General features: G+C 68.2%; 91 protein-coding genes (2 of these 91 running past the window's edge). 50 read left to right on the plus strand and 41 right to left on the minus strand.

Features of this window, described 5'->3' with window-relative positions; all coding sequences use genetic code 11:
* Window positions 1–1097: the 5' end (the start) of a molybdopterin-dependent oxidoreductase gene (locus R8F63_00300; protein MDW3217021.1), read on the minus strand. Its footprint begins 1162 nt before the window's first position; the window shows 1097 of its 2259 coding nt (coding positions 1–1097); the start codon lies at window positions 1095–1097; its stop codon lies beyond the left edge, outside the window.
* 97 nt (window positions 1098–1194) lie between these two features.
* On the opposite strand from R8F63_00300, the gene R8F63_00305 reads away from it, so the two are divergent.
* Complete coding sequence (locus R8F63_00305; GenBank protein ID MDW3217022.1) at window positions 1195–1749, plus strand: hypothetical protein; 555 nt, start codon at window positions 1195–1197, stop codon at window positions 1747–1749.
* A gap of 9 nt (window positions 1750–1758) precedes the next feature.
* Complete coding sequence (rarD, locus tag R8F63_00310; protein MDW3217023.1) at window positions 1759–2661, plus strand: EamA family transporter RarD; 903 nt, start codon at window positions 1759–1761, stop codon at window positions 2659–2661.
* Here the strand turns inward: rarD and R8F63_00315 are convergent.
* The 5 genes from R8F63_00315 to R8F63_00335 form a co-directional block, all read right to left on the minus strand.
* Window positions 2622–3701 (minus strand): phosphotransferase, encoded by a 1080-nt coding sequence (locus R8F63_00315; GenBank protein ID MDW3217024.1) that lies wholly within the window; start codon window positions 3699–3701, stop codon window positions 2622–2624. The two genes, rarD and R8F63_00315, sit on opposite strands and share 40 nt — an antisense overlap.
* Before the next feature lie 103 nt (window positions 3702–3804).
* Window positions 3805–4680: an alpha/beta hydrolase gene (locus tag R8F63_00320; GenBank protein MDW3217025.1), complete on the minus strand. Its 876-nt coding sequence runs from the start codon at window positions 4678–4680 to the stop codon at window positions 3805–3807.
* Between the two features lie 62 nt (window positions 4681–4742).
* Entirely contained in the window at window positions 4743–6710 is a 1968-nt protein-coding gene (locus R8F63_00325) for an acetoacetate--CoA ligase (GenBank protein ID MDW3217026.1), read from the minus strand.
* A gap of 99 nt (window positions 6711–6809) precedes the next feature.
* Complete coding sequence (locus R8F63_00330) at window positions 6810–8753, minus strand: ABC-F family ATP-binding cassette domain-containing protein (GenBank protein MDW3217027.1); 1944 nt, start codon at window positions 8751–8753, stop codon at window positions 6810–6812.
* Window positions 8754–8759: 6 nt separating this feature from the next.
* Entirely contained in the window at window positions 8760–9584 is an 825-nt protein-coding gene (locus R8F63_00335; protein MDW3217028.1) for a 5'/3'-nucleotidase SurE, read from the minus strand.
* Window positions 9585–9671: 87 nt separating this feature from the next.
* Here R8F63_00335 and R8F63_00340 point away from each other — a divergent pair, with 87 nt between their 5' ends.
* Both R8F63_00340 and R8F63_00345 read left to right on the plus strand, forming a co-directional pair.
* Window positions 9672–10346, plus strand: coding sequence for a response regulator transcription factor (locus tag R8F63_00340; GenBank protein ID MDW3217029.1), 675 nt, complete (start codon window positions 9672–9674; stop codon window positions 10344–10346).
* Window positions 10343–11737, plus strand: a complete 1395-nt coding sequence (locus R8F63_00345) for a HAMP domain-containing sensor histidine kinase (protein MDW3217030.1) — start codon at window positions 10343–10345, stop codon at window positions 11735–11737. The genes R8F63_00340 and R8F63_00345 overlap by 4 nt, the downstream gene beginning before the upstream one ends.
* Before the next feature lie 52 nt (window positions 11738–11789).
* On the opposite strand, the gene R8F63_00350 is transcribed toward R8F63_00345, so the two are convergent.
* Window positions 11790–12431, minus strand: a complete 642-nt coding sequence (locus tag R8F63_00350) for a CoA pyrophosphatase (protein ID MDW3217031.1) — start codon at window positions 12429–12431, stop codon at window positions 11790–11792.
* 94 nt (window positions 12432–12525) lie between these two features.
* On the minus strand, window positions 12526–13164 hold the full coding sequence (locus R8F63_00355) for a hypothetical protein (protein MDW3217032.1): 639 nt from the start codon (window positions 13162–13164) through the stop codon (window positions 12526–12528).
* A 118-nt stretch (window positions 13165–13282) separates the two neighbouring features.
* Here R8F63_00355 and R8F63_00360 point away from each other — a divergent pair, with 118 nt between their 5' ends.
* Both R8F63_00360 and R8F63_00365 read left to right on the plus strand, forming a co-directional pair.
* Window positions 13283–14473, plus strand: coding sequence for a pyridoxal phosphate-dependent aminotransferase (locus tag R8F63_00360; GenBank protein ID MDW3217033.1), 1191 nt, complete (start codon window positions 13283–13285; stop codon window positions 14471–14473).
* Between the two features lie 4 nt (window positions 14474–14477).
* Complete coding sequence (locus R8F63_00365) at window positions 14478–15245, plus strand: nitrilase-related carbon-nitrogen hydrolase (protein ID MDW3217034.1); 768 nt, start codon at window positions 14478–14480, stop codon at window positions 15243–15245.
* A gap of 46 nt (window positions 15246–15291) precedes the next feature.
* Here R8F63_00365 and R8F63_00370 read toward each other — a convergent pair whose 3' ends face one another.
* The gene (locus R8F63_00370; protein ID MDW3217035.1) at window positions 15292–17013 is read right to left on the minus strand and encodes a class I adenylate-forming enzyme family protein; all 1722 of its coding nucleotides are present in this window, start codon (window positions 17011–17013) and stop codon (window positions 15292–15294) included.
* A 133-nt stretch (window positions 17014–17146) separates the two neighbouring features.
* Between R8F63_00370 and R8F63_00375 the strand changes: the two genes are divergently transcribed.
* The 3 genes from R8F63_00375 to R8F63_00385 are packed head-to-tail and all read left to right on the plus strand — an operon-like array spanning window position 17147 to window position 20117.
* Window positions 17147–18355, plus strand: a complete 1209-nt coding sequence (locus R8F63_00375) for a cytochrome P450 (GenBank protein ID MDW3217036.1) — start codon at window positions 17147–17149, stop codon at window positions 18353–18355.
* A gap of 20 nt (window positions 18356–18375) precedes the next feature.
* Window positions 18376–19224, plus strand: coding sequence for a thioesterase family protein (locus tag R8F63_00380; GenBank protein MDW3217037.1), 849 nt, complete (start codon window positions 18376–18378; stop codon window positions 19222–19224).
* Window positions 19225–19232: 8 nt separating this feature from the next.
* On the plus strand, window positions 19233–20117 hold the full coding sequence (locus R8F63_00385; protein MDW3217038.1) for a hypothetical protein: 885 nt from the start codon (window positions 19233–19235) through the stop codon (window positions 20115–20117).
* 24 nt (window positions 20118–20141) lie between these two features.
* Here R8F63_00385 and R8F63_00390 read toward each other — a convergent pair whose 3' ends face one another.
* The 3 genes from R8F63_00390 to R8F63_00400 form a co-directional block, all read right to left on the minus strand.
* Entirely contained in the window at window positions 20142–20720 is a 579-nt protein-coding gene (locus tag R8F63_00390) for a TetR/AcrR family transcriptional regulator (protein MDW3217039.1), read from the minus strand.
* Window positions 20717–22255: a DHA2 family efflux MFS transporter permease subunit gene (locus R8F63_00395; GenBank protein MDW3217040.1), complete on the minus strand. Its 1539-nt coding sequence runs from the start codon at window positions 22253–22255 to the stop codon at window positions 20717–20719. The genes R8F63_00390 and R8F63_00395 overlap by 4 nt, the downstream gene beginning before the upstream one ends.
* A gap of 102 nt (window positions 22256–22357) precedes the next feature.
* Complete coding sequence (locus R8F63_00400; GenBank protein MDW3217041.1) at window positions 22358–23185, minus strand: enoyl-CoA hydratase/isomerase family protein; 828 nt, start codon at window positions 23183–23185, stop codon at window positions 22358–22360.
* An 86-nt stretch (window positions 23186–23271) separates the two neighbouring features.
* Between R8F63_00400 and R8F63_00405 the strand changes: the two genes are divergently transcribed.
* Together R8F63_00405 and R8F63_00410 are read left to right on the plus strand one after the other, a co-directional pair.
* Window positions 23272–24969, plus strand: a complete 1698-nt coding sequence (locus tag R8F63_00405; GenBank protein ID MDW3217042.1) for a DEAD/DEAH box helicase family protein — start codon at window positions 23272–23274, stop codon at window positions 24967–24969.
* 136 nt (window positions 24970–25105) lie between these two features.
* Window positions 25106–25363, plus strand: coding sequence for a hypothetical protein (locus R8F63_00410; GenBank protein ID MDW3217043.1), 258 nt, complete (start codon window positions 25106–25108; stop codon window positions 25361–25363).
* A gap of 12 nt (window positions 25364–25375) precedes the next feature.
* Here R8F63_00410 and R8F63_00415 read toward each other — a convergent pair whose 3' ends face one another.
* Entirely contained in the window at window positions 25376–26080 is a 705-nt protein-coding gene (locus R8F63_00415; GenBank protein MDW3217044.1) for a helix-turn-helix domain-containing protein, read from the minus strand.
* A gap of 83 nt (window positions 26081–26163) precedes the next feature.
* On the opposite strand from R8F63_00415, the gene R8F63_00420 reads away from it, so the two are divergent.
* The 5 genes from R8F63_00420 to R8F63_00440 all read left to right on the plus strand — a co-directional run bounded on the left by R8F63_00420 (window position 26164) and on the right by R8F63_00440 (window position 32235).
* Entirely contained in the window at window positions 26164–27246 is a 1083-nt protein-coding gene (locus R8F63_00420; protein MDW3217045.1) for a hypothetical protein, read from the plus strand.
* A gap of 52 nt (window positions 27247–27298) precedes the next feature.
* Window positions 27299–28060 (plus strand): SDR family oxidoreductase, encoded by a 762-nt coding sequence (locus R8F63_00425; GenBank protein MDW3217046.1) that lies wholly within the window; start codon window positions 27299–27301, stop codon window positions 28058–28060.
* A complete protein-coding gene (galK, locus tag R8F63_00430) occupies window positions 28050–29189 on the plus strand; it encodes a galactokinase (protein MDW3217047.1) in 1140 nt (379 codons plus the stop codon). The genes R8F63_00425 and galK overlap by 11 nt, the downstream gene beginning before the upstream one ends.
* Entirely contained in the window at window positions 29186–30547 is a 1362-nt protein-coding gene (locus R8F63_00435; GenBank protein MDW3217048.1) for an alpha-glucosidase/alpha-galactosidase, read from the plus strand. Before galK ends, R8F63_00435 begins: the two co-directional genes overlap by 4 nt.
* Before the next feature lie 125 nt (window positions 30548–30672).
* Window positions 30673–32235: an acyl-CoA synthetase gene (locus R8F63_00440; protein MDW3217049.1), complete on the plus strand. Its 1563-nt coding sequence runs from the start codon at window positions 30673–30675 to the stop codon at window positions 32233–32235.
* A gap of 12 nt (window positions 32236–32247) precedes the next feature.
* Here R8F63_00440 and R8F63_00445 read toward each other — a convergent pair whose 3' ends face one another.
* The 4 genes from R8F63_00445 to R8F63_00460 form a co-directional block, all read right to left on the minus strand.
* Window positions 32248–33576 (minus strand): APC family permease, encoded by a 1329-nt coding sequence (locus tag R8F63_00445; GenBank protein MDW3217050.1) that lies wholly within the window; start codon window positions 33574–33576, stop codon window positions 32248–32250.
* Complete coding sequence (locus R8F63_00450; GenBank protein ID MDW3217051.1) at window positions 33573–33926, minus strand: gamma-glutamylcyclotransferase family protein; 354 nt, start codon at window positions 33924–33926, stop codon at window positions 33573–33575. Before R8F63_00450 ends, R8F63_00445 begins: the two co-directional genes overlap by 4 nt.
* A 10-nt stretch (window positions 33927–33936) precedes the next feature.
* Window positions 33937–35454, minus strand: coding sequence for an S-layer homology domain-containing protein (locus R8F63_00455; GenBank protein ID MDW3217052.1), 1518 nt, complete (start codon window positions 35452–35454; stop codon window positions 33937–33939).
* 98 nt (window positions 35455–35552) lie between these two features.
* Entirely contained in the window at window positions 35553–36884 is a 1332-nt protein-coding gene (locus R8F63_00460) for a cytochrome P450 (protein MDW3217053.1), read from the minus strand.
* A 60-nt stretch (window positions 36885–36944) separates the two neighbouring features.
* Here R8F63_00460 and R8F63_00465 point away from each other — a divergent pair, with 60 nt between their 5' ends.
* Window positions 36945–37469 (plus strand): MarR family transcriptional regulator, encoded by a 525-nt coding sequence (locus R8F63_00465; GenBank protein MDW3217054.1) that lies wholly within the window; start codon window positions 36945–36947, stop codon window positions 37467–37469.
* Between the two features lie 33 nt (window positions 37470–37502).
* Here the strand turns inward: R8F63_00465 and R8F63_00470 are convergent, their stop codons facing one another.
* The 4 genes from R8F63_00470 to R8F63_00485 are packed head-to-tail and all read right to left on the minus strand — an operon-like array spanning window position 37503 to window position 46668.
* Entirely contained in the window at window positions 37503–41093 is a 3591-nt protein-coding gene (locus R8F63_00470) for a UvrD-helicase domain-containing protein (protein MDW3217055.1), read from the minus strand.
* Window positions 41090–44275, minus strand: coding sequence for a PD-(D/E)XK nuclease family protein (locus R8F63_00475; GenBank protein MDW3217056.1), 3186 nt, complete (start codon window positions 44273–44275; stop codon window positions 41090–41092). Before R8F63_00475 ends, R8F63_00470 begins: the two co-directional genes overlap by 4 nt.
* 60 nt (window positions 44276–44335) lie before the next feature.
* On the minus strand, window positions 44336–46474 hold the full coding sequence (locus R8F63_00480) for a hypothetical protein (protein MDW3217057.1): 2139 nt from the start codon (window positions 46472–46474) through the stop codon (window positions 44336–44338).
* A 44-nt stretch (window positions 46475–46518) separates the two neighbouring features.
* The gene (locus R8F63_00485; GenBank protein MDW3217058.1) at window positions 46519–46668 is read right to left on the minus strand and encodes a hypothetical protein; all 150 of its coding nucleotides are present in this window, start codon (window positions 46666–46668) and stop codon (window positions 46519–46521) included.
* Window positions 46669–46818: 150 nt separating this feature from the next.
* On the opposite strand from R8F63_00485, the gene R8F63_00490 reads away from it, so the two are divergent.
* The gene (locus tag R8F63_00490) at window positions 46819–47094 is read left to right on the plus strand and encodes a GlsB/YeaQ/YmgE family stress response membrane protein (GenBank protein MDW3217059.1); all 276 of its coding nucleotides are present in this window, start codon (window positions 46819–46821) and stop codon (window positions 47092–47094) included.
* A gap of 155 nt (window positions 47095–47249) precedes the next feature.
* On the opposite strand, the gene R8F63_00495 is transcribed toward R8F63_00490, so the two are convergent.
* From R8F63_00495 to R8F63_00530, 8 genes are read right to left on the minus strand one after another with little or no spacing between them, the layout of a single operon-like run.
* Entirely contained in the window at window positions 47250–47993 is a 744-nt protein-coding gene (locus R8F63_00495) for a hypothetical protein (protein ID MDW3217060.1), read from the minus strand.
* The gene (locus tag R8F63_00500) at window positions 47983–49098 is read right to left on the minus strand and encodes an FHA domain-containing protein (GenBank protein MDW3217061.1); all 1116 of its coding nucleotides are present in this window, start codon (window positions 49096–49098) and stop codon (window positions 47983–47985) included. Before R8F63_00500 ends, R8F63_00495 begins: the two co-directional genes overlap by 11 nt.
* Complete coding sequence (locus R8F63_00505) at window positions 49095–49907, minus strand: PP2C family serine/threonine-protein phosphatase (GenBank protein MDW3217062.1); 813 nt, start codon at window positions 49905–49907, stop codon at window positions 49095–49097. The genes R8F63_00500 and R8F63_00505 overlap by 4 nt, the downstream gene beginning before the upstream one ends.
* Before the next feature lie 2 nt (window positions 49908–49909).
* Window positions 49910–50458, minus strand: coding sequence for a hypothetical protein (locus R8F63_00510; protein MDW3217063.1), 549 nt, complete (start codon window positions 50456–50458; stop codon window positions 49910–49912).
* Window positions 50451–52763, minus strand: a complete 2313-nt coding sequence (locus R8F63_00515; GenBank protein ID MDW3217064.1) for a transglutaminase-like domain-containing protein — start codon at window positions 52761–52763, stop codon at window positions 50451–50453. Before R8F63_00515 ends, R8F63_00510 begins: the two co-directional genes overlap by 8 nt.
* Window positions 52760–53917, minus strand: coding sequence for a DUF58 domain-containing protein (locus tag R8F63_00520; GenBank protein MDW3217065.1), 1158 nt, complete (start codon window positions 53915–53917; stop codon window positions 52760–52762). The genes R8F63_00515 and R8F63_00520 overlap by 4 nt, the downstream gene beginning before the upstream one ends.
* Window positions 53918–53922: 5 nt before the next feature.
* Window positions 53923–54894, minus strand: a complete 972-nt coding sequence (locus R8F63_00525; GenBank protein ID MDW3217066.1) for a MoxR family ATPase — start codon at window positions 54892–54894, stop codon at window positions 53923–53925.
* Window positions 54895–54933: 39 nt separating this feature from the next.
* On the minus strand, window positions 54934–61419 hold the full coding sequence (locus tag R8F63_00530) for an Ig-like domain-containing protein (protein ID MDW3217067.1): 6486 nt from the start codon (window positions 61417–61419) through the stop codon (window positions 54934–54936).
* Window positions 61420–61699: 280 nt separating this feature from the next.
* Here R8F63_00530 and R8F63_00535 point away from each other — a divergent pair, with 280 nt between their 5' ends.
* The 7 genes from R8F63_00535 (at window position 61700) to R8F63_00565 (ending at window position 71204) form a co-directional block, all read left to right on the plus strand.
* The gene (locus R8F63_00535) at window positions 61700–63160 is read left to right on the plus strand and encodes a serine/threonine-protein kinase (GenBank protein MDW3217068.1); all 1461 of its coding nucleotides are present in this window, start codon (window positions 61700–61702) and stop codon (window positions 63158–63160) included.
* A 117-nt stretch (window positions 63161–63277) separates the two neighbouring features.
* Complete coding sequence (locus R8F63_00540; protein MDW3217069.1) at window positions 63278–63568, plus strand: WXG100 family type VII secretion target; 291 nt, start codon at window positions 63278–63280, stop codon at window positions 63566–63568.
* A 29-nt stretch (window positions 63569–63597) separates the two neighbouring features.
* Window positions 63598–64515 carry a CHAP domain-containing protein gene (locus R8F63_00545; protein MDW3217070.1) on the plus strand — a complete coding sequence of 306 codons (918 nt, stop codon included), beginning with the start codon at window positions 63598–63600 and terminating at the stop codon, window positions 64513–64515.
* Window positions 64512–65906: a hypothetical protein gene (locus R8F63_00550; protein ID MDW3217071.1), complete on the plus strand. Its 1395-nt coding sequence runs from the start codon at window positions 64512–64514 to the stop codon at window positions 65904–65906. Before R8F63_00545 ends, R8F63_00550 begins: the two co-directional genes overlap by 4 nt.
* Window positions 65906–66586: a hypothetical protein gene (locus R8F63_00555; protein MDW3217072.1), complete on the plus strand. Its 681-nt coding sequence runs from the start codon at window positions 65906–65908 to the stop codon at window positions 66584–66586. Before R8F63_00550 ends, R8F63_00555 begins: the two co-directional genes overlap by 1 nt.
* A complete protein-coding gene (locus R8F63_00560; protein ID MDW3217073.1) occupies window positions 66583–66981 on the plus strand; it encodes an FHA domain-containing protein in 399 nt (132 codons plus the stop codon). The genes R8F63_00555 and R8F63_00560 overlap by 4 nt, the downstream gene beginning before the upstream one ends.
* On the plus strand, window positions 66978–71204 hold the full coding sequence (locus R8F63_00565; GenBank protein ID MDW3217074.1) for an FtsK/SpoIIIE domain-containing protein: 4227 nt from the start codon (window positions 66978–66980) through the stop codon (window positions 71202–71204). Before R8F63_00560 ends, R8F63_00565 begins: the two co-directional genes overlap by 4 nt.
* A 16-nt stretch (window positions 71205–71220) precedes the next feature.
* On the opposite strand, the gene R8F63_00570 is transcribed toward R8F63_00565, so the two are convergent.
* The 4 genes from R8F63_00570 to R8F63_00585 form a co-directional block, all read right to left on the minus strand.
* Window positions 71221–72357 (minus strand): DUF2786 domain-containing protein, encoded by a 1137-nt coding sequence (locus R8F63_00570; protein MDW3217075.1) that lies wholly within the window; start codon window positions 72355–72357, stop codon window positions 71221–71223.
* Window positions 72358–72428: 71 nt separating this feature from the next.
* Window positions 72429–72917 (minus strand): hypothetical protein, encoded by a 489-nt coding sequence (locus R8F63_00575; GenBank protein MDW3217076.1) that lies wholly within the window; start codon window positions 72915–72917, stop codon window positions 72429–72431.
* Between the two features lie 48 nt (window positions 72918–72965).
* Entirely contained in the window at window positions 72966–73952 is a 987-nt protein-coding gene (locus R8F63_00580; GenBank protein ID MDW3217077.1) for a tyrosine-type recombinase/integrase, read from the minus strand.
* A 16-nt stretch (window positions 73953–73968) separates the two neighbouring features.
* Entirely contained in the window at window positions 73969–74412 is a 444-nt protein-coding gene (locus R8F63_00585; protein MDW3217078.1) for a hypothetical protein, read from the minus strand.
* A 201-nt stretch (window positions 74413–74613) separates the two neighbouring features.
* Between R8F63_00585 and R8F63_00590 the strand changes: the two genes are divergently transcribed.
* From R8F63_00590 to dcm, 8 genes are all read left to right on the plus strand, one after another.
* Entirely contained in the window at window positions 74614–74991 is a 378-nt protein-coding gene (locus R8F63_00590) for a hypothetical protein (GenBank protein MDW3217079.1), read from the plus strand.
* A complete protein-coding gene (locus R8F63_00595) occupies window positions 74988–75557 on the plus strand; it encodes a zeta toxin family protein (protein ID MDW3217080.1) in 570 nt (189 codons plus the stop codon). Before R8F63_00590 ends, R8F63_00595 begins: the two co-directional genes overlap by 4 nt.
* 261 nt (window positions 75558–75818) lie before the next feature.
* Window positions 75819–76007: a hypothetical protein gene (locus R8F63_00600; GenBank protein ID MDW3217081.1), complete on the plus strand. Its 189-nt coding sequence runs from the start codon at window positions 75819–75821 to the stop codon at window positions 76005–76007.
* A gap of 217 nt (window positions 76008–76224) precedes the next feature.
* Entirely contained in the window at window positions 76225–76746 is a 522-nt protein-coding gene (locus tag R8F63_00605; protein ID MDW3217082.1) for a helix-turn-helix transcriptional regulator, read from the plus strand.
* The gene (locus tag R8F63_00610; protein MDW3217083.1) at window positions 76743–77252 is read left to right on the plus strand and encodes a nucleotidyl transferase AbiEii/AbiGii toxin family protein; all 510 of its coding nucleotides are present in this window, start codon (window positions 76743–76745) and stop codon (window positions 77250–77252) included. Before R8F63_00605 ends, R8F63_00610 begins: the two co-directional genes overlap by 4 nt.
* Window positions 77249–77380, plus strand: a complete 132-nt coding sequence (locus tag R8F63_00615; protein MDW3217084.1) for a hypothetical protein — start codon at window positions 77249–77251, stop codon at window positions 77378–77380. Before R8F63_00610 ends, R8F63_00615 begins: the two co-directional genes overlap by 4 nt.
* 417 nt (window positions 77381–77797) lie before the next feature.
* Window positions 77798–79354 (plus strand): HNH endonuclease, encoded by a 1557-nt coding sequence (locus R8F63_00620; GenBank protein ID MDW3217085.1) that lies wholly within the window; start codon window positions 77798–77800, stop codon window positions 79352–79354.
* 145 nt (window positions 79355–79499) lie between these two features.
* A complete protein-coding gene (gene dcm, locus R8F63_00625) occupies window positions 79500–81449 on the plus strand; it encodes a DNA (cytosine-5-)-methyltransferase (GenBank protein ID MDW3217086.1) in 1950 nt (649 codons plus the stop codon).
* Here dcm and R8F63_00630 read toward each other — a convergent pair.
* Entirely contained in the window at window positions 81430–82704 is a 1275-nt protein-coding gene (locus R8F63_00630; protein ID MDW3217087.1) for an ATP-binding protein, read from the minus strand. The two genes, dcm and R8F63_00630, sit on opposite strands and share 20 nt — an antisense overlap.
* 25 nt (window positions 82705–82729) lie before the next feature.
* Entirely contained in the window at window positions 82730–83158 is a 429-nt protein-coding gene (locus R8F63_00635) for a very short patch repair endonuclease (GenBank protein ID MDW3217088.1), read from the minus strand.
* A gap of 222 nt (window positions 83159–83380) precedes the next feature.
* Here R8F63_00635 and R8F63_00640 point away from each other — a divergent pair, with 222 nt between their 5' ends.
* The 6 genes from R8F63_00640 to R8F63_00665 all read left to right on the plus strand — a co-directional run bounded on the left by R8F63_00640 (window position 83381) and on the right by R8F63_00665 (window position 90822).
* Window positions 83381–85147 carry a hypothetical protein gene (locus R8F63_00640; protein MDW3217089.1) on the plus strand — a complete coding sequence of 589 codons (1767 nt, stop codon included), beginning with the start codon at window positions 83381–83383 and terminating at the stop codon, window positions 85145–85147.
* Window positions 85148–85179: 32 nt separating this feature from the next.
* Window positions 85180–86142 (plus strand): hypothetical protein, encoded by a 963-nt coding sequence (locus R8F63_00645; protein MDW3217090.1) that lies wholly within the window; start codon window positions 85180–85182, stop codon window positions 86140–86142.
* Between the two features lie 3 nt (window positions 86143–86145).
* Entirely contained in the window at window positions 86146–86823 is a 678-nt protein-coding gene (locus tag R8F63_00650; GenBank protein MDW3217091.1) for a DUF6339 family protein, read from the plus strand.
* 9 nt (window positions 86824–86832) lie between these two features.
* Window positions 86833–87288: a hypothetical protein gene (locus R8F63_00655; protein ID MDW3217092.1), complete on the plus strand. Its 456-nt coding sequence runs from the start codon at window positions 86833–86835 to the stop codon at window positions 87286–87288.
* 9 nt (window positions 87289–87297) lie between these two features.
* The gene (locus R8F63_00660) at window positions 87298–89205 is read left to right on the plus strand and encodes a hypothetical protein (GenBank protein ID MDW3217093.1); all 1908 of its coding nucleotides are present in this window, start codon (window positions 87298–87300) and stop codon (window positions 89203–89205) included.
* Window positions 89206–89319: 114 nt separating this feature from the next.
* Window positions 89320–90822, plus strand: a complete 1503-nt coding sequence (locus tag R8F63_00665) for an Hsp70 family protein (GenBank protein ID MDW3217094.1) — start codon at window positions 89320–89322, stop codon at window positions 90820–90822.
* A gap of 64 nt (window positions 90823–90886) precedes the next feature.
* On the opposite strand, the gene R8F63_00670 is transcribed toward R8F63_00665, so the two are convergent.
* Genes R8F63_00670 through R8F63_00685 form a run of 4 tightly spaced genes read right to left on the minus strand, consistent with a single transcriptional unit; the run spans window position 90887 to window position 93399 of the window.
* Window positions 90887–91108, minus strand: coding sequence for a hypothetical protein (locus R8F63_00670; GenBank protein ID MDW3217095.1), 222 nt, complete (start codon window positions 91106–91108; stop codon window positions 90887–90889).
* Window positions 91108–92334, minus strand: a complete 1227-nt coding sequence (locus R8F63_00675; GenBank protein ID MDW3217096.1) for a hypothetical protein — start codon at window positions 92332–92334, stop codon at window positions 91108–91110. The genes R8F63_00670 and R8F63_00675 overlap by 1 nt, the downstream gene beginning before the upstream one ends.
* A 41-nt stretch (window positions 92335–92375) precedes the next feature.
* Window positions 92376–93041: a hypothetical protein gene (locus R8F63_00680; GenBank protein MDW3217097.1), complete on the minus strand. Its 666-nt coding sequence runs from the start codon at window positions 93039–93041 to the stop codon at window positions 92376–92378.
* Window positions 93031–93399 (minus strand): hypothetical protein, encoded by a 369-nt coding sequence (locus R8F63_00685; GenBank protein ID MDW3217098.1) that lies wholly within the window; start codon window positions 93397–93399, stop codon window positions 93031–93033. The genes R8F63_00680 and R8F63_00685 overlap by 11 nt, the downstream gene beginning before the upstream one ends.
* Window positions 93400–93615: 216 nt before the next feature.
* Between R8F63_00685 and R8F63_00690 the strand changes: the two genes are divergently transcribed.
* From R8F63_00690 to R8F63_00730, 9 genes are all read left to right on the plus strand, one after another.
* Window positions 93616–94131 carry a helix-turn-helix transcriptional regulator gene (locus R8F63_00690; GenBank protein MDW3217099.1) on the plus strand — a complete coding sequence of 172 codons (516 nt, stop codon included), beginning with the start codon at window positions 93616–93618 and terminating at the stop codon, window positions 94129–94131.
* A complete protein-coding gene (locus tag R8F63_00695) occupies window positions 94128–96152 on the plus strand; it encodes a DEAD/DEAH box helicase (GenBank protein ID MDW3217100.1) in 2025 nt (674 codons plus the stop codon). The genes R8F63_00690 and R8F63_00695 overlap by 4 nt, the downstream gene beginning before the upstream one ends.
* The gene (locus R8F63_00700; protein ID MDW3217101.1) at window positions 96152–96814 is read left to right on the plus strand and encodes a hypothetical protein; all 663 of its coding nucleotides are present in this window, start codon (window positions 96152–96154) and stop codon (window positions 96812–96814) included. The genes R8F63_00695 and R8F63_00700 overlap by 1 nt, the downstream gene beginning before the upstream one ends.
* 171 nt (window positions 96815–96985) lie before the next feature.
* Window positions 96986–100483, plus strand: coding sequence for a helicase-related protein (locus R8F63_00705; protein ID MDW3217102.1), 3498 nt, complete (start codon window positions 96986–96988; stop codon window positions 100481–100483).
* A 254-nt stretch (window positions 100484–100737) separates the two neighbouring features.
* Window positions 100738–103221: a hypothetical protein gene (locus R8F63_00710; protein MDW3217103.1), complete on the plus strand. Its 2484-nt coding sequence runs from the start codon at window positions 100738–100740 to the stop codon at window positions 103219–103221.
* Between the two features lie 34 nt (window positions 103222–103255).
* Window positions 103256–106489 (plus strand): DUF499 domain-containing protein, encoded by a 3234-nt coding sequence (locus R8F63_00715; protein MDW3217104.1) that lies wholly within the window; start codon window positions 103256–103258, stop codon window positions 106487–106489.
* 15 nt (window positions 106490–106504) lie between these two features.
* Window positions 106505–108097, plus strand: coding sequence for a hypothetical protein (locus tag R8F63_00720; protein ID MDW3217105.1), 1593 nt, complete (start codon window positions 106505–106507; stop codon window positions 108095–108097).
* A 1-nt stretch (window position 108098) separates the two neighbouring features.
* Window positions 108099–108812, plus strand: a complete 714-nt coding sequence (locus R8F63_00725) for a DarT ssDNA thymidine ADP-ribosyltransferase family protein (protein MDW3217106.1) — start codon at window positions 108099–108101, stop codon at window positions 108810–108812.
* Window positions 108812–109519 carry a hypothetical protein gene (locus tag R8F63_00730; GenBank protein MDW3217107.1) on the plus strand — a complete coding sequence of 236 codons (708 nt, stop codon included), beginning with the start codon at window positions 108812–108814 and terminating at the stop codon, window positions 109517–109519. The genes R8F63_00725 and R8F63_00730 overlap by 1 nt, the downstream gene beginning before the upstream one ends.
* 57 nt (window positions 109520–109576) lie before the next feature.
* Here the strand turns inward: R8F63_00730 and R8F63_00735 are convergent, their stop codons facing one another.
* Window positions 109577–110014 (minus strand): hypothetical protein, encoded by a 438-nt coding sequence (locus tag R8F63_00735; GenBank protein MDW3217108.1) that lies wholly within the window; start codon window positions 110012–110014, stop codon window positions 109577–109579.
* Window position 110015: 1 nt separating this feature from the next.
* Window positions 110016–110507, minus strand: a complete 492-nt coding sequence (locus R8F63_00740) for a hypothetical protein (protein ID MDW3217109.1) — start codon at window positions 110505–110507, stop codon at window positions 110016–110018.
* Window positions 110508–110669: 162 nt separating this feature from the next.
* Here R8F63_00740 and R8F63_00745 point away from each other — a divergent pair, with 162 nt between their 5' ends.
* Together R8F63_00745 and R8F63_00750 are read left to right on the plus strand one after the other, a co-directional pair.
* On the plus strand, window positions 110670–114113 hold the full coding sequence (locus R8F63_00745) for a TM0106 family RecB-like putative nuclease (GenBank protein MDW3217110.1): 3444 nt from the start codon (window positions 110670–110672) through the stop codon (window positions 114111–114113).
* 176 nt (window positions 114114–114289) lie between these two features.
* On the plus strand, window positions 114290–115343 hold the 5' portion of the coding sequence (locus R8F63_00750) for a hypothetical protein (protein MDW3217111.1). 1250 nt of this gene lie beyond the right edge of the window; only the first 1054 of its 2304 coding nucleotides appear in the window; its start codon is at window positions 114290–114292; its stop codon lies off the right edge, out of view.

Raw genomic sequence — 115343 nt, forward strand, 5'->3', positions numbered from 1 at the left:
ATCAGGCCGCCGAGGATCCGGTGGTTCCCGACCGGCGTCCGACGATCACCGCCCCCGCCACCGCCGCTCAGCTTGCCGAACGCCGTGTGGAGGTTCATCCCGCCCTTCACGCCGAAGTTGCCGGTGAGGATGAAGATCAGCTTCTCCAACCAGGAGTTGAGCGTGGAGTGGGGCGCCATCTGGATGCCGAGATCCTCGAAGATCGCACAGCTCTCGGCCGCGGCGATGGTCTCGGTCGCGTGGCGGATCTCGTCGAGCGGGATCCCGGCCTTGTCGGCCCACACGTCGAGGTCGACGCCCGCGACCAGGGCTTCGAGTTCGTCGAGCCGGTTGGCATGCTCGGCGAGGTACGCCCGATCGGCGAGGCCCTCGGTGAGCAGGATCGCGAGCATCGTGCCGAGCAGCCAGGCGTCGCCGCCGGGGCGGACCTGGAGGTGGATGTCGGCCAGCTCGGCGGACTCGGTCACCCGCGGGTCGATGATGACGAGGGTGCGCTCCGGGTCGTTGGCGATCTCCTTGATGACGGTGCGGGCTCGGGGGATCCCGTGCGAATGCCACGGGTTCTTGCCGAGAAAGACCGCGCAGGCCGTGTGCTCCATGTCGGGCGTGGTGTGGCACGACATCGCACCGAAGAGCTGCCCGTCGACCCAGAACTCGCCGGTCTTCTCCTGGGCGAGGGCGTTGGACGAGTACTTCATGCCCAGCGCCTTGCGGGTGGCCCCGGAATAGCCGCCCGGCAGGTGGTTCCCCTGACCGCCGCCGCCGTAGTAGAAGATCGTCTCCCCACCGTGCTCGTCGCGGACCCGGGCGAGCCCGGCGGCCACCTCACGGATCGCGGTGTCCCAGTCGATCTCCTCGTAGCTGCCGTCGGCGGTGCGCCGCATCGGGCTGGTGAGCCGATGGGGACCGTTCTGGTAGTGGTCGAGCCGCAGCGCCTTCTCGCACGTGTAGCCCTGGCTGGCCGGGTTCGCCTTGTCGCCCCGCACGCGGGCGAACGTGCGCCCGTCGTCGCCCAGCTTGATCTCGACCCCACAGTTCACGCTGCACAGGTTGCAGGCGGTCTGGTGCCATTGCTGGTCGGTGGTCGTGTCGCTCATGGAGGACCCTCCGGTGTCTCGACGTGGCTCCGTTCTAGTGGGTCGGGCAAGTGAGTTCAACAAGAGAACTGACTCGCCCTGACGTAGGCTCGCCCCGGTGCGACGGATCGTGGTGATGGGAGGGCCGGGCAACGGCAAGTCGACGCTCGCCGCCGCGCTCGCCGAACGACTCGGGTTGGTCCACATCGAACTCGACGGCCTCTTCCACGTGACCGACTGGGAGTCCGCCACCGCCGCCGAGTTCCGATCCTCGCTCGTCGCTCGGATGGACGCCGCGCCGCAGGGCTGGGCGATCTGCGGCAACTATCTGTCGAGGGCCGAGGACCTCCATCTCGCCCGGGCCGACACCGTGGTGTGGCTCGACCACGCCCGCCCGCTCGTCACCTGGCGAACCGCGAAGCGAACCGTGCGCCGCGCCGTGACCCGACAGAAACTCTTCGGCAACGAGATCCGCGAGCCGATGCGCAACTTCTTCCGCTGGGCGCCCGAGCACAACATCATCCGCTGGGCGTGGGTGCATCACCCGATCTATCGGGAGCGGATTCCCGTCCACCTCGCCCGGCCGGCGCTCGACCACCTGACCGTGCACCATCTCCGCACGGCGGAGGAGGTGGACGAATTCCTCGACAGCGTCCCCGGCAGCGACCGGTAGCGTCGCGCCATGAACCGTGGCGTGCTGATCGGGGCCTCGGCCTATGTCCTCTGGGGATTGTCGCCGATCTACTGGCGGTTGGTCGACGATGTCGGCTCGCTCGACGTGGTGCTCGCCCGGACCGTGGCGACCGCGTTCCTGCTCCTCGCCCTCCACGTCGGCGGACGGACCTTCACCCGGATGCGGTCCCACATCGCCGACCGGCGAGCCGCCGGGATGTTCGTCCTGAGCGCCACGTTGCTCGGCGGGAACTGGCTGATCTTCGTGTGGGCCGTCACCAACGAACGGGTCATCGAGACGAGCCTCGGCTATTTCATCAACCCGCTGCTGTCGGTCGTGCTCGGTGTCCTCGTGCTCGGCGAACGGCTCCGGGTCGGTTCGATGGTCGCCGTCGCGATCGCCGCGGTCGGCGTCATGATCCTGACGATCGACGTGGGTTCGCTTCCGTGGGTGTCGCTCAGCCTCGCCGCGTCGTTCGCGGCGTACGGCCTGATCCGAAAGACCTCCCCGGCCGGTTCGCTGGACGGGCTCACCCTCGAGATGCTCGCCCTCGTGCCCATCGCCCTCGTCGCGCTGGCGATCCGTGCCGCCATGGGCGACGGGATCGCGGGCGTGTCCGTGCCGGGTCGGGACCTGTGGCTGCTCGGCGCCGGCGTGATGACCGGGGCGCCCCTGCTCCTGTTCGCCAACGCGGCCCGCCGGATCGAGCTCTGGCTCGTCGGCATGCTCCAGTTCATCGCGCCGACCCTGCAGTTCATCCTGGGCGCGGTCGTCTGGAACGAGCCGTGGAGCGGCGGTCAGGTCGTCGGCTTCGTCTTCATCTGGAGCGCGCTCGGCGTCTTCGTGGTCGACCAGGTGCGCTCGGCCCGGGGTCAGGTGATGATGTCGAGCGCGTCGAGATCGAGGATCTGAGCCGCGGCCCGCTCGATCATCGCCATGAACATGTCGTCGCCCCGGTCCGTCTGACCGACCAGGATCGAGCCCAGCATCGTGACGAACGGGCCCTGGAACGAGCCGTGGCGGTACTGGTCCATCACCTCGTCGGGGGTGAGCTCCACCCCTGCGGCGGCCATCGCGACGCGGTAGCGCTCGAGTGCCTCGGGCTCGTGGCGTCGCCGGTCCTCGGGCTCGGCGCTGTTGCCGAGGAGGTAGCCGACATCGCGACCACCGGCGGCCACGCCGATCGTCTGCCAGTCGACGGTGCTCACCGGTGCCCCGCCGTAGGCCGACGCGAACATGAGGTTGTCGAGCCGATAGTCGCCGTGAACCAGGGTGCGGGCCGCCGGCTCGCGCTCGATCCAGTTGCCGATGTTCGCCGCGAAGGTCTCGACCATCGTGCGGGCGTCGTCCGACAGCCGGGCCTGATAGCGATCGACGAACATCGGCGTGATCATCTCGATGTAGGCGATCGCGTCGGCCCCGCTGGCCTGCAGCCATTCGATGTCGTCGAGGGTGGGATCGTCCCAACGCGGCGCATGGAGACCGGCGAGGTTCTCGACCGCGAGGAGGACCTGTTCGTCCGGTGCGCCCGCGATCTGATCGCCCTGGCGGGCCGGGGCGAGGTCCTCGAGCACCAGGGTGAACACGGTGGAGTCGTCCGCGACCGCGCCGTACAGACAGTCGGGGACGACGACCGCGAGATCCGGCGCGAGATCGGTGTAGAAGCGGACCTCGTTGCGATAGCCGCCCGCCGCCCCCGCGGCGCGGCTCTCCTCGCTCGGGGACGGGAACTTGATCACGACGGAGGCGGGCGCGTCACCGGCGTCGCCGGCATACGTGAGCTTGTAGCGCTCGTTGTGGGCCATCTGTCCGGTGCCCACGGACTCGCGGCTGATCGAGACGATCTCGACATCGTGCCCGTTCGCCGCCAGCACCCGCTGGAGCCAGTGGCCGGTGACCTCGGCGGGGTCGGCGATGATCGCCGGCGTGACCGTTCCTTCTGACGCAACCATGGCGGCACTCTACGATCCGGGCATGGCCTTCACCGGATTGGCCCCTGCCGGCCGCCGGCTCGTCGAGCACCTGCGCTGAACGGACGCCCGTTCGGGCGTCTTGTCACCCGGCGCGGCGGATGTTGGTGAGGATGGCGTCGCGCAGCTCGAGCCAGCGCGGGCGCGGCAGATCGTGGCCCATGTCGCCGAACATCAGCAGGCGTGAACCCGGGATCGCCTTCGCGGTGGCGATGCCGCCCGAGGGCTTCACCAGCGGGTCCTGGAGGCCGTGGACCACGAGGGCGGGCACGGTCACCTTGCCGAGCCGCGCCGTGCGATCGGGGCTTCCCGCGATCGCGGCCGTCTGCCGGGCGACCCCGGCCGGCGTGAAGCTGCGGCTGACGCCCTCCTGGCTGCGCTTGCGGTGTTCTTCCTCGTCGAAGTGATCGCCGCTGATGGCGCGGAAGAGGACGACGGACTCGTCCACCGCGTTCTCGAGGGTCGGTGCGGGTCGGCGTCCGAGCTTGGCCATCAGGGAGAACGCGACCCCGCCGTTCTTCTTGTCGCTGGTGTTGCTCATGATCGAGCAGATGCTGCGCACCTTGGACGGATGGTTGATCGCCATCGCCTGCGTGATCATGCCGCCCATCGACGCGCCGACCACATGGGCGGGGCCGGTGCCGAGCGCCTCCAGCAGGGCGGCTGCGTCCGCGGCCATGTCCTCGACCGTGTACCCGACGTTCTTCAGTGCCCGGCGACGGATCATGGCCGCCAGCACGCGGTTCTGGCTCGGCGGTTCCCCGTTGGTCTGGGTGGAGAGACCGATGTCGCGGTTGTCGAACCGGATGACCTGGTAGCCCTCGTCCACGAAGAGGTCGACGAACTCCTCGGGCCAGTCGATGAGCTGGCCGGCGAGACCCATGACGAAGAGGATGGGCTCGCCCTCGCCCCGGACGTCGTACTCGAGGTTCATGCCGGTGGAAACGTCGATGGAAGCCATGGCAACCGAGCGTAGAGCCGCCCGGTGGGTTCGTCACCAGGTCGGGGGGGAGGCGAGCCCGGTCAGTCCGCCAGCGCGGGGTGGTTCCGGAAGTGCTCCAGCGCGTCGGGGTTCGCGAGCGCCTCGGTGTTCTGCACCGCATCGCCGTGGACCACGGCGCGCACGCCCAGCTCGACGATCTTGCCGCTGCGGGTCCGGGGGATCTCCGGGACCTGACCGATGACCGCAGGGACGTGGCGGGGCGTGGCACCGGCACGGACGACCGCCCGGATCTCGTCGGCGAGGTCGTCGTCCAACGTGCGGCCCTCCTCGAGGACGACGAAGAGGACCACGCGGGTGTCGCCGTCGACCTCCTGACCGATCACGATCGCCTCGACGACGCCCGGCACCTTGTCGACCTGGCGGTAGATCTCCGCCGTGCCGATGCGGACGCCGCCCGGATTGAGGGTCGCGTCGCTGCGACCGTGGATGACGACGCCCCCGGCAGCGGTCCACTCGGCGAAGTCGCCCTGGTGCCACACTCCCGGAATCCGCTCGAAGTAGGCGGCGCGGTAGCGCTCGTCGCCTGGGTCGTCGTGGAATCCGAGTGGCATCGAAGGGAAGGCGTTGCGGCAGACGAGCTCGCCCCGCACGCCCGGCGGGAGGCGATTGCCGACTTCGTCGACCACATCGATGTCGAGGCCGAGGGCCGGTCGCTGGATCTCGCCGGCGTGGACGGGGCCCGTCGGATCGCCGAGGACGAGGCAGCCGCAGAGGTCGGTCCCGCCGGAGATCGAGGCGAGGTGGAGATCGCGCTTGATCCGCTCGTGGACCGTCACGAAGCCTTCGGCGACGAGTGTCGAACCGGTCGAGGTGAGGGTGCGCAGCGCCGCGAGGTCGTGGGTGTCGGCGGGGGAGAGGGCGGACTTCCCGAGCGCTTCGATGAACTTGGCCGACGTCCCGAAGAGCGTGATCCCGGTCTCGTCGGCGAGGTCGAAGAGGCGGTTGCCGTCGGGGTGGAACGGCGACCCGTCGTAGAGCACGAGCGTGGCCCCGCTCGCCAGGGCGGACGCGAGCCAGTTCCACATCATCCACCCGGCGGTCGTGAAGTAGAAGACCCGGTCGCCGGGGCGGATGTCGCAGTGCAACTGGTGCTCCACCAGGTGTTTCAGCAGCACCCCGCCGGCGCGATGGACGATGCACTTCGGCTTGCCCGTGGTGCCGGAGCTGAACAGGACGTACCACGGGTGATCGAACGGAAGGCGAACGAAGTCGGGCTCGCGAGGCTCGATCCCGTCCACGAATGCATCGAGCGTGAGGGCGTCGGGGATGTCACCGGTCCCGCCCTCGCCGAAGAACGGGACGACCACCACCTGCTCGAGTGTCGGCAGCTGCGCCCGTATCTCCGCCAGCGGCGCCAGCCGATCGTGGACCGTCCCGCCGTAGAGATAGGCATCGCAGGCGAAGAGCAGTGTGGGCTCGATCTGTCCGAACCGGTCGACGACACCGTCGACCCCGAAGTCCGGCGACGTCGACGAGAACGTCGCCCCGATCGACGCGGCGGCGAGCATCACGGCATACGTCTCGGGGATGTTCGGCAGCCAGACGACGACACGGTCGCCCTCGCCGACGCCGGCGCGCCGCATGGCGGTCTGGAGCTGCCCGACCATCGTGCGGAGCTCGTCGCGGCCGATCGTGCGCCGGATCGATCCGTCCTCACTGTGGAAGACCATCGCGGGTTCGGACCCGGTGTGGGACAGGAGGTTCTCGGCCACGTTGAGTCGGGCGTCGGGGAAGAACCGGGTGTCGGTGAGATGGTCGCCACCGACGATGACCCGAGCGCCCCGGTCGCCGATGACGCCGAGCCGATCCCACGCGGCCGACCAGAAGCCGGCCGTGTCCGCGACCGACCACGCGTGGAGCGATTCGTAGTCGTCGTGTCCGACCGCCCGGGCGAACGCGGTCAGGTTCGCGGCGGCGACCCGCTCCGGCGACGGCCGCCACACCGGTTCAGCCCGTCGCGGGCCATCAGGGCGACCTTCCAGCGTCATCCGCGGCCACCGTAGCCGCCCCCTTCGGGCTTCTTAACCGAGTTGTGGTCGTGAGACGACCACAACTCAACGCGGAAGGGTGGGGGCGGAAGGGTGGGGTCAGTCCTCGGTGGACTCCAGGTCCTCGGCCGCCGCGGCCCACTCGTCGGTCAGGCGGGCGGCGAGATCCTTGGCGTCGTCGTGGAGCGTGGCGAGCCGGTGGACCTCCTCCGGTTGGTCGTAGATCTCCGGATCGGCCAGCTGGTCGTGGAGCTCGACGACCTTCGCCTCCGCGATCTCCAGGTCCTTCTCGAGCTTCCTGACCCGCTTGCGGAGGTCCGCGGTCGCCTGGCGGGACTGCGCGGTCTCGCGTCGCTTCTCGACTCGCTGGTCCGTCTTCCGGCTCGGCGGGCTGGCCGCGGCACGCCCGCCGTCGGCGGACAGACCCCGACCGCTGAAGACCTTCGCCGGATCGGGCGGCGTGAGGACCTCGTCGGGCACCCCGTCGTGCCAGGTCGCCGTGCCGTCGCGGATCTCGATCAGGGCATCGGCCACGTTGCGGATCAGGTGGCGGTCGTGGGTGACGAGCAGGACCGTGCCCGGATACGCGGTGAGGGCGTCCTCCAACACGTCGCAGCTCGGCAGGTCGAGATGGTTGGTCGGCTCGTCGAGCACGAGGAGGTTGACGGGCTCGATCATGGTGCGGGCCAGGGCGAGCCGGGTCCGCTCACCGCCCGAGAGGTCCCGGATGTAGCGGTCGGCGGCGTCGCCGGGGAAGCCGAACGATCCGAGCACCGTGCGGAGATTGCGCTTGCCCGGGTCGATGCCGCCGGAGAACGCCTCGATCACCATCTTGTCGAGGTCGAGCTCGTCGGCCTGGTGCTGGTGGAACGTGGCGATCGACACGTTGTTCCCCAGCTCGGCCGAGCCGTGCGTCGCTTCGAGTTCGCCGAGGATCAGCTTGAGCAGCGTGGTCTTGCCGCCGCCGTTCGGGCCGACGAGCGCGACGGTCTGCCCGCGCTCGATCGCGAGGTTGACGTTGCTGACCACAGGAACCCCGGCCTCGTACCCGACGGTCGCGTCGTGGAACTCGGCCACCGTGCGCGACGAGCGGGGCGGCTCCGGAAAGGCGAACCGGGCGACGAGCTCCTTGCGGGTGGGCACCTCGATCTTGTCGAGCTTCTCGAGGGTCTTGATACGGCTCTGCACCTGGCGGGCCTTGGTGGCCTTGTAGCGGAAGCGATCGATGAACTGCTCGACCTTCGCGATCTCACGGGCCTGGCGGGCGGCGGCGGCCTCGATGCGTTGGAGACGTTCCTCGCGCTGCACGACGAACTCGGCGAACCCGCCCGTGTACTCGAGCGAGGTGCCCTCGGCGAGTTCGACGACGCGGTTCGCCACGGCGTCGATGAAGTCACGATCGTGGCTGACGAACAGGAGCGCGCCCGACCAGTTCGCGAGCTGCTGTTCGAGCCACGCGACGGAGTCGACGTCAAGATGGTTGGTCGGCTCGTCCAGCACGAGGATGTCCGGTTTGGCGAGCAGCAGGCGGGCGAGGGCGACACGCATGCGCCAGCCGCCGGACAGTTCGCGCACCGGTCGCTCGGCGGCGTCGGGCTTGAAGCCGAGGCCGGCGAGCACCTTGTGCGCCTCGGCCTCGAGGGCGTAGCCGCCCATCGACTCGAACCGTCCCTGTACCTCGCCGTACTCGGCCAGCACCGTGTCCTGGTCGGCATCGGGGTCGCCCATGAGCGCTTCGAGTTCCCGGAGGCGATCGGACATCGCGGTGAGCTCGCCGGCGCCGGCGAGCACCTCCTCCATGACGGACCCGGTTGCCGTGTCGACGAGGTCCTGAGGGAGGTAGCCGAGCACCATGTCGCGGGGCTTGGTGATCGTTCCGGCGTCCGGGACCTCCGCGCCGACGAGGATCTCGATGAGCGACGTCTTGCCCGTGCCGTTCCCACCGACGAGCGCGATGCGGCGCCCGGGCGACAGCTCGAGGGTGACGTCCTCGAAGAGGGTCCGGGGTCCGTAGGAGCGCGCGAGTCCGGAGGCCGTGAGCATCGCGACTCAGTGGAAGAAGTCGTGGAGCGCGCCCTCGGCCCGCTCGGCGACACGGGGATCCGGCTCGACGGACTCGAGCGCGCCGAGCCAGGTGATCGACGCGAAGCCGGCCATCACTGCGCCGGTGTCGTCGCTCTCCGGCGTCTGCAGCGCATCGCCCCACGACATCTCGACGTGGTAGGTGTCGTCGTGTCCGACCTTGGGGGTCAGGTTCGCCTTCGCCATCGACCGAGGTGGCGCGCTGCCGACGTCGGTGCGTTTCCAGCCCTCCATTTCGGCGGCGGGCCGGTTCGGCACGTTGATGTTGACGACGACCGGATGCGTAGGCAGGTCGGCGACGAGCTGCTCGACCACGAGGGCGGCGACGTCGGCGGCGCCCTGCCACTCCTGGCCGGTCAGGACGTCTTCCATGGCCTGGCCCTCGACGCCCCAGCTGTCGACGGACTGGCTCACGGCGACGGAGTTGATGCCACCGTTGCGGGCGGTGAGACAGGCGCCGACGGTGCCCGAGTGGTACACGCTGCGACCGACGTTGGCGCCGGGATTGATCCCCGACACGACCAGATCGATGTCGCCGAACGCGCCGAGCCGGCCGAACATCGCGCACAGGGCCGGCGCCGCGGTGACCGACCAGGCCTCGTCGATCCCGTCGACGTCGGTGCGGTGCACCTCGGGCCTCATGAGCCAGATCGAACCGATGGCGGCGCCGTAGCCGGAGTACTCCTTGTCCGGCGCCACGATCACGACGTCGCCGAAGGGCTTCATCGCCCGGGCGAGGACATGCAGGCCGATGGAGTCGATGCCGTCGTCGTTGGTGACCAGAATGCGCACCCGTCGACCCTATCGGCGTGGCTCGGCGAGCAGAGTCGACCGCCGGGCTCTCACCGTTCTCTCACTTGTGTGTGCGACGCTGGTCGCGTGGCCACGATTCTGATTGCCGAGGACGACCGGCGCGTCCGCGAGTCGCTGGACCGCGCCCTGCAGCTGGAGGGATACGAGGTGCTGACCGCGAGCGACGGGGCCCGTGCGCTCGAACTGCACCGTGACGAAGCGCCCGACCTGCTGTTGCTCGACGTGTCGATGCCCAACGTCGACGGCCTCACCGTGTGCCGGACCGTGCGCTCGAAGGGCGACGACACGCCGATCCTCATGCTGACGGCGCGCCACGAGGTCGAGGATCGGGTCGCCGGCCTCGACGCCGGCGCCGATGACTATCTCGTCAAGCCGTTCGCGCTCGAGGAGCTGCTCGCCCGGGTGCGGGCTCGGCTCCGCACGACCGTGGTCGACGAGGGCCATCTCACCCTCGGCGATCTGGTCGTCGATCTCGAAGGACGGCGCGTCGACCGCGCCGGCCGGGTCCTCGAGTTGAGTCGCACGGAATTCGATCTGTTGGAGGTGCTCGTGCGCAACGCGGGCGTCGTGCTCGGCCGCGACGTCCTCTACGAGCGGGTGTGGGGCGGCGAGCTCGACATCGAGTCCAAGACCCTCGATGTCTACATCGGCTACCTCCGCAGGAAGCTCGAGGAGGGTGACGCACCGCGTCTCGTGCACACCGTTCGAGGGATGGGCTACGTCGCCCGGGACGACGCATGACCCTTCGCGTTCGCATCGTCGCCGTCGTCATGACCGTGGTCGCCGTGGTTGTCATCGTGGTCGGCGTCTCGCTGCATCGGAGCACGGAATCGTCGCTCGTTGCGGAGATCGACAACGATCTCCTCGCACGCGTGAACCCGGTCGTCGACCAGAACAGCCGCCTCGCGGCGCTCGATCTCGAACAGCTGGCGGCGTTCCGTGGGGATCCGGACGAATCGGTCATCGGGCCCCCGCGGGCCGGGCGCACCGACCCGTTCGGTGCGGTCGTCGGCTTCGACGCTCTGGCCCGGGTCGTTGCTCCGAACGGCACGGTGCGGGGGACGCTCGATGCCGGCTTCGACGCGCCGACGGACTCGGCGCTGCTCGCCGAGGCGCGGCTCGCACCGGTGCTCTCCGATGGCGATGCCGACGGCGAGCGGCTCCGCGTCGTGACCGCCGCGTTGCCGGGGGCCAGCTTCGTGCAACTCGCCCGTCCGCTCGACGAGGTCGATGCCGTGCTCGACGACCTGCGCCGCAACACGGTGCTGATCGGCGCCCTCGCCATCGTCGGGGCCGGCGTCGCGGCCTGGTTCATCGCCGGTCGAACGGCGCGGCCGATCCGGGAGCTCACGGAGGCGACCGAGCAGATCGCGGCGACCGGCAATGTGGAGCACGCCGTCTCGATCGACGCCGGGACCGATGAGGTCGGGCGTCTCTCGGCGAGCTTCACGTCAATGCTCGACGCGCTGGCGGCGTCGCGACGCCAGCAGCGCCAACTCGTCATGGACGCGAGTCACGAACTCCGCACGCCGCTGACCAGCATTCGGACCAATGTCGACGTGCTCGGGCGCGGGCACGCGCTGTCCTCCGACGATCGTGCCGCCGTCGTGGCGGACATCGACGCCGAGCTGGGCGAGCTGAGCGATCTCGTCGCCGAGCTCGTCGACCTCGCCGCCGACGTGCGGGCCGACGAGCCGGTCGCCCTCCTCACGCTCGATGAGGTGGCGGCTCCGGTCGTCGAGCGGGCCCGCCGGCGGACCGAGCGGGAGATCACGGTCGAGGTGGCCCGCTCGGTGGTGATGGAGGCCCGTCCGGACGCGCTCGCCCGGGCCATTCGCAACCTGATCGACAACGCCGCCAAGTTCTCGCCTCCGGGCACCCCGATCCGGGTCGAGATCGACGGCGGCTCGTTGACCGTGCACGACGCCGGCCCGGGCGTCCCGCCCGCCGACCGCGAACGGATCTTCGACCGGTTCCACCGGGTCGAGTCGAGCCGTACCCTGCCCGGCTCCGGCCTCGGCCTCGCCATCGTCCGTCAGGTGGCCGAAGCCCACGACGGCACGGTCGTCGCCACCGATTCGCCCGACGGCGGCGCCGCCATCGGCTTCCGTCTCCCCACCATCGACCCCTAGAAAGTACGCCTGGGGTCAGACCCCCGTACGTTCTCGGTCGGCGCGGGCTCCGTCAGCGCCAGCGCGCCGCGAAGTGGTCGAGGTCGGCCTGGCGGCGGGTGATGGCATCACGCTCCGTGTCGTCGAGCACGGCGGCGAGGTCGCGGGCGATGTCGGCGGTCGGGCCGTAGAGCTCCCACTGCTCGGGGCCCGCGAGTCCCGGGTGGACGAACCGGATCACGTCGTCGACGAAGTCGTGACCGTCGATCGTCTTGATCACGGTGCGGTGGTGGGTATCCGCCACCACGTCCCAGAGGGAAACGATTGCGGCCGCGCTCACTTCCTCCGCCCCGGGCGAAAGCGACACGGGACCGTCGACCGAGGCGACGATCGGCACGATCCGGAATCCGGCGCCGTTCCAGCTCTCGTCGAGCGGGCCGTGCACCGTGATGCGCTCGGGCGCGATGCCGACCTCCTCCTCGCATTCGCGACGCGCCGCGTCCTCCACCGTTTCGCCCGGGTCGACCTTCCCGCCGGGGAACGCCACGAAGCCCGGGTCGGTACGGAGATCGGCTGATCGGCGGGTGAGCACCAACCCCGGTGCGTCGCCGCTCGGGTCCACGACCAGGACGAGGACTGCGCTGGTCCCCCGCGGGAAGTCGGCCGTCAGCCGGCCGGGTTCTCGTGCCGCGAGGGCGGACAGGCGGTCGATCATCGGCCACGACGCTAGACGCGTCGATGCCGGGACCCGAGGGCCCCGGCATCGTTCTCGGGCGCCGGAGCGCCGCGAGTGGCTTCGTCTCGTCCGATCAGGCGTCGGCGTCGGCCTCCGGCGTCGGCGCGTCCGGGCCGAATCGACCGCGGGGACCGCCGGGACCGCGCCGGCCCTCGAACTCGCCGCTGACGATGCTCTCGGCCTTCTCCTCGGCACCGGCGAGGATCTCGTCGGCCTTCTCCTGGTCGATGCGCTCGTTCTCGAGGGCGCCGTTCACGCGCTCCTCGGTGGCGGCGACGATGGCGTCGACGAGATCCTGGCTGTCGACACCCTGCTGGTCGGCGAGGTCGGCGAGCGACGAGCCGTCGGCCAGCGCCTCACGGATCTCGGCGCTGTCGAGCCCGAGGATCTCACCGAGATCCGCCGCGAAGTCGCCGAGCCCGCCCTGGCCGCGGTGGCCGCGGTGGCCTCGGAATCCTTCGGGCCGGGCGTCCTGGAGCGCCTCGATGACGGCGTCGACCTGGGCCTCGGTCAGGGTGCCGTCGTCGACGAGGCCCTGGAGCGCGTCGGCGATGCTTTCCCCGACTTCGGGGCGCACCTCGGCCTCTGCCGGAGCCGGGCTCTCGGTGTCTTCCTGGGCACCGGCGCCTCCCGGCGCGAGGAGCGTCGCGCCGGCGACGGCGCCACCGAGGGTGGACGCAGCGGCGGCGGTTGCGAGCAGCTTCTTGTTCATTGGATGGGTTCCTTCCCGATTGGGTGAAGATCCTGGGGGGATCGGTGGTGGTGCCTCTCTGGTTCCCCACTTTGGTGAGCCGAGGTAAGAAGATCGACAGAAGTCGTAGAATTTCGTGGTGACGTCTCCGGCCGACCGCGCCCCCTACCTCACCGACCGGTTGCAGGGCTTCGGCACGACCATCTTCACGGCGATGTCCGCGCTCGCGGCGGAGACCCAGTCCGTCAATCTCGGGCAGGGATTCCCCGACACAGACGGACCGATCGCGGTGTCGCAGGCGGCGATCGCCGCGATCAACGAGGGACACAACCAGTACCCGCCGCTGCCCGGGCTGCCGGTGCTGAGCGACGCGATCGCCGACCACCGACGCCGATTCCGCGGCCAGGACTTCGATCCGGACGGTGAGATCCTCGTGACCACGGGCGCAACGGAGGCGCTCGCGGCCGCGCTGCTCGCCCTGACGGGACCGGGCGACGAGGTCGTCACCTTCGAGCCGTACTACGACAGCTACGCGGCGGGCATCGCGATGAGTGGCGCCTCGCGACGCGTCGTCACCCTGCGAGGCAACGACTTCTCGTTCGACGTCGCGGAACTGGAGGCGGCATTCACGCCGGCCACCAAGCTCCTGCTCCTGAACACACCGCACAATCCCACGGGCAAGGTGTTCACCCGCGCCGAGCTCGAGACCATCGCTCGCATCTGTGTCGAGCGCGACGTGCTGGTGGTGGTCGACGAGGTCTACGAGCACCTCGTCTACGAGGACAACGAGCACATCCCGATCGCGACGCTCCCGGGGATGGCCGAGCGGACGGTGACGGTTTCGTCGGCCGGAAAGATCTTCTCGTTCACCGGCTGGAAGATCGGCTGGGCGTGCGGCCCGGCTCCGCTGATCGCCGCGGTGCGCACCGCCAAGCAGTTCCTCACGTTCGCGTCCGGGGGACCGTGGCAGCATGCGGTCGCGGCCGGGTTGCGGCTCGGCGACGACTTCTTCGATTCGTACGTCGGCGAGATGGCGGCCAAGCGCGAGCGGTTGAGCGACGGTCTCGCGGCCGCCGGGTTCGAGGTCATCCGGCCGCAGGGCACCTACTTCGTCACCGTGGACATCCGATCGGTCGGGGCGCACGACGGGATCGACTTCTGCATGGCGCTGCCCCGCACCGCGGGAGTCGTGGCGGTGCCGGCGCAGGTGTTCTACGACAATGAGGACGAGGGGCGTCATCTCGTGCGCTTCGCCTTTTGCAAGAAGGACGACGTGTTGGACGAAGCCTGTCGGCGTCTCCTCGCCGCCGACGGGTTCGAGGAGCAGTGAACTGATGTTGCGTATCGCAGGAATCCAGCACGACATCGTCTGGGAGAAGCCGGCAGAGAACTTCGCCAACGCGACACCGCTGATCGAGGCCGCAGTCGACGAGGGTGCCACGATGGTGGTGCTCAGCGAGATGTGGTCGACGGGCTTCTCGATGAACTCGGTGGAGATCGCCGAGCGTCCCGACGGGCCGACGTCGACGTTCATGAAGGACACCGCGGCCCGCACCGGTGCCTGGATCGTGGGGTCCTTCCCCGAACACACCGAGGGCTACGACCGTCCCACGAACCGGTTGCTGATGGCGGGGCCGGACGGCGAGGACCATCGCTATTCGAAGATCCATCCGTTCACCTACGCCAAGGAGGACGAGCACTACGCCGCCGGTCGTGAGCGCCTGACCGTGGAGGTCGAGGGCGTCCGGGTGACGCCGCTGATCTGCTACGACCTGCGCTTCACCGACCTCTTCTGGGAGGCGGCCGCGACGACGGATTGCTACGTACTTCCGGCGAACTGGCCGGCGGCCCGCCAGCTCCACTGGTCGACACTCCTACGGGCGCGGGCGATCGAGAACCAGGCCTACGTCGTCGGTGTGAACCGGGTCGGGTCCGCCGGCCGTCTCGACTACTCGGGCGATTCGGTGATCGTCGACCCGCTCGGCGCGACCATCGAGGCACCGCCCGGCGAGGTCGCGACGATCATCGGCGACATCGACCCGGCGGTCGTCGCCCGGGTCCGCGCCGACTTCCCGTTCATGCAGGACCGCGTTCCGCGTTGAGTTGTGGTCGTCTCACGACCACAACTCGGTTAAGAAGCCCAGGGGGTCAGTCGGGCGGGGCGAGTTGGTCGCGTAGGTCGCGCTTGAGGAACTTGCCGTTGGCGTTCTGGGGGAGCGGCTCGTCGCGGACCCACACATGTTCGGGGATCTTGAACTTGGCGAGCCGGGGCTCGAGGTGGGCCCGGAGCTGCTCGGCGTCGATGGTCGTGCCTTCGCGGGGGAAGATCGCCACACCGACCGCCTCGCCGAGACGCTCGTCGGGCACGCCGAACACGGCGGCCTCGGCGACGTCGGGGTGCTCGTAGATCGCGGCTTCCACCTCGGCGCAGTAGACGTTCTCGCCGCCCCGGAGAACCATGTCCTTCGCCCGGTCGACGATGTGCACGAAGTCGTCCTCGTCGAGGTAGACGATGTCGCCGGTGTGGAACCAGCCGTCGACGATCGCCTCCGCGGTGGCCTCGGGCCGGTTGAGGTAGCCCTTCACGACGGCCGGGCCCTTCACGCAGAGCTCACCGCGTTCGCCGCGGGGCACCTCGTTGCCGGCCTCGTCCACGACCTTCGCGTAGAAGGTGGGCATCACGAGACCCGCGGATGTGGGGCGGGCGCTGAAGAACATGTTGCCGACGGCGGTGATGATGCCGTGGGTCTCGGTGAGGCCGTAGCCCGTGCTCGGCTTCACGGCGCCCTTCGACTCGTCGATCTTCTCGACGAGGTCCGGTTGCAGGGCGGCACCGCCGCCGCCCATCGACGCGAGCGTGGAGGTGTCGCGCGTCGCCCAGTCGGGATGGAGCAGCATCTCGCGGCTCATCGTCGGCACGCCGGTGAACGTCGCGACCTTCTCGCGCTCGATCAGCTCGATCGCCCGGGCGGGGTCCCACTTGTGCATGAACACGAGCTTGGCGCCGGTGAGCGTGCCGGGGTGGAGCACACAGTTGTTGGCGGTCACGTGGAAGAGCGGGGTGGGCACCATGATCGCCGGGTCGGCTTCGGTGGCCTTCTCCTCCTCCTTGCCCTCGGCGGCCGCCACCTTGGCGGCGGCCACGGCGGCCGTGGTGTTGGCGAAGGCGAGGTGCAGCACGTTGTGAACGGACCCGCGATGGGTCAGCTGGGCGCCCTTCGGGAAGCCTGTCGTGCCCGACGTGTAGAAGATGCACATGTCGTCGTCCGGATGGATGTCCGCCGGCGGGAGCTCGGCGGGTGCGTTCGCCGGGTCGACGACATCGGTCCAGCGGTGGCCGTCGGCGGGGAGCTCGCGGTCGGAACGGACGGAGATCACGTCCAGCCGGCCGTCGGCCCGGAGCCCGTCCAGGACCGGCAGCAGCCGTTCGAGCCGCTCGTCGTCGGCGATGATGACTTTGGGTCGTGAGTCGCCGAGGCCGTACTCCAGCTCCTGGCTCGTCCACCATGCGTTGACGCCGACCGCGGCTGCGCCGATCGAGATCGTCGCCCAGTAGGCGATCGCCCACTCGGGATAGTTCCGCATCGCGATGGCGACCCGGTCGCCCTTACCGACGCCGTGGTTGTCGACCAGGTGGTGAGCCAGCGAGCGGACTGCGGCGTGGGCCTCCGCGTAGGTGATCCGCTCGTCCTCGAAGACGATGTAGGGCTTGTCGCCGAAGCCGGCGGACATCTCCCACAGGAAGCGCATGTCCGGCGGCGCGCCGTCGAACACGCGCATCGTCATGCCACGGACCTCCTGTTCGGAGTACGCGAACTGGGCGCCGGGCGCCGTCAGTTCTTCCCAGGTGGCCTGCAAGACGTCGATCACGGCTGCATTGCTAGCGCAGGAAACCCGCTCGCGAAACACCGCGGCGGGTCGTCCCGGCGCCGGCTCGTTTTGTCCTGCGCCCGGCGATCCGTCATCGTGATGGCGCGTCCCACTCCACAGGGAGGACAGCACCATGACCAGCCCCGACGAGCTCGCCCTCAAGATCCTGATGGATCCGGCGGCGATTCCGGACCCGCACCCCCTCTACAAGCAACTGCGGGAGACCGCGCCCCTGTTCAAGACGGGGATCGGGGACATGTGGATCGTGTCCGGCTTCGAGAACTGTCGCGCCCTGCTGCGCGATCCCCGCGTCGGCAGTCCCGACGACAGCCAGGGCACCGTCTCGCGCCTGCAGGGAACGGAGGTGACGCCCCGCACCCGGGAACGGCAGAACCGCACGATGCTGTTCCTCAATCCGCCGGACCACACGCGGATCCGCAGTCTCGTCAGCCGGGCGTTCACGCCGCGACGGGTCGAACAGCTGCGTCCCGAGATCACGGCGATGACCGACGCGCTGCTGGACGACCTCGGCGGCGAGGGCGACTTCGTCGATGCCGTGGCCTTCCCGCTCCCGGCCAACGTGATCAGCGCGCTCGTCGGTGTTCCGGAATCGAAGCGGGACTGGCTTCGCTCGCTCATCACGGACCTCGTGCCGATGATCGAGCCGACCGCGTCCGACGAGGCGATCGCCAAGGCGGACGTCGCGGGGACGGAGGCGGCCGCCTACCTGACGGAACTCATGGAGGAACGGCGCGCCGAACCGCAGAACGACATGCTCAGCGCGCTCATCCAGGCGAGCGACGGCGAGGACCGGTTGACCGAGGAGGAGGTCATCTCCAACGTCTTCCTCATCTATGCGGCCGGCTTCGAGACGACCACGCATCTCCTCGGGAACATGGTCCGTCAGCTCGCCGCGAACCCGGATCAGCTCGCCCGGGTGCGCGACGATCGCTCACTGATCCCCAACGCGGTGGAAGAGGTGCTCCGGTTCGACCCGCCGGTGCAGCTCGACGGGCGCTATGTCTTCGAGGACATCGAGATCGACGGTGTCACCATCGAAGCCGGCAACTCGCTGATCACGTTCCTCGCCGGCGCCAACCGCGATCCGGCGGTGTGCGACGACCCCGACACGTTCGACGTCGGTCGTGACGACATCCAGATCATGTCGTTCGGCTCGGGAATCCACTACTGCCTCGGCGCCGCGCTGGCCCGGCTGGAGGGCCAGGTGGTGCTCGAGCGGCTCGTGGACCGCTACGGATCGTGGGAGATCACCGCGGAGCCGGTCTGGCAACCGCGCATCACCATCCGGGGTGTCGAGCGCCTCGATGTGAAGTTCACCTGAGCGCCGATACAACAGCTCCTGTGACTGACACCTCCGAAACCGATTGGCGCGCCCGTCTCGCCGGCCCCGACGACTTCCTCGTGGCGGTCGACGGCGACACGATCATTCCGACCGAGCTGTGCGGCGGCCCGTGGTCGCCCGACGCGCAGCACGGCTCGGCCGCCGCCGCGACGCTGGCCTGGGCGATCGAACAGGTCGAGCTCCCCGTGCCCATGCGTCCGGCCCGGTTCACCGTCGACCTCCTGAGCCCGGTCCCGCTCACGCCGCTGCGCTGGGAGACTCGGATCGTCAAGGCCGGAAAGCGGATCGCGGTGGTCGACGCCGCGCTCTACGACGGCGATCGCGTCGCCACCCGCGCCTCGGCCTTGCTGATGCGCAGCGAGGCGACCATCGATCTGCCCGCCGACGCCAACCAGCCGGCCGAGCCGTCGCAACCGCCGCGCGAGCCGCTGCCCGAGGACGACTTCGCGATCGATCGGGCCGGGTGGGAGCCGCCGGGCTTCGCCTTCGCCATGGACTACCAACGCACGGCCGGTGGTATCGGGTCGGGTGCCCCGGCCAGCATCTGGATGCGCCTGCGCACCCGGGTGGTGCAGGGCGAGGACGCCACGCCGTTCCAATGGCTCGCCGCCGCGGCGGACATGGGTAGCCAGCTCGGTGGCTTCCTGCCGTACGGCGAGTACCGCACCATCAACGCCGACATCACCGCCCACGTCACCCGCCTTCCCCGCAGCCCCTGGATCGGCATGGACGGGGTTCATAGAGTGGCGCCCGACGCGATCGGGCAGACCACCGCGACGATGTTCGACGAGGACGGGTTCCTCGCGACCATGCAGTCGTCCGTCCACATCGATCGTTGGCAGTCGTAGGGGGAATCGTGGCCGACGCCGAGACATCCGAAGCCAAGGCGAGGGCCGTCATCGCCGAGGCCGACGAGAAGAACCTGGTCCTCGACGAGCTCGACGAGAAGCTGGCGGCGTTCAACGCGTTCCGCAAGAGCGACGGCGCCGCCGCCGACATGATCCTGGGCGAGCTCGGTGCGTCCGACGCGGTCGACCGCGACATCATCCTCCAGCTCGCCGGGAAGCGACCGCTCGGTCACCCGGAGAAGTTCGACGCCGCCCATGCGGGCGCGATCCGCTCGCTCGAGGTGCTGGATCGCAACGGCGCCCGCGGCGTCAGGACGAAACTTCCGGGTCCGCTCAACGCCGTCGGGGCGTATCTCATCCAGCTCGTGACCCGCTTCATCGTGAGCAACCACCAGAAGTCGCTCGCCCAGAACCTTCGCAAGCTCTACGCCCGACGCGAAGCCAACTGCCTGCCGGACGACCCGGCCCGCCACCAGCTCCGCCGGGCCCGGATGCACGCCGATCTGGTCGGCGAAGGCTTCAAGAAGAACCCGCTGGGGGTGCCCAGCTTCCTCCTCGGTGGTGCCGTCCTGTCCTCGATCGTCGGCTCGGTCGTCAACGGCTTCCGCACCGCGAGCGGCAACCGCACCGGCTGGCTGATCATCGCCGCGGCGTTGCTCGTGCTCTCCACCATCGCGAGCTGGGTGATCCTGCGCGGCGCGGCCGTGGCCCGGCGCCGCATCGTGCTCACCACCGAGAAGCCGTTTCGTGCGCTCTACGAGACGATCGGCCGGTGCGGCAACCCGCCCGGCGATTCCGCGAGGCAGTTCGCGCTGATCTCGGTGATCGTGCTCGTCGCGGGCTGGGCCCTGGTGCCGATCATCGTCGGCCTCGGCGCGGTCCTGGTCGACTGATCCTGATCCCCAGGGCTGCCGAGGTCAGCGCCAGAACGGGCCGAGCACGGCGTCGACGAGCGACCGGACCTCGTCGACCGGGAACGGCGCCGCGGTCATGATCCGCCGGAAGAAGATCGGCGCGACCAGCCGCTCGGCCATGGTCGCGGTGTCCACGTCATCGTCGAGATGGCCGGCATCCCGGGCGGCGTCCAGCATGGCCGCCCCGTACGCCTGGCGTTCCGCGGTGGATCGCACGTGGAACTCGTGCACCCCCGGGTCGGTGATGCTCGCTTCGATCACCGCGGGGATGCACGCCGAGAACCGGCCATGGCCCACGTGCGTCGCAACCGCCTCGAAGAAGGCCACGATCGAGTCGTAGGGATCGTCGGCCTCGACGTAGGTCGGCATCGACTTGAGCGTCGCGACCGCGTCGGTGAACAGGTCGAGCTTGCCGTCCCAATGGCGGTAGATCGTGGCCTTGCTGGCTCCGGCGCGGGCGGCGACCGACTCGATGGTGAGCGCGCCGTAGCCCACCTCGGCGAGCTCGTCGAGGGTGGCCTCGAGAATCGCCTGCCGGGTGCGCGTCACCCGGGGGTTGGCCCGCTCGGCGGCCGGGGTCACGGCCGCCGACCGAGGGCATAGACGACGGCGCCGGTTGCGATGGCGATCGTGGCCGACGCGAAGAAGGCGACGTTGACCGCGTCCGTGAACGCCACGCCGGCCTGGGCGACGAGGCCGGCCCCGGCGCCGCCGCCCAGTTCGGTGCCGATGCCGACGGCCGCCCCGATCGACTCCCCGGCGATCTCCGCGACTTCGGTCGGGAGCCCGGTGCTGTCGAACGAGGCCCGATACTGCGACGCAACGATGCTGCCGAGCACGGCGATGCCGAGCGCTCCGCCGAACTCGCGGGTGGTGTCGTTCACGGCCGAGCCGATGCCCGCCTTGTTGAGCGGCACCGACGACATGATCGCCCCGGTCGCCGGCGCGATCGTGACCGCCATCCCTGTGGCGAGGAGGACGAGGGCGGCGGCGATCACGACGTACGGGGTGCCGGGCGCGATCAGTCCGAGTACGACGAAGCCGGCCGACATCGAGACGAAGCCGCCGGCCACCACCGAGTTGAGGCCGAACCGTTGTGCGAGCCCGTCGCTGCGGGGGCTCATCGCGATCATGGTCAACGCGAAGGGCAGTGTCGCCACTCCGGCCCGCAGTGGCGAATACCCCTTCACGAACTGGAGGTACTGGGTGATCAGGAAGAAGAACCCGAACATCACCATGAAGCCGAGCGTGATGATGCCGGTGCCGGTGGAGAACGGTCGCTTCCGGAAGTACTCCATGGGCAGCATCGGATGCGTGGCGTGGCGCTCCCACAGGACGAACGCACCGAGCAGGGCGATGCCGACGACGAAGCCGCCGACGATGAGCGTGTCGGACCAGCCCCGCTCGGGTCCCTCGATGATGCCGAACAGCAGGGACGCGATGCCGACCAGCGACAGCACGGCGCCGACCGGGTCGAGGGGTGTCGCCTCGTCGTCCTTGCTGCGAGGTGCGTAGATCGCCACGACCAGGAGCACGATCGCGGGCGTGACCACGTTGACCACGAAGGCCGACCCCCACCAGAACGACGGGAACACCCACCATCCGGTGAGGAGGAAGCCGACCACGAGTGGCCCGAGCGCCCCGCCGGCCCCGGCGAAACCAGCCCAGACAGCGATCGCCTTGCCCCGCTCGGCGGGCGGGAAGATCGCCGTGAGCATCGAGAGCGTGGCGGGCATGACGAACGCGGCGCCGATGCCCGACACCGCCCGGGAGACGATGACCTCGTTGGCGCTGTCGGCGAGCGCACCGCCGAGCGAGCCGACGGCGAACACCCCGAGTCCCGCCATCAGAGCCCGCTTGCGACCGAAGCGGTCGCCCATCGCCCCGGCGCTGAGCAGCAGGCCGGCGAAGATGATCGCGTAGGCATCGACGATCCACTGGAGGTCGGTGGCGCTGGCGTCGAGGTCGCGCTGGATCGACGGGATGGCGACGTTGAGACCCGAGACGGCCATCACGACCATGACGAGGCTCAGGCACATCACGCCGAGCAGGAACCATCGTCGGGCGTGGATCTCCGGTCGCTCGTGGAGGGGGATGTCGTGCAGGGTGTCGGTCATGGTCGCTCGGTGCTCGCGTGTTCGTGGACAAGGTCACGTGGCACCGATCGAACGGAACGCACACGTTTCGTTTGAAACGGTAGCGTTTCGTTTGTCGTTTGGCTAGTACCCCTTCCATTCCGGGTCGCGACGCTCGCGGAAGCTGGCGACGCCCTCCTCGGAGTCGGCGGTGTAGGTGTTGAGCTCGACGGCCAGGGCCTCGTTCTCCATCATCGTGCGCCGGTCGGTGTCGAGGCTCTGGTTGACGAGCCACTTCGTGAAGCCGAACGACCGGGTCGGCCCCTCGGCGAGGCGGGTCGCCCACTCCATCGCCGCGTCCATCAGCTCGGCCTGGGGCACGACCTTGTTGGCGAGTCCCCATTCGAGCGCCTTCTCCGCCGGGACGTCCTCGGCGAACAGCATAAGTTCCATCGTGCGGCGGACGCCGATGATGCGGGGGAGCAGCCACGGGCCCAGGGCGTCCGGCACGAGACCGCGACGGGCGAAGACCTCGACGAACTTCGCGTTGTCGGCGCAGACCACGAGGTCGCAGGCGAGGGCGAGGTGGGCACCCATCCCGGCCGCGGTGCCGTTCACCGCAGCGATGACCGGCACGTCACAGTCGAGCAGCGCCGGGAACAGGGTGTACTGCCCGTCCATCATCATGCGGCGGGGGTCGCCGATCACGCGGTCGGGGATGTCCTCGGCCCGGTCGTTCTCGTAGATATGCGAGAGGTCGGCGCCGGGGCAGAACAGCTTCTCGCCGGTGGCGGTGAGCACGACGGCGCGCGCCCGATGGTTGACGTTGAACTCGTTGAACAGGTCGCGGATGCGGTCACGGCACGGCGGGTTGAGCGCGTTGCCCACTTCCGGCCGATCGATCGTGATCACGGCGACCTTGCCGTGGTAGTCGAGGCGGATCTGTTCGTCGATGGGGCGTGCGTCGGCCATGGCCAGAAACTACCGATCCCGGTGCGCCGCGGCCCCATCCGCCCTGGCTATCGTCAGCGGCCCATGCCCGTCCCCCTCTCCGCCGCGTGAACCGCAGCATCGCGCTGCGCAAGTGGCAGCACTCGGCCCTGCGGGAGTTCCTCGACAAGGTCGGCAAGGAGAAGGACATCGAGGGCGGTCGGCGGGACTTCCTCGCGGTCGCGTGCCCCGGTGCGGGCAAGACCACGTTCGCGTTGACCGCGGCCCGGCACTGGCTCGCCGGGGAGCGACGTCCCTTCGTGGTGGTCGCGCCGACCCGCCATCTGAAGACGCAGTGGGCCACCGCCGCCGAGCGGTTCGGCTTCCACCTGGAGCCGGACTGGGAAGGCCGGGAGCCGACGGTGCCGAGCGACATGCACGGCATCGTGGTCACCTACGCCCAAGCGGCGACCTCGTCGCGGGTCCTGCGCAGGCTCGCGGCGGGCGGGATCGTCATCCTCGACGAGATCCATCACGCCGGCGGGGAGAAGTCCTGGGGCGAGGGCGTCGAGGAGTCCTTCGCCGATGCCGGCGCCCGGCTCCTGCTGTCGGGCACGCCGTTTCGGTCCGACGACTCGCCGATCCCGTACGTCAACTACACCCTCGGCGACCATGGCGACGCCGTGTCGGACTACGAGTACGACTACGGCTCGGCGCTGGTCGACGGGGGCGTCGTCCGCCCGGTCTTCTTCCCCCGCTTCGACGGCCACATGGAGTGGATCGGCGCGGACGGGTCGCTCAAGGAGGCGAGCTTCGCCGACGACCTGGGCACCGAGGACCGCAGCGCCCGCCTGCGCACCGCACTCGACGTCGACGGCGACTGGCTGTCGACCGTGCTGCTGAAGGCCGACGAACGGCTTCGCCAGATCCGGCGGCAGTCACCCGACGCCGGTGGTCTGGTGATCGCGATGGATCAGGAGCACGCACGGGGCATCGCCCGCCTGCTCGAGAAGTGGACCGGCGAGAAGCCTGCGCTCGCGGTGTCGGACGACCCCCGGGCCTCCGAGGTGATCGACGAGTACGCGCACAGCGACGCTTCGTGGGTCATCGCCGTCCGGATGATCTCGGAGGGGGTGGACATCCCCCGCCTGCGCGTCGCCGTCCACGCCACGACCACCGTGACGCCGCTGTTCTTCCGCCAAGCGGTCGGCCGCATCGCCCGCTGGACCCCGGGCCCAAAATCACAGAAGGCGTACTACTTCGTGCCGGACGACGTGCGGTTGCGGCACCACGCGGCGACGATCGCCGAGCAGCGGCGCCACTCGATCGACAAGCGGATCGCCAACGACGCCCAGACCGAGTCGGCGCTTGACGACCTGACCAGAGCCGTGGAGATCGAGGAGCAGCCGTCGCTGTTCCAGGCACTGTCGTCCACCGCCGTGGACTCCGACGCCGATCCGGCGGAGGGGCTGCCGACCCGCATCGACGACGGAACGGATCCGAACGAGGACGTGATCGTCGAGATGGACGAGCTGGCGGGCGAACCCGTGGACCTGCCGCCGCCGCCGGCGCTGCCCGGCCGCTCGGCCGATCCGAAATCGGCGCTGGGAGACCTGCGATCGAAGCACGCCCGCAAGAAGGACCTACGCCAGTGGAACGCGGACAAGGTCCTCGAGCTCGTGCGTTCGACCGGCATGGACCACCGCTCGGTGAACGCCGAGCTCAACCGACGCAGCCGGGTCGACCGGGTCGCCGAGGCGGACGAGGTCTCGCTTCGGCGCCGCCTGGACACCGCCAACGACTGGCTCGAGTCCCTCCGCCGCTGAACGCGTCGCGTGACAGGTGCCATCGTCACGATTCACCGCGGGAGCCTCATGTCTCCCTACGCTGCAGCCGAACGGATATGACCGGGGCCACACGGCATCCGGGAACAACCCTCGACACGGAGACGTTGTGATGGTCATGAGCGAGTTCGATCTGGAATCCACCATTCAGAGCCTCCGTGACGGCATCGACGGCGAGGTGTGCAGCAAGTCGCGTGTCGTCGACAGCCTGCTGGACCTCCGCCTGGACGCGGTGGGCCGCACCGACGTGGTGGAGATGGTCGATCAGGCGCTCGCCGACGTGCCGGGCAAGAACATGGTGCCCGCCGACTGGTGGCGCGAGCAGCTCGACATGCTCGAGCTGGTGGCGATCAACCCGGTCGAGCCCGTCGGCTGACGCCGGCGTCGCTCAGCGCGACGACGGATCGAGCCGGTACAGACAACGAACCGCGGTGACCGTGTCCGGCGCGCCCTCGATCGTGAGCAGCCCCTGGGTCTCGATCTCGGCGAACGTCATCATCCCCTGGCGCACCCACAACAGTGCGCCCAGGCTGCCGCTGATCGTGGCGTCGGCCTCGGGTTGCCCATCACCGACCGAGGAGATGGTCACCCGCTCGCCGGCGGAGAGGCGGGCACCGCGCTCGCCCGCCGCGGCGACGGCGACCAGGTAGTGACCCTCGTCGAGGTCGAAGCGCATCGTCAGCGCGCCGTCCGGGAGTTCCTGGTCGAACATCAGGGCGCGCAGCCCCAACGGCACCCGCTCAGCCAACAGGGGCTCGTCGTCGGTCGGCACGTCGAGGAACGGGAATCCGAAGCGGGCCAGTTCGACGAGGATCGCTTCGAGCTCGCGGCCCCGGTCGGTGAGGGCGTAGACGTCGTGGGCCGCCCGCCCGTCGGGCTCCACCGTGCGGCGCTCGAGGAGACCGACGTCGCTCATCTCCGCGAGGCGAACGGCCAGCAGATTGCTCGCCATCCCCGGCATGCCCCGTTTGATCTCGCTGTAACGCCGGGGCCCGATCAGGAGGTCGCGGACGATGAGCAGCGTCCACCGTTCGCCGATGAGGTTCAGGGCGCGGGCGGCCGGGCAGAACTGCTTGTAGTCGCGCTTGCTCATCGCCGTGCTGTCGATGTGTGGTGATTCACAGTTTAAAAAGCGTACCCGCATTCGCACGGTAGTCGTCGTACAATCGCGTCGCGATGAGCACGATCCTGGTCCACGCCGGCATGCCCAAGACCGGGTCGACCAGCATCCAGACCTGGCTGCGGGAGAACGCGGCGATGTTGCGCGCCGAGCACGGGGCGACGGTCGTGGTCGACGGCCCCTCGTCGGACGGGGACCTCGTCGCCGCTCCGTACGAGCACGGCCCCTGGGTCGTGTCGAACGGCTTCCTGCTGCACACGAATCACGAGCAGCAGGGTGCGGCGGATCCCGCCCGGCTCGTCGAACTGGGTGATGCGTTCGCCGATCGCCTCGTCGGCGCCGCCGACCTCCACGGCGACATCATCGTGACGGCCGAGGCGTTCGCCCATCCGATCCTCGAGGGAAACGAGCCGGTGCTCGCGGCGTTGCAGCGGGCGGCCGGGAAGCATCGCGTGCGGGTCGTCCTCTACGTGCGCCCGCAGCACGACGCGGTCGAGGCCCGTTGGCGTCAGTGGGGCTACTTCAACGCGGCGGGGCTGAGCGAGTTCTGGCGCTCACAGCTGCCGACTCTGAGCTACGGGCCGGGGATCGAGGCAGCGACGACGCACGCGCCCGATGTGGCGTTCGAGATTCGCCCGTTCCGGCGGGATCTGCTCACCGACGGCGATGTCGTCGTCGACTTCGCCCGGCATGCATGCGGGGTGGAGGGCGTCGCGCCCCACACCTTGGCGGCCAACCCGGGACTGAGCCTCGACCTCGTACTGCTGCTCGCCGGCGCCCCCGACGACGTGGTCCGTGCCGCCGACCGGGACGGCAGCGGCACGGACTGGGGTCGCCGTCAGGTGACCCTGTCGTCGCTCACCGCCGAGTGGGACATTCCCGTGTCCGACCAGGCGCGGGAGGTGCGGCGGGCGATCCACGCGCTCGCCTACCGGCAGTTCGCCGCGCAGAACCGGGCGCTCGCCGCCGCCCAGGGGTGGGCCGGTGGCGAGTTCGTGCCGGCGCCGGAGGACGAGGTCGACGTGACGGTGGACGACCTGGACCGGCTCATCGAGCCGCGGATCGACGCGTCGACGCTCGCGATCGTGCGGTCGGCCATCCGTGACCTCTGTCTCGCACGCGAAGCGGCGCACGGCTAGCGCCGGTTCATCACGCTTGGCGAAGGATCGGCCCGACTGCCATCCTCCGGGCATGTCAGCTCCGCGAACCACATCTACGTCCGCCGTCGTGATCACCGGCGGCGCCTCCGGCATCGGCCGGGCGTGCGCCGCCTCTCTCGCCGAGGTCGGGCGGCCGGTGGCGCTCTGGGACCTCCAGGGCGAGGCGGCGCTCGCCGCGGCCGCCGAGATCTCGGAGCAGTACGGCGTCGTCGCGACCGGTCGGGGCATCGACGTCACCGACACGGGTGCGCTCGACGGGGCGGCCTCCGCCGCTCGCGAGGTGCTGGGCCCGATCGGTGGCCTCGTGCACGCGGCGGGCGTGGTCAGTGCGGAGCCGCTCGGCACGCTGGACCACGCGGCCTGGGACAAGGTGCTCGACGTGAACCTGACCGCCCACGCGATGATCACCCAGGCGCTCATGCCCCATCTCCGCGAGGTCGGACCGGGCGCGGCCGTGGTCGGCATCTCGTCGATCGAGGGGATCATCGGTCATGCCTTCATCCCCGCGTACTGCGCGTCGAAGGCGGGCCTGCTCGGACTGACCCGCTCGATGGCGGCGCAACTCGCGGCGGACGGGATACGGGTCAATGCCGTGTGCCCCGGCTACATCGACACGCCGCTGCTCCCGCAGGGCGACGGGCTGACGGAGGTCTACACCGCCGGTCAGCCGATGGGCCGGCTCGGCCGACCCGAGGAGGTGGCCGGTGCGGTGCGGTTCCTGCTGTCCGACGACGCGTCCTACATCACCGGTACCCAGCTCGTGGTCGACGGCGGGTCCACCTGTGTCGACTGACGGCGACGCGAGCGCCCGGGCGATCGCCGCGCACCGCGAGGCGTGGGGTGAGCCCGAGACGATCGTGCGGGCGCCCGGCCGGGTCAACCTGATCGGCGAGCACACGGACTACAACGACGGCTTCGTCCTCCCGATGGCCCTGCCCTTCGCCACGGTGATCGCGGTGAGCGCGGCCCCGGCCGGGGCGACCGGCGAGATCCGGTCCGAGGGCTTCGGCACGTTCTCGCTCGATGGCGATGTGCCGGAATGGGCGGTCTACGTCCAGACGATGCACGACGTGATGCGCGAAGCCGGCATCGAGGCTCCTGCGTGGCGGGGCGCCATAGCCACGGACATCCCGACCGGGGCCAGCCTCTCGTCCTCCGCCGCGGTCGAGGTGGCGACCGGGCTCGTGATCGCGGCGCAGGCCGGAGCCGAGGTGGACGGGGTGGCGATCGCCCGCTTCGGGCAGGCCGTGGAGACCCGGCTGCTCGGCGTGCCGACGGGGATCATGGACCAGTTGATCTCCGCCACCGCGTCGGCCGGCTCGGCGAGCCTGATCGATTGCCGGTCGTTGGCGGTGACCGCGCTGCCCGTCCCGCCGGGTACGACGGTGGTGGTCATGGACACGATGACCCGTCGCGAGCTCGTGGACAGCGAGTTCGCCGCCCGCACGGCGACCTGCCTGCGGGCGGCCGGACTCCTCGGTGTCGACGCCCTCCGCGACATCGCCGCCGTCGCGGACCTTGCTCCCCTCGAGGCGGACCATCCCCTCGAGTGGCGCCGGGCCGTCCATGTGGTGAGCGAGAACGAGCGCACACGGTCGGCGGCCGACGCGCTGGCGGCGGGCGATGCCGCGGCCTTCGGAGCGTTGATGGACGAGTCGCACGACAGCCTGCGCGATCGCTACGAGGTGTCGAGCGACGCCCTGGATCGCATCGTCGACATCGCCCGTCGCGCGCCGGGCTGTCTGGGGGCGCGCATGACCGGCGGTGGGTTCGCGGGGTGCGCGGTCGCCCTTGTCCGCTCCGCCGACGTCGACGGGTTCGTGGACCATGTGGCCGACGGGTACGAGGCATGGTCGGGCACCGCGCCCCGCCTGTGGCCCAGCGTTGCTGCGGCCGGTGCATCGGTGGAGACTCCGGTATGACGAAGATCGCCCTGGTCGGCGCAGGATCGACCGTTTTCGCCCGCAACCTGATGGGCGACATCCTGTCCTTCCCCGAGTTGGCCGACGCCACGATCTCCTTGCACGACATCGACGGCGAGCGGCTCGCCACCAGCGAGCTCGTCGCCCACCGGATCGGTGCCGCGCTCGACATCTCGCCGCGCATCGAGGCGACGACGGATCGGCGCGCGGCCCTCGAGGACGCGGACCACGTGATCACCATGTTCCAGGTCGGTGGCTACGAGCCGGCGACGGTGACGGACTTCGAGATCCCGAAGCGCTACGGGCTGCGCCAGACGATCGGAGACACGCTGGGCATCGGGGGCATCATGCGCGGATTGCGCACGATCCCGGTGCTGCTCGACGTGTGTCGGGACATGGAGGACGTGTGCGGCGATGCGCTCCTGCTGAACTACGTGAACCCGATGGCGATGCTGTGCTGGGCGGTGGATCGAGCCACGACGATCGACACCGTGGGGCTGTGTCACTCGGTGCAGCACACCGCCGAGCAGCTGGCCGGTGACCTCGGCGTGCCGGCCGAAGAGGTGCGCTACCGCTGTGCCGGCATCAACCACATGGCGTTCTACCTCGAGTTCGAACGGGAACTCGCCGACGGCACCCGCACCGATCTGTACCCGGCGCTGCGCGCCCGGGCCGACGAGCCGGCGCCCGACCGCGGCGACCCGAACCGCTCCGACGGCGGCGCCTGGTCGCTGCCGGATGCCGTTCGCTACGAGATGTACAAGCGGCTCGGCTACTTCGTCACCGAGTCGAGCGAACACTTCGCCGAGTACGTGCCCTGGTTCATCAAGGACGGGCGCGAGGACCTGATCGAACGCTTCGGCGTGCCCCTCGACGAGTACCCGCGCCGGTGTGAGCGCCAGATCGAGGGCTGGGAACACCAGCGGACCAAGCTCGAGGATCCGGACCGGCCGTTCCGGGTGCGGCGTTCGGCGGAGTACGGCTCGGAGATCATCCACTCGATGGAGACCGGCGAGCCGCGGGTGATCTACGGCAACGTCCCCAACGACGGCCTGATCGACAACCTGCCGGGCGGCTGCTGCGTCGAGGTGCCGTGCGTGGTCGACGCGAACGGCGTGCAGCCCACGCCCGTCGGCGCCCTGCCGCCCCAGCTCGCGGCGATGATGCAGACGAACATCAACGTGCAGTCCCTCACCGTCGAGGCGGTGCTCGAAGGCCGTCGCGACCATGTCGTCCACGCCGCCATGCTCGACCCCCACACCAGCGCCGAACTCGACCTCGACCAGATCGAATCCCTCGTCGACGACCTCATCACCGCCCACGGCGACCTCATCCCCACCCCCCTCCGGGCTTCTTAACCGACTTGTGGTCGTGAGACGACCACAACTCAACGCGGATCGCAGGGGTTGGGACGCGGATCGCAAGGGGGGTTGCGGGGGCGCCCGATTGGCGTCGAATGCTCTGAACGCGGATCATCTGCGCCATGGCCAACACCGACGTCACCGGATTCTGGAAGATCGCCGAAGCCGATCCCGACCATGTCGCCCTGATCGACCCCGACTACAACGAGATGACCTACGGCGAACTCGCCGCGCTCACGAACAAGATCGTGCACGGTCTACGGGCCGCGGGTCTGCAGCGCGGCGACCAGGTCACCACGGTGCTGCCGAACAGCTTCGAGCAGGTGGCCGTGTGCCTCGCCGCGTTCCAGGGTGGCTTCTACGTGACCACGGTGAACTGGCATCTGGTCGGTCCGGAGATCAGCTACATCGTCAACGACTCGGAGACCAAGGCGTTGATCGTCAGTGAGCGGTTCGCCGACGAAGCCGAGCGGGTACTCGAGGACTGTGTGACGCCGGAGGCCAACCGCTTCTCGGTGGGTGACGTGAAGGGCTTCCGTCCGTTCGCCGATCTGGTCGACGGGCAGTCGGGGGAGCGGCCGGACGATCTCAGCCCGGGCAGCTACATGTTCTACACGTCCGGCACGACGGGCCGTCCGAAGGGCGTGCGCCGCGGTCTGCCCGAGGGCGACGTGGACGAGACGGCCGCGGGATCCGGCATGTTCCTGATGCTGTTCGGCACGATGCCCCACGACGACAACGTGCAGATCACGCAGGCGCCGACGTACCACACGGCGGTCAACAACTGGACCACGATGAGCTTGCACATGGGGCACACCGTCGTCCTCATGGATCGCTGGACGCCGGAAGGACTGCTCGAGCGGATCGAGCGGTGCAAGGTGACCCACTCGCACATGGTGCCCACGATGTTCAACCGCCTCCTCCAACTCCCGGAGGAGGTGCGGGCGAAGTACGACGTGTCCTCCCTGCGCCGGATGGTGCACGCCGCCGCGCCGTGTCCGGTCGAGACCAAGAAGAAGATGATCGAGTGGTGGGGCGATTCGATCTGGGAGTACTACGCGGCGACCGAAGGCGGTGGCACAGTCGTCGGTCCGGAAGACTGGATGAAGAAGCCCGGCACCGTGGGCAAGCCATGGCCCGGGTCCGAGGTCATCTGTGTGGACGAGGACGGCAACGACGTGCCGACGTTCGAGTCCGGCACCGTGTACATGAAGATGCCGGGCAACGCCTTCGAGTACAAGGGCGACAAGGACAAGACCGACAAATCGCGGCTGCGCGGGTACTTCACCGTCGGCGACATCGGCTATCTCGACGACGACGGCTATCTGTTCCTCAACGACCGGGCCAACGACATGATCATTGCCGGTGGCGTGAACATCTACCCGGCCGAGATCGAGGGCGCGATGGTGCAGCACGAAGCGGTCGGCGACGTGGCCGTGTTCGGGATCCCCAACGAGGACATGGGCGAGGAGATCAAGGCGGTCGTCGAACTGCGGGACGGGTGGGAGCCCACCGACGAGACGACCGCGACGATCATGGACTGGCTGCGGGGTCAGATTGCCAAGCAGAAGCTGCCCCACTCGGTCGACTACACCACCGAGATGCCGCGCGACCCGAACGGCAAGCTCTACAAGCGTCGCCTCAAGGACCCGTACTGGGAAGGGCGCGAGGGCAACATCGTCTGAGCTCGACCCCGCTCAGGAGCCCGGTGTCGATCGGAGCCGGGTCCGGGTGGCGAGCCAGGCGAGAACGACGATGAGCATCAGGGCGCCGAGCCGCAGCCACTCGGCGCTGCTGCTCGTGATCAGTTGGTGGGTCAGCAGCGACCCGGCCGCGATCGCGGCGGCCGGCGCAACCAGACGCGGGGCTCGGAATGCGGCCTCGGCCTCCGGACGACCTCGTGTGGTCGCCGCGGCCGCGTTGACGCCGACGAGCACGGTCAGCAGCAAGGTGACGGCAGCCGTCGCCAGTTCCTCCACCGCGCCGGTCGTGGCGAGCACGGCGGCAAGGGCGGCGACGAGCAACGACGCGGTGATCGGCGTCCGCCATGACGGGTGCACGCGGGCCAGCGGGTGGGGGAGGCTGCCGTCCGTCGCCATGCCGTAGACGAGGCGCGATGCCGCGACGAGTGCGAACAGCGACGTGTTGGTGACGGCGACCAGGGCCACGAGTGCGAACCAGCGGGTCGAGATCGCCAGCGGGCCGGTGGCGACGACTTCCAGGAGGGGCCCGTCGGAGGCGGCCAGCACGGCCGGATCGACGGTTGCCGTCGCGACGAGGACGACCGCGAGATAGAGCACCGACGCGATCACGACCGCGCCGAAGAGCACGCGGGGGAAGACGCGGCGGACGTCGGGCACTTCCTCGGAGAGGTGGACGGCGTCCTCGAAGCCGAGAAAGGCGAAGAACGCCAACGCGGTCGCCGTGAGGAGGGCATCCGGACCCACGGAGCTGAAGTCCGTGATCCGCCCCGGGTCACCGCCACCGTCGATCAGGGCGGCTCCGCCGATCACGAGGACGAGGACGAGCCCGCCGATCTCGACGAGCGTCATGCCGACGTTGACCTTGGCCGACAACTCGATCCCGCGGATGCTCACGAGGGTCAGCACGGCGAGCACGGCGAGCGAGACCGCGACGACCGGTAGATCGACGAACTCCGCGAGATAGTCGCCGGCGAAGGCGCGCGTGGTGGTTGCCGCCGTCGCCAGCGAACTCAGCATCACGGCCATGCCGACGACGAACGTCAGCCCCTCGCGACCGAAGGCCTCCCGGGCGTAGAGCGCCGAGCCGGCCGAGCCGGGGAACCGGGTCACGAGCTCGGCGTACGACGCGGCGGATGCGGCTGCGATCGCGAACGCGAGGGTGAACCCGAGCCACGCGGCGCCGTCGAGTTCGCCGGCCACCTCGCCGACCAGGATGTAGATGCCGGCGCCGAGGATGTCGCCGACCACGAGGAGGAGCAGCAGTGGCGCGGTGATGGTCTTCGCGAGGCTCGTGCCGGGTCCCTGCGTCTCGCGCCCGCTCATTCGGCTTCGGGGTCCGTCTCGTAGATCCAGGCGCGAGCGGTCTCGCCGCCCTCCATCACCACATCGATCTCCATCCGGCGATACCCGGGACCCTCGAACTCGTCGATCTCGCGCCAGTGCTTCGCGAGGCGGCCGGCCTCGCAGGTGAGCACCGCGACCTCGACCGCCGGGCCGGCCGGATCGGCGGTGAAGCCGGGATAGCCCTCGGCCGGGCCGAAGCCGATCGGGTAGGTCCAGCCGGCGACGGTGCCGTTCGTCCACGTGCCGGCGATCCCGCGCACGACCCAATGGTTCTCCTCGCCCGGCATGAGCGTGCCATAGGTCGCGAGGTGTTCGGTGGGCTCGGTCACGGGGGTCGTTCTATCCCGGCGGCGGCGGTGCGCACACCCGCTGGCCCCGCAGTGGTGTGGCCTCGCCACCGTTGACGAGTCGGAGTTCGGTCGCGTTCGTCGCCAGAACGGCGGCCAACGCATCCCAGGTGTCGCCGCTCGCGGCCTCGACGCAGACCGCCTCGTCGACCGGCCGCGGCGCGGGCTCGCCCACCGTGAGTGCGCCGTTGATTCGTTCGGCGATCGCTTCCACGAGCTCGATCCCGTCGGCCTCCGTCGCGCTGCCTTCCGTCATGATCGTCACCGCGTAGGTCCCGCCACTCGGCGTGCGGACGACGCCCGTCGACCCGAGTCGCCAGCCCCGTCCGGTCATCGGGTAGAAGCCGTTCTTGAGCGCGATTGCATGGTCGGACGGGAGTCCGGCCGTGACACCCCAGGTCTGTGCGGGGGTCACGCCGGTCATCCACGCCCAGGCCTCGGCGACGTGGGCATCGTCGAGGGGTCCGCCGCCGACGAGAAGCTGCTCGACGAGGCGGGTCCGGTCTGCCGCGGTGCTCAGGGTGGCACCGTAGAGGGCGGTGTGCGCCGTGTCCGAGAGTCCGAAGCGGTCGTCGAGCGCGGACATGCCGGCCGCGCCGCCGACGGATTGGTACAGCTCGCTCGTCGGCGGCGAGTTGTGGCTGAAGTGGATCATGAGCTCGATGCGGTCGGTGTCGGCCTCGGTCACCGCCCGGCCCTCGTCCTGCGCATCGAGGAGAACGCCGGCCAGCACCTGGGCCTTGATGACGCTTGCCGTCGTGACGTCCAGGCCCGGGTTGAGGGCGTAGGTGCAGCCGGTCCGATGATCGTGGACGTGCGCGGTGACGACCCGTCCCGCGGCGAGCGCCTCGATGTCGGCCACCGCCGCGGCGGGAAAGACGTCGCTGCACTCACCCAACCGCACGGCGCAGTTCACCGGATCGCCGGCCACGAGCCCGGCCGCCGGCGCCGGTTCGCCCTGCCAGCGCCAGGCGAAGGTCAGCAGTTCGCCGCGGGTGACGGGTTCGTCGGGCGCGAACAGGGTCGCCGTGCGACCGGTGGTGATGTCGTTCTGCCACGCCCACTCGACCGGCGCCAGCTGCCAGTTCTTCACGACGTCGGAGAAGGGGTTGGTCGACCCGTCGACGCGGGTGCGGGCGACGCGGAAGAGGAACGTCACGACCATCGCCCGGGTTGCGTGGCCGTCCGGGTCGAACGTGGACGGCGACGTGCCCTCGGTGACCTCGCGGGCGGTCATCCACGCCACGGGGATCTGCTGCCAGTCGGCAGTGATGTCCGTGAACGGGTGCTCGGTGTTCGTCCACTCCGGGGCGATCAGCCGCTGGAGGACCGCGGCGACCTCGGCCCGAGTGGCGACGCGGTCCGGCGCCAGGCAATCGGGCACCGGGCCGGTCACGAGTCCCGTCGTCTGCGCCCAGTCGGCGGCCGGGCCGTAGAAGCGGGCCGGGTCCACGTCGGCGAAGCGATGGGCGGGCTCGTCCGTGGCGGCAGCGGGTGCCGTCGCGAGCACCGCGGCGACGATCGCCGCGTAGACCAGGAGGGCAGCGATGCGGCGAATTGTTCCCCTCCGTCGGGCGCGGGCCCGGCGACTGCCGCCGGGCCGGGCGCTCAGAGTACGGCGGGGCTCGGGGTGAAGGCCACGGGGAGGTGCTTGATCCCGTCGACGAGATTCATGCGAAGCCGGTCGGCCGGGCCGGTCTGGTGGATGTCCGGGCAGCGCCGGGCGAGCTCCTGGAAGATGATCTTGATCTCCAGTTTCGCGAGGTTGGCGCCGAGGCAGAAGTGGGCGCCGCCCGCGCCGAACGCCATGTGGTGGTTCGGCGTGCGGGTGATGTCGAACTGGTTGGCCGTCGGACCGAACTCGGCCTCGTCCCGGTTGCCCGACGGGTACCAGAGCAGCACCTTGTCGCCGCCCTTGATCTGCACGCCCCCGAGTTCGGTGTCCGCCGCCGCGGTGCGTCGGAAGAAGTTGACCGGGCTGGTCCAGCGGAGGATCTCATCCGTCATCGTGTCCGCAAGGCCCTCGGGATCGCCCTTGAACAGCTCCCACTGATCGGGGTTGTCCATGAACGCCATCATCCCCTTGGAGATCGCGTTGCGGGTCGTCTCGTTGCCGGCAATGACCAGCAGGGTGAAGAACAGGTCCCGCTCGATCTCGGAGAGCTCGTGGCGCTCGCCGTCGATCTCGACGACGGCCTCGGTGAGGCGGGTCCACAGGTCGTCGGCCGGTTCGGCCCGCTTCTTCTCCGTCAGCTCGTGGGCGTACATCGCCATCTCGACCATGGCGAGCTCCGAGTCCCGGAAGTCGCCCTCGATCCCCTCGAGCGCGGCGGGGCGAGCAGTCTCGTCCATCTGGTACTCGTCGTCGGCGCCGCCGACGGTGCGGTTCGACCAGTCAAAGAGCTTGTCGCGGTCCTCCTGCGGGACACCGATGATCTCGGCGATCGCCATGAGGGGAAGTTCGGCGGACACGGTGGTGACGAAGTCGGCTTCGCCGACCGGCGTGATCTGGTCCAGGATCGTGGTGGCGCGGAGACGGAACGCGTCCTCGAGGCGGCGCACCATACGCGGGGTGAAGCCGCTGTTGACGAGCTTGCGGTAGGTCGTGTGCTTCGGCGGGTCCGTCATCACCATCTGCAGGCCCGGGCCCCGCTCGGCCTCGAGGTCGGTGAGGGCGATGCCGCCGGCGCCGTCACGCCCCGGACCGGTCTGGTGGCTGAACAGGGTGCCGCTGCGATGGGCCTCCGTGATCAGCTCGTAGCTGGTGACGTTCCAGAACGGCTCGTTGTCGCTCGCCTCCGTGGCCTTGTTGAGGTGGACGGGCTGGTTCTCGCGCATCCACGCCCACCAGTCGTGCGGACAGCGGTCGGCGAAGACGTCGAGATCGGACAGATCGATGTCGTCGGCGGTCAGATCGGGGGAACGTTCGGTCAGGGTCACAGGGTCAAATTACCTTCCCGGTAAGGAAAGTCAAGGGCATGGCCGGTAACCTCGGTAGCTGTGACCGACGATCCGACGCCGTCGAAGAACGGGGAGCCGCCGCAGCTCGGCGATCTCGAGTCCTATGTCGACCCTCGTCACTGGTCCACGGTGGAAGTGCTCGTGTGGGCGTTTCGCACCGGTCGCCAGGTCGAGGCGTGGATGTCCGACGCGCTGGCTTCGGAGGGGTTCGACACCTCGGAGTTCACGGCGCTCTCGGCCCTGTGGATGACCGGCGAGCCCCATCAGTTGTCCGCGGGCGAGATCGCGGACCGGCTGGTCCAGACCACGGGCGGCACCACGAAGACCATCCGCAGGCTCGAGGAACGTGGCCTCGTGCGGCGGGTCGCCGACCCGAACGACGGTCGCCGCGCCCTCATCCAGCTGACGGCGTCCGGCCTCGATGCCGCCCGGTCCACGCTCGAGCTGGTCCTCGACGCGTTCGACCTCGACATCGGCGACCTCGATGTCGCGGAACGGACCGAGCTCGGATCGCGGCTCGCTCGCATCTCCGCCGAGCTCGACGATCGTCTCCGCCGGCGCTGACCGCTCCCGCGGCGTGACCTCGGCGGGGCTCGATCAGAGGCGCGCGTCGGCGGTGTCGGAGGCGGCGGCGAGCTGACCGGCCCGAACGCCGACCTCCTCGATGGCCTGGCGGAGATCCGGAAGCTCGGCTTCGGTCGCGCCGTCCTCGCGCAGGAAGGCGAAGACCATGCGGCCCACGGTCTCGCCGGTGGCCTGCTCGATCGCGGCGGCGTAGCTCGCGCCCTGGAGCCGGTAGCGGTCGAGCTTCGCGGCGACGTCGTCGTCGCCGTCGACATGGTCGGTCTTCCAGTCGACGATCACCAGCGTGCCGTCGGCGTCGCGGTGCAGCAGATCGATGTAGCCCTCGATGAGGTACTCGCCGATCGGGGCGGCGACCCAGAGCTCGCGCCAGTGCTCGTTCGCCGCCGCGGCCCGGGCGACGGCGGTGTCGATGCCGGACCGGGCGAGCCGGGCGACGACTTCCGTGCGGTTCGTGACGCCCTCCGCCATCGCCTGCGCGCGGGCCGCGTCGTCGATGCCGTCGCCGGTGGCGAGATCGACGACCTGGAGGACGCCGTGGACGGCCCGCCCGATCGCGGTGCCGTAGCGGCCCTTCTGCCACGGGGGCAGGTCCAGGTCACGGGGCCGCTTGTCGAGCCCGGGGTCCGCCGGCAGGAGACCGGCCACCGGCCCCGGATCGGTCGGGTCGACGCCAGGGTCGGCCGGTGTCGACTCCGGCGCCGTCGAGAAAGTACTGGGGTCTGACCCCGGCGTACTTTCTCGGGCGAGGGTGGTGGCGGCGATGACGGTGCGGCGGGAGGCGGTGGTGAGGGCGGCGGCGCGTTCGGCGGCCCAGTCCTGGCGGGGCGGCAGGGGCGTTGGGGTGGGGCGGGGGTTGGTCGGCACGGTCGTCGGCGGCGGGTCGTAGGGGATCCCGGTGGCCGAGCGGAGGCCGGGCTCGGCGACGACGCTGGCGCTGGTGCGGCGGGTGGTCTCCGCGAGGCGGTGGAGGCAGACCACCAGATGGTCGCGGGCCCGGGTGGCGGCGACGTACAGAAGACGGAGGCGCTCGTGTTCGTCCATCTGCTCGTCGACGGGCTTCCACGCGTCGTAGCCCTCGGAGGTGACCTTGCTCGACAGACGCAACACCGGATCCCGGTCGCCGGGCGGGAACGAGATCGACGGCCCCATCGGTGGACGGGTGATCTGGGTGGTCATGCCGCCGAGCACGGTGATCGGGAACTCCAGCCCCTTCGCGCCGTGGATCGTCATGATCCGCACCGAGTCGTCGTCGGTTTCCGGCAGGACGGTCTCGCTCACCCGGGCGTTGTCGGCGCCCTGGAGCCGGGCCCACTCCAGGTAGGCGCGCAGGTCGCGTCCCCCGGCGTCGGTCCACGCCCGGGCCTGGTCGATGACGAAGCGGAGCCGCCGCCACACGTCACGGGGGGCACCGGTGGCGACCGCCGTCTCCAGCACCCCGCGCTCGCGCACGAGCCGGTCGAGCAGCTCGGCGGGGTTGGACCAGAGTCGGGCCTCGTGGAGCTCGGCGAGATGGGCGAGTGCGTCACCGACGGGATGGCCCGCCCCGCCGTCGGGTCGTTCGCGGCGCAACGAGAACCGGCCGCCGAGACCGAGGCGCCAATGGGCGAGGTCGTCGTCGCCGCAGCCGTAGACGAACGACCGCAACGCGGCGACCGTGGCCAGCTCGTCGGTGGGGTCGGCGACGGCGCGCAACGCGAGCATCAGCTCGCGCACCTCGCGGGTGGCGTAGACGAGCGACGAGGTCTCGGCCCTATAGGGGATCCCGACCCGGTCGAGGGCGCGCTCGAGGTGCGAGAGGCTGGTGCGGGCCGGCAGGAGAATGCACACGTCGCTCGGTTCGGCTCGGCGCCAGCCCCCGTCGCCGTCGTCGACCTGCCACGGCTCACTCCCGTGGAGCGCCGCGGCGATCGTCGCCGCGATGTCGCGGGTCTCGACCTCGCGTAGTCCGTCGGCGTTGAGCTTGGTGGGAATCGCCTCGGCGCCGAGGAGGGCGACGCCGGGCCCGGCCGGCGGCGGCTCGGCGCGGTGAGCGGTGAGCGGGGCGTAGGCGGGCTGACTGCCCGGCTCGGGTTGGATGAGGGTGGCGAAGACATCGTTGATCCACTCGATCACCGGGCCCACGGTGCGGAAGTTGACCGAGAGGCTCGGCCCACCCGGGAAGCGGTCGCGGGCTTCGAGGTAGACGCCGATGTCGGCGCGGCGGAAACGGTAGATCGACTGCTTGGGATCGCCGACGAGGAAGAGACGACCGGGCTCGACCTCGAGGTCGCTCCACGCGTCGGCGACCGGTCCGCCGGCCGGATCGGTGTCGGGATCCGCGGCGATCAGTGCGGCCAGCTCGATCTGGATCGGGTCGGTGTCCTGGAACTCGTCGAGCAGCAGGCGCCCGTAGCGGGAGCGCAGCGAGCGTCGTACCTCGGCGCCGACCTCGGGGGAGCGCAGCACCCGGCGGGCGTGGACGAGGAGGTCGTGGAACTCGAGCCGTCCGCTCTCGCGACGTTCGTCGGCCATGCGCACGACGAACTCGCCCAGCCGTCCGGCGATGTGGGCGAGGGCGCCCCGGGTGACCGCCGCCACCGCCTCGTCGCACGCGGTCGCGAGGCCCTTCACAGCCTCCTTCACCTCGTCGATCGGGATCGCCCAGTTGTCCTTCTTGCCGCCCCGCCCCGCGGTGATCTTCTCGCCGCCGCGGCCACCCGCGCCCATGGCGGTGGCGATGGACATCTGGTCGATCTCGTCGATGCCGGCGGCGAGCCGGGCGCGGCACTGGTGGAGGAAGCTGAACCGTTCGAGCAGCAGATCAGCCTCGTCGGTGCAGTGCTCGCGGAGCGCGTCGATGTCGTCGAACCGGGCCAGCAGGGATCCGAGATCGAAGGCGGGAGGCGGAGGTGCGGTGCGGTCGAGACGCTCGAGGACGAGGTCCCAGTTGTCGGTCATCTGGAGGGCGAGTTGGCGCAGGGTGTCGAGCCGCACGCCCGCCGCTTCGAGGGCGAGGATCGAGCGGCCCATCGTCTCGTCGTCGAGTAGCTGATCGAGGAACTGGTGCCACTGGGCCTCGAATTCGACCTGCGATCCGATCTCGTCGAGCACCTCAACCCCGGGCGGGAGACCGGCCTCGACCGGGTGTTCGTTGAGGATGCGCTGGGCGAACGAGTGGAGGGTGCCCACGGCCGCACCGTCGAGCTCCGCCAGCGCCGCGGTGGCGAGCGCGTGCCGCTCGGGATCGTCGGCCGCGCGAGCCGCCTCCTCGAAGCGCTGACGGATGCGGTCGCGCAGCTCGGCCGCGGCCTTCTCGGTGAACGTGATCGCCGCGATCGCATCCATGCCGATGCGGTCCTGCAGCACGAGCGCTTCGACCCGGTCGACGAGCGCCCGGGTCTTGCCCGACCCCGCACCCGCCTCGACGAAGAGGGTCGACGAGCGTTCGGTGCGGATCCGGACCCGCTCCGCCTCGTCGGCCGGCACCTCGTCCGCCAGCACATCGTCCGCCGGTACATCCTCGGTCAGCCCGCCGTCGGCCGGGGGTGGCGGCGGCTCGGGCGCGTTCGGCACCGTGCGGCCGGCGCCGAACAGGTCGAGCTGCTCCTCGTCGTGGGGGGTCATGCGTCGTCCCCCTCGCCGCCTGATGTCGCGACCGTGAGCCAGGGTTCGATCGCGGGGTCCTCGATCACGCGACGGAAGTCGGCGTACTGGTGTGAGGTGCCGAGGCCGTCGGGTTCGCAGAACTCGCAGTCGACGAACATACGCCAGCCCGGTTCGGCCGGCGCCTGGGGGAAGAGGCCGGCGCCGATGCCGTCCACGATGCGCTCGACGATGCCGAGGGCGCGTTCGGCCACGTCGGGGGTCACCCGGTAGCCGGCCGTCTCGAACTCGCCGCGGCGGGTGACGAACCAGTAGGCGCCGCGGGCCTCGGCGTGGGGCCGATCGAGCACGATCCTCGCCGCAGCGGTGTAGAGGGCGAGCTGCAGGAAGCGGCCTGCAGGCGTGGGGTTCTCCTCGCTGAGGTCCTTGTAGGCGCTGCGTTTGCCGGTCTTGTAGTCGATCACCACGAGATCGCCGGTGCTCGTCTCGTCGACGCGGTCGATCGAGCCCCGCACCGTGAGGGCGCGACCCGAGGGCAGGGTGATCGTGACGGGCGGCGTGGGTTCGTGGGGCATGCCGAACGGCAGCTCGGTGTGGATCGGCGTGCAGCCGTGGGCGACTCGCTGATGGCGGTCCATCACCGTCGCAAGTTCGGCGAGGTCGCTCATCATGACCTGGCGATCGCGGTGCCAGTAGACCGCCCGCCCGACGAGTCCCTTGGCCGCCAGCCGCTCGGCCTCGTCGGCCGCCAGTTGGAGGAGCCGGGCCCGGGCGTCGTCGGACCAGGCGCCGCCGTGGGCGGGCACCGAGCCGTCCTGCAGCGCCTCGGCGATCCATTGCTCGAGCGCGTGGTGGACGAGGTTGCCGAGCGTGAGCGGCGAGATGCGGTACTCCTGCTCGGGGTCCTCGACCGGGCGCACGCCGAGGACGTGGCCGACGAAGTAGGCGTGGGGACACTTCGACCACGTCTCGAGGCGGGTCGCCGAGGTGACATGGTCGGGGTCGAGCGGGGTGGGGAGGGTGACGCCGCGCAGGTCTGCGTCGCCCTGCGCGGTGAGGTTGCCGTGGAATCGGGTGAACGTGGGGCCGAGGCGGGCCGCGATGAGGTCCACGCCGCGGCGCAGCTCGGGCCGCTCGTCGAGGAGCGGATGGGTGGCGATCTCGTCGCCGGCGTCGGCGGTGTCGAGCAGGGCGCGGACGTCGTACTCCTGGATGTGGCCGGGGAACCCGGTCGCGCGAAGACCGGCGATGAACGACGGGACCTCGGTGAACCAGTCGCCGGTGTGTCGTCCGAGATCGGCCGCGGCCGGGCGGACGCCGGCGCCCTCGTGGGCCTCGACGGTGTCGAGCAGCCAACGCGACGGGGCCCGCTCGGCGCTGCGACGCAGGTCACCGCGGGGGAAGGTCATCGTGACGTGCCCGGCCGCGGCGAGCACACCGAGCAGGGCGCGGTGTTCGTCGGCGGTCAGATCGGCGCGGGTGGGGAGGTCGCGGCCGTGAGGGGACTCGGGGAGCGCGGTGCGGACGCGGTCGGGGAGCAGCGGGTCGTCGCGGCGGCGCGCGGGGAACGAACCCTCGGCCATGCCGACGATGACGACCACGTCGAGTTCGAGACCGAGGGCCATGTGGGCGGGGCCGAGGAGCACGCCGTTGCCGAAGGTGCCGTGGCGTCCGATGTCGTCGGCGAGCTGGAGCTCCAGCGCCCGCCGGAAGGCGGCGACGGAGGGGTTGGGGTCGATCCCGTCGAGGTCGCCGAGGCGGTCGATGGCGGCGTCGATGCGCTGGGCGGCGGCCTTCTCGTCGGGCGGCCACTGCTCACGCAGGGTCTCGCCGCCGACGTAGGTGCGCACGAGTCGGCGGCACCACGCGGCGAGGCCCTTCCAGCTGGCGGCCTGTCCGCCGGGGTCGAGCGCGGTCACGAGGTCGGCGACGAACTGGGCCAGCTCGCTCGCCTGGTCCGCCTCGCGGCGATGGCGATCGGCGCGCCAACTCTGTTCCTCGTCCTTCTCGGCCTGGGTGGCATCGGCTTCGAGTTCCTCGACGAGGCGGCCGAGCCGGCCGGCCCACTGGTCCGGCCCCGCGATCACGCCGGCGGCGCGACTCGCCCGCTCCCACGCGGCGACGGGTGCCGGCCGGTTGTCGATGCCGCGGATCGGTGCTCCCGCGAGCCACGCGGCGACGTCACGGCGGCTGAAGTCGTGGTCCGGCAGGGCGAGCAGGGCGAGCAGCGAACGGCCGAGGAGCGACGCGTCGGCGGTCTCGACGCAGGTGCCGAACCAGTCGAGCCCGGCGGCGTCGAAGGCATCGCCGAGGAGGCGGGCGTAGGGGTCGCGGGAGCCGTAGAGCACCGCGCAGCGCCCGAGCGGGGTGCCGGCGCGGGTGGCGTCGACGATCGTGCGCAGCGCGTGGCGGACCTCGTCGTCGGCGTCGCTGACGGACACGCCGCGATCGGCCCGGGTGGCCGTGGGTGCAGCCGACTCGGGCCAGCCGAGACCGAGCGCCTCGACGCTGCGGCGGACCGGGGCGTCCGCCTCGGTGTTGCCGGTGGTGCCGGCGATGACGTGGAGTTCGGACGCCGCGCCGAACGCGGCCAGGACTCGGACCTGGTTCGCGGTGAGGCGTTGGGGGAGGTGCAGGACCGCCGGCCCGAGCTCGTCGAGAACCGGGTGACCGCCGGTCATGGCGTCGACCGCGGCGTCGATCAGGTCCTGTTCGTTGCTGAACGTCGGACGCAGCCGATCGGCAACGGCTCGATGGACGCGCACGACATCGGCCGCGCGGCTCGAGGTGGAGGCGATCGCCGCCAGGCCTTCGGGCTCGACCTCCGACAAGGCGCGGTGGGCCCGCACGAGCGAGCGCTCCGTGGCCGGGTGGGTGTGGACACCGGCGAAGTGGCCGGGTGCGTCGGCGAGCACGGCACGCACTGCCCCCGCGATCACCGGGGTGGAGACGGGGCGGCGGCCCGCCGCGGCGACGGCGGGTGCGCCGAGGAGCTCGGCCAGGCGATACGGCGTGAGGAAGGTGACGGCGGCGATGCCCCGCTGGCGGCCGATCGCCCGGCGCGCCGCGATGCCGACATAGTTGGACGGCACCAGTACGGCGACGGGTGCCAGGGCGCGACCGTCCTTCAGATCGGCGATCGCCGACGCCAGCGCTGCGTGGGCAGCCCCGCCGAGCTCGGTTGTCCGAAGTGAGATCGCCATCCGAGGTGATCGTACGCAGGCGGTGTGACGCGCGCGGGCGCCGGGCGGTTCGTTCGGCGGTCAGGCCGCGGCCAGCACCTCGAGGAGGCCGCTGCGGCTCAGCACGGCCGAGTGGTCGCGGACGCCGGCGGCGCTGAGCTTCCTCGCGGTGGCATGGCCGCAGTGGGTCCAGATCAGCACGACGATGTCCCGCTCGGTGTCGGCGCCGCCGGCCCAGTCGAGCGCCGGTTGCTTCTTCCGTTCGCTCTCGTGCCACCGGAGGTCCTTGAGGCCGAGGTCGGTCTCGAGGGCGTCGGCCCACGGCGGGCGCTTGCCGCCCACGACGTGGAGCACCTTCCCCGTCAACGCGGGACGCAGCTTCGTCGCCGCGTCCTCGTCCTTCTTCTCGCGCCACTGCCGGAAGTCGTCGAGGTCGGCGAGCACGGCGCGCAACCGGTCGATCGCGGTGTCGACCTCCTCGTCGTCACCCACCGGCCACAGCTCCCGCAGGGTGAACGCCAGCTCCGTGGCGAGATCCGGGTCGCCGAGCCCGGCCGATTCCATCGCCGCCCCCAGGAGCAGGTCGCGGCCGGTGTCCAGGCCCGTCTCATGGTCGACGAACATGCGGGCGGTGGCGGCCCGCAGCCGGACCTGGTCGACCCGGGGAAGCAGTGCCCGGGCCCGTTCCCCGAGCTCGAGGACCTCGTCGATTTCCCCGGCGTCCACATGATCCTCGATCGCCTCGCGCAGGTAGGGCGCGAGCGCCGGGGTGTTGATGTCCCACGTGAGGATCTCGGCGAGGGCGTCGTCGGGCATGCGGTGGGGGTCGGGCCAGCGGTCGAGGGCCCGGCGCAGCCACGCCTCCGGGTCGGCCGGGGCGCACTCACGCACGACGCGCAGGGCGAGATCGTCGCGCAGCGTGGGGAAGACGTCGGGGAGCAGCCGGTCGAGCACGGTCTCCCCGGCGAACTGGTCGAGGATCACCTCGGCGATCTGGCGGACCGCGCCGTCGGGAAGGCGGGGGAGTTCCTTGGCGAGCTGGGCGACGTTGGACTCCACGCCGAGATCGATCTCACGAAGCAGACCGGCCACTTCGGTCGGGATGCTGTAGCGGAGCCCGGCGCTGAGTCGACGGAAGGCGTCGCCGGCGCGGAACCGGCTGGGATCGTCGAGAAGGTCGATCGTGGTCTCGTACTCGCCGACCACGTAGGCCGCCTCGGCGGTGACGGATCGCACGAGGGGATCGTCCGGGGCGAGGGGGAGGACGTGGGCGACCAGCAGATCCAGCCACTGCACCGGGTCGATGGCGTCGATCCGACTCAGCCGTTGGACGAGGCCCTGCACGAGGGCGGCGTCGACGGTCGACGCGGCCGACCCGTCCGTCGTGCGGGCGGCCGGCCCGGGCGGGATCGGCGCGGCGGGCACACTCGGCCGGTGCGCGTCGATGGTGAACGACAGCCGGGTCGACAGCAGCGGCTCGGGGACGAACGACAGATCCACGGTGTGGGTGCCCGCCGCGAGCGGCCGCACCGGCACGTGGAGATGGTCCTCGCCGTCGGCCCGTTCCTTCTCGATACCGCCGACCACGGAACCCGGCGGGTCGGAGTCGACCAGCACGGAATGCACGTGGTCGTTGCCCCCGGGGGAGTGGACCTCGATGACGGCCGTCGCGGCCTCGCCGAGCTCGAGGCGGCGTTCGCGGACCTCGTGGCCGTGGGGATCGAGGACCCGGACGACGCGGGCGAAGTTGGAGTCGGCGTAGAACTGGTTGCCCCGGAGACCGGCGACGACGTCGCGCCACGCCTCGCGGGCTTCGTGATCCGACCGGGGTGGCCGCATGCCGTCGGCCGGCGCCCGCCAGGCGAAGAACGGCGCGCCGGAGGGGTGGGGCCGATTCGGGGGCCGCAGCGCGGTGGGATCCTCGACCACCGGCCAGGGCCCGACCTTGACGGTCAGCCGGAGCCCGCTGCGGGTGCGTTCGGCGGCGGTGACGGTGGCGTAGCGGGCCGGATCGATCTTGGCGTAGGGGGAGTCCGACAAGATGATGACGGCGCCGTCGCCGACCGACACATCGAGGTCAGGGGCGAGCCAGCGTTCGGCGTAGGTGATGTCGAACTCGACACCCTCGTCGGCCGACACGAGCGCGACGTTCTGCTGCCGGTACTGCAGGATCCGGCCCGCCTTGAGCAGATGCAGCAGTTCGGGGGCATCGTCCGCCATGGCGGCTCAGACTACGGTCGCCCCCGATTCCGGGCCAGCGGGGGTCAGCGGCCGGCCTTCTCCTTGGCCGCCGCGATCAGCGACGCCAGACGGCTGCTTCCGGTGCCCGGTTCGCTGAGTTGAGCGAGGCGGTCCCGTTCGATGCGGTCCTTGAGGGTGGCCTTCGGGGCGGGGATGTGGCGGATTTCGGTCATTGTCGGTCTCTTCTGATCCAACGTGCACCCCACGATGGGGTTCACCCCTACAACGCACGAGACGGCGCGAAGTCGCGCGATTTCTCACAGGTTTGGCGGTGGCGCCCTCCGGGTAAGACCGAGCCACCCGCCAACCGAAGGAGACCCCTGATGCTCTGGTTTCTGTTGATTCTGCTCGTGTTCGGCCTCGTGTTCGGGGCCATTGCCCGCCTCCTGGTGCCCGGGCCCGATCCCATGGGCGTCGGCGGCACCTGGCTGCTCGGCGTCGTCGGTTCGTTCGTCGGTGGCTTCCTCGGCTACCTGATCTTCGGGGCCGATCTCGACGACGGCCCGATCCAGGTGGCCGGCGTGATCGGCTCGATCATCGGCTCGGTCGTGACGCTGCTCGTCTACAACCTCGTCTCGGACCGCCGGGCGGTCAGCTGATGTTCCCCCCGGCAGGCGGCGCCACCACCGCCGGCCCCGACGGTGGGCCCGGGACTCCCCCCGGTCCCGGGCCCGACCGTCCCATCACCCCCGACCCGACGCAGCCGCCCACGCCGGAAGTGCCGAAGCCGCCGTCGTGAGCGGGTGCGGGTGGATCACCCGTGCGGAGTCTCCGGCGAGGTTTCGGTCGGACGCATGGCCTCGAGCAGCGCGAGGTCGTCGCGCGAGACGATGCGCGTGGCGAGACAGTGTTCAACGAGGCGCGACCGACGGTCGATGGCGAGCTGGTCCGTGGAGCCGCGCAGGCCGGGTACTCCCGCTCGGCTGAACTTGGCGCAGAGATTGTCGATCTTGCGATTGAAGCGCGAGAGCTTCCAGCCGAGGCTGCGGGCCATCTCCGCGTTGCTGCGCATCGGACCGGTACGGTGCGGATCCTCGAGATCGTCCTTGGCGAGCATGACGAGTGCGAGGCGCTGATCGTCGGTGAGCGGGACGCGGCCGGCGGTGACCGTGGTCTCCGTCCCGGCGGGGTCGCCGGTCCCATCGGCCTCGGAGGAGGACACCACGGTCTGCCGCACCTCGAACTCGAACGGGGTCTTGCGGGCCTGGAAGCGGACCGTCGAGTTGGCGAACGTCAGGACCGCCTCACGGCCGGCATCGATGCTCAGACGGGACCGGCTCTCGCGGTCGACGAGGGTCACGGGGATGGTCCGACCTTCGTTGCGGACCCACCACAGCCCCTGACGGAAGATGAACCGGCCGAGCACTCGATGCAGCGTGCGGTCGGCATCGAGCGACAGGTCCGCGGCCCGGCCGAAGGTGAAGTCGCGATCAGGGGAGACGACGTGGGTCTCGCCGAGATACTCGATCACCAACTCGTTCGAACGCTCAGTCGACATCGAGAGCCGCCTCGTAGTCGAACGTGCGTGACCCGAGGATCACGTGGGCTCCGTGTTCGATCAGCTGGGGCGAATCGGGTTCGATCACGATCGGTGCGGCGCCGCTCGACGGCACGACGACCGTGCCGTTGGTGGAGCCGAGGTCCACGATCAGGGTGTCCCAACCGCGGAGGTTGATCATCGCGTGACGGCGCGACATCTTCTCGCCGGCGAGGGCCAGGGTCTCGGCGACGGTGTTCTCGGGCGCGACCGGCTTCCGGCCGATCACCAGGTCGCCCCGGAGGAGGTGGCTCGTGCCGTCGTCGAAGCGGAGGCGGCCGAGGGGAGGGCGCGTGATCTCCCGCACGTCCGCCGGGTCGTCGGAGAGGGGAGCATCGCACAGGCGGCAGTTCGAACGGCTGGGAGGATTCTCGTGACCGTGGTCGCACGCGAGCGCATCGACGCGGGGCGGGAGAAGGTCGACGATCTCGTCGCGTGCCGCGGGAACCCATGTCGCATCAGGGTCGGGCTCGGCGTCGGCCGCGGGTCCAGCATCGGGCATGGCGGGTGGTGCCGGTGTCGAGAAGACCTCGTCGAGCAGGCTCGTCGCCGCGGTGGCCGGGCCGGCGGACGGGGACGAGGACGCGCTCGAGGATGAGGACGAGGACGAGGACGAGGACGAGGACGAGGACGACTCGGTCGGGACCGCGAGGAGGAGTCGAAAGCCGCCGCTCGGCACCGTTCCGGCTTCGAGGTCGCTTCCATCCTGTGGCGGTAGGCCCGCGGCCACCTCCAGCGTGCCTTTCACGCGGCGAAGGCGGCGTTCGATCAACGAACCTGAACCCGCTCCCGACAGCATCGGCACGCCGGGTTGGTTCGTCGTGACCTCGAGGTCACCGAAGACGAGAATGTGTGGCTCCTCGCTCCAGTCGACGGCGACGAACGGCGGGACAGCATCGACACCCACGGCGTCGAGGTGTTCTTCGAGTGCCGTGGCGAGTCCTGAGTGACCTCCGGCCTCGCGGACCTCGATCGTTTCGTGGTCTTCGCCGTCGGGCACGAAGAGCAGCGCGTGTGGCCATCTCGTCAACCGGCCGGAGCCGGTCGCCAGCGCGAGCGAGATCACGGATGCAGCTCCCTGGTGCCGACGTCGACGACGACGGCCGTCGCGTTGTCACGGCCGCCGCGGAGGTCTGCTCGGGAGATGAGCGCCGCCGCGCTGTCGTCGCAGGCCTCCAGGTCGAGAGCGCCTGCGATCTCGTTGCTGGTGAGCTGACCGTGTATGCCGTCGGTGCAGAGGAGGAATCGATCGCCGGTCAGCAGGCTGTGCGAGGCGGAACTGATGGCGGGCACCCGACCGGTGGGAACGCCCAGATAGCTCGTCAGCGCGTCGAGTGGGACGCCTCGCTCGTTGCTTGCGTCGAGAGGAACGCCGGCTTGGAGGAACTCGTTGCGCACCGTGTGGTCGTGCGTGAGCTGCTCGAGTTGGCCGTCGCGGAGCCGGTACACGCGTGAGTCGCCGACGCCGGCCACCATCGCCGTGCGCCCCTTCAGGCTGAGCATGACGAGCGTGCTGCCGAGCCCGGTGACGCCGGCGCGCCGCCCCGCGTCGAGGACGGCCTCGTTGAGTCGGCCGATCAGCGCGTCGATTCCCTCGCCGTTCGGCGGGCCGTCGCCCGTCGACAGCGCGTCGACGACGGCCTGCGCGGCGACCTCGCCGCCGGCGTGGCCCCCCATACCGTCGGCGACCGCGAAGACGGTTTCGCCGTCAGCGTGCCACCGGTCCTCGTTCTGCTCGCGTACGTGACCGACCGATGTACGCCCTGCCCAGGAGGCCACGCGGAAGTGGTCCATCGAGCCGAGTCGACGGAGCTCCTCCAGCGCGGCGGTGTCGTTCGTCGGAAGTGTGTCCTCCTCCTCGTCGATCGCCGCCACGCTCAGCCGTCTTCCTGAGCGGGTTGTTCGTCGGAGGGCGCGTCCTCGCCCCCTCCGCCGCCGATCACGCCTGTCGCGACGAGGAGCAGCACCACGACGATGATCGCCGCGGCGGCCACCACGAGGTTCCGCCTGTTGGACGTGGACGAGCCGAAGTCCTTCGCCGGTGCCTCCGGCTGGACCATGCGAACCGGCGGCTGCCACCGCTCGCCGGCCGCGCTCCCGCCCGGCGCCGGGGCGGTGGCCGACGGCGCGGCGGGCGCGGGCACGACCGGCGGGGGCATGGCTGCGGAGAGCGGGGGAGGGGCGGGGGCAGGGGGCGGGGCCGGGCTCGGCGCAGGAACGGGTGCGGGCACGGGTGGCGTGGCGGGTGGGGGAGCCTGCGGCGGTGTGGTCGGCGGTGGGAGATCCGTCACGGCCGACTCGTCGGTGGGTTCGGGCCGGTCGGCCGGAGCTTCCGCAGCTTTCGCGGCGGCCTCTCTCGCGAGCCGTCGGACCTCTTCGAACATCTCGTCCGAGGCCTCGATCGTGCTCTCGTCTTCGTCACTCATCCGCGCCCCCGTCAGCGATGATGTCCGGCCGAAGCAGCGGACGGGGGTCAATTCTGGTCCGGATGCGGCGGGTTCGGCCAGCCGCGCGGTGGAGGCCGGCCACGACCTCGTCGGCGCGACCCCACGCCGCCTCGGCCCGCTCGATGCCGGGCTCCGTCGGGTGACCCGCAGCGTCCTCCACGTCGACGACGAGGGTCATGAGGGTCTCCGCCCCGTCGCTCGGCACGACCTCGCCGGCCAGCAGCGATCGGGCGCTCTCGCGCGGCGTGGCGTACTCCGGAAGTCTGAAGCCGACTTCGTGACTTCGATCGAGCACCTCCTGCCACGCGCCGGCGACGCGCCGGGCGGGCCGCCCGCTCGATCGCCGGCGTCGGGTGCGGCGGGCCTTCAGCAACAGCACGGTGCCGACCCCGAGCGCCACGATCAGCAACGGGGATGCGTACGCCACGCCGGTGGCGATCGAGCCCCAGGGAATCGTGGCGCCGCCGTCGTTCGGTTCGGGCAGTGGATCGAGCTCGGTCGTGTCGTCGATCAGGTCGTCCTGGTCGAAACGCGGCGGCGGGTCCGGTTGTTCCGGCTCGGGCGGCGGGTTCGGGGCGGCCACGGCCCGTTCCTGGAGACCGGCGGCTTGATCCTCCGGCTCCTCGATCCGCGGCGGTGTTACATCGATCGGCACCCAGCCGGCCTCGGCGAACAGGACCTCGACCCACGCGCTGATGTCCCCCGCACGGATCGCCGCGTCGCCGCCTTCCCATCGCTCCTCGAGTTCTTCATCCGGGATCAGGTAGCCCACGACCACCCGCGCCGGCACGTCCTGGCTGCGCAGCAACAGAGCGGCGGCGGCCGCGTACTGCTCCTCGAACCCGAGGAGTTGCTCGGAGTCCTGGAGGAAGGATTGGAGGCGGCTCATGCTGTGGCCGGGACGCGAGGCTCGCGTGTTGGCCGCAGCCGTGTAGCCGCCCTCGCGCAGTCGTTCCTGGAGCGCCGCCACCTGGCCTTGGCCGGCGTCCGCCCCTTCGAAGACGTCGGCGGCGAAGGCCGACATGTCCCCGGTGAGTTGGTCGCCGGTCGTCCCCGAGCTTCGGCCGACCGGCTCCCTGGTGTCGATCTCGCCGGCGTCGCGCGGGAGCACCGCGGTGAGTTCGTAGACGAGCCCTTCCGGCACGCCGCCGGGCACTGCGGTCGCCCCCGTGCGTTGGCTGAACATGAGCGTGGCCGGTTGGTTCGTGGTGATCTCGACCGGCCAGCCGTGGACGGGAAGCCAGATGTCGGCGACGCTTCCGCCGCCCACGAGCGAGTAGTCACGGATGGAGATCTCGACCTGCTGGACGGGCCGAGACTCGAGTGAGCTGTCGGTGGGTGCGGGGAACTTCGACCCGACCGACGTGAACTCGCCTTCGACGCCAGGGCGCTCGTCTGCGGCGATCCAGTTCACGCCGTCGTAGGACGGCAGAACGGCGATCGGCCACCGCGCGATCGGCGGACCGTCGGTCGAGGCCGTGAACACGACCAGATCGCGCGACGCCTCCGTGAGTGAGGCCTTGAGCTGGGCGAGTGGTGAGGGAAACGCCAACGGGTCGAATCGAGGGTCCTGATACTGCCGGAGATCGAACCGTTCCTCCGTCTCCGAGAGGGGCAGCCGAGGTCCGAGCATCGGCGCCGACACCGCAACGATCGCGATCGCCAGCGCTGCCGCGAGCAGGCCCTTGGTGCGAGATGACGCTCCGACGATGATCGTTTGACGAGATGAGCTGCGCAGCCGCTGCTGGAACCAGGCGACGACGATCGCCCCGACCACCGCGATCGCGCCCTGCGCAATGGCGAGCCCGCGGGTGTCGAACGTCAACAGCATGCTCGCGACGAGTGCTCCGATCGGCCCGATCGCCGGGAGGCCGACCGTGCGGACCGAGCGGAGCAGTTCGCTGCCGACGAGCGTGCCCATGAAGGCGATCGTGTACGGCAACACCCGCATCTCACCGGTCAGGTCGGCCGGCGGGATCGTCGACAGTAGTTCCGCCCATCCGCCGGTCAGACCGTCGGCGAACGCGCCGATCCCGCCGGCCGCCAGCGGCCCGAGCAGGGCGAATCCGGCGAAGCCGACGAGGACGGTCTCGCCGGCGACGAGGTTCAGGATCCGGCCGGCGACCACCACGAGGGCGGCACCGACGGCACCCAGGACGGCGGCCGCCAGAAATCCCCATTCGCCGAAGATGCCGTGGAAGCCGAGGGTCGCCGTGACCGAGAGGCCGGCGAGGATCACGGACGGCACCCAGAGGTCGAGCGGGAGGGCGGGCCGGTCGCTCATCGGGCGTATCGATTCCACGCCGCGCCGAACTCGGCGAGTGTCTGTGCGTCGATGGTTCGAGCACCGGGGACGGCGGTCGGATGCGTCGGGCCGGGCGGCCAGATGCGAGCGATGACGGTCCGGGCGCGCCGACGGAGATCCTTGGCGAGCAGCGTCATCGCCACCGGATCGATGGCGCCGCTGATCACGACCACCACGGACGTGCCGTTCTCGGTCGTCACGGCTTGGGAGGCGGCTCGATCCAGGTCGTGCGCACCGTCCTGGGTGATCTCGGCCAACCGGTCCAGCAGCCCGTCCCGTGACGAGGGGCGCGTGCGACCGACCACCGGACCGTCGGCGTTCCACAGTCCGAACGGCTGCTGGGCGAGCATCGCGGAGACGCCCAGGGACGCGGCCACCTCGACGGCGACCTCGAACTGTTCGGGCTCCATCGCGCTCGGCCGGTTGTCGAGGACGACGGTGACCTGGGGCCGTCGGTTGTCGACATAGTGCCGGACCATCGGCTTGTCGGCGCGCGCGGTCGAGAGCCAGTGGATGTGGCGGAAGTCGTCGCCCGCCTCGTATTCGCGTAGTGCATGGAACGCGACGTCGCCGGCGGGAGAACTCTCCGACGTGGGACCTTCGAGGTCCTTGGCGAACCCGACCGGGAGCGGTCGGAGGCTCGTGTAGCGGGGGTGGACCCACAGCAGGTCGGCCTTCTCCTGGGGGACCTCGCGTCGGAACAGATGCAGAGGGTCCTGCCGGGCGATGACCGCGGGTCCGACGGGGACGACGCCGCGCTGGTCCGTCGGGAGCTTGTACACGGCCTGGTGGCTTGCGCCCGCCCCGAGCGCCGGAACCTCGATGACCACCTGCTGTTCGCCGAGCTGGTCCTCGACCGTGCGACTCGAGAGGCGACCGTCCGTCGGATTGCGGATCTGCAGGATGGCTTGTGACCGGTGGCCGACCATGACCCGTTCCGGCGCGAGCGTGCGGACGACGTCGAGACGCATGCGACCGAGGATGAAGGGCGCACCCATGATCAGGGCGACGAGGGAGCCACCGGCGAGAACCATGAGCTCGATCCAGCCCAACCGCCACCCACCGATGTAGCCGGCGATACCGAGCGCGGCGACGACGGCGCCTGCCGCCGTCAGGGGAAACCGCGCCCGCATGTCGTTCAGCCCTCGGCTCGTACGGGCACCGGGGCGGCCACCGAGTCGAGCGCCCGTTCCACGAGGTCGTCCGTGCGGGTGCCGTGCAGCTCGGCCTCGGGCGTGAGCACCATGCGATGGCTCATGACCGCCGTCGCGACGGACTTGACGTCGTCCGGGGTGATGTAGACCCGCCCCTGGGCGACGGCGAGTGCGCGACTCGCCTTCATCAGCGAGACGGCGCCCCGGGTCGACACGCCGATCTCGAGTTCGGGCATCCGCCGTGTGGCGGCGGCGAGTTGCACGATGTAGCGCCGGAGCGGGTCCTCGAGATGAACCGCGTCGGCGACCTGCGTCATCCATTGGACGTCGTCGATCGTCAGCACCGCCTCCAGCCCTTCGGGCCGCACTCCCGACGCCATCGTGCGCAGGACGTCGACCTCGGCTTCCTCGTCGGGGTACCCGAGGGTGAGCCGCATCAGGAATCGGTCCAGTTGGGCCTCCGGCAAGCGGTAGGTGCCCTCTCGCTCGCCGGGGTTCTGCGTCGCGATCACGACGAAGGGCGGCTCGAGGTTTCGGGTTTCGGTGTCGACGGTGACCTGGCGCTCCTCCATCACCTCGAGCAGGGCGGACTGTGCCTTGGGTGAGGCCCGGTTGATCTCGTCGGCGAGTACGACGTTCGCGAACACCGGCCCCTCGCGGAACCGGAACTCGCCGGTCGCCTGGTTGTAGAGCAGTCCGCCCGTCACATCCGACGGGAGGAGATCGGGCGTGAACTGGATGCGGTTCCAGTCCCCGCCGAAGGTCTGGGCGATGGACTTGGCGAGCGAGGTCTTCCCGGTTCCGGGACGATCCTCGAGCAGGACGTGTCCCTGCGCGAGGAGACAGACGAGCGTCATGCCCACCTGGTCCTGCTTGCCCTTGATCACCCGCATGACGTTGGCCAGCGCCCGGTTGAACAGGCTGCTGAACCGGTCCGCGTGTTGTTGTTCGATCATCGTTTCGCTCCTCGGATGAGATCTTGTTCGGTCATCGCGCTACGACCCCCACGGGCGCACGGTGTCGCTCACGCCGTCCACGACGACGCGCATGCTGCCGTTCGGGAACCCGTACCAACAGCCGCTCGTGGAGTTGATGCGGCTTCCACTGCCCGACCCGTTGGTGGAGATGGTGACGGTGCTGACGTAGGTCGTGTAGTTCGTGCCGCCGCTGTCGTCGCTCTGGCAGAGGTAGGTGTAGGTGCGGTTCGGCGTGAAGCCGGAGATCTGGACGTTGACGTAGGAGCCCGATCCGCCGCACACGCTGCCGTCGGGGAACACCACGCCCGTGCAGCTCGCGCCCCGGGTGAGGGTGACCACCTTCGGCGCGACCGGCGTGGCGACCCGGGAACTCCACGAGCTCCTTCCGACGCTGTTGACGGCGCGTACACACACCCGGTACGACGTGCCGTTGTTGAGACCATTGAAGGTGTGGGTGCGGGGCGAGACCGGCTTGTCGGTGTCGCCCCCGGAGCACGACCCGCCCGTCGTGCGCAGCACCTCGTAGCCGGTGACGGCACTGCCATTGGCGGCGGCGGCGTTCCACGAGATGGCGATCGACCCGTTGCCCGGACTCGCGCTGAGCCCGCCCGGCGCGCTGGGCACGTCCGGGGTCGTCACGCTGACGTTGGCGCTGGCGGCACCCGATCCCGCTTCGACGTTCACGCCCCGGACCCGGAAGTTGTAGGTCGTTCCCCTCGCCAGGCCGGTCCAGGTGTAGGACGTCGCCGTCCCGTTGCGTGTGATCCAGCTGCTTCCGCCGTTGTTGGAGATCTCGTAGGCGGTCAGGGTGCCGCCGTTCGGGCCGGCGGCCGTCCAGGTGAGGGCGACCGAACCCTGGTCGTCGGGATTCGCCGACGTGATCGTCGGGGCGAGCGGCGGTCCGGCGGGGGTCACGGAGGCGGACGACGGGCTCGGCTTGCCGGCGTTCCCATCGAGGGTGACCTTGTTGTTGGCGGTCACCGTGAACGTGTACGGCGTGCCGTTGGTGAGCCCGGTGAACACATGGTCCGTGGCCCCGGCCGACGCGGTCTGCGTGGCGCCGAGGTTGTTCTCGATCGTGTAGTCGAGGATCGGGTAGCCCTGGTCGTTCGGTGGTGTCCAGCTGACCGTGACGGAGGTGTCGCCTCGCACCACCGTGGGGGTCGGCGGCGCGTCCGGCACGTCGCCCGGCGCGATCGCATCGGACCAGAGGCTGACACTGGTGCTCGTGTCCGTGCCGGACAGCGGATCGCGGTTCACCGCGCGGACCCGGAATCGCACCGGGTCGCCGTTTGCCAGGTCGGTCCAGGTGTACTGGTTCGCACCCGGCACCGCCGTCACCTGGATCCAGTTGGAGGTTCCTTCGCGCTGCACGTCGTAGGTGCTGATCGTGTCGCCGCCGTCGTAGGGCTCGTTCCAGCTGATGATGACCTGGCGGTCGCCGTATGCCACCTGCGGCTTCGCCGGTGCGGTCGGGACGGTCAACGGGTGCTCGCCGGCGGACCACGGAGACCAATCGGACCATCCGTTGTTGTCCGCCGCGGCGCTGTTCTGGGCGCGCACCCGGAACTGGTAGTCGGTTCCGTTGGTCAGGCCGGTCCAGAGCAGGCTCGTCGCGTTGCTCTGGGTCTCGCGGGTCTCGAGGGTCTGACCGCCGCCGATCTCGATCTGGTAGTTGATGACGGGCGAACCCGCCGACACCGCGTCGGGCCAGGTGATGTCGAGTTCGCGGTCACCGAACGTGAGCAGCGGGGTGGACGGCGGTTCCGGCCGGACGTCCGGGGTACACGGACTCGACTCGACGCTGGCGACGCCCGTTCCGGCCTCGTTCACGGCCGTGACGGTGAACCGGTAGGTCGTGGCGTTGTCGAGCCCGTCCCACCGGTAGTTCGTCGCCGGGTCGGACAGGAACTCGAGATGGCCGGTGCCGCCGAACGAGTCCGTGTAGTCCAGGATGTAGCCGTCGATGGCGGCACCGTTGCCCGCCGGGGTGTTCCACGTGAGCACGCAGTACCGGTCACCGAACGAGTCGACCGCTGGCGGTTGCGGTTGGGCCGGGAACCCGACGACTTCCACGTTCACCGTGCCGATCCCCACCTGCGTGTCGAGACGACGGCCGTCCTGCACCGTGTAGGTGAAGGTCGCGGTCCCGAAGAAGGTCGGGTCCGGCGTGAAGGTGATCGTCGATCCGTCGAGGATCTCCACGGTGCCGTCGGGCGTCGTGCCGACTTCGGTGATGAGGAGGCCGTCCCCCTCGAGGCCCTGCGGCGAGTTGTCGGTGTCGTTCTCGAGCGGTGTGACCGAAAGAGGCTGGGTTTGCAGCGTGCGTGCGCTGTCCGCGTTGGCGATGGGGGCCGCGTGGGCGGACGGTGTGAGCGTGACGTTGATCGTCCCCTGCGCGGCCTCGCCGGCTTCGTCGGTCGCGGTGTAGGTGAACGAGTCGGTCTCGCCACCGAGATCCGGTGTGCTCGAGATCGTGACGACGCCCGTCGCCGGGTCGACGCCGAGCGTCACGAGGCCGTTGGTCGCTGCCGACACGGTGTAGGTCAGGGAGTCCTGGGTGGGGTCGCGTTCGATGTCGAGGTCCGAGACCAGGCCGTCGAGATCGAACGGCTCGGGGATACCGGCGGTCGCCGTGAGCGACGCATCCGTGGCCACGGGCGGGCGGTTGCCCGGCGGTCCGACCCTCACCGTCATCGCCGCGGCGATGGTGTGTCCCTGCTGGTCATCGACCAGGAAGTCGAACGTGGCGGCACCCTCGAACAGCGGGTCGGGGGTGAAGCGCACGGTGAGCCGGTCCGGCTCGACGGGACCGATCGTCTGGACCGATCCGCCGGTCACGCTCGTCCCGGGTGTGTAGAACAGAACATCGTCGTCCGGGTCACTCACGCCGAGGTGCAGGTCGATGTCGATCGCCGTCTCGAAGGGCGTGTCGACGCTGCGGACCGGCACGATGGGAGCCTGGTTGGGCACCACGAGCACCGTGATGTTGGCGGTGTTCGACTCGAGCCCGTCCGGACTCACCACTCGATACGGGATCTGGACGGTGGCCTCCGGGACCGTCACGGTGACGAGCCCGTCCGCGCCGATCGTGAACGACCCGTCACCCGGATCGACGACCTGCAGTCCCGTGGGCGGGTCGTCGTTGAGGCGGGGGTCGAAGGTGTGGGAGCTCCCGGCCCGCAGCGGGCCCACGGTGTCGTCGAGAGCGATCGGTGGCAGCGGGTCGGGGGCCGTCTCGAGATCGAGGACGACCTGGGCCGAGGCCGTACCGCCGGCCTGGTCGCTGATCGTGTAGCCGAACGCGACCTCTCGGCTCTCGCCCTCAGCGGGTGGTGTGTAGACGACGCTGCCGCCGCCCTCGGCGATCGCGACCTGGCCGGCACCGACCGTCGTAACGGCGGTGACCACGAGCGGGTCACCGTCGGGGTCGGTGTCGTTGCGCAGCACGGGAATGGGCACCGCGGGGCCACCGATCTCGACGGTGGGCACGATCCGGATGTCGTCGATGGCGCTCGGCTCCCGGTTGACGGTCACCTCGGGCATCACGCCCACCAGCACCTCACCGACAGCGCGCAGCGGCTCGCCCTCGACACCGGCGGGAGGCGTGTAGCCGTCGATCAGCGTGTAGCCGAACTCGTCCGGCCCCGAATAGCCGGACGCGGGGGTGTAGAGGATCCTGCCGTCCTCGAGCACCTCGGCCGAGCCGTGGCGCGGTTGTCGGGCGATGCCCTCGATGGAGATCGGGTCACCGTCGGGATCGGAGTCGTTGAAGAGCACGTCGACGATCTCCGGTGTGTCCTCCTGGGTCCGAACGATGTCGGGTCGCGCGATCGGCGGTCGGTTCGGCTGGGTCGCCGGCACGACGCGGACGTCGACCGCGGCCGAAGCCCGGTTTCCGGCGTCGTCGACGACGTCGTAGGCGAAGCTGAAACCGAACTGTTGGGTCTCGGGGATGCTCACGAGGAGCTGTGATCCGTCGGGCGTGATGCGGATGGATGCCTCGGGAAGCTCGGCGCGATCGCCGACCGGGCCCACGATGGTCAGCGCACCGCCGTCCGGGTCGAAGTCGTTGACGAGGACGGCCGCGACCGTGGTCTGGCCGGCGCGGGCGTCGACCACGTCCGGGTTGGCGACCGGGGGTCGATCGGTCGGATCGACCGCGGTGAGCGACACGACGACCGCCCCGCGGACGTCGGGCGCCGTGCCGTCCGAGATCCAGTAGTAGAAGGTCGAGCGCGGTGGCGCGTCGGCGGCTGCCGTCACCAGGAACCCGACGCCGTCGACCTCGCTGATGGACAGTCCGGGCGCCTCGGTCCGTCCGACGATCGCCACGACGTCGCCGTCCGGATCGCCGTCGTTGTCCAGGACGCGGACCATGCGGGTTTCGCCGGCGGTGAGGGTGACGTCGTCGCGAACGGCGACGGGTGGCCGGTTCTCGTCGCCCGGTGAGACCTCGATGCGGATCTGTGCCTCGACGGCACTCGGGCCGTCGCTCGCGACGTAGACGAAGCGGTGGGTGCCCGGGGTCGTCGGGGTGTAGAGGAACGCGCCGTCGGCGGCAAGGTCCGCGTCGGCGTCGGCCGGCTCGATGGCGCGCAGGCCGCGGGCGGTGAGGAGGTCGCCGTCCGGGTCGCTGTCGTTGGCGAGGACATCGAGGGTGACGGCTCGGCCGACCTTCGTCGACCCGACGTCGCTCAGTGCGACCGGCGGCTCGTTGCTGTTCTCGGGGCGAACAAAGATCCGCACGGTCCCGGTCGCCTCGGCCCCGTAGTCGTCGACGACGGTGTACTCGAGCTCGTGAACACCATCGGGTGAGGTGGTGTCCGGCCGGTAGACGATCTCCCCGTCGGAGGTGAACGACACCGCGCCGGTACCGGCGGTGCTCTCGACCGCCACGAGGAGGATCACGTCGCCGTCGGGGTCACGATCGTTCGCGACGACGTTCAGCGAGACACTCTCGCCGGCCCGCACCTTGGCGTTGTCCGCCGCGGCTTGGGGCGCGCGGTTCGCCTCGGAGCTGTCCACCAGGACCTGGAGCGTGACCGTCGCCGATGCGTCGCCGCCTCGCCCGTCCGTGATGGTGTACGAGAACGTGATCTGTCCCTGGAACCCCTCCGGGGAGGTGACCTGCACGGCCCGCCCGTCGGCGGTCGGTTCGATCACGAGCCCCTGGGCGCTGTCGGGCGCCACCACGTCGAAGATCTCGACCACGACCAGAGGATCGTTGTCCGGGTCGGCGTCGTTGCGCAGCACGTCGACCACCACCGGTCGGTCGAGGCGCGTGGCCGCCTCGTCGTCGACCGCGACGGGCACCTGATTCTCACCCTCGGCATCGGGTTCGAGGACACGAGGGTCGATCTCTCCGGCGTCGGGATCGAGTCGCAGCGAGTCCTCGCCTCCGGCGGTCCCGGCGGCGTCTTCGTCGATCTCCGAGAGGATGACGGTGGACCAGTCCGACAACTGCTGGAGGTCGAGGTCTTCGTCGACCGTCCACACATCGCCCGTGCGGACGTTGTTCAGCCAGATCCATCCGTTGACCAGGCGAAGCTGGAGTTCGGCGCCGACACCCGCGATCGGCTGCGGTGGCTGGCCGCAGAACTCGAACGCCGGCTCGGGCATCGTGGTGACCACCCAGACACAGCCGCGGTGGACGATCGGTGGCAGGGGAGCTCCCCCTTGGAGGCGTTCACGGACGGTCGACTGTCCGTTCCCCAGGTCGATCTCGACGACGTCGCCGTCGGCCTCGATTCCGACGACGGTGGGCGCCGACGGCGAAGGCTGCTGGATCTGCACGAGGGGGGAGTCCAGCCCGTGCTCCACGGATCCGCTGCGGGAGACGACGACGAGTCGGCCGTCGTCGAACGCGAGCACCGCGCGATCACCGACGACGGTGAGCAGGCCTCGCGAGCGGGGTGCGGCGGTGGCGATCGTCTTCGCCGCGTTCGCGGTGAGCCAGGTGAGGTCGCCGGTCCCGGTGTCGAACACGGCGACGGCACCGTCCGTGCCGACGGCCGTCTGCACCGGCGACTGCGTGTTGATGTCCGGAGTCTCTTCTTCGACGACGCGGATCGTGGCGAGTTCGATGCGGTCGAGCCGCCAGACTCTGCCCGTCTCGCCGTCCGCCACCACGACGCCGTCGGCGAGCGCATACACGCGCACGGCCGCGCCGGGCGGGACCGCGATCGTGACGGGTGTCGTCGCAGAGGAGGGATCGACGATCCGCAGCTGGGCGGCGCCCCGGTCGTGGACGATGACCGTGCGGCCGGCCTGATCGACCACGAAGTCGCCGGAGGAGAACCCGCTGATGACGCCGGTAAGTTCACGCGAGGCGCGGTCGACATGCCCAATCGCCTGTTCGTTGCGGTTGATCAGCCACGCGCCGCCGTCGTTCGTCTCGGTCTCGGCCGCGGACCGCCCGTCCGCGAGCAACACGGCGGCCGCGACGGCCGCGATCATCACGGTGGCGAGGATGGACGCGGCCACCGCGCGGCGGCGACGCATCACGTTCGAACCCCCGAGCTGCCCCGGGCCCACCTGTCACGCAAGCCGTTCTCGCCTTTCCGCCACGGTCCGGCTGAACGTAACAGTGCCGGTAGCGGGCGGGCCAGCGGAGAGGTAGGTCGCATCACGCCTCCGACGCTACGAAACGGGACCCGGTCAGGCGATGGGGACGACTCCCCATCCGGTGGCGATCCCCTCGGCGTGCGTGCCCAGCGGAAGTGCGCAATGCTTCGAAGCCACGATGGCCTGCCGCGGGCGCAGGTTCGAGGCGAAGAGCGGTATGAGCGAGGAGCAGGGAAGCTCGGACGGGGTGCGCGTCGACGGATTCAGCGACCTGCGCCGAATCGGCCATGGCGGGTTCTCGGCGGTGTACGACGGCGTGCAGGACGGCATGGCCCGCCGTGTCGCGATCAAGGTCCTGAACGCCAGCATCGACGACGAGACGCAGCGACGGGCCTTCGAACGTGAGTGCGCGTTGATGGGTCGCTTGTCGAGCCATCCGAACATCGTTACCGTCCACGCGCCGGCGTTCACGGAGGATCGTCGACCGTGCATCGTGATGGAGTTGTACGCCGGCAACTACCGCTCGCGGGTCACGCCGGGGAACGGACTCGAGATCGCCGAGGTCATCGACGTCGGGATCACCGTCGCCGAGGCCCTCGCCCACGTGCATCGGGGCGACATCGTCCATCGCGACGTCAAGCCGCACAACATCTTCGTGTCCGAACACGGCCCCGTGCTCGCCGACTTCGGGATCTCCTCGGTGCGCACCGAGCAGACGGTGACCGGAGCGGGCGGCTTCTCGGTCGACTACAGCGCGCCCGAGGTGCTCGAGGAGGGCGACGGCGGGATCGCGGCCGACATCTACGCGCTCGGTGCATCGCTCTTTCATCTCGCCGCCGGGCAACCGCCGTTCGCGTCCGAGGGCGAGCATCGGCTGCAACGCACCATCCAGCGCATCATGACCGAGCCACCGCCGCGGCTCGAACGAAGCGACGCGCCGTCGGCGCTCGACCGTCTGCTGCGCGAGGCGATGGACAAGGACGCCGTCCGTCGACCGATCTCGGCGGAGAGCTTCGCGACCCGGTTGCGCGACATCACGGTGCGGCCCGGCGCGTCGCCGTCCGCCGGGACCTCGGGACTGTTCGCGCCGCCGGTCACCACGCCGGTCGAACGCCCGCCGGCCGGGCCGCGGTTCGCGGACTCCCCGTCCGACGAGCCGACCCCGACGTCCACCGGCACCCAGCCCCAACAAACGGTCACCGTCGCCCGCGCCGAGGATCGAGTCGAGGAGCCGCCCGATCTCGAGCCGGCGCCGGAGGACCGACTCGCCACCGCGCCTCAACGCGCCGTCGTCGTCGGGGTCGCCGCGGTGGTTGCGGCCCTCCTGATCGGGCTCGTCGTGTGGGCGCTCGCCCGCGGAGACGATGGCTCCGATCCCGCTCCGACAACGACCGTGAACCTGCCCGTGGACGACTCCTTCTTCGATGCCGTCCCGCCACCGACGGGCGTGGATGCGGTCGCGTCGGCGGGCGTGGTCACGGTGAGCTGGGTGGCCGGGGCCGAGGGCCTCGACTATGTCATCCAGGACTCCGCGGACAACGTGCTGGTGACGGTGGCGTCCTCCCCGGCGCTCGTGGAAGGTCTCGGCGCCGGCACCCACTGCCTGACCGTCAAGGCCGTGAACGACCTGGGTCAGCAGTCCGAACAGGAGGCGGCGCCGTGCGTGACCATCGAATAGGCGCCGCATGCGGGTGGTGACCGGTCCCCATGTACGGATCGCCACCGCTCCTTTACCTTCAAGATCGCCGGGTCGAACGGGCTCGGAGAAATCCCAAGCACAGGAGAACCACACATCATGAGCGAGATCCTTCTCAAGGCCGACGAGGCCCGGAACGCGGCAACCGACGTCAAGAACTCGGCGGGCAACGCACAGAGCGACATCGATGCACTGCGGACACGACTCGGCGCCCTGTCTGATTCGTTCCGAGGCCAGTCCGCCATCGCGTGGGAGGACCGCTTCACGGAATGGGACACGAGCGCCAAGCAGCTGCTCGAAGCGCTCGACGCCCTCGGGCAGTTCCTCAACAGCGCGGCCGACACGATCGAGCAGACCGATCAGTCGATCGCCGACCAGCTCCGCGGTTGAGCACGAGCGCGGATCGCTGAGCCGAACCGATGAGCCACGCCCCGACCATCTATGTGAATCTCGAGGAGCTCGCCGAACTCGAGCGCGAGATCCATCGGTGCACGCAGCAACTCGACACTGCGTCCTACCTGGGGGAGTGCTACGTGCCGACGTCGAGGGCCGTCCAGGAGAAGCTGGAGGATTTCTCCGGCCGATGGGACACACGCCGCGGTGAACTGGGGGAAAGCCTCGAACAGGTCGCCTCGGCGATTTCGTCGATCCGCACCAGCTTCGAGAACGCCGACACCGAACTGTGGAAGGCGCTCCAGAACCTCGGTGAGGAAGGCGGGCAAGGAGGTGGCGGGGGCGGCGAACAGCCACGGGAGCGTCCCGGCTGGTGGGACACCGGCATCGGCGGCACGAATCCGCCCCGGACCGACGGCCCCGTCGAGCGATCCCCGGCCGGCTACGACGACGTGATGCTGCGTCACTCGCCCGGTCAGTTGCGAGACGAGTTCAAGCGGGAGTACCGCGCCGACAACTACTGGGCGACGGCCTGGGAGCCGGAGGGGAACTGCACCAGCTATGTGGCGTGGCGTCTCAACGACGTCGCCGAGGAGCGCGGGCTGGACTGGGAGTTCTCGAACAACATCTACGGCGACACCGAGAACGGCCGGCTCGGCTGGGCGGGTGCGTGGAAGGACAACGCGGAGGCGGCGGGAGTGCCGACCTCCGACACCCCGACCGCCGGGTCCGTGGCCTGGTTCGGCGACAACCACTCGAGCTACGGCGGCCATGTCGCGATGGTGCGATCGGTCGATCCGACCACCGGGGCCATCGTCCTCGAGGAGAGCATGTACAGCCCGACGCCCGGGAAGTCGGTCTTCTTCCAGACCCGAACCGTGCTGCCGGGGGAGTCCGGCTATCCCGACAGCTTCCTCGAGTTCCTGCCGGGGAGTGAATCGTGAGCTGGTCGCTCTACACCGACGGGCGTCGAGACACGGATCCGATCGTCGGCAACCCGTATCAGTTCGAGGTCGTCGAAAAGGTCTTCCGGGTCGCCCGGGAGTCGTCCGAGGCCGTCGCCGAGGACTTCCGTGTGCTCCAGCGAGGTCAGGGAGTCCACCTCGTGGTCGGTCGCTCGGCGGACAGCCTGGCCACCGCCATCTCGGGGGTCGAGGCGTCGCTCGACGATCTTCCCAAGGTCGCCTCGCAGGTCGAGAGGATCTTCCGGGAACACGCTCACCGTCTGCACGAGTTGAACGAGGAGGCGGACCGTGCCCTCGCCCGGGCGAAGGCGGCCTGGAATCGTCGACAGGGCCATCAGCGCACGCTCGACGACATCGATGCGCGTATCTCCTGGCTCGACCGTCAGATCGGCGACGAGTGGCATTCGTTCGTCACCGATGCCTTGTCCGAGCCGGACCCCCAGGAGGACGCCTGGCGTGAGGAGCGGGACCGCCGACGCGGGGACCGTCACTACGTCCAGAGTCAGTGGAACGCGGACGAGGCGGACGTCGAGGCCGAGATCTCCTGCTGGGAGCGGCTCCGCAACGAGGAGATCGAGCGTGAGCGTCTCACCGTCCGCCTTCTCGACGAGGTCGACTTCCACTCCCTGGCCGATCCGGGATGGTGGAGCGACCTCTGGGAGTCCCTGGGCGACATCGACTGGGCGAACGTGCTCTGGCGGCTGCGAGACTTCCTCGACGACCTGCTGCTGGTGCTCGCCATCGTCTCGATCTTCGTGAGTGGCGGTGCACTCGCCGGTCTCATTCTCGTGCTGGCGGCCTCCAAACTCCTGATCGACGTGACGCTGTTCACCAGCGGTGTCGAGGATCCGCAGAACCCGGGCCGCACGGTCAGTGGCTTCGACGTCCTCATGTCCGCGGTGAGCGTTGTGTTCGCCGGGGCTCACTACAACAAGCTCAAGGGCGTGAAGCTCGGGCTCAGCGACTTCTCCAAGACGATTGTCGGGAGGTTCGGACCGAAGGCGATGGAGAAGCCGGACCTGGTCCGATCGTTCCTCGGCTACGAGCGCAACCTCGTCTCCCCAGGGAACCTCTCCGGATCCGTCGACTATCTCGAGGATGCCGGATACTTCGTCCGAGTCACACCGCTCGGGGACGATGCCGGCCGCTTCGCCCTCGACACGCTCGACCAGTCGACGTTTCTCGAAAAGGGGTTCGACCTGTTGTCCAACGGGCAGCGGCTTCACGGCGAGCTCACCGAGCCGAATCATCGGTATGTCAGCTATTCGGGGCACATCGAAGGAGCGATCGACACGTTCAACCGCCCACTTCGGTCCATACTCACACGAACCAGCCGGCCCATCGTGATTCCGGCACTCCTGGAGTTCTGATGACGATCGACAGCTACGGACTCATGCTCCCCGAAGGGTGGACCGCCGTTCCCCTCGACGAAGCCGGGCTCCGTACCCACCTCGAAGAGGTCGTGGCGCCGCTGCGCGAGGAGGACGGCTGGACGAAGGCGATGGAGCGGCGCGTCGAGCTGTTGATGCGGACGCTCGTCCACGAGCTCCGCAGCCAGCGGGTCAGCTTCGCGGCGGGGGTGACCCATCTGATCGTGGAGCCGGGGACCGACGAGGTCGATGGCCGGCTCATGACCGCGTCGTGCACGATCTCCACCACGACGGCTGGTGACCTCGGCTCGCCGATCGACATCACGCCGGATGTGCTCATCCGGCTCTTCTCCGCCCAGCGTGACCGTGAGGACGGCACGAGGATCACCGATCTGGAGCCGCCGTGCGTGCACCCGCTGTCGGTCGGCGACTCGGTCCGGCTCCGGCGCTTGGTGGAAGGGGCCGGTGCGGCCGTCGGTGACGACGACGCGGTGTTCATCGAGACGTATCTCGTACCCCACGCGTCGGACGGCCGGCTGATCGTCTGCCAGTACAGCACGCCGGTTGTCGAGGAATCCCCGCTCTTCTCGCGTCTCTTCGAAGCGATGCAGAGCACGTTTCGCGTGTTCGAAGAGGGCGAGCCCACGGTGTTCGAACCCGTCGAGGCCGGCTCGGGGTGAGTGGATCGATCATCGACGAATTGCGGGCCCGTCTCGCCGACCGGGACGAGTCCTCACCCGTGCCGGACCCATCGCCCGGTCCTGCGATCGAGATCGCGGGCGGCGAGGTCGTCCGGTTGGCCCGGTCCGAATCGATCGTGATCGGTCGTATCGAGGACGACGGCGTCGTCGCCGCGGTCGCGCTCGAGCCGGTGATCTCGCGCCGCCATTGCGAGATCGGCGCGGGGCCCACGGGCGGGCTTCAGCTTCGTGATCTGGGCAGCGCGAACGGCACCGTCGTGGTGCGTGACGGGGAGGCGACCGCCGTCGGCACGGACGACGTCTCGCTACGGGTCGGCGACCGTATCGAGACCATCCACGACACGCTGATCGCCGAAATCGTGGATTCGCCATGACCAGCTGGCGTCTGCTCGTCCGAGATCCGACCCATGGCCGACAGGAGGTCGTCGTCGACGCGGAGTTGGAGTCCTCCACGGCCACGCTCGACGCGCAGATCGAGGCCGCGGGCTTCCACGAGAAGCCGGTTCGCGTCGACGGGTTGACCTTGGTCGGGGTCGACACGGTCGGCGAGCTCGGCATGGTCCACGGATCCACGATCACGCTCGGCGACGTCGTGCCGGACACCCCGCCCGCACCCGGCGCCTATCTCGTCGCGGTGAGTGGCCCCGACTGCGGTGGACGTTGGCGACTGGAGTCCGGGCTCCCCGTGACCGTCGGGCGGAATGCCGGTAACGACATCTCGTTCCCGGATCCGCTGCTCTCGGGTCGCCATGCGTCGTTGGCCTTCGATGGAGAGGCCGTCGAGGTCACGGATCTGGGCAGCCGCAACGGCACCTACGTGGAAGGTGTCCGGCTCGAGGAGCCGGAGCGTGTGGCGCTCGGCGCGTACATCACGGTCGGCTCCACGGTGATGACCGTGGTCGCGGTGGATGCCGCCGATGTCGCGGTCCTGTCGGCACCACACGGTCCGACCTATGCGTTCGCACGCCAGTTCCGTCCGTCCCAGAAGCCGCTGCCGTCGAGGATCGATCCGCCGCGAGAACCCACCGAAGGAGATGTGCGCCGCCGGAACCCGTGGCTGCGTGCCCTGTTGCCGCTCGTGACGGGCGTCGGCTTCGCCCTGATCACGCGGCGCTGGTACTTCCTGGCGATCATGGCGGTGAGTCCGATCGTCTACGCCGTCGATCAGCACCGCGAACGCAAGGCCCGCGCCGCGAAGGTCGAGGCGGATCTCGAGGACTATCACCGGGAGGCCTCCGCCCACGGGCAAACGGTGGCGGCGACTCGATCCGAGGATCGCCGCCGGGCGCGCGACGCAGCCTGGTGCGGCGGCATCGCGACGCTCTTCGCCGAGATGCGCCACGCCCGGCTCTGGGAGAGGACACCCACCGACGATGACTTCGGGAGCGTCTGTGTGGGTCTCGCCGCGCAGCCCTCTCGGATCGACGGAGGTCCGGGCCTGACCGCCGACGACTGGGGCGTGCCGCTCTCGGTGCCGCTCCGTCAGATCGGCAGCACCGCCGTGGTCGGCCCCATCGAGCGGGCGCGGGCGGTGGTGCGCAGCATGCTCATGTCGCTGGCGGCGACCCATGCGCCGAGCGATGTTGCGATCACGATTCTCACGAGTGGCGATGCCGCGGGGCCCTGGGGGTTCGCCCGTTGGCTGCCGCACACCTTCGAAGGCACACATGGTGCTCGCATCGCGGTGACCGAGGGTGACCGCGCCGCGCAGATGAAGTGGATCAAGCAGGTCATCGACACGAGGGCGGAGGACGACCGTCGCGAGTCGACTCCCTTGCCCTTGCACGTCGTCGTGTTCGACGGGGTCGGATTGTTCGGGCCGGCCGAGTTGGCGGAGGTGCTCGGTCGCGGGCCGGGGCAGGGCGTGATCGGTATCACGATCGACACGGCGATGGTGCCGGAGGGCACGCAGGCTCGGGTCACCGTCGGTGCCACCGCGGAAGCCGGCGGGTACCAGAGCCGCGATCACGCCCTGATCGAGGACGTGGTGCTCGCCGAGATGTCACCGCTCGCGGCGGACGCGGCGGCCCGACGTCTGGCCGGTCTGCTGCCGAGCGCCATGGACGACCCGTCGGGTGAAACCGGAGTGGTCCACCTCACGGAGCTGCTGGACCTCGACGGGATCGACGGCACCGATGTGGCCAACCGGTGGCGTGAACTGTCGCCCCGGACGAGCTCGGTCATCGGCGTCGCGTCGGATACGCCGATGACGGTCGACATCGACAAGGACGGTCCTCACGGTCTCGTGGGGGGCACGAGCGGAAGCGGCAAGACCGAGTTCCTCAAGACGCTGCTCGTGTCGTTGTGTCTCAACAACCATCCGGACGACCTGTCGATCGTGATCGTCGACTTCAAGGGCGGCGTCGACCATGAACACTCGAAGCTGTTGCCCCATGTGATCGATGTGGCGACGAACCTGGATCCGGACCTGTTCGTCCGCACGATCCAGCTGCTCGACGCCGAACAGGAGCGGCGCCAGGCGCTCTTCTCTTCGGTGGGCGCAGCGAACCTCGACGCGTACCGATCAGCACGGGAAGCCGATCCGACGCTCCCGCCGATCCCGCGCCTGCTGGTGATCGTGGACGAGTTCGGTCAGCTCCTCGCGAGCGAGGGCGGCAAGGAGCAGCTGAAGGAACTCGAGGGCCTCACCCGCATCGGTCGTGCCCTTGGCGTCCACCTGCTCCTCGTCACGCAGAACTTCGAGAACGCCCTACCGGCCCAGATCGACGCGAACGCCGGACTGCGGATCTGCCTCCGGGTCCAGAAGCCGGCCCACAGCAAGGTGGTCCTGGACTCGGCCGCCGCCGCGACGATTCCCGACTCGAAGATCGGTCGCGCGTTCTCGCGGATCCGGGGCCGCGATCTCGTGGAGTTCCAGACGGCGCGTGTCGCCGGGCGACGACGCGATCTCGCGGCCGCCGCCCCCGCCGTCACGGTGGGGTTGGTGCCGTTCGGCGCGCTGGCGGGCGTCGGGCCGAGTAGCCGGATCGAGGACCCACCGGCCCACGAGAGCGACATGTGGATGCTGATCGAGGCGATCACCAGCGCCGCGGAGGCCACCGGATGGACGGAATCGGCCGTGCCGTGGCCCAGCTCGCTGGCGGCGACGGTCGGCTTCGCCGATCTCGCGCGCGACGCGCCCCCGGGCGAGATCCCGATCGGGCTGGCGGACGAGCCGGAGTGGCAGCGGCAGACCGTGGCGACGCTCGACGAGCGTGTCGAACAGCTCCTGTTCCTCGGGGGCGGAGAAGCCGCGCTACCGGACGTGCTCACCAACTACGCGATGTCCCTGGCGCTGTTGCGCTCGCCCGACGACCTGCACATCTACGCAATCGATCTCCTCGGCCGCGGTGTCGGACGGCTCGCTTCGCTTCCTCACACCGGTGCGGTCGTGTCGCGCAACGACGCGATGGGGCTTCGGCTCCTCCAGTGGTTGGGACAGACGGCAGCGGCGAGGCGGTCCATCTACTCGTCGTCGGGCGCGTCGACCCTGTGGGATCACTGCGACGTCACCGGCACGGAGATGCCGCCTCGGATCGTGCTGATCGTCAACGGGGCCGAGCGACTCCTCATGTCGGGCGAGGCCCAGACGAGTCCGTTGCTCGGTCCGCTGTTGGCGCTGCTCAGTGAGTCCGTCGGCACCGGCATCCAGATCGTCGTCGCCGGCGCGCCGTCCGTCGGCCACAACCGTCTCGGTACCGGCATCACCCGTCGCTTCGTGTTCAACGTCTCGGATCGCTCCGAGACGCAGGCCCTCGGCGTGCCCCGTGCCCTCGCGGCAGAACTGTCGGTGCCGCGGCGCGCGGTCGATGTCGCCCGTGGGCTCGTGGTGCAGTTCGCGGACTTCGGCGACGAGGACCGTTCCGAACGAGAGGTGCTCGATGCGGCGGTGGGCGCCTTGCAGACCCGATTCGAGGGCGCCCTCCGTCGGCCTCCCCACCGGTTCGTGGAGGTGCCCTGGCCGATGCCGATGGTTGTGGCACCACCCCTCGACCCGCGACCGGACGGCTATCTGCGACCAGTACCGGTCGGCGTCGACACGGAGACGGGTCAGTGGCTGTGGATCGACGCCGAAGAGGACGGGCCGGTCCTCGGTGTCGCCGGGCCCGCGAAGAGTGGCCGGTCGTCGACACTGCTCGCGCTCGGCCAGTTGGCGGCACAGGAAGGCTGGCGGGTGATCGCCGCGCCCGCTTCCAACCGGTCACCGCTCGCTCGGCCGGACACCCACTCGTTCGAGATCCATCAGCCGGCCGGTTTGGCGACGCTCGTCGAACAGGCCGCGGCTGACGAGGCACTGTTCGTCCTCGTTGACGACGCCGCCCGCCTCGCGGAGGACGCCCCACTCGGTGACGTCATCGGTCGCGACGGGCCGACGGTTCTCGTACTCGCGGGGACGCCGGACTTCCTGGGGACCCGGGTGGGCGTGATGCGATCCGTGCAGATGAGCGCCGGTGTGGTGATCTCGCCGGGGAGCAGCTCGGACGGTGCCGCGTTCGGGCTGCGCCGGACGCCCCTGGACCCTGGGCTTCCCCGCGCCGGGCGAGGTCTCTTGATCGTCGCTGGGGAAGCGTTCCCGGTGCAGATCCCGCACGTCTGAGCGCGGCGGGCACCCGTTAGGACGCGAGCGGCCGGCGCACGCCGAGATCGGCGCGGTCGGCGGCGCTCATGCCGGCACCGAAGCCGGTGTCGCTGAAGGCGCCCCGGCCGGCCCGCAGCTTCGACAGGCGCGGGAACGCGTCCTCGACCGCCGCCTCGACGGCTGCTTCGCGACGCACGAGTACCGGGGCGAGCGGTGACCCGTGGGCGGCCTCGGTCTGCGCCGATGCGGTGGACGATGCCTGCTCGAGCCGCTCGTGGACGCGGAAGGTGAAGCCGTCCAGGAAGCTGCGGCGGAACGCCTTGGTCTCCGCGGCGGTGGTGCGGTGATCGGGCTTCGCGGTCTGCATCGCCTGCACCGCCTGGACGAGCAGCGATGTGTAGAGCAGCTCGATGGCGCGGAGATCGATGGCGAACCCGAACACCGTGGCGAGGCCGAGGTGCTGGTGCAACACGGCCCGGCTGCGGTTCGCCCGGGCGATGATGGACAGCAGACCGAACTTCTCGCGCTCGTAGGGCCGGCTGACGGCGAGGCGGATGGCGTCGGGTGCGGTGTCGGCTCCGGACTCTTCTGTGCGGAGCGCGTCGGCGAGCGAGTACTCGGCGATCATCGCTTGGGCCTTCGCGGTGAACGCCTCCGCTTCGGCGTCGAACTCGCTCGCTTCCGCCTTCGCCAGCAGCCCCCGGACGCGGCGCAACACGTCCTCGTCCACCGGAGCCGGGTCGTGCGGGTCGGCGTCGGCGTTGCGGCGGCGGACCCGGCCGGCGGCTGCTTCGCCGGGGGCGGGGCCGAGGACGAGCAGTGGGGGGAGGAAACGCAGCTCGAGAAACACGTTGATCGCGTCGGAGTACAGCCGGCCGAGCTGGTCGGAGCGAAGCCAGTCACCGTCGCCGGCAACGGCCCGCACGGACGCCAGCTGCTCGCACCATCGGGGCGTGAGCCGGTCGTCGTAGCCGGCGCGTTCGTGTTGCAGCAGGATCAAGCCGGCGGTCATCGCCACGCAACGGGTCGGCTGTCGCACCGCGACGGCGGCGAGGATGTCGGCGGGCATCCAACCGCGGGCCCAGTGGTGGGCGAGCAGCTCGATGAGTTGCTTCTCGAGACCGGCGAGGTCTTCGGCGGGCGGGTCGAAGGATCGGTGGTTGGTGGTCATGGTCACATGCTGTCGAGTGGGTGTGACATCGTCGGCCGACGTCCCCGCGGGGACGCCCTCTCGACTGGTTCTCAGCTGAACGCGCCGGCCGCGATCAGCGACGCGATCGTGCCGATCATGAACACGGCGAGGGTGATGGCGATCGTTGCCGCGCCCACGGTGACGGCTCGGCCGAGCAGCCGGATGTCGGTGGCCATGTCGTCCATGCGCACGGTCAGGCTCTGATGGACGCCGTCCATCCGCTCGCCGAACGTGTCCATGCGCTCCCCGAGCGTGTCCATCCGCTCGCTGAAGGTGTCCATGCGCTCCCCGAGCGTGTCCATGCGGACGCTGAGCCCGTCGACGCGTTCGCTGAGCCCGTCGACGCGTTCACTGAGCCCGTCGACGCGTTCGCTGAGCCCGTCGATCCGGCCGTCGAGGCGCGCGATGTCGTCCTTCGTCGCGAGCTCGTCCCAGTGCATCGGGGGCATGGACTCCATCATGGCATCGGCAGCCTCCTCGTCCATCACCTCGATCAGGTACTGGCGGATGCGAAGTCGAGTGCTCTCACTTGCGGCCATGGCTTCCTCTCATCATGGGAATCACGAGGGGAAGTGGTGGAGCCCACGCTACGGCGAGGGTGTGACGTCGACGGAGCCGTGAGCCGGACTCCGACGGGGTGCCGCGTACTCGCCCAGCCGTTGCATGACGGCATCGCTCTCGTCCTCGAAGACGCCGCCGTAGACCCCGAGGATCAGCGCCGGGTTCGAGTGGCCGGCCCACTTGGCCGCGGCACGAGGTGACGCCAGCGAACGGCTCCACATCGCGACACACGTGTGGCGGAGATCGTGGATCCGGAGTCCGCTGAGTCCGGCGGCTTCGGTGGCCGGCTTCCAGACGCGTCGTCGGAAGTTTGCGTCGCCGAGTGGGTTGCCGTTCGGTGAGGTCCAGATCAGCTCGGTCGGTCCGATGCCCCGGTCCGAGATGTCGGCGACGAGCGCGTCCATCACGAAGGCCGGGACCGGGACCGTCCGGCGACCGGCGCGCGACTTCGGCGGTCCGAAGGTCGGCGTGCCGTCGGGGCCGAGGGTCCGCGTCTCGGTGACGTCGATCGTGGCGGTCGTCGGGTGGACCCGCTGGGCCCGGAGGGCCGCGAGTTCGCCGTGGCGGAGTCCGGCGTAGGCGCCGACGAGGACGAAGGTGCGATACGCCGCCGAGATCGTGGCGGCGAGCCGTTCGACCTCTGCGGCGTCGAGGAACCGGGGCTCCTTGTGGGGCACCTGGGGCAGCGAGAGCCCCCTCGCCGGGTTGTGTTCGAGCACCCGGGACCGCACCGCGATGTCGAGACTCTGGGCGAGGAGCCCCGCGGCCTTGCGGACGGTGCGAGGGGCCAGGTCGGTTGCCGCGAGCTCGGCGACGAACCGCTGGGCGTCGCGGAACCCGATCTCGTCGATGGGCACGTCGCCGAAGGACGGCTCGAGATGACACCGGAAGATCGACTCGTCGCGACGGCGGGTCGCCGGTCGGACGCCGACTCTCGTTGTGATGAACTCGGCCCACCACTCGCGAAACGACGGCGCTGGTTCCGCGGGGAGGCCGCGCGATGGCGCGTCCATGGCCGGCTGCGCCGGGTCAGGCGAGGGTGGTGGCCATCACCGCGACGACGCCGACGAACAGCGTCATCATGGCGAAGACAATCATGCGAGTCGTCTCGGCGTAGCGCACCGACAGCCGCCCTTCGAGCAGCGCCATCTCACCGGAGAAGCTGTGGAGACGGGCGTCGAGACGTTCGCCGAGCGCATCGATCCGGTTCTCCAGACGTTCGCCTTGGGCAGCCATGAGGCTTTCGAGACGTTCGGTTCTCGCGTCGAGATGCTCGAACCGCTCGCCGTGGTCGACGAGGGTCCGTTCGATGCGTTCGGTTCTCGCGTCGAGACGTTGAAGGTCGTCCTTGGTGGCGAGTTGGTCCCAACGCGTGGGCGGCATGGATTCCATCATGGCATCGGCCAGTTCGGCGTCAAGGAGCTCGGACAGGCGCCGGTGGAGACGGAGGCGTACAGGTTCGTCGACAGACATGTGTTCCCTCGGATCGGAGTGCACGAGGGGAAGTGACCGAGAACCTATGCGCCGGGTGTGACATGGGAGTCCGTTGCTGCGGTGGCGAGACTCGAGGGACAGCGATCGCATCGGTCGGTGTGAGAACACCGCGACACAGCAGCGATTGGTTGGGGCGTAGCATCCTGCTACAGTCGTATCAGTCCAGTACAGGAGATTCTGATGGCAAAGGGTGCCTCGACCCCCACCCGAGTGAACGCGGACGTTGCGGCGGCTGCTGCCGCGGTGGCGCCCGCCGAGAACCGGACGACAGCTGAGCAGATCAACTACTGGGTCAGGCTCGGCATGCAAGTCGAGCGGGCGGCGTCCGCCACCAGCCGACGTGTGCTGGCCGTCGTCGCCGGTGACGCCCAGTTCTCGACCCTCGACCCGCACGACCGAACAACCGCCCACGCGTCGATCGATGCCCGGATGGCGGAGCGTGTCGCCGACCAGCGATTCGGGCCCGCCGCGCGCAAGGCGGGTCGCGTGACGGTGTCGATCGACGACGACGGCGCACTCGTCGAGATCGCGCCAGACGGTACTCGTCGGCTCCTGTGAGCCGTCTCGACCTGATTGCAGGACCGAACGGCGCAGGAAAGACCACGCTCTACGAGCAAGTGATCGCCCCTGACCGGCCTGGTCTGCCCTTCGTCAACGCAGACCGCATCGCACGCGAGCGATTCCCGGGCGCGGAAACAACGGAGGCCTACAAAGCTGCGGAGATCGCCGCGAAGGCGCGGGACGCGCTCATCGCCGCCCGCCTCGACTTCTGCACCGAAACCGTGTTCTCGCATGAGTCGAAGGTCGACCTGGTCGCGACCGCTTCTTCATCTGGCTACGACGTCGTCTTGCACGTGGTCATGATCCCTCTCCGTTTGTCTGGGCCCCGAGTCGCCGCTCGTGTCGCCAACGGAGGACACGGCGTACCGGCCGAGAAGCTCGAGACGCGGTACGAGCGCCTCTGGCCGCTTGTCGTGGCCGCAGTGCCGCTGTGCCATCGTGCGGTGTTCTACGACAACTCCGCAGACGCGGGCCCGCTCGAGGTCGGCTCCTACCGCTACGGCGTCCCCGACTACGAACCTCGGTGGCCCGCGTGGTCACCGGATCCAGTCCGAACACTCTGAGCTCTCCGAGCTCTCCGAACGACGGACTCGTGTCCCGCCGGAGTGAGAGTCGACTGCTTCGGCGAGCGCGAGAACGCGCCGGGTACGCACAGTCGCTGCTCGCTCGCCTGTCCGGCGTGGCATAACCGAAGGTGAGCGCCTACGAATCGGGCCGCGAGTCGCCCACCACAAAGACGCTGGCGAAGCTTCTCGACGCGTGTCACCCCCCTTGGAGAAGATGGACTCAGTCAGCCACTCGACCAAGGAGCTATCGTGAACGCTGTGCCTGAAGGCACGATCTGGACCACAGATGAACTCCTGGCGATGACGCCAAACGAACGCCACGACGTTGTCAACGCTGGCATCGTTACGGATGTGCACGCGGTCCCGCCGGAGCTTCTCGAGCGTGCGCGCTCCGATATACGCGCCCACATCGCCGACGACGAGGCAGCGACTACCACCGAGCCGTGAACACGCGGCGGCCGGTCAAGGTCGACGAGCGCTTCCTCGAACTTCTTGACACCCAACTCGGCAGTGAACGCGGCCCGAACGGCGAGCCTCGGCCACGGACTTCCTGCTCGTCGAGCTGCCGCCGATCGCGGAGCGGTTTGCGACCGCGTTCCATGAACTGATGACGCCAATTGCCGAACCGTTGTCATCGGTCAATGTATCGCTTACGATACGTTCGATGAACTTCGCCCAGGTCTTTCAGGAAGCTCGAGAACGGGCGAGCCTCACCCAAATCGAGGTGGCGGAGAGAACAGGTATCGCGCGCCCGAACATCGCGGCCTACGAAGCTGGACGGCGCGAGCCCAAGGCCTCGACAATCGAGCGTCTTCTGCAGGCAGTCGGATACAGGCTCAGCGTCGAGCCACTCGTCGAGTGGACCTGGACGAACACACTCCGCCCCTACCCGGTGCCGTCCGCGCTGTGGCGGCTGCCGATCCACCAAGCGTTCCGTACCATCACGACGTCGACCCATCTCTGGTGGAGTGGACCTCCTCGGACATTCGACCTGTCTGATCGGAGCCAACGTCTGAGGGCGTACGAGATCGTGCTTCGAGAAGGCGGACCCGACGACATCGAGTCCATCGTTGATGGGCTGCTCCTCGCCGAATCGTTCGACGAGCTGGTCGTCCCCCGCCCGCTCCGCGCAGCCTGGCAAGTGCCGCTCGGTCGAACGGCAGTCACGGAGCGGCCAGCAGCGTGACGAAGCTCGCTCCGCCTCAGCTCGAAGTCGCCCGCTGCCTCTTCGGACTGCCCGAGGCCGAAGGCTTCGCTCTCGCCGGCGGTGCCGCTCTGCTCGCCCACGGCACAATCGAGCGACCGACCCGAGACATCGACGCTTTCGCCGGTGCCAAGGCCGGACCGACACCGGGCGACGTGCGCCCGCTCGCGCGCGTGCTCGCCACGCGCCTGAGCGAAGACGGCTGGACGGTCACCGTCGTACGCAGCCACGAAACGTTCGTCCGGCTGATTGCAGTCAAGGACGGTGAGGAGGTCGAGATCGATCTCGCGGTCGATTCTCCTCGGCTCTTCCCCACTGAGGTCATCGACGACATCCCCATGCTCGCCGAACCCGATCTCGCGCCCGGAAAGTGCTCGCCATCCTCGACCGTTCCGAAGGGCGCGATTTCACCGACCTCGAGGCTCTCCAAGCCACTCTCGGACGCGAGCAGTGCATCCGATGGGCCAAGGAGCTCGATGCCGGAGTGACCAACGAGGCCATCGCCAGTGCCTTCGCCCACCTCAACCGCCTGGACGACAGCGAGCTCCCGACCGCGACGCCGGCGAGAACGCGTTCGATCTACGACCAGTGGCGAGCCGAGCTGGAAGGAGGCTGAAACCGGTTGGCCGCGTGCGACGCTCTACGCAGCGGTCATCTGGCTGAATCGGCTTCCCACGTTGATCCGGCAAGCTCTCCGCTGCGTCGGTCCGCAAGATTCGACGGGTTCTTCTCCTCGGAACGAGTCGCGCTCAGCAGTGGCTTCGTGGCGGTTGCGGGTCCATCCGACGCAACCGATTCACACCGTGCCGGACCAGGACTCGATGCACCGTCGACGCCGGCAGCCCGACGATCCCTGCGAGACGATGGCGCAGGTCGTGCCGCACTCGCTCAGGGGATCGCGCCGGAGTCTGGGCTGGCCGACGCTGGCTCGGACTGTTTGGAGCGGAGCGATTCGCGGAACTTCTAGCCAGGCCGACGAGCTGCTGAGCGTCGGCCCGTCACCTCGGTCGGCCGTTCGATACAGTCGGCTTCGATGCCGTACAACATCAGCAAGACGCTCATCAACAAGCTGCCAGAGGGTGAGCGCGATGACAGCGACAAGGTCGGGAAGTTTCTCTTGGACCGCCAGGCCAAGATCTGCGGACTGTGTGATGGCGAGATGAACCCCGCCGCCGACGTGCTGGAGGCTGATCATGACCAGCCCGAATCGGAAGGCGGGCCGAACGAACTGAAGAATCTCCTGCTCGCCCACCAGGAGTGCAACCGCGCAAAGCGATCGCTGACCACTGCTGAGATCCGGCCGTACCTGCGCCTCAAGCGATTCATCCGGGAGAACGGGGGCAGGATCCGCTACGACGGGGTCACCTCCCACTTCGACATCGAGCCAAAGCCCTCAGCTGTCGCCATCGGCGACGATGCTGTGGAAGTGGAGTTCGCGGATGGTTCCAAGACGCAAGCGCCCATCTACGTCGACTCCGCGCCAGCGCGAGAGTTTCGGTACTCCTTCGTGGAGGTGCCCCGCGTGGCTCTCCTCAATGACGACAAGGTCCAGCCTCGCATCATTCGATACGGACACGCCTTCTCGATCTACAACGATCTCCTGCACAATCCGCTGCACGAACCACCCAGCTGTCGACTCGGTCCTGAAGGCAAGGATGGACTCCGGCCACTGCTGATGTTCGACGGGCAGCACAAGACCGTAGCGTCGTGGATGCTCGAGAAGACCCGCGTGGTGGTGAAGCTCTATCTCGACCTTGACGTCGCGGACGCGAACTTCCTCGTCAACTCGATTCAAGCGAAAATCAAGAAGCTTCCACTTTCCGCTTTCGAACTCGCGGCGAAGATGTCAGACGAGTGGGAGGCGAAGGTCGGCGAGTACGAGACTGCGGTCGCTCAGGCGGGGGAGGCCGGCACGGAAAAGGGCTTCATTGCGTGGATGCCGGCTGGTCCTGAAAGAAATCGTGCCCGCCAGGCTTTCAAGGCTGCCCTCATCCAGAGGGTTGTGGAGGACCAGGACTTCCGGCTGATGAAGTACGTCGCCCAGAAGGACGTCGGTGGGGAGGACTTTGGCCTGACTGAGAACATGGTCAAGAGCAAGATCCTCGACAAGATGGTGTATCTCAAGGAACTCGATCTGCCCTTCGTGGACTCGACGGACCGGCGGGTGGAGGAGGTCGAGAACATCGTCTGGCTCTTCAACATGGTCATCGACTCGTTGGTCGAGCCGGGCGGAGGCCAACTGTCCGAGCAACAGAAGGAGACCCGACGCCGAGTCTTCAAGCAGGGCTCACTCCAGTACCTGGCCGAACTACTCGGGGCAATCTACCGCCGAGAACTCATCACCCAGGAGGAGATGCTCGCCGGGAAACCGAACAAGGAACAACGAGACCGCATCGAAGCCAGCGTCGCAAACATCTGCCGCCACCCCGTCTGGACCGCCCGGTTCGACAGGGACAAGCAGATGGCGGCGGTGAAACTTGCCCTTGAGAAGAACCAGAACATCAAGGAGTCGTTCGAGGACGTCGCCCTGAAGCTCTCCTATGCCATCCTCGGCGAGGACGATGTCGAATACTCCAACTACTGGAAGTAGCGGGCGGAGTCTAGGTAGTTGCGCAATTCCCACTGCACTAGTGGAAATCGAGCCGCTACCAGAGGAACAACCCGGCGAGTCGATGGGAAGGCTCTGTGGCCGGTGACCGTCACATCGGCTGACTATGGTCGTCCGAGGAGGTGGCGTGGCAAAGACAGCAGTCGAGAAGGGCGCGTACGGGGTCAAGCTCGTGCGAGGACCGTTCGTGGTACTGCCGCGTCACGCGGAGGCAGTCGACGACGTCGAAGAGCTTCCGGCCGTCGCCTTGCAAGCGAGCGGTCCGCTAGCCGCGGATCTCTTCTGTGGTGCAGGCGGACTCAGCCTTGGGCTCGCCGATGCCGGCTACACAGTGATACTTGGCGTCGACAACGACGAGGATGCCCTTGCCACGCATCGGGCGTATCACCCCGGGCTGAGCGCCAACTGGGATCTCGGCGATGAGGCGGTCGTCGAACGGACGGGCGAGTTGATCCGCGATCTCGGGATCCAACTGGTTGCTGGAGGTCCACCCTGTCAGCCGTTCTCCAAGGCCGGCCGATCCGGTCTTCGTGACCTTGTCCGCACTGGCAGACGTGACGCGCGTGACAAGCGAAGCGAGCTCTGGCAGAGCTTTCTCCGGATCGTTTCGATCGCCAGGCCTCAGGCGGTCCTGATGGAGAACGTGCCGGACATGGCACTCGATCGGGACATGCTGATCCTTCGCACGATGGCGGACGAGCTAGAACACCTGGGCTACTCCGTCGAGACAAGGGTGGTCGACACGTGGCGGTACGGCGTCCCCCAGCATCGTCAACGGCTGATTCTCGTCGCGCTCGCGGACCGAGTGCAGTTCGAATGGCCAGCCGAACACGCGCAAATCGTGACGCTTGGGAATGCGATCTCAGATCTCCCCCCGGTTGATGGCGGATGGCGTCCCGAGGGGGGTGCGGACGGATGGGCGGACTACGACGGACCGCGGACTTCTTTTCAGGAGATGATGCGGGAGCACGTACGCACTGATGAGCATGGGAAGCTGTTCGACCACATCACCCGTCCAGTCCGCGAAGACGATCTTCAGATCTTCGAGAACATGGACTCGAAGACCAAGTACTCCGACATCGACCCTGAGTTGCGGCGCTACAGGCACGACATCTTCGACGACAAGTACAAGCGGCTCGACTACGACGATCTAAGTCGGACGATCACGGCCCACATTGCGAAGGACGGCTACTGGTACATCCATCCTGAGCAGCACCGAACGATCAGCGTCCGTGAGGCGGCGAGGATTCAGACGTTCCCCGACCACATCCGTTTTTCTGGTCCGCCGACCGCTGCGTTCCGTCAGATCGGCAATGCTGTTCCGCCGCGCCTTGGTTTTGAGCTAGGGACTGCCATCCGAAGGAGCTTGGAGGCGGGTCACGAGATCCCGCACTCGCGATCCGAGGTGGGTCTGCGGCTCGCGCGCTGGTTCATGGAATCGACGCGCGGTGGCGTGCCTTGGCTAGACGCCCCGAGCCGATGGGTGGTGCTCCAGTGCGAGATCCTGTGGCCGCGACTCGGCGTCGATCAGCTCGGCGCGGCGTACAAGGCCACGCTCACCTGCGCGACGCCCCAGCAGACCCTTGAGAACGAGGGGCCCCTACGACGGATAGCGACCGTCCTCGGGCGTGGGCCCCGTGTCGATGACCTAGTCGAAACAGCGGCGTACTTCATTGAGAACCCGGACGGGCTCGACCCAGAGGGCCCGTCGAATGCGTTGGCAAAGGCACCGAATGTGAGCCCCGCCTTGGCGACACTCGCTGCTCGCATCGTTCCGGGATCGTCCGACGATCCCGTGATCGTCAACCAGGCCGTCCTACGTGTTGCCGCCCGTTACCAGGGAACCTCGGTTGACCAACGCAACAAGCTCAGCGACGGCCGGCTTGCGGTCGCGGCGATGATCGGCGGCGACGATCTCTCACACGAGGCTCACCTTGCCCTCCTCGAGATCGGGCAGACCGTCTGCGGTCCCGCCAAGACCGACTGCGCTCACTGTCCGCTGGAGGCCGACTGCGTCATGGCTGCGGATCTGCCGGTCCAGCAGTCGTTGGTGGCACTTACCAGCCCAGAGCCGTAGCGAGCTCTTCGTCGGTCGCCCGGAGCTCGGTCATGATTCGCTCCAACGCCGGGTAGTCGCCGGTAGCCATCGCCGCGGCGAGCAGTGATGCGCCGGCGGTACCCATCTGGTGGCTCGCCGGGCGGTCGGACGGGGCGGTTCGTTCCCGCAGAACGGAAGCTTGGCGATAGACCTCTTCCGCGGCCTGGCAGAGTTCCTTCACCGGTCGTTCAAGCTGCGACCGAATCGACGCTGGGACGTTGACCCTCATCTTGGCAACGTTTGTCTGCAGCAAATCGTCGAGATTCGTGTCGAACTCCAGCGAGGCGCGAGCCAGCTTGGTGTGTTCATCGATCGCTCGGATGCCGCTCCAGCCCCCACCCTGAATGAGCCGGCCGGCGCGGTAGACGTAGAGGCCCTGTTGACGATTCCACTTCTGAGGACCGCTGTAGTGGTCGAATGCTTCCTGGGAGGAGAAGCGATTCCGCGGTGGGAGGACGAACGGATTGAACGTAACGAACCCCGCCACGCCTTCAAACTCGATCTCGAGCACGGTGCCTGGGAGCGAGATGGTGCCGGGCTCCGTGGGAGCGAAGGGATCCCATGGATCCACCTTCTCGCCGTTTACCGTCAGGACGAGGCGGTCAGCGCTGGCCGAGTCGGCCAGGTACCGATGGAATACCATGCCGAGATACTCGGAGGTGCGGTCCGCCAACGTGTCGAGCCTCCGTCGGGCCCAACCACCCTCCGGATTCCGCTCCGGCAGGACTCGGTCCAATCGCTCCCAGGCGACGACGGTTCCTGGCGCCTCCGCCAGCGTCTCCGCTGCGAAGTCCCGGATTGCAGGTGTCGCGGCGTCGAGGACCTCCCAGCTGTCGCTCTCCTCAACATGGTCGATATCGAGCACACGGGTGGTTAGGCGTCGCCGCGCCGCGGCCCGCCGGGAGATGACGGTGAGGCGACGGCATTGAGATATCGAGGCTGTCTTGAGTCCGAGGCCATAGCGGCCGAGCTCGTTGAGGCTGTAGTTGCGGCGGGTTCCGAACCGCATCGCCTCGTCAAGGCCGGCGGCGGTCATTCCTTCGCCGTCGTCGACAATGAGAACGCGGGACGCGGAGCCTCGGAAGTCGATAAGAACGTCGACCGTCGAGGCGCCGGCACTGACACTGTTGTCGACAAGATCGGCAACAGCGGTCACAAACTCGTAGCCGATGTCGCGAAGCGAATTCGTCAACCGACCAGCGGACGGTGTTAGTTCGATCCTCTTGCTGCTCATCGTTCCTCCAGGTTCTGACACGACACTAGTTAGGTGCACTGACAGCGCGATCGACCCGTCTCCTCCAGAGTCGGTAAATCTCGTCCGCCGCCTTCCTGGGATCGTCGTGCTCCCACACGTGGACCACCTGCCAACCAAGCATTTCGAGCTCTCGGGTCTTGCGGGCGTCGCGCTCTCTAGTGGCCTCGAACTTCGCCCGCCACCAAGCGCGGTTGTTCTTCGGCAGAGTCGCGTGGTCCGGGCAGGCGTGCCAGAAGCAGCCGTCAACGAAGACGGCCAAGCGTGCTCTCGTGAATGCAACGTCGGGGGTGCCGGGTAGCCCCCTGAGGTTCACTCGGTATCGAAGGCCGCGTCGATGTAGTTCCCGACGTAGGGCGAGTTCCGGGTCGGAGCCGGCGACCGGCATGCGACTCATCTGTCGGCTGACCTGCTGCGAAGTCGGGGTGTTCCGCACTGGATGAGTCTCTGTCGGTGCATGAGTCAACCGCAAGCGTCGTCTCCGGAAGGGGCTAGTTCGGCTCGATGTGTCACGCCTAGGGCCTACATGGACGGCGGCATGGCGAGAACGTATGGTCCGGCACCGGAGGCGATACAGATGAAGTGGATTTTCGATCCTCTACCACCGTCGGGCGCTCGAAAGGGGGGGCTCCCAGCGGACTATGTCTTTGATCAGACGGTGGACACTTTCGTCCGTGAAGTCCTTCAGAACTCACATGATCAGCGCCTTCCGGGAGCCTCTAGATCAGAGGTCGATTTCGATCTCCTCCAACTCTCCGGCGAACGGAAAGCGGCGTTCCTAGAGGCACTCCACTGGGAGACGCTTCGCGATCACCTCTCGGGGATCGCCGGCGGGTCATCGCCGACCGCGGCACGGATCGCGCGAGAACTCCGAGATGTCGAGCAGCGGCCTCTGCGGTTGCTGCGGATCGCCGACCGGGGAACCCGCGGCCTAGTGGGCGGCGAGGACCAGGACGGCGAGAACTTTCAGGCCCTCTGTCGCAACGTCCTCGACACTTCAGAAAGCAACCTCGATCGCGGCGGCAGCCATGGTTTGGGCAAGGCGGTGCTCTGGGCCTTCTCCGGCGTTTCCGTGGTCTTGTTCCACAGCATCATCGGAGAAGGTCACGACGAGAACAGGCATCGCTTTTTCGCCAAGGCGGAGTTTCCATCACACGACGATGCTTCGTCGCAACCGTGGGACGGGCCTGGGTGGTTCGGTCAGCCGGACCCGGATATCCCCGCACGAGCCATTTCCATGTGGGACGAGGCTGCTGAGTCCGCTGCGGCGGCGCTCGAGACTGCCCGTCGGAGCCCTGAGCCTGGGACTTCGATTCTCGTAGTGGATCTGGACGAGCCGCTGTCGGACGAGGACCGACCGTTGGTCGAGATCGGGGAGGACATCGCGGCGTCAGCGAGTCGATGGTTCTGGCCCGCGTTGACGAAGGGATCTCTCGGCGTAAGAGTCCGTGTCTTCCACGATGACGAGGTCGTGGCCGACAACGTCGTCGGCCTCACGTCTGAGGTGCGACCGTTCGCCGAAGCGATGGGCGATCCGAGCCCGACGCCCGATGCCCGAACGCCGGGACAGTGTGCCGAGCGTGTTGTGACGATTGGCGTGCCGGCCTCCAAAGGCGTCGGGCCCTCGCCGGCCTCGCCTGAGACTGAGGCCGATGCGCGCCTTCGAATCCGTTCCGCGACCTCGGAGGACGCGGAACGCTGGGAGAACCATGTCGCATTGATTCGCGGTGCGGGAATGGTCGTCCAGTACTGGCGCTCACCACGACACCGCAACGGGGAGCACACGTTCCACGCCGTTCTATCCGCTGGGTTGGCCTCAGGCTCGTCGGAGTCGGACAAGGCAGCGGACCGATTCCTTCGCGCGTGCGAACCACCGGCGCATGACAAATGGGTGGCCGGAACCAAGCGTCAGCGTGAGCTTTATGAAGCGGGTGCGGGCACCCGCCTAAAGCGGCTCGAGGATGACATTCAGGCGGCAATTGACGAGGCCCTCTTCGCGATACCGCCCACCGGCGAGTCTGGACCCGAGGCGCTCCGCAAGCTGTTTCGGATCGGCACGGGTACGGGCGGTGGGTCCCGGTCCGAACACCGCTTCGCGACGAGTGTGCGGAGCGGTTCCCTCGTTGGGCAGGTCTGGCACGTGCTGGCGGACCTCCACCATGCGAAGGGCAGCGGCATCTGGACCGCACGTCTTGAATTGTTCCTTGATGCCGAGAGCGGTCGTGGGTCCCGCCTCGACATTGCCGAGGCGAGCGTGGAAGGTGCCGCAACGCTTCAAGTCGAAGACGGCCGAGCACTTCTGGTCGTTGATGGCGACCAGCGCGTCACAGTGCGACTTGAGTCGACGGGTGCGGAACCGATGGTCTCGACTCGTACGCGGGTTCGACTCGATGCCCGCTTCAAACCTGGGGAGTCTTTCTCGTGACCGCGTCTGTTATCTACCCGTACCGAACTCTGGTGGGCGATGAGATCTCGGTGACAGCTGTGTCAGACGAACTGGGCGAACGCCCGGACGGCAGTCTCGACGCGCAGAGTGTTGGGCCGATTGCATCGCTCCGGCTGGAGGTTGAGATCGACACCGCTCGGCTCGCCGAATGTCTATCGCCGGGAGAGTCTGTGAGGGACGCCTGCTCGGTGGTTCTCCTCGCTCGATCGATCGCTAGCCGGAGGCGTGATTGCATCGAGCGCTGCCCAGTAGAGGAGACGACGGTCTTCGACCTCGACCTTCCGCGGGCTCGACACCGCGGCCTGGTGGAGCTCACTGTGCGGGTCGTCCGCTCGGTCGACGTCGCCGAGCCGGAGCCCGGTAGAGCCTTCGAAATCGGGGAGCTGCTCGGTGAAGCAGACCCGGTTCGGGTTCACTTCGATGAGCCTCAGACTGCGCCGGGAGCATCACTTGAAGTTGAGTGGCGGGACTTCGCCAGCGACCCAAAGCTGCAGGACCAGCGTGAGCACATCTTCGCTTTGGACGACGCGGAGCCTCCGGTGATTCTCCTCAACAGCGGCATTCGGATGCTGTACGAGATCCTGAGCAACAAGGGGCCACGTGGCCGCCCAGCGAAGATCCGCGATGCAGTGTTCATGCAGATCGTGCACCAGGTTTGGACCTCACTGCTCGGAGACGCGGCGGCCGCAGCCCTGGAGGCGAAGGCCGAACTCGAGAGGTCCGGGCAGCCGCCAGACGCCACAGCGGTTCTTGACGAGGTCGGCGGGTGGCGGGCGGTCGTGCTAAGGGACTGGGCGCCTTCCCTCACAGGCGAATCTGATCCGGAACAGGCGGTGGACCGAGTCGTCGACGACCTGGCGGACGGGCTCGGGCTTCTTCTCGTCAACGCGGTTCCGAGGGCAATTCAGGAGCGTCTGGGGACTCGGAAGTCCTATGACGGCTTGGTCAAAGAGATGCGACTGATCGGGGATTGACAGATGGAAATTCGTCGATACGTGCAGCGCTTGTCTCCTCACGTCCTCCCGAAGGTGGTGCTGGAGAAGCAATTGCCACTTAGCGAGCCGGTCGCCAACGTCGATGAGTTCGACGCGATTGTGGCTTCATGGCGCGAACGCTCGGCGGCGGGTCCGGTGCCTCCGAGCTCGGATACTCAGCTGGCGCGAGAGCTGCACGGGGTACTGAATGAAATCGATGAACGGGTACTTGTGGATGAACGGTTGTGGCAATGGATGACAACGGTGCCGTTCGCCGAGTACACGTCCGCGCGTTGGATTCCAGGCTTGTCAGACGATCCGGAGCTTCTCCAGAAGCCTGCGGCGCAGAAGCGTTTCTTGGGAGGTGGTTCGCTCAACGGGATGAGTCGGAATGCGGTCGGTCGATTGTTCTGGGCAGCTCAGACGCTGTGGACGCCCGAAGATGGCTATCGCTGGTCGGACGTCGTGCTGGGGAACCAGGACTTCTACTCAGCGGTGTTCGAACGAAACCTCGGCTTGTATGCACCCCTCGCGGTCGTAGCGGCCAGGCTCCTGGAGCACGCCGACGAAGGCGAGCGGCGTGAAACCCTGAAGAATCTCAACCACGTCATGACGACGGTCGTGGTCGAGTCCCTAGTGGAGGACGACCTCGCGCAACTCGTCGAATCCTGTCGGCCATAGGAGAGCAACGTGCAGTTTCAAAGACTCCGCCCGCAGCTGGACGCAACATTCGACTTGGAGACGAACGAGAGCGGCGTTGACCTGATTCTCCACGCCCGCTACGGCGGAAGACGCTCGCTGCGCGCGACGAATGTTGACTACTTCCCGGCGTTGGAGTTGCTGCTGAGGCGATTGGCGGATCTTGGCGCTGCGATCGAGGCGGTCGACGTCGATTCCGGCCCGAGCAGGCAGCTCGCCCCTGAACTGCGGCGCCTTCCGCTGAGCTATCCGATCCTGCTGACACAGGAGCGGGACCTCGCGGGCCTGAGAAGGAGGATCACGGCCGAGCAGCGAGGGATCGCTCGCGCGCCCGACGCCAAGCCAAGCGGTGGAAACAACCACAAGCGAATACGGATCAGCCTCCGTCTGCCGGTCGGTGTCGACATCGCCGCCGTGGCGGCGCATCTGACGGGCTCGAGGTCCTAGATTCGTCAGGTGGCTGACGAGTGGGTGTTTCACAAGAAGACGGGGGTGGCGCGCGTCGTCGAGCGGCTGCCGGGACGCAAGCTCGTCGTCGGGAACTCGTCGGGGCGGACGACTCTCGAACGCGGGTACCGCTACTTGGACGATCGTTCGCTGCGTGTGCTCAGCGTCACCGACCAGCGTGCGTTGCAGCGGCTCGTCCGCGAGTCACCCGCTGAGATTGCGGAGCGGCTTCTTCTGGATCACTCCCCGATGCCGTTGGACCAGGCCGTGAAGTTCCTCGGGGAACTTGGGTGCTCCCCAGGGGATGTGCAGCAGTGGTCAGCCGCGCTTCCTGACGCGCTGTCGCCCACCGGGCTCGTCCTCGAGGATGGACACATTCGCCTGGATGACGGAGCCGTCTCCGACGAGGACTTCGCGCGACTGATCGAGCAGGTCGTCACCAAGGACTCTGCGGAGGATCAGGTCTCGCTTCAGGCGTTGGCCGATGAAGGTCGACTCTCGGCGCCGCAGGCCGGGGTTGTGGCGTTGCTCCTAGCGGCGCCCGTCGAAACTGCGACGGCTGAGGTGATCCTCGAATTCGATCAGAAGGTCATGCAGCTGGTCTCCTCACGCATGACCTCGGAGGCTGGTCTTGTTGCGGTCCTGCTGCGGTCCAACGGCGTGAAAGCAGCACGGGTTGCGGCGAAGCGCATCGCTGAGTTGGGCTACGACCCTGATCCGGCGATGACGTCCTATTTCGGCGCGCTTCTTCTTTCAATGGGGCAGCAGTCGCCAGTGAGCCCAGAGCAGTGGGCCGAAGCGGAGCGGAGTATCAGTCGTTTGGGGCTGCTCGCAGCGCCGTTGTCAACTGATGTATCGAGTCTGGTCATCCAGATCGCCTCTCTCGAACGAACGACTGAGGAACCGAACAAGCGGCGACGCAAAGCCCATGCGGCGATCGACGAAACGCTCGAACGCCTGGCACTGCCCGCAGCGGCAGCTCAGGGGCTGTTGCGTGGCGAGGCTGCTGGCGCCCGAGGAGCGCTCATTGTCCGTGTCGGGTCGACTTTGCCGCTCTCCCCTGGAGGTTTCCGCCTGAAGATGCTCGCGTGGGCAGCGACCTCGCCGGCGGGGGAGCTGGTCGAACCGCTCGATACATGGGCGGGCGTCTCGATTGCGGAGTTGTCCTCTCTTGTTCATGATGACGACCCGGAGTTCCGCGAGTTGCTTACTGTCGGAGCGGCTCGTCGAGGGCTGTCGCGTCACCTGAATCGTCAGCTCTACAAGTCGAACGCGCGCATGCTCGGCGACCTTCTCGGTGCACCGCAGATCCTCGAGCTCGCTGACCCGGAGCGTGTCGCGCGGGCACTCGAAGGGGTTCTGATGTCCACGACCGCTCTCGCGAGGATCCACGATCGGCTCGTGTCGCCAGCCGTCAATTCTGTAGCTGACGACGCCGCCCGTGCCCTAAGCGAACGCGAAGCCGACGCCGTCATCCGCGAGGAGGAACTCGCCGCGGAGATCGAGCGACAAGCGGCCGAGCTCGCGCAGGCACGAGCACGCTTGGAAGCGACCGAGCAGATGCTGCGAGCCGACGTCGGTGGTGCGACAGCGGCAACGTCGGCACAACTTCGCCAGGCTTGGCTAGACGCGGCTCGGATCGCGGTCGATGTCGCCGAGGAAGTCCGGAGGTTCGGCGAGAAGAGCCCGGCAGAGCTGCGGGCGGCCGAAGCATCGCTCGGCACTCTGCGTGCCGCAGGTATTCGCGTCGAGGGCGGAGCCGGCTCGGAGCAAGAGTTCGATCCTGAGCTCTTCCGGCGACTCGATGACGGGACACGGGACTTGGTCGTGGTTGTCGAGCCCGCCTATGTCACGGATCGATTTGGGGATGTCACGGTTGTGCGGTACGGATCAGTACGGGACGGCAGGAGCGGATAAGGGGGCGGAGTGGGCATCACCGGGCTGGACTTCGGCACGACAACGACTCTCTGGGCGAACAGACAACATCGAGGGCCGAGCCGACTTGTGCCGATCGGCCGTAACCGGTCATGGATGCCGACGCTCGTGTCCATCTCGGCCGATCGAGTTCTGGTTGGCGAAGACGCTGACGCGGCAGGCGAATCGACCCTCGTCCGTTCGGTCAAAACCGCCCTGATGAACGCGGCGGAGCAGGTAGCGGTCACCGACAAGCAGGGCGTTCGCCACAAGGTCGCAGTTGATGAGTTGATCTGCCATGTGCTGACTGATGTACGCGAGCGTGCCGAGCGTGCGGGTGCCGATACCGGAGGCCGCGTTCGGCTCGGATGTCCCGCTATCTGGGAGGCAGGGCCTCGGCGGCGTTTGGCGCGGCTCGCAAGCGAGTCGGGCTTGCAGGCGAGCGCGAGCGACATGCTCGACGAGCCGATTGCTGCCGGCGTCTCCTGGGTCTGGAACAGTTTCGTCCACGGAGACGGCTACCCGGAAGGCCGCGTCCTGGTCTTCGACTTCGGCGGCGGCACGCTCGACGTGGCCGTTCTCGATGTCGAGCGCGGGGCCGCGCCCCGGATCACCGCCCTCGCGGCGTCGGGTAACAGTTACGCGGGCGACCGAATCGACAAGGCGATCGCGCGACGGGTGTGGAGCCAGGTCGATCGATCCGGCGCGTTTCGGGGCGACGACGTGTTTGAGGCTCTGCTCGGTCGGGCCGCGGTCCGCTTGAAGGAGACACTGAGTGGGGAAACGGAAGCCTCCACACTCGTGGGCGGAGGGTACGACGATCTTTCTCCGCTACGACTCGACGCCAAGGTGCTTGCCGAGATCATGCAGGAGCCACTCGAGGCAGCCCGACGTGCGGTGGAGCGAACGCTGAAGCTGGCAGGCCTCCGCGCTCGAAATGCCGAGACAGCGACACTACGGGCAACCTCGTTCGACAAGCTCACGCCCCAAGTCGACTTCGTGCTCGCTGTGGGCGGGATGTCACGGTCCCGCGACGTCACTGCGGCGCTTCGGACCTGGTTTCCGGATGCGAAAGTCGTCAAGGACCCGGGTGTTCTGGCACCGGAAGAGTCGGTTGTGTCGGGCTTGACCGTCGACGATGTTGTCTCCGAGCTCAACCTCGACCGGCCGGCGTTCTCGTTCGTCGTCGAGTATCACGATCGAAGGACAGGAGAACTCCTCGATAGCGAGACGGTGTACGAGGCGTTCAGCCCCATGTACGAGCAGCACCACCTTGTGAACCTCGCTTTCGATCTCAGGTATTCAGTTGAGCTCAGACCGCCCCGAGACCGCGATGTCGTTGCGATACTGAGTTGCGTCACGCTCGCCGGAGAGAAGCTCGACCTCAGGGTGGACGATCGCGTCCTCCCGGGAGCACCTGTCTACATTGGGTCGAGAGGTGGCCGGTTTACGCTCTACGTCGACGGCAGGATCACGCTGGTTGGTCAGGAACGTCTGGAGATGGTTGTCGACGAGTGGCCGGTCATCCGCTCGGAGAGCCGCTCGTCGCTCCGAGTTCGCGCAAAGAACCAATGGGTTGACCAGATCGAGCAGTTCAACTGGTGGGTGGGGGGCGAATAGCCTCCTGGCGTTTGCAGCGGAGACGTTCGGTATTCGCCCAGCCGATGGGCACTCAGAACCGGCCTCACAGGTACGTGCCGAAGGCCTCGTCGTTGGAGTCGTCGGCGCTGGCCTCGTCGACGAGTTCGCCGCACTGGACCATGAGCGTCTGGTGCACCATAGGCACCGCGGCCAGCGAGGCCAGGGCAGGCCGCAGGTCGCCGGCGTCGAATCGCTCTTCGGCTTCGGCGGCAAGGCGGCGGAACTCGGCGAACCACTCCGCGAGTTGTGCGTCGCTCGCCGCCATCAGGCTGCGGCCAGACCTTCCTCGCCATCGACGACACGGTCGATCTGTGCGCTGATCGCGGCGACCCCGGTCGCAAGCGTCTCGGCGATCTCGTCGACATAGCCGGCGGCCTGTCCGATCGCCTTCGTCGCCTTCGTGTGTTCGCCGCGCAGGAGCTTGAACTTCTCGAGGCTCCGGGCCATCTCGGCGACGTCGGCCGAGATCGCGTCCAGCGTCTCGATGATCGCCGAGTCGTCGACGCCGCGTCGGCGCTGGGCGAGTTCGATCGCCTTGCCCCGCATGAAGCAGTAGACGAGTCGCAAGGTGATGGGGTCCGCAGCGACAACGACCTTGTCCTCGTCGATCAGGTGGTACGGCTGATTGCCGGGGACCTTCGATTCGTGGTCGACGATGAGCATGGCGAGATCCGCGCCACGGTTCCTCATCGACGCGTCGAGCAGCTCGCGGGCCTTGTTCTCGGAGATCGCCGTCGTGCACTTCTCCTCGGTGACGATCGCAACACCACCCCGCGGCCGGATGACTTTGTCGCCCTTCTTGGAACCGCCGAGACCGGCCACGGTCGAGACGTCGTCGAGCCCGTCGCCGGATGCGCCGACCAGTTCGCCGAGGAGCGTCTCGACGTCGATCTCGTGCTCGATGCCCTTGGCCGTGCCCCGGGCCGCCTCCTTGAGACGGGCCTCCTCGGCGGCGGCCACCTTGTCGATGATGGCGACGTTCTTGGCCAACGACTCCACGTGTTCCTTCGTCGCGTCGGTCATCTCGGCGACCGCAGCACGGGTTGCCTTTGCGATCGTCGCGCTGACCAGGTCGCGGAACATGTCGATGACGTTGCCCTCGGTAGCCGGGTCGAACCGGCCGAGAATCTCGGCGAACGGCCCTTCGTCGTCGCTCAGGCTCTCGGTCAGCTGTCGCACGATTCCCTGACTTGCTCGTTCTGCTTCGCCGACGGTGTTCTTGACAATGCGACTGGCCTCGTCTTCGAGTCGGGTGACGGCCTGGGCGAGTTGGTCGAGGTCGCCCTGGTGGCTCAGCCGGTCGAGCATCTCCGTGCCGAGGTCCAGGGCGTCGCCAACGAGACGCACCTGCTCGGTCGGGGTCTCGGTCGCCAGGAGGCGGTGCAGCTTGCGGTTCTTGAACGTCAACGACCGGATCTCGCCGGTCTCACCATCATCGGTGAGGACGAGGTTGGTCGGTTCGGGCGGTGACGGGTGTGTCTCGGAGGACAAGGTGGTGGTTCCTTTCGGGGAAGTTGGGGAGTCGGGGAGGGTCATGCGGCGAGCGGGCGCAGTGTGAGCAGCTGCTTGAAATCGGGCTCGGACTGTGCGAGGGCACGCAGTTGGCAGCGGACCCGTTGGCAGATCTTGCGGACGTTCGCCGCTGTGAGGTCGTGGGTTTGGGCCACCGTCTCGGCCGGGGAGCGGTTGCCGGCGGCCTCTTCGGACAGCACGTCGAGCCACACGGCGGCATTGCGTTCCGACGTGATGCGCCCGAGGGCGTCGGTGAGGATTCGGACGCCGTCGTGGTCGGCCTCGAGCCCACGCAGCACGACCACGGCCGGCTCGCCCACGTCAGCGGTGCTTGCTCCGGACTGTTCCTGGTGGGTCAGGTCGTCGATCTCGTCGGCGAGGATGCCGATCCGATCGAAGGCCAGGCTCGTGAGCCGGTGCCTCGCCCAAGTCCAAGGGGCAGCTCCGCCATCGGCGCGCCATCCGGGGGCGATCCTTACGAGCTCGAGGAGAGCGTCGCGCGTGATGTCGTCCAGACGATCCCGGTCGACCCAGATTCCTTTCTCCTGCAAGGTGGCGAGGATGCACCGGCGAACCGGTGTCGCCCCGAGCTCGAAGAGGTCGGCGACCGCATCGCCATCGCCGGCGACGAGTCGGGCCATGACCGACTCGATGGTCTGGGTCGTGCCCGAGTCCTCAGGCGGCATCGTTGCCACTCGCCATTGCGAACGGGAGGTCGATGCCGAGCCCGTCGGCGTCGGCCGCGGCCAGCTCGCCGCAGATCATGATGATCTCGATCTTGTCGACGGTGACAGGATGGCGGTTGATCCCCGTCGGCCGGGTCAGGCCGGCGGTGTCAAGGTCGGCGACCTCGACGTAGCTGTTGCGGAGGTCGAACCGGCGGGTGGAGGTGGTGCCCGGGAGAAGGGTGATGTCGCGGCTCTCGGTTGCGATGACGACGGCGGGCCGGGACTTCTCACCGGTGCCGTCGGCGAAGGGGATGTGGGCCCAGACCACGGTTCCCGGGAGGAGCCGACTGAGGGGCACCGGCCTCACGATGCTCATCGGGACTACCTTGCGTTTCGAGTCGCCGGTCGACTGGGTGTTGTACTTTCTACGCTTTTGCGAATATACTCGTCTCACGGCGTAACCTCCGCTGTCGATAGTTTGCCAGGAGCAGAAATTAGCAGCATTATTATCGTCTGTCAACACTGCCAGCATATATTTCTCGACTAGAGGAAGAATTCGTGGCCGAGACGACATCGACTAGAGGAAGAATTCGTGGCCGAGACGACATCCGAGAACGGACTGGGACAGGCGATCGCCGTCCAACGAGTGCATCTGGGGATGAAGAGGAAGGACCTCGCCGACGCCTCCGACCTCAGCTATCCGTACATCAGCGAGATCGAGAACGGCGCAAAGCAACCGTCGGCGAAGGCGATGCGCAAGATCGCCGATGCTCTGCAGATGAGCGTCGCCGATCTCCACGCCCGCGCGGAGGGCTACTCGGACGTGTCATCGACGGTCGTGCGTGCAGCAATGATGCCGCCAACCGATTCACCGATGAGCTTCGCCACGTCGGTCCCCGCGATCGACCCACCCCTTCCCGATGGTTTGACCCAGCCGCTTGCCGCTCTGGGTGAGCGACCCGAGTGGGAAGAGTTGGCATCCGCTGTTCGTGAAGCGGTGCGAAGCGAGCTCGATCAGTGGGCGCGCGAGGAATTGCCGCAGATGGTTCGCCGCGAACTGAAGAGAGCGCTCGCTGAGATCGCGGCTCCTGGAGAAGTCCCCTCGTGACCTCGATCACGTCGACGGGATTCGAGCTCGTCGACTGGCAGCGCGATGCCGTCGAGGCGTGGAAGAACGGATCGGGTCGCCCCCACCGAGGAACCCTCGAGATCTTTACCGGTGGTGGAAAATCGCTCGTCGCCCTGGAGTGCATCGCGGCGGCGGCAGAGATCGACCCCGACCTGAAGGTCGCGATCGTCGCCCCGACCGAAGCCCTCGCCCGCCAGTGGATCGGGGTCGTGACCCGCCACACCGACCTCCGCGACTCCGACATCGGCCTTCTCGGCGGAGGGAGCAAGGATTCGCTCGATACCCACCGCGTCCTCGTTGCCGTCCTCAACAGCGCGGCCAAGTACCTGCCCGAACAAGCGCGGGCTGCATTCCCGCTCATGCTGGTGGTCGACGAATGCCATCGCGCCGGCGCACCAACCTTCTCCAGGGTGCTCGACACCGAGGCCCCGTATCGGCTCGGCCTCTCGGCCACCCCCGACCGCGAGGAATTCGACGACGACGGCGAGCCGCTCGAGTTCGACGAGCAACTCGTCGGCCGCTTGCTGGGTCCCGTCGTGTACCGGTTCGGACTCCGCGACGCCCGCAAGGCCGGCTGGCTCCCCGACTACGAACTCCATCACCACGGCCTGACGCTCCACCCCGCCGAGCGGGAGGAGTACGACAGGCTGAGTCGACGGGTTGATGACGCGGCTGACGATCTCCGGAATCTCGGTGGTGAGACATCCCGGGCTCGTCAACTCAGAGGGCGAGCCGACGAGCTCGGAAAGGCAGCTGGCGCCTACGTCACACTGACTGCCCAACGCAAGGACATGCTGTACCGAGTCGCCGAACGCGGCCGGGTGGCGGGAGCCGTTGCGGCCCGCTCGCTGAAGGCCGGGCCGCGCAAGATCCTTTTCTTCCACGAGCGGGTTGACGACGCAACGGCGCTTCGCGACCAACTCGCCTGGATGCTGCCCGAGGTCGGCGTCGCTCTCGAGCATTCCCGACTGCCCGACTCAGAGCGGGTCGCAGCTCTCGAGGACTTCCGCAGCGGCGCATCCACGGTTCTCGTCTCGGTGAAGTCCCTCATCGAGGGCATCGACGTTCCCGATGCCGAAGTGGGAATCTCGGTGGCGTCGAGCTCGAGTGTGCGCCAGCGGGTGCAGTCCATCGGCCGGGTCCTGCGGCGCAGCTTCGATCCCGCAGCACCGACGAAGAAGGCCGAGATGCACCTCCTCTACGTGTCCGACACCGTCGACGAAGTGATCTACGAGAAGGAGGATTGGGCGGACCTCACCGGTGAGGGAGCGAACCACTACTGGCTCTGGTCACTCGATCCCGATGCCCGTCCGATCGAGCAGGGCGGACCGCCGGCGTCGCCCCGTCCGTCCGAGGACGCCGAGTGGCAGCGGCTCGGCGCGCAGATGTCGCTCGAGCCGATGGAGTGGCACGGGTCCTACGTGGGCCAGGAGTACTCCGTCGACACGCTCGGCACCGTCACCAACCGGTGGGGCGCGGTCATCGCCAATCCGCAGGGTGTTGACGAGATGGTTCGCCTCGTGAGAGGCCGCCCCGGCGGCCGGTTCCGGGTCTCTCCGATCCACCGACTCGTACTCGTGACCAGGGGCGACGGCGAAGGCGTCGTCATGGTGGCGGGTCAACTCGCGCAGCCGTTCGAGGCGGTCGAGGATGATACTGATGCCGCTGATGTCGACGTCGACAAGTTGCAGCCCGGCGACGTCTATCCCGGCCCTGTGACGAAGGGCGGTGGTTCGTTCAAACTCCGACAGAAACGGGGTGGTGTGATCGAGCGAAAGGCGCCCGATGGCGGTCTCGAGTTCGCGCTCGTCGGCCCCGAAGGTGGCCCGCTCGCCGACAACGCGGAACGGATTCTCGACGCGTGGCGCGCAGTTCTCGGGCAGGGCGTGACGTTCCATGTGAACGAGGCGGACCATGCGTGGTACACCGAGGGAGGAGATCGGCGGTTTCTGGCAGCGGTTCCAGGGGGATTCGCATGGCCGTCGGCGGAGGAGAACTGATGGCGATCGTCTACCCGGGCATGAACCCGTCCAATGTGAACAAGGACGCGAAGTACTCGATCAAGACGGGTGACGGCGATTGGGTCGTGCACCTGCTCTATCGCGTGAGCGACCGGGAGCGGGCGCTGTTGACAACCGACCGCCACGTTGCTCTTGTCGAGATGGTCAACGCCGTCAAGACGGAAATCAACGGACAACAGGGGGGCGCCTTTTACATCAACGAGTTCAAGGACGTGGTCGTGCCGGCCGGGGGTGAGTGCTACTTCGCCGGCATCTACGAGACGCCGCTCGAGTTCGACTTCGACGGCCCGATCATCGGACCGAAAGCGCCGGAAGACCTCGAGCCCGGAGACGCATGGCTCGGACCGCACGTCGGGGTCTCCTACACGCTCATGGCTGGCGGCAACGACATCAAGTACTTCCTGACGAGCGGACGGATCCAGCGGGAGGTCCGCCTATCCGACGAGGTCGGCGAGGCCGCCGCAGCGGATCTGGCCCGTCGCTTGGCCCGCACGAAGGGTACCCAGGGCGGTCGGATCTACATCAACGAATGCAGCGAGTTCTTCTCGCCGCCGTTGGACCCCAGCGCCGACTACGTCTACCTCGGATCCCTTGGTGAGGACGCCTGGTTTGCTCCACCGGACGTACCGGGTCGTAAGTAGACGAACGAGCAACCAACCATTGGGGAACAGGACGGGCCGCAGGTTGCAGCGATTGGGCGTTGTCCGCCGAGCGTGAGGGCAGTCCGGCCGCGGAAAGCGGGTCCGCGTGTCACGGCAACCTGTGACAGAGTGCGTGACTAGCGGGGCGAGGAGGCCCCTGAATCGACCCGTATGAGTATCGACTTCCCCGACATCACCAACGGTACGCGACTCACGGGCGTCGTCGCGGGCGGACCGGCGACGGTCATCGCCTTCGAACTCTCCGGCGACCAATCAGGCACACTGACGTACGAGGCTGCAGATGGCAGCCTCGGCCGACGCATCCTCCTGGCAGCCGACCTCGAGGGCATCTCGATGGCGTCCGATTGCCGTTGGACGTTCGATGCCGACGGCGCGATGTTCCGGCTCGCATCTGAAGCGCGCCGGATGAAGAATGCCCACCTCTCCGACCCCTTCGCCGCGGTCGACACCTCGGCAATCGAGCCCTATCCGCACCAGATCGAGGCGGTCTACGAGAAGTTCCTCAACCAACGACCGCTGCGGTATCTCCTCGCCGACGACCCCGGTGCCGGCAAGACGATCATGTCTGGCCTACTCATCCGCGAGCTCATGATCCGCGGCGACGTGGCTCGGTGCCTCATCGTTGCCCCGGGCAGCCTCGTCGAACAGTGGCAGGACGAACTGTGGGAGAAGTTCGGTCTGAGTTTCGACCTCATGTCGCGGGCGGCCGTCGAGGAAGCGCGCACCGGCAATCCGTTCATCGAGAAGCAGCTGCTCGTTGCCAGAGTCGATCAGCTGGCCCGATCCGAGGAGCTCACCGCAAAGCTCGAACAGTCGGAGTGGGATCTCGTCATTGTCGATGAGGCCCACAAGATGTCGGCCCACCAATACGGCAACGAACTACGCAAGACGAAGCGATTTGAACTGGGCGAGGTGCTCCGGGAACGCACGCGGCACTTCCTGCTACTGACCGCCACCCCCCACAACGGAAAGAACGAGGACTTCCTTGCCTTCATGACCCTGCTCGACCCCGAGCGGTTCGGCGGGCGGCTTCGTGGCGGCGAATTGCCCGACACGTCCGACGTCATGCGGCGCTACGTGAAGGAGAACCTGCGCACTTTCGACGGCGAGTTGATCTTTCCGCCTCGTCAGGCGGAGTCGTTGAAATTCGAGCTGTCGCCGATTGAGCATCAGCTGTACGAGTCCGTGACCGACTACGTGCGTCACGGAATGAACAAAGCCGCCGAGATGCGCGATGGTGCTGACAAGCGCCGCGGCGTCATCGTCGGCTTCGCCCTCGCGGGTCTGCAACGGCGCCTCGCGAGCTCGCCCGCCGCGATCTACCACTCGCTGCGCCGGCGAACCGAGCGCCTACGCGCCCAGGCCGACGAGCTCCGCCGACTCGCAGCGGGAGGCAAGCCTGTGCCGATCGCGGACCTCCCGAAGGGCGTGAAGATCGCCGACCTGGAGGATTTCGACTTCGATGCCTTCGACGACGAGGAACTCGAAGAATTGGAGGATGCCGTGATCGACGCGGCCGCCGCCGCGACGACCGCTGCCGATCTCGAAGCCGAGTTGGTCGAACTGGCCGAGCTCGTCAAGTTGGCCGACGAAGTGCGGGCCAGCAACGTCGACACCAAGTGGATTCAGCTCCGGACCGTCCTTCGGTCTCCCGAGTTCCAGAGCGACACCGATCCCCGGAAGCTGATCGTGTTCTCGGAGCACAAGGACACGTTGACCTACTTGGAGCAGCGCATTAGCGACGAGCTCGGCCGGCCGGAGGCCGTCGAGACGATTCACGGCGGAGTGAAGCGCGAGGAGCGCCGTGCCATCCAGGAACGATTCCGGGTCGACCCTCGGGTTCGCGTGCTCGTGGCCACCGATGCTGCTGGGGAGGGCGTCAACCTCCAGGTCGCCAACCTGATGGTCAATTACGACCTCCCTTGGAACCCCAATCGGATCGAGCAGCGGTTCGGTCGGATCCACCGGATCGGGCAGAAGCGCCGCTGCCACCTCTGGAACCTCGTGGCCCACAAGACCCGAGAGGGTCAGGTGTTCGACCGGCTCTTCGAGAAGATCGAGCAGCAGCGGCAGGTCTACGGCGATCAGGTCTACGACGTGCTCGGCGACTCGATGATCAACATCCAGCTCCAGGATCTGTTGATCCGGGCGATCCAGTCCGACGACGAGCCAGCGGATCAGCTGTTCACCACCGACGTGATCGAGCAGGAGATCGGCAAGCAGCTCGAAGAGGTCTTGAAGGAGCGGGCGCTCGTGGCCGGGCTCGGCGCGCCCGCCGCGTCCGACGACATCCGCGATCTGATGGAGCGAGCAAAGGCCCGAAAGCTCCAGCCGTGGTTCGTGGAGTCGTTCTTCTCGGCCGGCTTGGAGCTGTTCGGCGGACGGATGGCGCGCCGAGAGGCCGGCCGCTACGAGGTGACCCGGGTCCCCGCGAAGATCCGCGCACAGGCCGACCCCGCCCATGGCATCGTGCACGACCGCTACCACCGGGTCACGTTCGACAAGAACCACGTCGATGCGGCAGGCAGCGACAAAGCGATTCTCATCTCGCCCGGCAACCCGCTGCTTACCGCGGTGGTGGACAAGGTCTTGGCCGACCATGGCGGAACACTGCAGGCGGGGGCCACGCTGATTGACCCGGTTGACGCGTCGCTGGAACCTCGTCTGCTGGTCTACCTCGATCACGCGATCACCGACGGTCGCATCGTCAACGGACAGCGCCAGGTGGTGTCGAGACGGTTCCAGTACGTGGAGATCGATGCCGCCGGCCAGGTGACCGACCCGGGGGCCGAGCCCTACCTGGAGTACGTCCCGATCTCCGAGGAGCAGGTGCCGCTGCTCGAGAAGATCGACTCGGCGTGGGCCGACACCGCAGCCGAAGATGCCGCCCAACGTTGGGCGGTCGACAACCTCGCCGGCCCCCATTTTCGGGAGATGGAAGCGATCACCAAGGCCAGGGTCGACAAGGTGCGACTCGCGGTCGACGAGCGCCTCGTCGCCGAGATCCGCCACTGGGACATGCGGGTCGAGGAGATCAAGCGTGAAGAACTCGCCGGCAAGCGACCGAAGATCAGTTCTGGCCGTGCCCGCCAACGCGCCGAAGACCTTGAGGCACGAAAGGCCCGACGGCGGCTCGAGCTCGATCTCGAAGCCGACATCGCCAACGCGCCACCCCGCATCGTGGGCGCGGCGCTCGTGATCCCGCAAGGTCTCCTCGATTCCCTCACCGGAGCCGAGACTGAGCTCCCGGCCAAGCCCGACACGGAGCGGACCGATCGCATCGCCGTTGCCGCCGTGATGGACGCCGAGCGAGCTCTGGGACGCGTCCCCGAGGAACAGGCGCACAACAACCCGGGATTCGACATCGAGTCGCTCGACCCGGCCACCGGTGTCCGCTACTGCATCGAGGTGAAGGGCCATCTGCCCGAGACCACCGAGATCAAGGTGAGTAACCGCCAGGTCAACCTCTCGAAGACGATTCCCGACCGGTGGCGGCTGGCCGTTGTGAGCGTTTCGCGTGATGACGATGCTGATGCCGTCGTTCGCTACCTCGTCAATCCCTTCCAGGAGACTCGACTCCACTTTGCTCAGCCCCACGTGCCGCTCACCGTGGCATCCCTTCTCGAACGCGCCGGAGACCCCGTATGACCGATCCGAAACCGAAGTTGATCGAGGTCGCGCTGCCGCTGGCGGAGATCAACAAGGCGTCCGCCCGCGAGAAGTCCATCCGCCACGGTCATCCGTCCACGCTCCATCTCTGGTGGGCCCGCCGCCCACTCGCGGCCGCACGGGCCGTGATCTGGGCATCTCTCGTCGACGACCCGTCGGGCGACGAGTCGCTCACCCCAGAGGAGGTCGAGAAGGAGCGGGAACGGCTCTTCGGGATCCTCCGGCGGCTGGTCGTGTGGGAGAACTCCAACGACGAGCGGGTGCTCGCCGAAGCGAAGCGAGAAATCGACCGTTGCTTCCCCGACGGACCGCCACCTGTGCTCGACCCCTTCGGTGGTGGCGGCGCAATTCCGCTGGAAGCACAACGCCTAGGCCTGACGGCCTTGTCGGGCGACCTGAACCCGGTCGCGGTTCTTATCCAGAAGGCGATGCTGGAGATTCCGCCGAGGTTTGCCGGCCGCGCGCCAGTTAATCCCGACGTGGACTCGAATCTGCAGACGTGGCAGCGAGCACAGGGGTTGGCTGCCGATGTCGAGGCCTACGGACAGTGGATGCGCGATCGTGCGCACGAACAGATCGGGCATCTCTACCCGGACGCAACCGACGAGGACGGCAATCGACTCACCCCCATCGCCTGGATCTGGGCGCGCACGGTCGAGTCTCCCGACCCCGCCTGGAACGGACACGTCCCTCTCGTTGCGTCGTGGACGCTCGCGAACAAGAAGGGCAAGCCCAAGGTTTGGATCGAACCGGTCGTGGATCGATCGGCGCAGTCGATCTCGTACGAGGTACGAAAGGGCGGGGAACCCACCCACGAACGAACGGTGAACCGAGGCAAGGGCATCTGTATCGCCACCGGCGCTGCGATTCCTGGCGATTACATCAAAGGGGAGGGCAAGGCGGATCGGCTTGGCGAGCAGCTGATGGCTGTCGTCGCTGAAGGAGGCTCAGGCCGAACCTACTGCTCTGTGTCTGACGTTGACTGGGCGGCGGCGGTGGTTGACCTCCCTGAGTGGCGACCTAACAACACTGTGGCACTCGACCCTCGCAACATCTGGGTCACGATCTACGGTCTTGATGAGTGGTGGAAGCTGTTCACGCCTCGGCAGTTGACGGCGCTGACGACCTTCTCGGATCTGTTGCCCGAGATGGCGGCCAAAGCGGAGCAGGATGCAATCGCCGCGGGATTCGCCGATGACGGGATCGCCCTGCGCGACGGTGGCGACGGCGCCAAGGCATACGCCGAAGCCCTCGTCACCTACCTCGCCTTCACCATCGACAAATGCACCGACTACTGGTCGACAATCTGTTCGTGGCACAACTCGCGAGAGCTCATACGCAACACATTCGGGCGGCAAGCGATCCCTATGACATGGGACTTCGCAGAAACGAATCCATTCTCGGACTCCACGGGCAACTGGATGGCGATGGTCGATTGGGTCCAGAAGAGCGTGAAGCACCTGCCGACCCGGGGACATGGGAGGTCGACTCAGCTCGACGCTCGAGCGAATGTCCGTCGATCGGCCGATGCGGTGCTCAGTACCGATCCTCCCTACTACGACAACATCTCGTATGCAGACCTGTCCGACTTCTTCTACGTGTGGCTCCGCCGAAACGTCGCTGACGTATGGCCCGACGAAACAGCGACGCTGCTGACGCCAAAGGCTGACGAGCTGATCGCCAACCGTTACCGGGCGGGGTCGAAGGAGGCAGCGGAGGATCACTTCGAGGGCGGGATGGCCGAGTTCATGGCCGATGTCGCCGAGACACACCACCCCACAGTCCCGTCGACGATCTACTACGCCTACAAGGCGACAGAGACGAAGGACGGCGACGTCCGGTCGACCGGCTGGGACACGTTCCTCCAGGCGGTTATCGACGCCGGTCTCCAGGTGACTGCCACTTGGCCCATGCGAACCGAGCTCGGCAACAGGTTGATCGCGTCGGGAACCAATGCCCTCGCGTCCTCGATCGTCCTCGCCTGCCGGCCGCGGGCGACCGGCGCGCCGATGGCTTCGCGACGCGAGTTCGTGGCTGCGCTCCGTGACGAGCTGCCGGAGGCGGTTCGTGTGCTCCAGTCGGGAAACATCGCTCCGGTCGACATGGCGCAATCGACGATCGGGCCGGGGATCAAAGTGTTCTCGCGCTATGCCAAGGTCGTCGACGCCGAAGGCGATGCGATTTCGGTGAGCGAGGCGTTGTCGGCGATCAACGATGTGCTCGGCGAGGTCCTCGACGGGGAGGAGTCTGAGCTCGACGCGGCGAGCCGGTTCGCCCTCGACTGGTACACCCAGTTCGGCTACAACCCGGCGTCTTCGGGCGATGCCGACAGCGTTGCTCGGGCCAAGGGCACCTCGACGGGTGGACTCGTTCGGTCCGGCGTGGGCCACATGGGCGGCGGCAAGTTCAGGCTTCTCGAACGCACCGAGATGCCCGAGGAGTGGAGTCCGCTCCACGACGACACACCGACAGTGTGGGAGTCGGCCCAGCACCTCATCCGAGTTCTTTCCGAATCCGAGTCCGACGCCGCGGAGATGCTGCGGCAGATGGGCGGCACCGCCGACCGGGCCCGAACGCTCGCCTACCTGCTCTTCCAGAAGGCAACCGACAAGGGATGGGCCGAGGAGGCGAGCGCCTACAACGGGCTCATCACCGCCTGGCCGGAGCTCCAGGCTCTGGCCTCGGCCGGTGGCGACGCGCAAGGGAAGCTGGTGTGAAGACGATGACGACTCGGGGGCAACGGCAATGGTGATGGCAAACACCGAGCGCATTCAGCGTGCGCTCGACCTGCTGCGCGACGGGCTCCAGCCAAAGTGCGAGGAGACCTGGCGCGGGTTCTACGGCGACGAGTGGCTCGAAGCCGTCAACGGTCAGCTACGGACGCCCGACCGTTCGCCCTCGCCCAGCGATGTCGCGTTCCTGTTCAAGGGACTGAAGGCAACGTGGAACGAAGTCTTCCGACACGGGTTTTCGGCGACCGATCGATCTCTCATCTTCGAACTTGGAGATGTGAGGAATACCTGGGCGCATCAGGGCTCGTTCTCCACCGACGACACGATGCGTGCGCTCGACTCGATGGAGCGCGTGCTCGAGGCGTTCGGTGACCTCGAGAATCGCAAGAAGATCCAGACCCTTCGCAAAGACTTGATGCGCCAGCTCATCGACGAAGAGTCACGGACCGAGCGGCGCAAGACTGCGGCCAAGCCAACCGAGGGCGACCCTCAGGCCGGCCTCACACCGTGGCGTGAGCTGGTCACGCCGCACGACGACGTCTCGTCTGGTCGCTTCAATCAGGCCGAGTTCGCCGCCGACCTCTACGAGGTCGCCACCGGCGATGCTGAAGAGGAGTACCAGGACCCGGAGGCGTTCTTTCGCCGTACGTATCTCACGAAGGGCCTGACCGACCTCCTCGTCGGCGCGGCAACGCGACTGTCGGGGGGCGGCACCGACCCCGTCATCGAACTCCAGACCAACTTCGGCGGTGGCAAGACCCACTCGATGATCGCGTTGTACCACCTCGCCTCGGGAGTCCCGACGAAGAGCCTCCCTGGTGTGGCCGAAGCGTTGGCTGAGGCCGGTGTGACGCTCCCAGCCGACATCCGGCGCGCGGTGATCGTCGGTCAGATGACGTCGCCCGAGACGCCTCTGGAGGTCGAGCCCGACATCCGGCTGCACACCCTCTGGGGCCACATCGCCTACCAGCTCGGCGGCCGCGATGCCTACGAGCTCCTGCGAGCCGATGACGAGGCCGGCACCAATCCCGGTGCAACGCTGAAACGGATCTTCGAGGAATGCGGACCGGCGATCGTGCTCATCGACGAGTGGGTGCGGTACGCGGCGCAGCTTCGCGAAGCCGGCGATGGCAAGCGTCTTGCCGGCGGCGACTTCGACACCCAATTCACGTTCGCCCAGACCCTGACCGAGGCGGCCGCCGCCGTGCCCGACGTGGTCGTGCTGGTCGCGATTCCGGCGAGCGACATCGAGGCGGGCGGGGAGCGCGGACGCGTCGCGCTCGAACGGCTGAAGGCAGTCGTCACTCGGAAGGCGACACAGTGGCAGCCGGCTTCGCCCGACGAGTCGTTCGAGATCGTTCGCCGGCGGCTGTTCGACCCGATCACGCCCGAGAACGCCAAGGTTCGCGACGGCGTGATCCGTGCGTTCGAGGAGATGTATCGCCGACACCAGGGCGACTTCCCGCCGGGCACCGGTGAGGCGGACTTCCGCCGTCGTATGGAGCTGTCGTACCCGATCCATCCCGAGCTCTTCGACCGCCTGTTCGAGGATTGGTCGGCGGTTGACAAGTTCCAGCGGACTCGCGGCGTGCTGCGACTCATGGCCATCGTCATCTCCCAGCTCTGGCAGCGAGGCGACCAGTCGCTCATGCTGATGCCCGGCAACCTCCCGATGGACTCCGCTCCGCTGGTCAGCGAGATGGAGAAGTACCTGGAACAGGAATGGGACGCCGTCATCAAGAGCAACGTCGACGGCGAGAACGCGCTGCCGCTCCGCCTCGACCGGGACAACAAACACTTCGGCAAGCTCTCTGCGGCGCGGCGAGTGGCGCGCTCCGTCTACATGGGTTCGGCGCCGGGCGGCGACGCAGCGACCGCAATCGACGTGAAGTCGATCGTGTTGGGCTCGGTGCAGCCTGGTGAACCGCCGAAGCAGTTCCAGGACGCACTCCATCGCCTCGCCAATGACGCGACACACCTCCACAACAACGGCACGCAGTATTGGTTCTCGCTGGAGCAGACGTTGTCGCGGCTCGCGACCGACCGGGCCAACTCGACATCGGACTTCGATGCCGATGACGAGGTCCAGAAACGGATTCGCTCACAGGGGGATCGAGGGAACTTCGTCGAGGTTCAAGTGTTCGCCGAGGGACCCGGTGATGTTCCCGACAACGACGATGGCACCCGTCTCGTCATCCTCACCCCCGATGTTGCGTACTCCGGGGTGGAGTCGCCCGCGATCGAGCTAGCCGAGCAGATCCTCGCCCAGCGAGACGGAGGGCCACGGGTCAACCGCAACCTCCTGGTGTTCGTCGCCGCCAACCACAAGCGGCTCTCGGAGCTGCGTGCGACTGCGAAGTCCTACCTGGCCTGGCGATCCATCGCTGCACGAGAAGGTGAGCTCGACCTCAAGGACAGTCAAGTCACGGAAGCCGAAGGGCGGCTGCAGGAAGCGTCGCAGACGCTCGACAGCCTGATCAACGAGACGTTCACCGAAGTGCTGAGCCCGCGCCAGGCGCCCGGCACGGCGGAGATCAACTGGTCGACGGTCCGTGCCACGGGAGGCGGCGAGATCGCCGAGCGGGTCAGCAAGAAGCTGGCCAGCGAGGAGCTGCTCATCTCCGGCTACGGCGGTGTGCGAGTACGGATGGATCTCGACAACGTTGGCCTCTGGAGCGAGCGAGGCGACATCGCTCTGCGCGACCTGTGGGCGGCTTACTGCCGCTACCCGTACCTGACGAGACTCGCGTCGTTCGACGTCCTCGCAGGGGCAGTGAGCAACGGGACGGCAAATCTGAACTGGGCGGAAGAGACCTTCGCCTACGCAGAGGCCCATGATGGCGACTCGTGGCTGGGCGTGGTCCGTGGAGAGCACGTGAACGCGACTCGCAGCGGCTTGCTCGTCCTGCCCGAGAAGGTGCCGGCACCGCCGGAGCCCGAGGAAGGCGACGGCGGCACCGAGGGCGACGGCGGGGGAGACCGGAGCGAGGGTGGAGAGCCACCACCCGAGCCGCCGGGCAAGGATGGCGAACGTCCCCGGACCCAGTTCTACGCCCACTTCGAACTCGATTCGGTTCGGGCCATCAAGGACTTGGGTCAGATCCTCGAACATGTGACCGACCACCTCGGATCGGGTGTGACGCTTTCGCTCGAAGTTCACGCGGTGAGCGAGGCGGGCTACGACGACGCCACCCGCAGAGTCGTCAACGAGAACGCAAACAACCTCGGCGCAACCGGAGCCGAGTTCGAGTAGGGGCGGTAGGGCGGAATGAGTCTCATCTACAGAGCGATCTGGGAAGATCGGCGGCCTGATCTATCGAGAATCGTCGGGGACGCGTTCGTCGAATGGGCCACCGACAAGCATCCCGGGCTCCACGGTGACGATTCCGCCGATGGCAGATCGGATACCGACGAGGGCGACACCCAGGTCTCTCTCGCCTGGCAACGACGAAGCGATGGCGAGTTTGAGGCGGCCGAGTTCCGGCTCGTCGAGGACTCGCGCGAGCGCTGGTCGGTCCGCGCCCGCGTGCTCATCGACCATGGCGCCAAGGAGCAGTGGATCTGGTTCGACACCGAACGGGTGTCGTCCGATCCCTACGCGCGAACGACCGTTGCGGCACCCCGGGTCGTCCGAGACCTCATCGCCTCCGGCGGGATCGAAGGTGGTATGCCGTCGGTCGGGCCAGCCCCGCTGTCGGCACGGGCGTACGCCGTCCGACCGGAGAATTACGAGCGTCGGATCGTCGACCTGCTGGAGCATCCCGATCGGATCACGCCGCTGATCGTCTACTCACACGCCGATGGCGAGGATGTCGGGACGACGATGAACCGGGCCAACAAGGCGGCCGAAATTCTGGCCGGTGTCGCGACGGTGATCGCGCTCCCTCCTGAGACCCAGCAACGGTTCCAGGAGCGCGTCGGCCGCGATCTCTCGGTGTGGGGCGGTGGGGCGAGGGTCTACCTCCCGGGAGCTCTGCAACCGGCGCGTCACCGCTACATCCCGTTCGATCTGGTGTCTCGTCATCCGCGCGAGTCCGGCGAGCGGTTCGCTCGGCTGCTCTCGGCCTCTATCCCGGCACGTCGGCCGCCGGCGCTCTACGAGGCAGCCCGGCCGCTGCTCCGCGACCGGCGCGAGGAGGATCTCGGAGAGCTCTTGGACGTTGCGGAACTCGAGCTGCTCGAGCGCAACGAGCAGATCGACGAACTGCGCTTGCTTCTCGAAGCTGAACAGGAGCGGATGATCGGGCTCGTTGACGACCTGGAGGCGGCTCAAGCCGAACTCGTCGTCGAACGGCGGATTATGCGCTCGATGCGACATGCGACGTCGAATGATGCGGCCGACTTTGAACTTCCCGACGAAGTCGCCTCTTGCCAGGAAGCAATCGACCTCGCAGGTGAGCATCTGCCGCTCGTCGTGATCGCTGCCGAGGCGTGCCGTGATATCGAGGAACTGGATAGCGCGATCGAGTCCCGGGCGTGGGCAAACTCGACGTGGCGAGCGCTGAAGGCGCTGCAGGCGTACGCAGTGGAGGCGCCCACATTCGACGGCGGATTCTGGCAGTGGTGTCAGAACACATCAGCGCTCGATCGCTGGCCCGCGACCGACAAAAAGCTGGCAATGAGCGAATCCGAGACCGTCATGGAGAGCCCGAAACTCCGGAAGTGCCGACAGTTCGGTATCGACCAAGCCGTCGACACGCGCGGGTGGATCGTCATGGAGAAGCACATGAAGATCGCCGAAGGCGGAGGGCCGAACATTCCTCGCTTGTACTTCCATGACGATACGAAGGGCGTCACCAAGAAGGTCCACGTCGGGTTCTTCGGACCACATCGGCACGTCCCGAACACCCGGACCAACTGACATGAACCCAGCCGAGCCAGCGATCAACCGTGAGGTCGCGTCCAGCGTCTCGGCTCGCGGAATAGGGAGGATCTGTCACTTCACACGGTTCGCCGCGCTCGACGGAATCGCGGCGTGGAGGGCGGTGCTCTCCAACGCGTTGCTTCGTGGCGTGCGTACCGAGTTCGAGCAGAACGATCCGGTCAGATACGACGGGCACGAGGACTACGTCTCATGCACTGTTCAGTATCCCAACGTGTTCTTGCTGACGAAATGGATGGAGGAAAGAGGGGACGACTGGGTAGTGCTCTGCATGGACCCGGAGCCGATCGCATACTCGAACTCGCTGTTCTGCCCAACCAACGCTGCGACGAATAGTGGTGCGCTATTGGAACCGGGTCCAGAGGGATTTCAAAGAATGTTTCGCAATGACCCGAGCCAAGAATTTGGCGACAGGTCTCCGGCGCATCTCCGGAACGCACCGACGGACAACCAGGCGGAGCTTCTCGTGCGGAGTGGTGTGAAGGCGGACCTGATCCGCTCCCTTGTTGTGCGTGATTCGGCCGCTGGTGAACGGCTTCGCGACTCCTTCGACATCGGAACGCTCCCGGTTCCGGTGAAGCTGGTCGCCTGCCGTGCGTTCTTCGACCGAGACCTTGCCTACCAAGTGCAGTGGGGGCGCCGGCCCGACACGTTCCACCAAGTGCTCGCGGCACCGACCGCTGAGGAAGGTTGATGGCGACGCGCCCGGTCTTTGTCCCGAACCCGGCTGCTTTGGTCGAGGAGGTGTTGGTCGACTTCGAGTGGTTTCCGGGATTCGCGGTTTCACAGAAGCAGAAGAGCATCGCTGCGCTCCACGCGGCCGCTCGTGAACGCCTCGCTAGCGGTACTCAGATTCTCGAGGTCTCAACGAAGTCCCTCGAGAGGATCGGGGCGCAGCTCAGCGCTTTCAACCTGCGTATCGAGTCTCCGGAACTCGGGCGTCCGATCCTCCTGGAGGCCGCCTTCCAAGGATCCAAGGTCTTCGCCGAGTCGGGTCAGCATCCGTACCTCTACGAGATCGATGACGGACGCGAGATCAAGAAGCGTGTCGGCGAGTACTCGGGTGAACGAGTCGTCGGATTCCGCTTCGGTGGCGAAGACTGGATGACCGAACCCGTGACCGCCTTCTACGACTGGCTCTATCTCTCAGCCCTCGAGCGAAGCTTCGCTGACGCGCCCGAGGCCCGCGACGAGCTCGTCGAGTTCGATGCCTTCACCGACATCGAGTTCAACCCCGACCGGTCCATCAACTGCCAGGCGCGCTCCTGCGCCCTCTACGTGTCGATGTCTTGTGGCCGAGATCTGTCGGTTCTGGCTGACCGGCAACAGTTCGTGGAATACCTCCGCGAGCACGGCTACGGCACCTCAGGCGGCGAAGCTGTTCCGGAGACGCTCTTCTAGGGTCTCACGCGGCTGACCGGCTTCGATTCTCGCCACACCCAGCGCACATGGGCGACCTCAAGCGCGGACGATTGTCGGTCCGCGCGGCACGAATCCGGCGGTGAGGCTGCCGCCGTCACGTTTCTTCAGTGACTCGACCGGGATCTCCAGCCCGGAGTCGAGTCGTCGGAGCTCGGTGACCTCGTAGAACCCGGAGAAGGCGCCGTCCGCCCGACACGAAGGCGGGCGGTACCGAAAGCGGTCGGGATGTAGTCCCGCCCGTGCCGGCGTGTACCCGACATAGCGAGCGACCCAGGTCACCACCGGCCCGTGATGTTCGTCATCGTGCGAGGCATAGATGAGCACCTGGGGCTCGGGGCCCGCGATGTCGGACAAGGCGGCGAAGACTTCCCAGGCTTCGGTGCCGAATGCGACCTTGTCTTGCCGGCGGCAGACGTCTTCACCGTCCACAAGGTGTTCTGCCGGAACCGGCGTGAGAAGCGCGAACCCGTTCATCTCAGCGTCGGTTCTCGTCGATGGCGATCTCTGTCAGGACAGCCGCTTCGGCAACTGCGGCTGCAGAGTCGAGGTAGATCTTCAGCTGAACCGGCACGCCGTTGTGCGTGTCGGGCTCGGCATGGGAACGGCCCTCGGAGTGGCCAGGATCGCAGTAGATCTCCGTTCGGCCGCTGGTCAGGGTCACCGACGCGGCTCGTCGCCGCCGATGGCCGGCCGGGGGGTAGAGGTTGAGATAGTCGATCCGCTTCCCGTCGGGCAGCTCGATGGACACGCCGAGTTCGGTCGAGACCCGCTCGAGATAGTCGCGAATGTGTTCGGCTTGGTCTCGTGGGGCAATCGTCGTCACTCGCTTGGCGACGGCGTCAGACAGCACGCTCGGGCCGGTCATGGGGCGAGCCCCCAGCGGCGTGTCATCGCTGGGTTCAACCTTCACTTCTTCGACGGTCGCCCCGTCAGGGAGCTCCACGGTGATGGAGATCGTGTATCGCATTGCTTCCTCCAGAATCTCTAGGTGATCGTAAGACTATCTGGAGATAGATATAAGATCAAACGGTGATGAATCGCATCGAGACACGAAGACTTGATGGCTATCTGGGTTCGCTGTCACGGACAGGGCGTACAAGAGTTGCGATCGGAAGGCAGGCACCCGCGAATGCGCTATGTAGACGGCGAGCTACGACACTCGGCGACGGATCTGGTGAACCACCTCGCCTGCCGCCACCTCACCGGCCTGGCCCGCGAGACCGCAGAGGGCCGCGCCGATCGGTCATGGGGCGCCGGCGGAGGCGGCCACGACCTGATCGCACGGTTCGGCGACGAGCACGAGGCCCGCTGTCTCGACCAGCTGCACGAACGCGGCATGAACATCGCGGAGATCGAGACCGGGCGCACATGGCCCGATGTCGAGCGCGCCGCAACCGAGACCATCGAGGCGATGCGAAGCGGCGTCGACGCGGTCTTCCAGGCGACGTTCATCGACGGAGCCTGGAGCGGCCACGCCGATTTCCTGATGCGTGTCCCCGCAGCGACCGACCTCGGCAACTGGGGGTACGAACCGGTCGACGCCAAGCTCGCCCGCTCGGCCAAGGTGCGGGCCATGCTGCAACTCGGCGAGTACGCAGCCCAGGTCGCCCGAGTCCAAGGAACGGCCCCCGAGAACGTTCACCTCTGGCTCGGATCCAACGAACGATTCACGTTCCCGACCGCCGACCTGGCCGCATTCCACCGCCGAAGCCGAAATCGTCTACTCGAAGATCTCGGACTCGACCTTCTCGCCGTCTACCCCTCACCGTGCGCCCACTGCGGGATCTGCCGTTGGAGCACCAAGTGCGACACACGACGCCGCGACGACGACCACCTGTCCTTCGTCGCCGGCATCCGGGCCGACCAGATCGACCGACTCGAAGCCGCCGGGATCACCACGCTCGAAGCACTCGCCGGAGCTAACGCTCAGAACTGCCCGGAAGGAGTCACCGCCCGAGGGTTCGAGCAGGTCCGCGCCCAGGCCCGCTTGCAGTTCGAGGCACGCGACGGAACACACCGATACGAGCTTCTCGACCCGACCGAACGACCCGAAAGCGGATTTCACCGGCTCCCGGAACCCTCCGAGCACGACCTCTTCTTCGATCTCGAGGGAAACCCGTTCCGCGAAGAAGGAGGCATCGAGTACCTCTGGGGTATCAGCACCCGCGGCGACGAATACCACGAGTGGTGGGCCCACAACCCCGCTGAGGAGAAACGGGTCTTCGAGGAAGTCGTCGACCACATGATCAAGACCCGGCAACGACACCCCGAAGCACACATCTACCACTACGCCCACCACGAGGTCACGACACTCAAGCGGCTCATGGGTCAGTACGCCACCCGGGAGTCCGAGGTGGACGAGCTCCTCCGAGGCGGAGCGTTGGTCGATCTCTACGCGGTGGTGCGAGGTGCCGTCCGCTGCTCGACCGAGGGCTACTCACTGAAGGACATGGAACGCTTCTACCACTCCGCCGACGGCCGAGAAGGCCCAGTCAAGAGCGGCTTCGAGAGCATCGTCATGTACGAGCGATGGTGCGACGGCGGGAGCGACACGCTCCTCCGTGAGATCGCCGATTACAACAAGGAAGACTGCGTCTCCACCCGCGAACTCGACGACTGGCTCGAGGCCCGCCGTGACGAGGCGCTCCCACGGTTCGGTCCGATCGACCGACCCCAGCCGCTCGAGGGCAAGGCCGCCGAAGCGCTCGATGCCTACGAGGAGCGGGTCGTCGCCCTCCGCACCCAGCTGTTGCAGGACGTTGACGTCGCGTCGACCGGTCCCTCGGTTCCGACCGACTCCGACGACAACGCGGCGGTCCCCGCCACCGGGTTCGACTGGCTCCCGCATGTCGGCGAATCGCCCGGGTCGGAGATGCAAGCCGACGACAGGGCCCTCTGGCTGCTCGCCCATCTCCTCGACTTCCACCGCCGAGAGGAGAAGTCCGACTGGTGGGCCCACTTCGCCAGGCTGGATATGGACGAGGACGAGCTCTTCGAGGACTCCGACGCGATCAGCGGACTGGCCTACGAAGGGATCGTGGACACGGTGAAGCGCTCGAACGTGCACCGGTTCACGTTCGACCCGGATCAGCCCTACAAGCTGAAGCCCGGGGGGAACCCGCCCATCGATCCGCGAACCGGCGAGAGCGCCGGCACGATCCATCGGGTCGACCCCGTGGAAGGCATCATCGAGCTCACCCGTGGGAAGAACAGCGCCAAGCCGCTTCCCGATGCCCTCATCCCAGCGAAGCCGGTACCGAACCCCAACGCTAAGGAAGCGCTCGAAGAGGTCGGAAACGACATCGTCGCCCACGGCCTCGACGGCACGCGATTCGGTTCGGTCGCTGATCTGCTCCGCCGCGGTTCACCCCGACTCGCCACCGGATCCCTCGCCGACCTGTCCGACCTCGACGCGGGGGAGCGCGTCGTCGAGGCCGGAACCCGGCTCCAGGACTCCAGCCTCCCGATTCAGGGACCGCCGGGCGCAGGCAAGACCTACAACGCGGCGCGTCTCATCAGCCGGCTCGCCGCCGAAGGGAAACGGGTCGCAGTCTGCGCCAACAGCCACCGCGTCATCGAGAACCTTCTCACGGCAGCGCGCAAGGCCGACTCGTCGCTGCGGATCCTCAAAGCTGGTGGCGACGACCCGGAGATCGCCGACGTCGACCACGAATCCAACACCGAGGCACGGGCCATGGCCCTCACCGGGGATCACGACGTCATCGGTGGGACCGTCTGGCTCTTCGCTCACCCGGAGCTTCGACAGGCGTTCGACATACTCATTATCGACGAGGCTGGACAATACGGGCTGGCCAACACCATCGCCGCGGCCACCTGCGCCCTCTCGCTCGTGCTGGTCGGCGACCCCCAACAGCTCGACCAGCCGACCAAGGGCTCACACCCACCCGGCGTCGACCGGTCGGCCCTCGCCCACGTCATCGGCACCGATCAGACCATCGACACCGAACGCGGGATCTTCCTCGACAGCACCCACCGGTTGCACCCCGACATCTGCTCGTTCGTCAGCGAGACGTCTTACGACGGACGTCTCCAACCTCACCAGAAGTGCTCCTGTCGGTCGATCGCCGGCGTCGACCACGGACTGCGATGGCACGCGGTCGAGCACGCGGGCAACCGCAGCCGAAGCCGAGAAGAGGCAGCTGTCGTCCGAGAGGTGGTCGACGACATGCTTGGCCGAGAGTTCATCGACCACGACGGGACCACTCGCCCCATCGGCGTCGACGATGTGCTGGTGATCACGCCGTACAACGCGCAGGTGCGAGAACTTCGCGCCGCCCTGCCCGACGGCGTCCTCGCAGGCACCGTCGATCTCTTCCAGGGCCGCGAGGCGCCTGTGGTCATCTACAGCATGGCCTCATCGTCGGCTGCGGACGCCCCGCGCGGACTGGGCTTCCTGCTCGACCAGCGTCGCTTCAACGTTGCCGTCTCGCGCGCACAGCGACTCGCTGTTGTCGTCGCCAGTCCAGAGGTGCTCGACGCTCTCCCGTCGTCGGTCGGACAGATCTCGCTCGTCTCGACCGTCTGTCGATACGTCGAGGTCGCCTCCGCCTGATCGATCCTGGGTCACGTTCGTATCTCGAACGGGTGACTCAGATGCCGAGACGACCGCGGGGATGCCCGAACTGAGGTTGAGCGCAAAGCTAGGCCTCGATCGCCACTGAGGCCGGTTCCGCGTCCAAGCGCCGATCGCCGCAGGCGCCCGTCACAGCGGCCACGTACGGTCGGAACATGCGCCCAGACCTGTGGTTCGATCGGACGGCCTCGCCTGTGCTCCTCGCGCAGCTGGAGGAGGGCGGTTCGCTTCATCGACTCCGAGGTCGCGTGGCTGCTGCCCCGCTGCTCCTGGACCTGCAGTTCCGCCGCGAATCCAAGGGCAGGATCTGTTCGCTGAGCCTCTATGCCGGGCTCTCCGCGATCCTTACGATCGACGAGCGTGATGGCCTCTTCCGGCTTCGCTCCCACGCCACCTACAAGGCACGTTGCGGGTTCGACGACGACTGGGTGTTCTGGTTCGACGCCGACGAGCTTGCGATCCGGATGGACTCCGTCGACGCCTACATCGACCGTGTGCTCGCCGACGACGAGATCCTCCCTCGCCTGACGAACCGTGAGGGTGAGGTGCATGCGGCGATCTGTTCCGGCACCCCGATCCACGTCATCCAACGCGAGGCCACCGCCGCATTCGTCGACCAACCAACGAAGGACCGGATCAAGGCGACGCTTGTGGAACCGGTGGTCGCCGCTGTCCAAGCCGCCCCCCGTACCGACTCGTGGTGGCCCGGCGTACGAGACCGTGGCGTGATGCCCTCGCCCGGTCTGGAAGTCGACGTCCTCGCGCTCGACGGCGCAGGGCGGCTTCTGGTGATCGAGGCCAAACCGGCTGGTGAGCTGAAGGGGATCACGTTCTCGCCAGTGCAGGTGCTCGTCTACGCGCGACTCTTCCGGCGTCTTCTCGCCGAGGAGGGTGCGGCCGAGTTGATCGGGCGAATGCTCGACGACCGTGTCGCGGTCGGGCTCACCGAAACCGGTCCGGCTCCGAGTTCTCCGATCGAGATCGTGCCTGTGGTCGCAATCGGCGCAGGCGCTCGCAGCCCCGTTGCGCTCGAGCGCCTTGCCGCAGTCGCCGACGCGCTCGCCGGCGTGTGGGAGGCGTCCGACGTCGCCCCGCTCGAGGTGTGGTTGCTCGACGAGACCGGCGACATCGCCCACACGTGGCGGCCCATCGACGGGCCGGCCCCCGCTGATGCCGGAGTCCCGGCGACGGCTGGGCCGCGAAGCGGGG

This window comes from Acidimicrobiales bacterium (genome assembly GCA_033344915.1).
GTDB lineage: Bacteria > Actinomycetota > Acidimicrobiia > Acidimicrobiales > Aldehydirespiratoraceae > JAJRXC01.

Bases quoted from the DNA above. Each gene is read 5' to 3' on its own strand.
- R8F63_00665 (MDW3217094.1), top strand. From the start codon at position 89,320: ATGCCGACGCTCGTGTCCATCTCGGCCGATCGAGTTCTGGTTGGCGAA.
- R8F63_00725 (MDW3217106.1), top strand. From the start codon at position 108,099: ATGAACCCAGCCGAGCCAGCGATCAACCGTGAGGTCGCGTCCAGCGTC.
- R8F63_00345 (MDW3217030.1), top strand. From the start codon at position 10,343: ATGACCCTTCGCGTTCGCATCGTCGCCGTCGTCATGACCGTGGTCGCC.
- R8F63_00555 (MDW3217072.1), top strand. From the start codon at position 65,906: ATGACGATCGACAGCTACGGACTCATGCTCCCCGAAGGGTGGACCGCC.
- R8F63_00620 (MDW3217085.1), top strand. From the start codon at position 77,798: ATGCCGTACAACATCAGCAAGACGCTCATCAACAAGCTGCCAGAGGGT.
- R8F63_00650 (MDW3217091.1), top strand. From the start codon at position 86,146: ATGGAAATTCGTCGATACGTGCAGCGCTTGTCTCCTCACGTCCTCCCG.
- R8F63_00670 (MDW3217095.1), bottom strand. From the start codon at position 91,108: ATGGCGGCGAGCGACGCACAACTCGCGGAGTGGTTCGCCGAGTTCCGC.
- R8F63_00395 (MDW3217040.1), bottom strand. From the start codon at position 22,255: ATGACCGACACCCTGCACGACATCCCCCTCCACGAGCGACCGGAGATC.
- R8F63_00400 (MDW3217041.1), bottom strand. From the start codon at position 23,185: ATGGCCGACGCACGCCCCATCGACGAACAGATCCGCCTCGACTACCAC.
- R8F63_00565 (MDW3217074.1), top strand. From the start codon at position 66,978: ATGACCAGCTGGCGTCTGCTCGTCCGAGATCCGACCCATGGCCGACAG.
- R8F63_00410 (MDW3217043.1), top strand. From the start codon at position 25,106: ATGAGCGAGTTCGATCTGGAATCCACCATTCAGAGCCTCCGTGACGGC.
- R8F63_00745 (MDW3217110.1), top strand. From the start codon at position 110,670: ATGCGCTATGTAGACGGCGAGCTACGACACTCGGCGACGGATCTGGTG.
- rarD (MDW3217023.1), top strand. From the start codon at position 1,759: ATGAACCGTGGCGTGCTGATCGGGGCCTCGGCCTATGTCCTCTGGGGA.
- R8F63_00605 (MDW3217082.1), top strand. From the start codon at position 76,225: ATGAACTTCGCCCAGGTCTTTCAGGAAGCTCGAGAACGGGCGAGCCTC.
- R8F63_00330 (MDW3217027.1), bottom strand. From the start codon at position 8,753: ATGCTCACGGCCTCCGGACTCGCGCGCTCCTACGGACCCCGGACCCTC.
- R8F63_00515 (MDW3217064.1), bottom strand. From the start codon at position 52,763: ATGAGCGACCGGCCCGCCCTCCCGCTCGACCTCTGGGTGCCGTCCGTG.
- R8F63_00415 (MDW3217044.1), bottom strand. From the start codon at position 26,080: ATGAGCAAGCGCGACTACAAGCAGTTCTGCCCGGCCGCCCGCGCCCTG.
- R8F63_00520 (MDW3217065.1), bottom strand. From the start codon at position 53,917: ATGCGGGCGCGGTTTCCCCTGACGGCGGCAGGCGCCGTCGTCGCCGCG.
- R8F63_00525 (MDW3217066.1), bottom strand. From the start codon at position 54,894: ATGATCGAACAACAACACGCGGACCGGTTCAGCAGCCTGTTCAACCGG.
- R8F63_00545 (MDW3217070.1), top strand. From the start codon at position 63,598: ATGAGCCACGCCCCGACCATCTATGTGAATCTCGAGGAGCTCGCCGAA.
- R8F63_00350 (MDW3217031.1), bottom strand. From the start codon at position 12,431: ATGATCGACCGCCTGTCCGCCCTCGCGGCACGAGAACCCGGCCGGCTG.
- R8F63_00480 (MDW3217057.1), bottom strand. From the start codon at position 46,474: ATGGCGGACGATGCCCCCGAACTGCTGCATCTGCTCAAGGCGGGCCGG.
- R8F63_00705 (MDW3217102.1), top strand. From the start codon at position 96,986: ATGAGTATCGACTTCCCCGACATCACCAACGGTACGCGACTCACGGGC.
- R8F63_00375 (MDW3217036.1), top strand. From the start codon at position 17,147: ATGACCAGCCCCGACGAGCTCGCCCTCAAGATCCTGATGGATCCGGCG.
- R8F63_00485 (MDW3217058.1), bottom strand. From the start codon at position 46,668: ATGACCGAAATCCGCCACATCCCCGCCCCGAAGGCCACCCTCAAGGAC.
- R8F63_00540 (MDW3217069.1), top strand. From the start codon at position 63,278: ATGAGCGAGATCCTTCTCAAGGCCGACGAGGCCCGGAACGCGGCAACC.
- R8F63_00720 (MDW3217105.1), top strand. From the start codon at position 106,505: ATGAGTCTCATCTACAGAGCGATCTGGGAAGATCGGCGGCCTGATCTA.
- R8F63_00440 (MDW3217049.1), top strand. From the start codon at position 30,673: ATGGCCAACACCGACGTCACCGGATTCTGGAAGATCGCCGAAGCCGAT.
- R8F63_00435 (MDW3217048.1), top strand. From the start codon at position 29,186: ATGACGAAGATCGCCCTGGTCGGCGCAGGATCGACCGTTTTCGCCCGC.
- R8F63_00445 (MDW3217050.1), bottom strand. From the start codon at position 33,576: ATGAGCGGGCGCGAGACGCAGGGACCCGGCACGAGCCTCGCGAAGACC.
- R8F63_00470 (MDW3217055.1), bottom strand. From the start codon at position 41,093: ATGACCCCCCACGACGAGGAGCAGCTCGACCTGTTCGGCGCCGGCCGC.
- R8F63_00685 (MDW3217098.1), bottom strand. From the start codon at position 93,399: ATGAGCATCGTGAGGCCGGTGCCCCTCAGTCGGCTCCTCCCGGGAACC.
- R8F63_00740 (MDW3217109.1), bottom strand. From the start codon at position 110,507: ATGCGATACACGATCTCCATCACCGTGGAGCTCCCTGACGGGGCGACC.
- R8F63_00580 (MDW3217077.1), bottom strand. From the start codon at position 73,952: ATGGACGCGCCATCGCGCGGCCTCCCCGCGGAACCAGCGCCGTCGTTT.
- R8F63_00425 (MDW3217046.1), top strand. From the start codon at position 27,299: ATGTCAGCTCCGCGAACCACATCTACGTCCGCCGTCGTGATCACCGGC.
- R8F63_00570 (MDW3217075.1), bottom strand. From the start codon at position 72,357: ATGACCACCAACCACCGATCCTTCGACCCGCCCGCCGAAGACCTCGCC.
- R8F63_00585 (MDW3217078.1), bottom strand. From the start codon at position 74,412: ATGTCTGTCGACGAACCTGTACGCCTCCGTCTCCACCGGCGCCTGTCC.
- R8F63_00420 (MDW3217045.1), top strand. From the start codon at position 26,164: ATGAGCACGATCCTGGTCCACGCCGGCATGCCCAAGACCGGGTCGACC.
- R8F63_00735 (MDW3217108.1), bottom strand. From the start codon at position 110,014: ATGAACGGGTTCGCGCTTCTCACGCCGGTTCCGGCAGAACACCTTGTG.
- R8F63_00700 (MDW3217101.1), top strand. From the start codon at position 96,152: ATGGCGATCGTCTACCCGGGCATGAACCCGTCCAATGTGAACAAGGAC.
- R8F63_00575 (MDW3217076.1), bottom strand. From the start codon at position 72,917: ATGGCCGCAAGTGAGAGCACTCGACTTCGCATCCGCCAGTACCTGATC.
- R8F63_00315 (MDW3217024.1), bottom strand. From the start codon at position 3,701: ATGGTTGCGTCAGAAGGAACGGTCACGCCGGCGATCATCGCCGACCCC.
- R8F63_00475 (MDW3217056.1), bottom strand. From the start codon at position 44,275: ATGGCGATCTCACTTCGGACAACCGAGCTCGGCGGGGCTGCCCACGCA.
- R8F63_00530 (MDW3217067.1), bottom strand. From the start codon at position 61,419: ATGCGTCGCCGCCGCGCGGTGGCCGCGTCCATCCTCGCCACCGTGATG.
- R8F63_00535 (MDW3217068.1), top strand. From the start codon at position 61,700: ATGAGCGAGGAGCAGGGAAGCTCGGACGGGGTGCGCGTCGACGGATTC.
- R8F63_00355 (MDW3217032.1), bottom strand. From the start codon at position 13,164: ATGAACAAGAAGCTGCTCGCAACCGCCGCCGCTGCGTCCACCCTCGGT.
- R8F63_00325 (MDW3217026.1), bottom strand. From the start codon at position 6,710: ATGACGCTGGAAGGTCGCCCTGATGGCCCGCGACGGGCTGAACCGGTG.
- R8F63_00715 (MDW3217104.1), top strand. From the start codon at position 103,256: ATGGCAAACACCGAGCGCATTCAGCGTGCGCTCGACCTGCTGCGCGAC.
- R8F63_00320 (MDW3217025.1), bottom strand. From the start codon at position 4,680: ATGGCTTCCATCGACGTTTCCACCGGCATGAACCTCGAGTACGACGTC.
- R8F63_00730 (MDW3217107.1), top strand. From the start codon at position 108,812: ATGGCGACGCGCCCGGTCTTTGTCCCGAACCCGGCTGCTTTGGTCGAG.
- R8F63_00680 (MDW3217097.1), bottom strand. From the start codon at position 93,041: ATGCCGCCTGAGGACTCGGGCACGACCCAGACCATCGAGTCGGTCATG.
- R8F63_00495 (MDW3217060.1), bottom strand. From the start codon at position 47,993: ATGTCGACTGAGCGTTCGAACGAGTTGGTGATCGAGTATCTCGGCGAG.
- R8F63_00510 (MDW3217063.1), bottom strand. From the start codon at position 50,458: ATGAGTGACGAAGACGAGAGCACGATCGAGGCCTCGGACGAGATGTTC.
- R8F63_00590 (MDW3217079.1), top strand. From the start codon at position 74,614: ATGGCAAAGGGTGCCTCGACCCCCACCCGAGTGAACGCGGACGTTGCG.
- R8F63_00365 (MDW3217034.1), top strand. From the start codon at position 14,478: ATGTTGCGTATCGCAGGAATCCAGCACGACATCGTCTGGGAGAAGCCG.
- R8F63_00630 (MDW3217087.1), bottom strand. From the start codon at position 82,704: ATGAGCAGCAAGAGGATCGAACTAACACCGTCCGCTGGTCGGTTGACG.
- R8F63_00490 (MDW3217059.1), top strand. From the start codon at position 46,819: ATGCTCTGGTTTCTGTTGATTCTGCTCGTGTTCGGCCTCGTGTTCGGG.